The organism is Bacteroides sp. OM08-11 (genome assembly GCF_003438665.1).
Taxonomy (GTDB): Bacteria; Bacteroidota; Bacteroidia; order Bacteroidales; family Bacteroidaceae; genus Bacteroides; species Bacteroides cutis.
On record NZ_QSTJ01000003.1, the window covers coordinates 346029 to 459291 of the forward strand.

Genomic DNA, 113263 nt, shown 5'->3' on the forward strand with positions numbered 1-113263 from the left:
TTGCTGCAATCCAGGATTACATTATTGGTGAACGTGCCAGTATGAAAGAAGAGGATCAGCCGCAAATGACTGTATCTTTGAAAGTTGATCAAGACACGAAAATGGGTATCGTTACAGATATCAAAGAGGCTCTTCGTAAAGCTTATGCATTGAAGATTAACTATTCTGCGCAACCGCGTCAGTAAGAGTTGGTTTGACTATATAATAAAGGCTACCTGTTAATAGACAGGTAGTCTTTATTGTTTTATTGCAAATAGTCAAATCATTAAGTGCTACTATTAGAGTATTACTTGTATCTTTACTTCACATTATATACTTCTTTGTAAAGTTTTTCTTTTATAGTATTGAAATCTTTTTCACTGTCCAATTCTCCATAAGCCATTAATAACATCGAGAGATAGTTATCTCCGGGCTTATAAGGTGGTTGGAAATAGGGTCTTTCCCATAGTGTAAAGCCATGACGTTTGTAAAAGTTGATGCGCCGTTTTGCCATTTCTTCTTCGGGAACTTCTACTTCCAATACAATAGGATGATTTAATAGTTGACATAAATGATGTAGTACATTTTTTCCGTATCCACCGTTTCGTTGTGACGGATCAATAGCAAAATGTTCTACATAATAGAATTCTTCAAAATCCCAGTAGGTGATAAAACCAATAGGTATTTCATTATGAAAAATGATATTATTGTAGAAATGCGGTTTAGTATCTGTATACTTTTTCATTTCATCTAAAGCACGATATTCATCAGATGGGAAAGAAATGGTTATCAACTGTTCCATATAGGTATACAAATTTATATCAGCGGTGGTGATACGTTGAAATTTAATCATAAATTATTTATTTTAGTTAGTATTATTATTTTATACTGATACACTATTATTTTATTCTGTATAAAACTCGATAATCCGTCGAAGGGCACGTTGACATACGGGACAAAATGCGGGATATTCGTTGGTACGCATACGACAATTATTAGCTGGGCGATAAATACCTTTGGCTGAATAACCACCACCTTCATATACACCTACAGGATATTTCTTACTCTCTTCTGTTGGTGTAGGTATGGGTGTTTCTTTAGCAAGCATATCTTCCCATTTGGAGGTGAAATTTATACGGGTACTTATATTTTGTTCCCATGGTTCAACATCCAGCGGGTAAGTATCTGTCATTACATCATTATCATAGAAATATTCGTCAGCAAGTCCTCCAAAGCTGTGTCCGAACTCATGTACAACTACCGGACGGAATTTAGAATGATGGGCTGTAGTAAGAGTGTATGAGTTATAAATACCACCACCACCATACTCTTCTGTATTGGCAAGGATGATAATATGTTCGTAAGGTATTCCAGCCAATGCATCATGAATGGATTTTACATGGGTTGTTGTCAGATACCGGTCTGAATAAAAAGTACTGAAATGTGAACTAACTGCTGTGTGTTTCCAGTCACCAAGTCGTGGTACACTTACTCCGCTGTCTTGTGAAGAACTGGCTACTGCTACGATGTTGAAACGTTTTTTCATTGATTTGAAAGGTTCATGAGAGAATAAACTCTCACAGGCTATTGTTGCATCCTGATAAAATATTTCCATTTCATCAGATGTATATCCTTCGGCAAGGATGGCTACATCAATGCATTTATCCAGTTCTCCGTTTTGTAACAGATATTTGTGGGGAGTGATGTGGGTATTTCCTTTTCGCTGTATCAGGATGTCATTTGGATTAACAGTATGTTTCATACTGGCATATACATTCCCGTGAGGGTCAATTAGTGTTATTTCTACTTCTATAGGTTTAAGAGGGAAGGGAAGTAGGAAAGTATTCTCAAATCCTTTCGTAACCTTCTTTGCTTCATCAGTCTCTAACCATTCTTGAAATAAAGAGGAAAATGAAGTTTTGTATATAATATTGTTACTGGCAATATCGCGCACGGTAATCTGCCCGTTACCTTGTAGGGGTAACTCTGACAGATGATGTTTTCTTCCCGCCCATGATGGAAGAACTGACAAACCGTCCAAACAAATATTCTGTTTAGAGAAATTACCATTAAAGATATAATCTACGCGGAGAGTTTTTCCCGAGAAGTAGTCATTAAAAAATTGCGCATAGCCTGAGACTGTTATCCAAAGACACAATAAAATCAGAGTGTATTTTTTCATATTCATTTGTTATTTAATCTTTCACAAATTTAGCAAGAAAAGTTATAAACCGTATTTTTATCTGTAAAAAAATGGCTAACTTTGCACATTGTCGTACAGGAATACGATTTTTATACATCATTTATTAACTATAAGATTTGAAATGGGACATCATCAATTGGATACTTTAGACGAGCAGATACTTAAACTCATCGCTGATAATGCACGAATTCCCTTTTTGGAAGTGGCAAGAGCTTGTAATGTTTCTGGAGCGGCTATTCATCAACGTATCCAGAAACTCACCAATCTAGGAATATTAAAAGGTTCGGAATATATTCTTGACCCGGAAAAGATTGGATATGAAACATGTGCTTATATTGGTATTTATTTAAAAGATCCTGCTACTTTTGATGCTGTGACGAAAGCGTTGGAAGCTATTCCCGAAATAGTGGAATGTCATTTTACAACCGGTAAATATGATATGTTCATCAAACTTTATGCACGAAACAATCATCATTTGTTGAGTATTATCCATGATAAATTACAACCGTTGGGATTGTCACGTACAGAGACGTTGATCTCTTTTCACGAAGCCATTAAACGCCAGATGCCTATATTAGTGGGAGAAGATGATGAATAATTTTTATCGACGAAAATAGTCAACAAATGCATAAGGGCAGGGATGTTTGTCATCTATCGGATGGAATTCTCTGCTTTTTTCTTGCCATATTTTGGAATTCACTTCTGGAAAGTAAGCGTCTACATGAGGAGCTTCTGCATCTACTTCTGTGAGGCAAAGCATATCAGCCAATGGAAGTGCCTGCTGATAAACACTGGCTCCACCTATAATATATATATGCTCATCTTCTTTACAGCTCTTTAAGGCTTCTTTTAAAGAAGAAAATACTTCAGCTCCAGGATAATAAATGTCCGAATGAGAAGATAATACTATATTCCGTCGATTGGGTAAAGCACCTTTAGGCAACGATTCGAAAGTTTTTCTTCCCATGATAATGGTATTCCCGGTGGTGAGGGCTTTGAAACGTTTCAAGTCATTGGGGAGCCAGAATAACAGTTTGTTTTGATAACCGATACCTCTATTTCTATCTACTGCGGCAATAATACTAATCATGCTATTTGTTTATAGTCTAAATTGAATTATACTGATACTTTTCCTGCTATGTGAGGATATGGGTCGTAATTCACTAGTTCAAAGTCGTCATATTTAAAGTCGAAGATGTTTTTTATATCCGGATTGATTTTCATTTGAGGAAGTGGTCTAGGGGCACGGCTCAACTGAAGTTTGACTTGTTCCAAGTGATTTAAATAAATATGTGCATCTCCTAAAGTATGAATAAAATCTCCAGCTTTCAATCCTGTCACTTGTGCCATCATTTGAAGTAACAGGGCATATGATGCAATATTGAACGGTACCCCTAGAAATATATCAGCACTACGTTGGTAAAGTTGTAGACTAAGCTTTCCGTTTGCCACATAAAACTGAAAAAAAGCATGGCACGGAGGCAAATTCATGTTATTCAAGTCTCCTACATTCCAAGCACTTACGATGATACGACGCGAATCCGGATTATGCTTGATCGTTTCAACAGCTTCACTGATTTGGTCGATTGAATTCCCTTTATAATCAGGCCAAGAACGCCATTGATAACCATAAATATGCCCTAACTCTCCATTCTCATCCGCCCATTCATTCCAGATGCGTACCCCATTATCTTGAAGATATTTAACATTGGTATCTCCTTGCAAAAACCATAGTAATTCATGGATGATGGATTTTAAGTGAAGTTTTTTGGTAGTAAGACAAGGAAATCCCTCGTCCATATTAAACCTCATCTGATGGCCGAATACACTGATTGTACCGGTTCCGGTACGATCACTCTTCTCTGTACCTTCAGTCAGCACCCGATTGAGCAAATTTAAATATTGTTTCATTAGATTACAAATTAAAAGCTTCGCCAAAGGTAGCCAACTTCTAGGGAAATTAAAAATTAAAAATTAAAAATTAGAAGAAGAACTCCAATTAGAGGAAAGGAGTCAATAAATTACCGAACCAACCAACGAATTTCTTCCATGCCGACCGTTTTTTCCAGACTTCAGGGGTAAGGAGAGTACTATTCTGCTTATCATTCATAAACATATTATTCAGTTGATGAGTAGTGGTCGGATCAAATATGAAAGCATTTGTTTCGTAATCATACCGTAAACTCCGACTGTTTAGATTGGCTGTACCTACAGTGCAGAAAGTACTGTCTACCATCATTACTTTAGAGTGATGGAAACCTCCGTTGAACAGATAAATTTTTGCTCCACGTTTCATCAATTTATGTACTGCATAAAAAGAAGCTTCAGGAGTAAAGGGGATATCCGACACGGCAGGTATCATAATTTCCACTTCCGTACCTTTCTTCAGCGCCTTTTTAATAGCTTTGCGAATAGACTTGGTTGGTAAAAAGTATGGATTTACTATTTGGATATTTTTTTGTGCGGCTTCGATGGAGATGGTGTATGCATGGCTGATAGAACGAGGTGTTTCACGCGGAGTACGGTCTACGATCGCAATTTCTTCGGCTATACTGTCGGGAAACTGAGGTATATTGGGAAAATAAGCCGGTCCACCCACATGCTGACCCGTTTCACGATTCCACATCGTGAGGAAAATACCTTGTAAATATCGTACGGCATCCCCTTCGATGTGCATGTGGATATCGTGCCAATTGCCTATCTTAGGTAGACCGTTGATATAGTAATCAGCGATATTCATTCCACCTGTATAACCTATTTTCCCGTCAATAACAACTATTTTACGATGGTCACGGTGTATAGCATGATTAATATATGGAAAAGTAATAGGGTCAAACTTCACAATTTCTATACCTCGGTCCCGTATGGATTTCAGATGATAGTTTCTCAGAGGTTGATTATTGGACCAGTTTCCAAAGGCATCAAACATGGCACGTACCGTTACACCTTCCTTCACCTTTTCAGCCAACAGGTCGAACAATGCATTGGCAATAGAGTCGTTACGGAAATTGAAATATTCCAGATGAATATGATGGCGGGCATGACGTATAGTTTCAAACAGATCAACGAACTTATCACGACCGGTCATCAGTAATTCAACCTTATTATTATAGGTCAAAGGTATTCCTATATCCTGCATATAATGCATGACGAGTGAATCACTTGTAACTTGGGCGCGGATACTTCCGAAAGAAAAAACGAATAATATGATGAATAGTACTTGTCTCAAAACTTTATTGTCTTTTTTAGTTTTACGAGCTTGCAAATATACAATATATCGATGAAAAATGCTTGTTTGTCTGGAAAAAATTAGCCTTTACCTCCATTTAATGAGATAAAGGCTAATTAGTTATTGGAATATAAATTTGAATATCTCTTAAATAAAGAGCGTTAAGGTTAGGCAAGAGAACAAATCTTGCGATAGATGAAATAAAGTAGTACGACTCCCGCAATCAACAGAGATTTGGGATCAAGTTGTGTGGCACCACTTTCTGTTGCAGCAATGAATGTTTCCCGTAAAGTGTCTAATATCAGTTGCATACCGTCTAAAACGAGGAATAATACCAAAGCTAGTGTGAAACAAAAAGTCACCCATATTTGTGAAATTCTGTGTGTATGGTCGGGCAAGCGACGCATAACACTACGGGTAAAACCATTATCTACTATTTCTTGTCGGTTTTTGGCAAAGAATTGTTCTATAAGTTTATCATTATTTTCCATCATAACCATTTTGTTTTAAATAGTTGGCCATTTTTTCTTTTGCCCGCGAGAGGTGGCTTTTTACCGTTCCTACCGGACATCCGGTGATACCTGATATCTTCTCGATACTTTGATCTTCCATGTAAAAGAGGGTGATACAGGTTCGTTCCATTTCCTTTAGAATAGCCAGTGCGCGATAAATATCCATATACTGACCTATGTCCTTTTGCTGCGTACCGCATTGAGCGTCTACCCGGTTAGTATCCAGGTCGTCAGTCTCCTTCTGAGTGCGAAGATAATCATAAAATACATTATAAGCAATACGGTAGAGCCAGGTTGAAAAGCTAGACAGGTTTTTGAATGAGACTAAATTGGTGTAGGCTTTGATAAATGTATCTTGTGCCAAGTCATCGCTCAATTCGCTGTCGCCACAGGTCAGATGTAAGAAAAAACGTCGTACAGGCGATTGGTATTTTCTGACCAACTGGTCGAAGGCCCTGGTGTTATGGAACACCACGACCTGTGTGACTAACGATATGTCATTGAGTTGACTCATCTCCTTTCATCTTTCTCTATAGGTGTAGAGTCCTTTTCTTTTCGACTTTTTTGTTGTGTGTAGTAAATGACTATTTGCCCAAATCCAGTGAACATAATGAGCAAACCAATACAGCCAATACCAAATTCTCCAGTGATGGCCCAAAGGAAGATGAAAAGGCCGATACCTACAAAAATATTATTGATACCTTTACTGCGTATATCTGTTGTTTCTACTCCCTTGAAGAAGTTCTCTGGCAGTTGTTGTCCGTTGGCTAATGCCTGTTCTGCTAGGCGATATTTGGCTTTACGGTTTTTATAACGGAAGAAGAATACGATAAATACGATAATCAGTGGAAAGCCAAAAATAAAGACAATGGCTGTAATGGCGATTACGGCTTCTTTTGTGTCCTGTCCCAAATCCCATCCGAATTGGTAAGCACGGCTATAGTGCTCATATTCGTTGTTGCTACTGCTACTATTCTCATAAGTCATTACGCTGAGCGTATCTGTTACTGCTTTTCCATTGACAGTGGTATCACATAGTTCGATTACTCTTTTTTTGTTTCCCAGGCTATCGTTTTCAGTAATAATTCTGTTTTTTCCTTGTGCCAGTGTACAGAGTAACATGGCAGTCATTAATACAAAAATGATACGTTTCATAATCATATAGGTTTATTTTATTATTGTTTCTGTATGGGTTAGACGTATTCAAGGTTTAATAAAGTTGCAAAGTGACGATATTTTTTTGATATTTGTGCCAATAAATAGCAAAAAATGGAACTACCCACTTCTTTTACCGACTATACATGTGCTCTTTTGGGCGATGAAGATTATGCCAAATTGGAAACTGTTTTGGGACAGGAACAGCCTGTCAGTATACGGTTGAATAAGTTGAAAATTGACAGTGAAAAAGCTATTAATGATCAGTTAAACCGTGTTCCCTGGTGTACGTCCGGTTTCTATCTTCAAGGTCGATTGACATTTACCTTCGATCCTATGTTTCATGCCGGGTGCTATTATGTACAAGAGGCTTCGTCTATGTTTGTGGAACAGGCTTTGAACCAATATGTTGGTGAAGATCCCGTGGTGATGCTTGACCTTTGTGCAGCTCCCGGGGGTAAGTCAACGCATGTTTGTAGCATATTGCCTGAAGGGAGTCTGCTCGTAGCCAACGAAGTAATGCGTAATCGTTCGCAGATATTGGCAGAGAACTTGGCGAAGTGGGGGTATCCCGGAGTAATAGTGACTAATAATGATCCTGCTGATTTTTCATTATTGGAAGATTTTTTTGATGTCATATTGACGGATGTACCCTGTTCTGGTGAAGGTATGTTTCGTAAAGATCCAGTTGCCGTGAGTGAATGGAGCTCTGAGAATGTAGAAGTTTGTTGGCAACGTCAGCGACGTATCATTTCAGATATTTGGCCTTGTCTGAAACCGGGAGGACTTCTGATATATAGTACTTGTACATATAATACGAAAGAAAACGAAGAAAATATTCGTTGGATACGTGATGAATTTGATGCAGAGATACTTCCGCTTATTGTCCCAGAAGATTGGAACATCATGGGAAATCTTTTACCGGATGAAAATTTTCCTGTTTATCGTTTTCTGCCGTATATGACGAAAGGCGAAGGTTTCTTTCTGGCTGTTCTTCGCAAATCGGATACGAGTTCTACAATAGAAGACTTAAATTCTGCATTCGTAAAGACTTTAGTATCTTCAAAAGGTCGTAAACCACAGAGGAAAGGAGTGAAAACCCCAGGAATATCCAAGGAGCAACTCTTGGCACTTCGTAAATGGTTATTTATGCCTGATAATTATGAATTTATGGTGAATGTAAACTCTGTTAGTGCTTTTCCTAATACCTATTTTACGGAGTTATCCACCTTGCAAACATCACTACGTATTGTACAGGCAGGGGTTAAGCTTGCAGAACTCAAAGGTAAAGATTGGATACCGGATCATGCGCTTTCTGTGAGTCTGGCTTTGAGACCGGATGCTTTTCCGTGTGAGGAAGTTACATACGAACAAGCTATTACTTATTTACGTAAAGAGGCTGTTGTCCTTTCGGATACAGCCTCACGTGGAATAGTATTACTTACTTATAAGAAGATACCCATAGGTTTTGTCAAGAATATTGGTAATCGTGCCAATAATCTTTATCCTCAAGAATGGAGAATTCGTAGTGGATATTTACCGGAAACGGTGAAAATCATAATGAATGATTAATTAATCACTATTTCACAGCTTACTCTTATACATTCGTGCCATCGCCTTTTGATATTGGTTTTCCAGTTGTAAGAGGTTTGTCTTACTTTGATAAACCACAGACACTTCGACGAAATACTCTATCATGCTGATTTGTCCTCCTATAAGGGCTTGTTTCAGTAATGAAAGATCTTGCTGTTGTTGGAAAGTACGTTCGTATTCTTCTATGGAAGCATGTAGACTTTGTGCCTCTTCATATAGTTGCCACAATGTCGAGTTGGCAAGTACGGCAGCACTCTCTTTCTGATAATCGATATTCATGGCCTGAGCTTTGGCTATTTTAACCTTATTCCTATTTTCGAATATAGGGAAAGAGAAACCGACCACTAAACCGTTCAATGGATGGCCAGATTCGGTGTTGCGGCGGTAACCGAGTTCCAGTTTGGGTAGCCAACCTTGTTTACTGGCAGAAATCTGTTTGCGGGCAACAGCACTTTCTCCGTTAAGAGATTGCAGTGAAGCGTCTGCAGCCAATAACTCATCGCATACTTGCTTGAAGTTTTTGGGGAGAGGGGCAACCGGATATTCTGTCAACCTTAAAGCATCGACATTGGCACCGAGCGGTTGGTTTCCGTTTAAGGCTGTCAACTCCTTCAACTTATTATTCAAAGCTGTGAGGTTCATTCTCGATTCTGTGCGTACATTCAGTAGTTCCAGATTGATTTTATTGTTTTCAAGAGTATTGGCATCTCCGGTAGACAGGCGTTTGGCGTACATGGCGGACAAGTCCTCTGCATTTTTCAGTCGCTTGTCAAGTAATGCCTGTTGACGTTGTAGCATAATGATATCAAGACATATCTCTTTGGCTTGCAACAGTATCTGTTGACGGAAAGCGGTTGATTGTGCATCGAGAGATCCAGTCTTGAGACGGTTCATCTTGCCACGTGTTACATACAGCGTAGGAAAGTCGAAACTCTGCGAAACAACCAATTCACCTACTGTTTCACCACTGTTCTTAGAATCCCAAAGATGGGCATACGAGAGGGTGGGGTCGGGTAGGTTATTCTCTGTTTTATTCTCCAGTTTCTGAGAAGAAATCAATTGTGCATTGGCTTGTAACTCTTTGTTGTTTGCTTCAATCTGATGAAGCACATCGTTAATACTACTTTCTTGTGCGTTTATCCATGCACAAGTGAAAATAGTGGCACTAAATATAAGTATTCGTTTATTCATTGTTTTAATTATCATTTCTTTTTATGTATCATCAAATAGACAATCGGAATAATGAAACCGTTCAAGAACGTGGATGTTAAGAGTCCACCCAAAATAACCTTTGCCATAGGACTTTGTATTTCATTACCGGGCAGATCGCCACTCAAAGCTAGCGGAATTAATGCAAGAGCACTGGAAAGAGCCGTCATTAAAATCGGGTTCAGACGATCCAGTGAACCCTGGATAACACTGTCATAAACATTATAGCCTTCTTCCTGCTGCAAATGGTTATAATGGCTGATGAGCAACATTCCGTTTCGGGTAGCGATACCAAACAGAGAGATAAAACCAATGATGGCAGGAATACTGACTTCACCTGTTGTAATGAGCAAGGCAAATACACCACCAATCAGTGCCAAAGGTAGATTGATGAGAATGATTGCACTCTCTTTCATACTGCGGAACTCATGGTAGAGCAGCAGGAAGATAACTACGATAGACATGAATGAAGTCAATGCTAACGTACGACTTGCTGCCTGTTCGCTTTCAAACTGACCACCATATTCGATGTGATAGCCTTCCGGCAGTTTGATTTCCCGGTCTATTTGGTCTTGTATGTCATTTACTACACTGCGCAAGTCACGGTCGGCAACATTGGCAGAGATAACGATCTTACGTTTTACATTTTCCCGGCTGATAGTATTGGGACCCATAGCCGAACGAATTTCGGCTACGTAGTTTAATGGAACCTTTTGTCCGTCGTTGGTGTCAATCATCATGTTGCGTATTTTCTCCATTTTATCGCGAAGATCATCCTTGACACGTATGGTAAGGTCGAAGCTTTTTCCTTTTTCATAAACCTGCGATATGGCCTCTCCTGCCAGACAAACATTGACAAATTCTGAAAACTCCGGTAATGAAATACCGTATTTGGCAAGTATTTCCCGTTTGGGCGAAATGATGAGCTGCGGTCTTTCGATTTGTTGTTCTACATTCAAGTCGGCAATACCGGGAATACCTTGAATGGCATCCTTTATCTGATTACCTATAGAGAACATCCGATTAAGATCGTCTCCAAACAGTTTGATGGCAATATTAGCTTTTGTCCCGGATAACATGGCATCAATACGATGGCTGATAGGTTGCCCTATTTCCACATTGGCGCCTACAATAGTCCCCAATTTGGTACGTACATCAGCAATGAGCTCACTACGTGATCGGTCTTTCAACTCAAATGGCGCTTCAATTTCAGAGACATTTACGCCCAGGGCATGTTCGTCCAGTTCGGCACGTCCCGTTTTGCGGGCCACAGTTTGTATCTCGGGGATAGAGAGTAACAATTCCTCGGCACGATGTCCCATCTTGTCACTTTCTTCTAACGAGATGCCTGGTAGAGAGGAAATGTTGATGGTGAACGATCCCTCATTGAAAGGAGGTAAGAAGGAACGACCTAATGTAAAGAAACAAATCAATGCCACGATAAATAGGCCGATTGTACTTCCCAATACACTTTTTTTATGTTCCAGTACGAAAGTCAGTGCAATAGAGTACCATTCTTTCATTTTATGTGCTACGGCAGAGTCACCTGTGGAATTCTTCTTCTCTTTGATTTTTTCTTTGCCTAGTAAATAGGAACAAAGTACTGGCGTAACTGTCAATGCCACAATAGTGGAAGCTGCCAATGCCACGATGAAAGCAATTCCCAGCGGTACTAACATTCGGCCTTCCATACCACTCAGGAAGAACAGGGGTACAAAACTTACTACGATAATCAGTGTAGAGTTTAGAATAGGCATACGTACTTCTTTGGAAGCGTTAAATACCACATCGAGTATAGTCAATCGTTCTTCGACAGATTTCAATCGGTTTTCTCGTAATCGTTTATAAACGTTTTCCACATCCACAATAGCGTCGTCTACCAGTGAACCGATGGCGATTGCCATACCTCCAAGACTCATCGTGTTGATAGTGAATCCCATATAGTGAAGAGCTAGAATTGATGCTATCAAGGATAGGGGCAATGTCACTAGTGATATAATAGTTGTCCGTACATTGGCGAGAAACAGGAACAGAACGATAACGACAAAAATACCACCTTCAAAGAGGGATTTCTGTACATTACCAATGGAACTTTCTATAAAACGACTTTGGCGAAAGATATCGGTAGATACTTTTACATCTGCCGGAAGGTTTTTCTGCAAATCCTTCAATGAAGCCTCCAATTTGTTAGTCAACTCCAATGTACTCGTTGCTGGCTGTTTGGTCACCGTCATCAATACAGCAGGCTTGCCGCGTTCCGAGGCAGTGCCAAGTTTAGGTAACTTGGCACCGATATGTACGTCTGCAATATCTTCTAACAGGACAGGAGAATTGTACGTTGGAAGTTGGGAAGTTGTATTATCTTGCACTTTTATAACGGCTTTTGCAAGTTGGTCTACACGGTCGGTAGAGAGTACCCCACGCACAATATATTCGTTCCCATATTCATAAAGTACCCCACCATTAGCATTCAAATTCATTTCACGGGTGGCGTTCATTACTTCTGTTAAGCTGACACCGTAATGACGCATTCGTTCTGGGTCAAGTTGTATCTGATACTCTTTGATGTCTCCACCCAGTACAGAAACTTGTGCTACTCCTCCAGTAGAAAGTAATCTCGGACGAATTGTCCAGTCGGCAATAGTACGTAGATCGAGCATAGAGGTAGAATCTGCCGTCAGCCCGATGATCAACATTTCACCTAGAATGGATGATTGTGGCCCGAGTGTAGGGTTACCCACATTGGCAGGCAATGCTTCATTGACAATTGCTAATTTTTCGCTGACAATTTGGCGCGCCAGATAGATATCCGTATCCCAATCAAATTCTACCCAAACTACGGAAAAACCGTTTGTTGAAGAGGAGCGTACACGACGTACACCTGTTGCGCCATTTACAGCGGTTTCTACGGGGAAAGTAACCAGTTGTTCCACCTCTTCGGCTGCCATACCATTGGCCTCGGTCATGATAACCACCGTTGGAGCATTCAGATCGGGGAACACATCTACTTCCGTATGTATGGCAGTGTAAGTACCACCAATCAACAACAGCACAGATGCTACCAACACCAAAATGCGGTTGTGGAGGGAAAAATGTATAATTTTGTTTAACATAATGATTAATGTGCTGATATGCTAATGTATAGATATACTAATTGGTTATACTGATTGTTTATTGATCTGCCACAGACAAATTAGTATAGGTACATTAGCACATTAATTAATTAGTGTTCATGACTATGAGCCGGTATTGCATTTGTGGCTCCGGCCAGTTTTACTTGATAGGCTCCTTTAATAACTACTTTGTCACCGGCTTTTATACCGGAAAGAATTTGTACGCTTTCTCCATTGTCGGCACCCAGAGTGACGAGTTGTTTTTTATACCCCTCTTCATCCAATTGTAGATAAACGAAGAAACTGCCTTGTTCTTCAGTTAGGGCTGTATGGGGAAGTGCAATTACATTTTCCATTGGAGAAGAAAGTAGAAATATTTCTACAAACGAGCCCGGAATAATGTCTCCTTTGTTGTCGAACTCAAAAGTAACGGGAATGTAGTAACCATTATCACCCGTTGTCTTTCCATATGAAAGCAGTCGCCCGTTCAGCCCTTTCAAAGTATATACTTTATTATTATAAGGTGTGCAGAAGTTGGCGGAGCTGATTGTACGTAAAGAAGGATAATACTTTTCCGATACATCGGCACGGAGGAACAATTTGCGATTTTGGGTGATGCTGACCAGCGGCTGTCCTACGGTGACATAATCTCCTTCTTTCACCAACAGGCTTTTTATATAACCACTGATAGGAGAGGGAATAACCTGTCCGTTGGCGGAGTGATTTTTAGCAACAGCTTCATAGCTGATACGGGCATTTTCGTAAGCCTGTTCGGCTTGGGCAAAATCTTTCTCCGATACAATTTTATTAGGAACAAGTGTTTTCATACGTTCGTATTCCTTCTTAGCTACTTCGTAGGCGATACGTGCCTTTTGTACCGGATCACCATCTGCCATATTCTTGGAAGATAGAATTATCAGTGGCGTACCTTTATTTATACTTATACCTTCAATAACTTTTCCACTGAAAGAAACGATACCTGCTACAGTAGCTACGGCAACACTTTCATCACCTTGTGCAACCAACACCTGTCCACTGGTCTTGATGACTTGATGGAAAGTGCCTGGTTCAATAATGCTGGTTTCCACTCCGGCAGCTTGCGCTTTGGCGGGTGGAAGAATTATTTCGTCACTATGTCCGGCTATGGCTTCATTGTTATGGTCATGATTTTCATGTCCTTCATTTTCGTGGTCATGTCCTTCGCTTTCATGGTCATGTCCTGCATGATCGTGTTCTTCAGTTGTATGCTGATGTCCGTCTGCGGATTTATTGTTACAAGAGCCTAACAGGAATAACCCTATGACTCCCCAAAAGATATATCTTTTCATGTTGATAGTTTTTGTTCTTATTTCAATTTGAATGCAAAATTAGAGAATGACGTATACAACTCGGTTGCATAGTTTTTATATGCCGATTGAGAAAATGATTTTCGGCAATACACTGGCAGTGGTTAAGCAAGAACACACGGAGGTGCACGAAGCCCCGAAGCACGTGTAATAAACGTGCCGTGAAGAGACTCTATGTAGACAGATTTATACCCTGTCCCGGCTTCTTCAGGTAAGGAAAGTAGTTTGAGGATAGGTTCGAAAAATAAAGTAGTGACCCATACGAAGTCGGGATGCGCAACACTATTGTCCGAATTGGGAGTTTGCTGGAAAAAATGAGTCGTCATACAACCTGTATCACAGCAACAATGCTCACTGCAAGAGCCCTGATGATGACAACACCCCTCACTAGGAATGTCGTTTTTCATACAAATCATACCGTTGTCGTGGTGATGATGAGGAATAACCGGTACTGCCAGCATAATCATGCTGATGAAAAGCAGGAAATAAGTAATGTACCGTTTCTTTTTCATCCCTCTATCTTTGATGGGAGACAAAGATAGAGGTTATAAAGCTAATTACCAAATGCAATATGCTAAAAAGCCTTGAATAAGCTGTTTAATCCTTCGCTCACACTGGGATGCGTAAAGATAAAGTCACGCAGAAAACTGTAAGACTGCCCTGTTTTCATAGCCATCGTTACCATATTGATGACTTCCGGAGCATCCACACACAACAATGTACATCCTAAAATACACCCGGTATGCGTGTCAATGACGGCTTTCATCATACCGTCTATGCTTTGCAACGTGCGTGTACGTGGAATAAGCGCTGCTGGTAACCTAGAGACTTGGATAGAATATCCGTGTTTAACCGCCTCTTCTTCTGTAATTCCTACATGTGCCAATGGGGGATCTGTGAAAATGGCGAAAGGAACCGGTGAACGGTCATCAGTACGTCGCTTTTTGTCACCGAACAGTTGGTTACTGATGATGCGATAATCATCAATAGACAGATAGTCGAACAGTGCTCCTCCCCTGACGTCACCCAATGCCCATATATGTGGAGAGGTAGTATGAAGTTGTTCATTCACGATGATAGCTCCTCGTGCGTCGGTCTGAATACCGGCGGCGTGAAGATTCAATTCGTCTGTCCTCGGTCTTCGTCCGGTTGCAAGGAGCAAAGCGTCCCCTTCCACAAAGTAGGGAGTGCCATCAGAACCGTTTGTATAGGTCAACGTTATTCCGTCTGCTGTGTCGAAAACAGATTGGGAATGTACATTCAGGCGTACTTCAATATGTTTTCGTTTCAGGGAGTCTAACATGGATTCGGCAATGTCCCGGTCGGTGTTGGGTATGAAGCGGTTGCCGGCTTCCAATAATATCACCTTACTGCCGAAGCTTGCATATATCGTAGCGAACTCCAATCCGATAGCGCCTGCACCCAGAATGAGAAGACGTGCCGGAAGTTTACTTTCTTGTAATAAAGTCTCGCTAGTATAGATATGCTTGCTTTCGTTGATTCCTCCGACATCGGGCAGGATGGGAATAGAGCCTGTATTGATAAAGATCTCCTTGCCTTTAAGCAGAATTTCTTTTTCTTGCGGTGAAACGATTTTCACGACATTGTCCGATACAAAAGTAGCTGTACCATTGTATAGTGTGATGTTGGAATTGGTCTTTACACTGACAAAGTTCATCTCACGCAGATAAGAGACGAGTTTGTCTTTTCGCCTTACGGCAAGTTTATATTGCTTGGACTGATTTTCAAAGTCGTTCTGATACAGTCGTTCGGTATGCCTGGCTTCGTGTATCAGGGTTTTGGTAGGAATACACCCCACATTTACACAGGTTCCTCCGTACATTTTCGGAGAGCGTTCAATGATGGCCACTTTCCAATTACGGCCGGCGAGTTCGGCAGCTAGCAGTTTACCGCCTTTGCCAAATCCTATGATAATTGCATCGTATTGTTTCATTTCCTTTATAATTAAAAGATTAGAAAATGAAACAATGAGAATGAAACATTTGTTGCGTAGGGAGAGTTAATGAACGTTTACCGTTCTAACTCTCTAAGTGAATCCATTTTCTTCTTTTCGAGAAATTCATAGATGCCACACAGATGTTCGGTTACTCGTTTATTACCGAACTCATAAACCTTTGTTACCAATCCGTCCAAAAAGTCACGGTCATGGCTCACTACGATCAATGTTCCGTCAAAATCCAGTAACGCTTGTTTTAGGATATCTTTGGTCTTCATGTCAAGGTGATTGGTGGGTTCATCCAAAATCAGCAGGTTTACCGGTTCCAACAACAACTTTATCATGGCGAGTCGTGTGCGTTCTCCACCCGAAAGTACTTTCACTTTCTTCATGGATTCTTCGGGACCGCCAAACATGAAAGCGCCCAGTAAATCGCGTATCTTGTTTCGTATTTCTCCTTTGGCAACGTCATCAATCGTTTGGAATACAGTAAGGTTCTCGTCCAATAGTGAAGCCTGGTTTTGGGCGAAATAACCTATCTGTACGTTATGCCCGATGGTAAGCGTCCCGTCATGTTCTATTTCTTTCATGATACATTTTACCAAAGTCGATTTACCCTCACCGTTTTTCCCTACAAAAGCCACTTTATCGCCCCTTTCTATGGTTAGGGAAGCGTTCTTGAACACAACATGATCGCCATACATTTTTCCGACGCCATCCATGATAACGGGATAGTTGCCTGAACGTGGTGACGGTGGAAATTTCAGACGTAAAGCCGAAGTATCTTCCTCATCCACCTCCAGCAGTTCCAGTTTCTCCAGCATTTTTACGCGGCTTTGCACCTGCAAGGTTTTGGAGTAAGTACCTTTGAAACGTTCAATGAACTCTTTGGTGTCAGCAATGAACTTTTGTTGTTCGTCGTAAGCTTTTTTTTGTTGTTCACGCCGTTCTTTACGCAGTTCCAGATATTTGGAGTAGTTTATCTTGTAGTCATAAATCCGTCCCATGGTTACTTCAATGGTACGGGTTGTAATATTGTCTACGAATTTGCGGTCATGGCTGATGACAATAACTGCTTTTCCGTTATTGATAAGGAAATCCTCCAGCCATTGGATAGATTCGATGTCAAGATGGTTGGTCGGTTCATCCAGCAACAGGACATCCGGTTTCTGTAGCAGCAACTTGGCAAGCTCGATACGCATGCGCCATCCACCGCTGAAATCACTGGTCTGGCGATTAAAGTCCTCACGGTTAAACCCGAGTCCGAGTAATGCTTTTTCAACATCTTCCTCATAGTTGGTGGAGTCAATGGCATAGAATTTTTCACTGAGTGCCGAAACATTTTCAATTAGTTCCATGTAACTGTCACTCTCATAATCCGTACGAGTTTCCAGTTCTTTGTTAAGGCGGTTTATTTCTGCTTCCATTTCGTGCAGGTGGGCAAAGGCCTGTGCAGTTTCCTGAAAAACAGTTCGTCCGTCTTCTGTCATTAGATGTTGTGGCAGGTAAGCAATGACACTTTCTTTGGGAACCGATATTTTACCACGGGTGGGTTGCCTTACACCTGCAAGAATTTTCAATAAAGTACTTTTTCCTGCACCATTTTTCCCCATCAGGGCGATGCGGTCTTTTTCGTTGATAACAAAGGATATATCACTAAATAAGGTGGTGCCGCCAAATTCAACGGCGAGTCCGTCTACTGAAATCATTATATATATTTTAAAATAAGATGCAAAGATAATATAATAATATTATTTTTTATATCTTTGTCTCGTACAAACAATAACAAATAAGTCTCATGGAAATCGAAAAACAATCAGAAGATTACCGTCCGCTCATTTTGGTTGCGGAAGATGATGATAGTAATTTTAAATTAATAAAAGCTATTATCGGTAAGAGGTGCGATATATTGTGGGCTATGAATGGCGAAGATATGGTAAAACTGTTTCGAGAAAATCGTGAGAAAGCGGCTGCTATTCTTATGGATATAAAGATGCCTATAATGAATGGTCTGGACGCTACTTTAATAATACGTGAAGAAGATAAGGAGCTTCCTATTATAATGCAGACTGCATACGCATTTGCTTCCGATCGTGAAAATGCGATACAATGCGGTGCTTCGGAGGTGCTGGTGAAACCTATCACTCTAAGTGCTTTACGTAATTGTCTCAGTAAATATTTGCCGGAAATAAAGTGGTAATTCACTTCGTGTAGAAATAGACCAACGGGGTGGCTCTCAATATGAAGAACTGCCCCGTTGGTTTATATATAAGCATTGATAAGCTATCTTCGCCCGTCCTTATATCAGTTTATCGAATATATTTTGGGGATAGAGCTTTATTAGTTTTATCTTTGTACTATTTAATGTAATACCTTCTAATATAATATTTTGTTCGATATGAAGACAAACACCTTCCTTTTGTTTTTCTTAGGCTTATTTTTCATGGCGTCTTGCTCCGATAATCAGATAGAACCCAACTTCTTAATACAAACTACCAAAGATATAACAATAGCTTATGAGGCAAAATCGCAAGCTACCATTCATTTTACGAGTTCACGTGAGTGGCAGGCAAACTCTGCCGAAGACTGGTTTACGATATCTCCTTCTGCGGGGGAAGGTGGAACTTTTGATTTAGTAGTCACCGCCAAGACCGAAAACATTACTACTGAACCTCGTACGGCAACCATCACTCTCACTTCAGGAAGTTTGACCCAAAATATAACTTTACAACAAAGTAATGCCGTAACGCTTGAGCAAAGCACTTATAATCTGGAGGCAGAGGGAGGTGCTTTGGACATTCGCTTTTCAACGAATGTAGCTGCAGATGAATTTGCGGTTTATACTAATAAGAGGGACGATTGGTTGGTGCAAAGGGGAGAAACCCGTACTGCTTCCTTATTGATGATAAGATTGAAAGTTCTACCGAATATGGAAGTTGCTTCCCGTACTGCTTATATTTATTTTGTAAAGGAGACAGATGCGGGTAAAAAAATATTAGCTATTGCCACTATAAACCAAAAGGGAGTGTCCTCGGAACAATCTGTCGATTATTCTGCTGATAAAACAGTCCGTGTTTTGCAGACGGCTACTAAAGGGAATGGTATTCCTATTGTCCTTATGGGGGACGGTTTTATTGATAAGGAGATTGCTGATGGTACCTATAGCAAGGTTATGGAAAAGACGCTTGAAAATATTTTTACGGAAGAACCGATCAGGTCACTCCGGGATTATTTCAATGTATATACCGTAACGGCAGTTTCAAAGAATAATAACTTTGGAAACGGATATGAAACCGCTTTTGGTTGTAAATTGAGAGGTGGGGGTACTACCGAAATTTATGATGGTGATGAACATAAAATAATGAAATATGCACGATGTGTAGAAGGAGTGGATTTACAGGAAACCTTGGTCGTTGTCATTCTTAATACTCCGGTTTATGCTGGTACTACTTATTTCGGATATGTGGATAACACCAATAAAGTGGTTGAGTTTGCGATAGCCTATTGCCCGGTTATAGAAAATCTGGAGAGTGAGAAGTTCAGACAAGTACTTGTGCATGAAGCTGTAGGGCATGGATTCGCTAAACTGGAAGATGAATATGGCTATAAAGAACAAGGTGCGATTTCAGAAAATAAAGTAAAGGATATCCAGCGATTACAAGTTTTAGGATGGGCACAGAATGTAGATTTTACAGAGAATCGTACTGAGGTACTTTGGAGTAAATTCCTGGCGGATGAACGCTATGTGTCAGATAATTTGGGTATCTTCGAGGGAGCATGTACCTTTATAAAAGGTGTTTATCGTTCAACCGAAGAAAGCATGATGCGTAGCAATATCCAAGGTTTTAATGCACCCTCCCGTAAATCTATATATGATAGAGTCATGAAAGTCGGTATGGGAAAGGAAGCGACTTATGAGGAATTCGTTATTTACGATTTGCAGCATAGGACGCAGACACGTTCCGTCTCTACTTTGATTCCGGATAAACCGTTTGCACATCCGTATTTTGTTGGTAGGGCACTTTCTGAGTAAAAGAAAACTTGCATTGCCACTGCATTGGCACAATCTTGCCACCATATTGGCACAACTTTGCCAATATGGTGGCAAAGTTGTGCCAATATGGTGGCAAGACGTTTGGGTTATATAGCCGTAGTTTTATATTTCTATTTTTCTTTCTTATTCTCTCTTTCCTGCATTTTCCGTTTTACGAATTCAATCTTCAGGTTAGCTTCGTCTATATTCTTCTTTATTTCTGTGATAGAAGAAAGTATCTTTGCCAATTCGTAAACATCGGCAGCGGCTTTGCGGTCGTTAGGGGTAAGGGTAGTGGCATAGGAACGTTCGCCCAAATAGTTGACTCGGATATTTTTATCTTTATTCAGACAGATAAACCCGATGACATTGCCATCTTCGCCTAATTTGTAATCGGCTTTTTCAATCTTTTCTCCGAGATCTGTGGTTTCATAACTGTCTTTAGAGGCAGGTGTTTCGGCAAAACTGCCATCGGGGGTAGTTACTTTTACTGCCACATGATGGATGTTATGGGGACCACAATAAATAGAAGTCATACTCATCCTACCATTTTCATCTACTAGGAAACGAAGGAAAGAACGATGTAGGTTCTTCTCTATCACTTGGGAAGGATGTAGGTAATTACCTATTTTCTGATATTCGACATCTTTTTCGAAAATAAAGTTATCTTTGATGTCATCCAGTTCCTTTTGTTTTTCACGGAGCATGCTGTCAAGATAAACCAAACTATTCTCTTGTTCTTTCAGTTCTACCTGTTGCATAAGGCCTATCCCTTCATGGCGGGTTTTGAAAGCTTTGGGATAAAGGATTTTTATACTGTCAATTTGTATCTTTGCTTCACTATAATCGCCACGTTCGTAAGCTGCCCGGGCAATCTGTAGCTTCTCACTTGCTTTTTTCTCTACATTACTACAAGAAGAAAGCGTGCAGCAGAGGCACGCAAGGATAACTGCTTTTTTCATAATTTTTGTTCTTGGTGTTAGTGGGAGCAAAATTAGAAATAATATCCGTATCTTTGTACCCGCTTTATAAAAGAATTTATTATGATTGAACTGACGGCAGAAGAATTGAAGCAACGTTTTAATGATGACATATTCAGGCGGATATCCGAAACTGCGGATAATTTGGGGTTGGAATGCTATGTGGTTGGTGGTTATGTACGCGACATTTTCCTGCAACGTCCTTCCAAAGATATAGATGTGGTTGTGGTGGGCAGTGGTATCGCGATGGCGGAAGCTTTAGGCAAGTGCTTGGGGCGTGGTGCTCATCTCTCGGTTTTCAAGAATTTCGGTACGGCACAACTGAAATACCATGGTACGGAAGTGGAGTTTGTAGGTGCCCGTAAAGAATCGTACACACACGATTCGCGGAAACCGATTGTGGAAGACGGTACGCTGGAAGATGACCAAAATCGTCGAGATTTTACTATCAACGCTTTGGCTGTCTGTCTCAATCAAGCCCGTTACGGTGAGCTGGTAGATCCGTTTGGTGGAATGGAGGATTTGAAAGAAAAGACTATCCGTACGCCGCTCGATCCGGATATCACGTTTAGTGACGATCCATTGCGGATGATGCGTTGTATCCGTTTTGCCACTCAGTTCGGTTTTTATATTGACGATACTACATTCGATTCTTTGTGTCGCAATAAAGAGCGTATTTCCATTATATCCAAAGAACGCATTTCAGATGAGTTGAATAAAATATTACTCTCTCCCATACCTTCCAAGGGATTTATTGATCTTGATCGTTCCGGACTGCTGGAACTTATTTTTCCCGAATTGGTAGCTCTACAAGGGGTAGAGACCCGCAATGGACGAGCACATAAGGATAATTTTTACCATACGTTGGAGGTGTTGGATAACATTAGTAAGAAGACTGATAATCTTTGGTTACGCTGGGCGGCATTATTGCACGATATTGCAAAACCTGTAACTAAACGTTGGGAACCTCGTGCAGGTTGGACATTCCATAACCACAACTTCATCGGTGAAAAAATGATACCGGAAATCTTCCGGAGAATGAAGTTACCGATGAATGAAAAGATGAAATATGTGCAAAAGCTGGTAAGTCTTCATATGCGCCCCATTGTCATAGCGGATGATGTGGTTACTGATTCTGCCGTTCGCCGCTTGCTTTTTGAGGCTGGAGACAATATTGACGACCTTATGACTTTGTGTGAGGCGGATATCACTTCCAAGAATATGGAACGCAAACAACGTTTTCTGAATAATTTCCAGTTGGTTCGCCAAAAACTGAAAGATCTGGAAGAACGTGATCGTATTCGTAATTTTCAACCCCCTGTCAGTGGAGAGGAGATCATGAAGACTTTCAATCTGCCTCCTTGTCAGCAAGTGGGTGCACTGAAAAGTGCCATAAAAGATGCTATTTTGGATGGAGTCATCCCGAATGAATACGAAGCTGCCCGTGCATTTATGGTGCAACGGGCAGAGAAAATGGGAATTAGTCTTCGGCCTGGAACTTCCTGCTCACTTTCATCAGATTAATTGTGTAAGTCACTACATTCTGGGCTTCTTGTATCATTGTCAGATAAACCATACTTACTTTGATGCTGCCCGATTGGGTCTGAATGCGTTGTAGTTCTTCACGTTTCAGATGGGCAAGTTGTCCGTTCAGGTCATTGGCTTTGCGGATATCTTCTTCAAGATGCTCGTAGTCATTGTTTCCCAGCTTATGGCGGCAGACTTGTAGCAGATAAATAATATCTTCCGTGACGTCGGCAAATTCACCTTTCTGAATAATATCCAATGGTTTGAAGTTATTATCTATATGCTCCAGACATGGTTCGCACAGACGTCCTACGCTATATACCAATTCACTGGCAAAGTCATTGCCCTGATAGAAATAAAGGCCTTTTTCCAGAACTGTATTGTTGTCTAGACGACACATGGCAAGTGTACCGGTACGCTTCATCTGTTTGATCAACTGTTTTTCAAATTTGATTGAACCCATCGTGCGGCGTAGTCCACGTAAATTTTCGTGCAAGAAGGCAGTAACGGTACGTTCAAAGTTATCTTCTGTAAATTCAAGTATTTTACCCAACTCCTCACGGGTGTGTTTGCGCAGGAGTTCAAGGATTTCAGTATTATTCGTGCTTTGCATCAACTGTTTAATGGTCTCGTTCCCTTTTTCTCTCGCTTTACGTTTCTTGTACATCACTTGACTGCGGATCAGCATGAATACTGCCAGGCCGATAAGACCTACAATAGCGATGGAACCACCGAAATATATAATCATTGCTACGAAGAAACAGATGGTGAATGCAGCGCCGGCAGTAATAAACCATCCGCCTATAACACTTAATACGCCGGTGATGCGGAACACAGCAGAATCGCGTCCCCAAGCACGGTCGGCAAGAGAGGTACCCATGGCTACCATGAAGGTAACGTAGGTGGTAGAGAGAGGGAGTTTCAGGGAAGTGCCCAATGCAATGAGTAGACCGGCGAGCACCAGATTGACAGATGCACGGACTAAGTCGAAAGCGGCTCCGTCGGCAATGATGGCTTCATCTTTTTGGAAACGGGTTTCAATCCAGCGTTTACTACGTTCGGGCATTATTTTGGAGAGCCCGTTGGCAAAAGTCATACTGAAACGTACTAAGGTACGTGCTATAGGAGTACTACCGAAGTTTTCTTCACCTTCGTCCTGACGAGAAAGGTCAACGGATGTTTTGATAACATTGTGAGCTTTCTTGGAAGTACAAAGTGAATATACCATAATGGCACCGGCACCGATAAGGAAATACCAAGGTGTTTTGGCAGGGCCAAGCAAGGAGGTCATAAGAAATCCATCGTCACCAACACTTGTTCCGTTCGCGGTATAATCTACGAAAGAGGAATATCCGGCGAGAGGTACACCGATGAAATTAACCAAGTCGTTACCTGCAAAAGCCAGAGCAAGAGCAAATGTACCCATCAGTACCACTACTTTGAATACATTGATTTTTAGCCAGTGTAGTATTTGCATCAGTAGGGTGAAGAATACGAAGAAACAGCCGATAAGTAAAAATGTATTATCTTGTATCCACTGTTTATTTTCAGGAGTCATGAACGAACTGTCTTTCAGCCCCTTTATCAACATAAAATAAATGATAGATGTAGCGGCGATACCTCCGAAAATGGCAATACTATATTTCATCTTCTTTTTATAGTTAAAAGTGAACACCACGCGCGCCAGCCATTGTACCACCATACCGAAGAAGAAGGCGATTGCTACAGATACAAAAATTGCCATGATTACAGACAATGCCTTGTCTGTGTTGATAAGGTCTCCAAGTCCCAGTGTATCACTGTCGTATACTTTTATAAGCGCCAATGCAAATGTTCCTCCCAGAAGTTCGAATACCATAGAAACGGTAGTAGAGGTAGGCATACCCATCGTATTGAATACATCCAGTAGCACTACATCCGTCAACATCACGGCAAGCAAGATACACATGATTTCGGCAAAATAGAAATGTTCAGGTTGATAGATACCATGCCGGGCTATATCCATCATACCATTAGAGAGGGAAGCTCCGATAAAAACACCGATACCTGCTATGAACAATATGGTCTTGAAAGATGCTGCTTTTGCTCCTACAGCCGATTGGAGAAAATTGACTGCATCATTACTGACACCCACTACGAGATCAAACACGGCAAGGATGAACAGGAAGATGACAATACAAAGGTAGATAGTTTCCATAAATATGTATTTTATTTCTGGCTGCAAAGGAACAGTTTTCGTGTTGCAGAGAAATGTCATATATGTTACAGAAGTGTTACAATCTATCTTTTAAGTACTCATAGAAAGTATACTGCGCACGTATCTTTTCCTTTTGTGGGCGTGTTGATTTCCAGCGGTTTTGTAGATTGGCATCTACAAAACATGCTTTACGTTTGTCTGCCAGTTGGATGGCGAGCATATCTGCCAGTTCGCGTTTCAAGTCTGGATCCAGTATCGGGGTTACGGCCTCGATACGGCGGTAAAGATTGCGACGCATCCAGTCCGGTGAACCGAGAAAAAGTTTGGGTTTACCGCCATTTCCGAAATACCATATTCGGGCATGTTCCAGAAAAGTGTCTACAATACGAGTGACGCGGATATTACGGCTATATTTTTGTTCCGGTATCAAGCAGCAGATTCCTCGCACAATGAGGTCAATCTTTACTCCGGCTTGCGATGCCTCATAAAGCCTGTCTATCATGGTGGGGTCTTGCAAAGCATTCATTTTTAGGATAATTCGTCCTTGTTTTCCACTCTTAGCCAAGTTTATTTCGTGTTCGATGAGACGGTTCAACTCCGGTATCAAGTTGAAGCGAGCCACCAGTAGGCGGTGGAACACAGGATTTTCCTTGCCTTGCAAAGTACGGAACAGGTTATGCAGATCGTTGACAAGTATCGGATTACAGGTGAACAATCCACTGTCTGCATATAATGTTGCAGTCTTTTCATTAAAATTACCCGTGCTGATATATGCGTAGCTGGGTAGTTTGTGCCCCTGTTTATCACGGCGGAGTATGAGAGCCACCTTGGCATGTACTTTTAATCCCGGTATGCTGAAGATGATATTGATACCTGCCGCTTTCATCATTTCAGCGGTTGCCAGATTATTCTCTTCATCGAAGCGGGCTTTCAGTTCAACGAAAACGGTAACTTTCTTACCATTTTGGGCAGCAGCTATCAATGTGTTGATAACTGCAGAGTTTTCTGCAACACGATATTGAGTTACCATGATTTCACGTACGGTAGGTTCGTGAACGGCTTCATATAAAAAATGTATAAAATGTTCGAAAGAATGGTATGGATAATGCAGTAATAAATCTTTTTTTTCCACATACCGGAATATAGATTCCCGTTCATCCAGACAAGTTAATCTCATGGGTTGAGGCTTTCGTATAGGACGTACGGTTTGATTGGGGTTGGGGAGATGTCGTAGATCCTCCATATTCAGATGTTTGTCACCGGGTACCAGCTCTTGGCGGTTGATGCGAAAAGCATCTACCAAGAAATCGAGAAAATCATCCGGCATGGCACGGTCGTACACAAAACGGCAGACTGCACCAATCTTGCGTTTCTTTACTTTGGTCTTTACCTGCTCTATGATTTCAGAAGTATTGGCAGTGTCGTCAATCAGGATATCTGCATCACGCGAAATCTTGATACAATAACTGCTGTCCACTTCATAACCAGGAAAGATAGTACCGATGTTTGCTTTGATTATATCTTCTATGAACATAAGATAATAATTCTTTCCCACTTTGGGTAGTTCTATGAAACGGGGTACCTTGCTGTAGGGGAGTTTCATTACGAAATATTGCGTGCGGTTAGGGGAATTCAGTGGTACACCTTTTAAATATAAGCGTACGGCAAGATAAAGCCGGTTATCTCTGAGGAATGAGATTATTTTGTCTTTACTGACGGGAACGGGAGACAGGTAGGGGAAAATCTCTTCTCTAAAGAAACGATGTAGAAAATCTTTGTGAAACGGTTCTACATTACGACCTTGATAAAATATAATATGGTGTTCCCGTAGCGCAGGCAGTATCTTTTCTTCATAGATGCGGATACGTTCTTCTAACTGGCGGTTTACTTCTTCATTGATTTCTCCCACCAGTTCAATGGCAGACTGTACACTTTCTTCATCACTATGCGCAGCACCGGTTGCTATCGCTTTATGGTCTGCAACACGTATCTTATAGAACTCTTCCAGATTAGATGAGTATATGGAAATAAAGTTGATGCGTTCATATAGCGGTAATGTGTCGTCTTCAGCTTCCAGCAACACCCGATAGTTGAATGATAACCAGCTGATGTCACGTTTGAAATATCTGTGTTCCATAAAATATCAGTTTAAAGAAAAGAAAAATGATAATTTGCCAGTGTTACACGTCTAAATTCCCATTGCTTTTCCTGTATTTTTTCCAAATATAATTACCTTTGTGTTAATAAACAACAGAAAGATGACAAAAGTTGGTTTACTATCGGATACGCATGCCTATTGGGATGAGAAATATCTTCAATACTTTGAAACGTGTGATGAGATATGGCACGCCGGTGATATAGGTTCGCTGGAAGTTGCCCGGAAATTGGCGGAATTCCGTCCCTTTCGTGCAGTTTATGGCAATATAGACGGGCAGGATATCCGTCGGCTCTATCCGCAGGTATTACGTTTTACGGTAGACGGAGCGGAAGTATTGATGAAGCATATCGGTGGATATCCCGGTAAATACGACCCTTCTATACAAGGCAGTATTCTGGTACATCCACCCAAACTGTTTGTCAGTGGACACTCTCATATCCTGAAAGTGAAATATGACAAGACTCTCAATCTGTTACATATCAATCCCGGAGCAGCCGGTATTTCTGGCTTTCATAAAGTGCGTACCATGGTTCGCTTTGTGGTGGATAATGGAGTGTTTAAGGACTTGGAAGTGATAGAGCTTGCCGGATAAGGCTTTTGCTTTTTAGGAGTTTACTATTCCTGAAAGAATAAATTATCATTGTATATTTTGTAATTTTGCGATTTTTATCGAACTTTGTACCCTGAATAGCAACGAGAGCCGTGGGGCGTTGTCCTCCTTCTTATTTTATTCTCCATTTGATGTAACACCAAAAAGAACTGAAATATGAAAGGAATTATTCTTGCCGGTGGCAGTGCCACTCGTCTCTATCCATTGTCGAAGGCTATATCCAAGCAGATAATGCCTGTCTACGACAAACCGATGATCTATTATCCTCTTTCCACATTGATGTTGGCCGGAATACGTGAGGTGTTGATAATCTCCACTCCGCGCGATTTGCCTATGTTCCGCGAATTACTGGGTACAGGTGAAGAACTCGGAATGGCTTTTTCTTACAAAATACAGGAGAAGCCTAACGGGCTGGCACAGGCTTTCGTCTTGGGTGCAGAGTTTTTGAATGGTGAGCCGGGATGCCTTATCCTGGGTGACAATATGTTCTATGGTCAAGGCTTTTCGGCCATGCTGAAGCGTGCCGCATCCATTGAAAAAGGTGCCTGCATCTTTGGATATTACGTAAAGGATCCTCGTGCATACGGTGTGGTGGAATTTGATGCCGATGGTAAAGCTATTTCTCTTGAAGAGAAACCGGTTCAACCCAAAAGTAATTATGCCGTTCCCGGTCTTTATTTCTACGACTCTACAGTAACAGCTAAAGCCGCTGCTCTAAAACCTTCGGCACGTGGTGAATATGAAATTACCGATCTCAACCGCCTTTATCTAAATGAAGGTACATTGAAAGTAGAACTTTTTGGACGTGGTTTTGCATGGCTTGATACGGGTAACTGTGACAGTCTGCTTGAAGCAAGTAACTTTGTGGCTACCATACAGAACCGTCAAGGTTTCCGTGTCAGCTGTATAGAAGAGATTGCATGGCGCAAGGGTTGGATAGATGCCGACCAACTTTATCACCTCGGTGAGCAACTGGGTAAAACCGAATATGGCAAATACCTGATGGAACTCGCCGATTCTCACCGTTAATTGCTTGATGATTGATGGTGGATAATTTGTAATTAGTAATTTATAATTTGTAATTGTATGAAGACTTATCTCGTAACCGGTGCTGCCGGATTTATCGGAGCCAATTATATAAAATATATCCTGGCGAAACATGATGATATAAAAGTGGTGATATTGGATGCCCTGACATACGCGGGAAATCTGGGAACTATCGCTAAAGATATAGATGACGATCGTTGCATTTTTGTCAAAGGTGATATCTGTGACCGTATGCTTGCCGATGAACTGTTTGCTAAATATAAATTTGATTATGTAGTGAATTTTGCTGCTGAGAGCCATGTAGACCGCAGTATCGAAAATCCGCAACTTTTCTTGCAAACTAATATTTTGGGTACTCAAAATTTGCTTGATGCAGCTCGTCGTGCATGGGTGACGGGAAAGGATGAGTATGGTTATCCTACCTGGCGTAAGGGCGTTCGTTATCATCAGGTATCTACCGATGAAGTATATGGTTCGTTGGGTGCCGAGGGATACTTTACGGAACAAACCCCGCTTTGTCCACATAGTCCATATAGCGCTTCAAAGACAAGTGCCGATATGGTGGTGATGGCTTATCACGACACCTACAAGATGCCGGTGACTATCACCCGTTGTTCTAATAATTATGGCCCTTATCACTTCCCGGAAAAGCTGATCCCATTGATTATAAAGAACATTCTTGAAGGAAAGAAGTTGCCCGTTTATGGTGACGGAAGTAATGTACGCGACTGGTTGTATGTGGAAGATCATTGCAAGGCCATCGACCTTGTTGTGCGTCAGGGAGTAGAGGGGGAAGTTTATAATGTAGGTGGTCATAATGAAAAGACCAACTTGGAGATTGTGAAACTTACGATTGCTACTATCCGTCGTCTGATGGAAGAAGAACCCAAGTACCGTGAAGTTCTGAAAAAGAAAGTCAAAGGAACCGATGGACAGATTGATATCAGTTGGATCAATGAAGACCTGATTACGTTTGTGAAAGATCGTTTAGGGCATGATCAACGTTATGCTATCGATCCGGCAAAGATAACAAAAGCTTTAGGGTGGTTCCCCGAAACGAAGTTTGAAGTAGGTATTGTAAAGACCATTGAATGGTATCTGAATAATCAGGACTGGGTAGAAGAAGTGACCAGCGGTGATTATCAGAAATACTACGAAAAGATGTACGGAAAGCGATAAGAATCAACCAACCAATACTATCGTTAATAATAGACCAAAGAACAGCATATTACGCGATGTTTCGCCTAATATGCTGTTTAATTTTTTACCGCTTCTTATTGTAACCATTTTCCGCCAGGTGAGTATGTGCAAGTAAAGATAGATGCAGGGTGCTCCTATAAAGGCAAATGGATTCATTTTTCCGCTATAGACAAACCATAGGCAGAGAAGTGTGGCAACTACGCCCAAACCCAAATATAGATAGCGCCCGAAAGGTTCTCCGAAGCGTACAATCAATGTCTGTTTGCCGCTAAGTGCATCTTGCTCCCGATCCCGGTAGTTGTTTACAACCAGAAGTGTGTCTATCACCAATCCGCAAATAAGTGAAGCTATCCATACATCTGTAGTGAGGATATGTGTTTGCACATAATATGTTCCGCCCACGGACATGAAACCGAAAAAGATCAAGACTAGTAGATCTCCCCATCCACGGTAGGAAAGGATAGTGGTATATAAAAATGCGAATACAACACATAGTACTCCCAAGAGTATTAATTCCCAACCGCCATGAGGCAGTTGTTCCCAACATTCATGTAATATGGCACATCCCATCAGGCAAGAAAATACAAGCGTACTTCCTATTCCCCACCTCATGGCCCTGGGGGTAATCCAGCCTTGGGCACAGGCACGCTCTGGTCCCAACCGGTCTTCCCGATCACTACCTTTCAGATAATCATAGAGATCGTTAATAAAATTGGCTGCAATCTGCATGCCGCAGGCAAACAAGACGCACAATAATGCTAAGGTTATTTCAAAACCTCCGTCGGCAAATGCCAAAGAAGAACCTATTAATACAGGAATAATGGCTCCTGTTAATGTTTTGGGACGTGCTGCAAGTAGCCAGGCGTGGAGTGAGTTAGGCTTTATCTCTTTCATGTTGATTTCATTTTTTTACTAGAGTCTGTTCGCAAAGATACTGAATTTGCCTATCTTTGTCTACGGCTATGATAAAGAATTAATATATCAGATGAAGAAGTTTTTATATTTGTCTCTGTTGGCTGCATGGCTTTTGTCTTCCTGCCAGTCTACCCGTAACTTCACTTCACCACTTCCCGGTGAGTATTCCGTAAAAATATCGGCATCTTCTGCGTCCGGTTATAAGAATGTGAAGCGTGTCAAGGAATATGAATTTTCCCATCGCGATGTTCCTGCAGCTTTTGATGGTTGTCGTTTGGTATTTGTTTCCGACTTGCATTACCGGAGTTTGTTGAAAGAAAAAGGACTGAAAGATGTTACCCGCTTGCTCAATGATTTGCATGCCGATGCCCTGCTCATTGGTGGCGATTTACATGAAGGATGCGAGTATGTACCTGCTGCTATTGCTGCATTGGGTGCAATAAAAACATCTTTGGGCACATATGCCGTTTTAGGCAATAATGATTATGAAGCTTGCTATGAGGATATTGTGAAAGAAATGGAGCGTCAGAATATTCATTTGCTGGAGCATAAAGTCGATACGTTGAAGCGGGATAGTGCGAAGATTTTAATAGCCGGTATACGTGATCCGTTTAATCTTGAACAGAATGGCCAGTCGCCTACACTCTCTCTGTCCCCTGATGATTTTGTCATTCTGCTGACACATACTCCCGATTATGCGGAAGAGGTTTCCATTACCAACACAGATCTGGTACTTGCCGGACATACGCATGGAGGGCAAGTTACATTATTCGGTCTATATGCCCCTATTATTCCTTCCCGTTATGGACAACGTTTCCTTACGGGACTGAAATATAATTCAAAAGGTACACCGATTATTATTACCAACGGTATTGGTACTTCCAATAAAAATATTCGTTTGTTTGCACCAAGCGAGGTGGTGGTGATTACACTGAAAAGATTAGATGAATAGTATCATTATCTGGATAAATGAACCGAAATTTGTCAAGAGCAGATTTATGTAAGATTAACGAACGGAAAATTCAAACTTTCCGTTTTTGTTTCCGTAGCATCCGGTTTGCCTGCTCTAAACGTACTATCTGCTAATGTTGAACATTACATCCGTAACCATGTACTTTAGCTCCCTAAACATCAAGGTTAATCGACGGATCTTCAGGCATTTTTATCGCAAACTACGGGTGTTTTGCCTATTTAATGTGGCATTTGGGAAGTAAAACTGCGTCGTTTGCCCTGCAAATGTGCGTCATTCCAAACAGGCAGGAACAGGGAGAAAACAAAAACGGAGAAACAATGCTCCTCCGTTTTTGCTAATTTAAAATTGAAGTATCTATAAATTCAGGATACAAATATACTGTATTGGAAAGGCGATGTCAAATATATAGTGGTTTTTCTTTAAAATATTTTGTAATCCTGCATTTTAATGTGGGAAATTGTTAAGCGTAAGGATTTACATCAAAATCATTATTTTCTTCAGTGACCGATGAGTCTACTTGTACTCCCAATTCTATCTTACCGGTTTGAGTAGCCTTAATGGTTAACTTTATCCATTTCTGGGGTTCAAGAGAGTTTATTTCTCCCTCTTTCTCCACCGTTTTTCCATTGTAAGTACCTTTAACGACATAAATAAGCTTATTACTTACGCCTTCCAATATATTGAAATATGCCGATTGAGTATCAAAAGTTGCATTCTCTTTAAATTCTAAACTACGGCTTTGCTTGCCTTCCCGGTAAATAGTTACACTATAAGGATTTTCTGGGTCTTTACCAAAAATGTTCTTGAATGTTTCATCGTATAGCACATTCACTTTTGCATTTTGCATTTTACATACAATATTTACATCTGTTGTCTGTGAAACAACGACATTAACGTCTTGGACTCCGTAATAGCGGGCTTTCCCCCAACGGTTATTAGCCGTCTCTGCATCATCACTTATACAGCTTTCTGCTATAATGGTATAGGTGCCTTCTATAAATCGTAGAGGAGTTGATTTAATGAGTCCATAAGTTTTTTTATTCAGATTAATAATATCCCCACTTTTAATTGTTATCAGATAGGAATCATCTGCTTCCGGATATATCGTTTCTGTACGGGTCGTAGCTACAGATATTTCAGGGTTAGTACCTATGTTGAGATTAATGTATCCATACTCTGTGAATGCAGGAACATCATTATTGCTGCATGCCGCTAAAAGAATGGATAGTACGATGAAGGATAAATATTTTTTCATTGTTATATGATTGTATGGGTTATTCATAAATAAGTTCAACTTCGTCTATAAATAGTTGACTACCTATAAACATGGGCATTACTCCATTTTTATCACTATGGTACTTGGAAACACTAGTATTGGTTCCCGATTCAAATATTATTTCATAATGTGTTGCTTGAGTTCTAAAATCATCATATACTATTTTCAACTTACTTTTCTCTTTCTGATATTCTGTATAATAGGATGGGGATGTCAATTCGGCTTTTCCTATTAATGTATTTCCATTGTATATATTTATTTTAAGAACTGGTTTATCGTTTTCCGTTGGAATATATTTATAATAGAAAGCTAATATACTAGGTCTTGAAGTACAACTAACTTTATCAGTGTAGAGACGTCCTATGGCACTATATTTAGGATTGTCTGGGGCGTTTAGTGATACTCCGGTAATTCCGTATCCGCTTGTCATTATTCTAGCACAATTATTAGATTTGGAATCGGTGTCAGGACGTGTCCCAGAGCGTGAACTCCAACTGTAGATATATCCATAATTTTTAGGACATTTAGTTTCATTGTTAGTTCTCCAAGGACTATTATTAGAATTATTATTTGAATAAAATTCATAAATAGCTCCACACCCATTCTTTCCCCAAGAATCTCCTCCCCAATTATCATTGTCTTTTCCTGTGATAATTGAATACTCATCCAAATTTCCATTAGGAATATTAATAATATTCTCTGTTGTAATTTCTATTGAATTGGTTGTAATTTCTTCACTTAATTGTGCCCTTACTTTATATTTGGTATTTGGGGAAAGATTTGTAAATATGATATCTCCTTTATTTTCGTAATCTTTAATTTTTTCGGCTGAACTCCAGTCTGAAGAAGTTGCTAACATTAGTTCATAAGTTATACCTTGAGGTGTATCTATTTTGTTTCCCTTCTCATCTGTTGCTATAGCAGGAGTTATATAAAGTCGTTTAGCCCATGCTCCTGCCTGTTGATTTGGCAATGTCAATGTCGGTAACGTCAAATTACAATTAATATTATATATCTTTTGTGCCATAGCATCCAATTCAGTAATTGTTTTTTTGATTTCAATTCCTGCTTTGTTTTTTCCTTCCAGCGTTAATGTATATTTCCCGGGCAACACATATAAAGATTGTCCGTTTGTGACTTCTTCTCTTTGTTCTCCGTATGAAACATAGAATTTAGGTACACCGGTAAAGTGATCAATAATATTTGTGGGTATATTGGGTGTTATAATGGCATTTGCCATAGTTGCGATAATGGTTCCTAATTTAGTTGTTTCTCCCTCACGGATAGAAAAGGTTGCTGTTCCTTCAAAATAAGGACTGTTTCCCATTTGTTGCTTATTTCCGTAGTAAGCACGGAGAGTGTAAGTAGCGACAAAAAGATCGACTCCGTTAGCGTAATGATCCATGTGTCCACTTTCAATCACAAAGTTATCAGGATCAATGATTTCAATTATCATATCATTGATACTTGGTGTAGGAATAGAATATGCACGGGTTGTTGCCTCTATTTCTATGTCTACGCCTCCTAAAACCACTCTTCCTTTTCCCTTACCTATGATAGAAGAGGAGTCGTCTGTCTGACAAGCAGTGAGTGCTGCCAGTACAACGAGAATAGTCAAGATATAACGTGAAACTTTCATACTTCTAATAATCATATTCCAAACTAAATTCATCTATTATTAATGTAGCTCCTGCTGCTCCCGTGAAATAATCACCATATTTACTGGCTGAACATACCACAATAAGGTAGGTAGGGATACGGCTGGTTGAATTATATTTTAAATTTAACTCTAACGGAGTATAGCTGCTGACCGTTGTACCACTGTTGAACTCTGCATAAGCGATGACATGCGGATCATTTTTGTCAAACAATTTACGGTCTCTGGGATTAGTCCTGATTTCTACCGGATTTTCCCAATCACCCAATGCTATGTATACCGAACATGTATCCGGTTTATTTTGATAAGGAAGAAAACGGTTATAGTCGGCGGTATTCGATTTTGACGGCAGATAAGTGATGGGGGCTGTGGTATATTTGTAATAACCTTTAAGCTTAGTGGGACGAGCCGTAAATTCTTTGCCAAAACCTAAAATACCGTTTGTACCGTCTGTACGTATGTATTCACCGATAAATAAGTTTCCGGCAGCAAACTTTCCTACACTGCCTAAGCCTACGAATTTAGAACTTAATTGTGCTGCTTGCCCACCCATTGGCGCGCCACTCCATGTATCGCTTGTAGGTATGGTAATGCTTTCTCCCAAAGTGGTAGCACCATCATTCCCGCTATCCCAGATTTGTGTACCGCTTTCTGTCCAAGGATTCCATACTTTACCCGTCTTATGCCATTCATCGAATGACCCGTTAGGCAATTCGATTGCTGTACCGGTAGTAAATTCCACTTCCTCACCTTTGTCTTCACCGGAGTAGGCTCGGCATGTATAGGCGGTATTTGCTTTCAGATGTGGAACACATGCCGTGAAACTACCGCCATTGGCGGTAATATACGAGATGTCTACTTTTTGCCATTCATCAGCATCTTTCTCTTTCAGCTCGAAACCGTTATCTGTGTTTTCTTGTCCCTCGCCGTAGAGCCACGCTACATTTACCCAACCATCTGCCGACTTGGTGACTACATTAGTCTCTACCTGGAATACATAGAGTGTCCATTCTTCCATTACGATGAAATCACGGAAGTTTACCACTACATTGGCTTTGGCATAGTTGCCATGTTGCTCCCATTCCAGATAGGGAATGCCACTACTCATGTTGACAGTGGAACCGGTAGGACCTAATTTTAGATCGGTCAGTTTGATTGTTTTCAAATTACCTTTAGTACTGATATTGACCGAGGCAAAATGTTCTGTCTCATTGAAGACTGCGGTACCTACCTGATTTTCTACGGTAAAGCGACGTTCTATGGTTTGATTGGCTTTCAAAGTCCATTGATAATCCTGATATAGTGAAAGCGTCATCGGATAAGGATTGCTAAGGTCTATAATTGTATCGTTGGGCAGGCTACAACGTCCTCCTTCTGTTACCGTAATACTCTTGACGTGTACTTTTTTCATGTTTACGGTATCTTCCAGATTAACGGTTACTGTCCGATCATCATTTGAAATGACGGCACTTCCTATTTGTCCGTCCACTTCGGTCGCAGTGACAAACAGTTTGATGTACGGATAGGGCACATCATTCTCGATACAAGCGCTAAACAGAGCAGCCATAATCAAGAAACATCCTAAACGGACTTGCATATACACTTTTTTATCCATACTTTTATATTATAAACAAAGGGTGATACCTATATTGATATTGAACAAATTGATTTTGAAATTGGCACCGCTGTTACGACGCTTACCGGTTTCTCCCAAATTGTTCTTTTGTGTTTCGCTGTTATACTTAAAACCAATTACTCCGAAAGACATTTCTGCCGATACGTTTTGCATAATAAATACGGCAATTCCCGGATTGATACCTATATGAAGTTCATACAAGGTTGTTTCGGTACTTTTGAATGCGTTTTCGGCTTCCGTAGCATCTGTTTCTCCATTTTCTTTGCCACGGGAGAAGCGAGTACTACCTGTATTGAATGAAAGAGTAGTTTCATTGAACAAACCGAAACGTCTGCCGGCATCTAATCCTACATAAGAACGATGAAACAGACCGATACTATAAGTATCTTCCGTATAACGTATGTCTTTCAGGGAGAAATCAAGATCATCCATGTTCAGAGCCAAGTTGTCCAGCTGGGCAATAGTATGGTTATAACCTAATTTAGCACCGATAACGATGTTGTTTCGTAAGGCATAACCAATGAAAGGCTTAACCGAAACTGTACGGGCATGACAATCAAAGTCTTTCAGTAAAGAGAACAACAAACGACTGTCTTCGCTATCAAAGTCAACGTAAGATGCCGTTGCACCACCGATCCATTTACCTTTCGGAATGAAGCGATAATTGATAATACCACGGTCGTAACGTCCAATGGCTTTGGTGCGAATCATGTCTTCCGGTTTTGTTGTCACTTTGGGAGCTTGTACATAAACTGTATCATGTATAAGTATTGTTTCGCGGATAAGCGAATCGCGTCCGTCTTTGCTGCGGAGTGTATCGCTCAATTGACTCTGTGCGAAACCGATACTTGTCATGCAGCAGAATATATATGTTAATATCGTTCGTATCTTCATCTTTATTACAAATAAAAAGCGATGCCTAAGCCTATGGAAAATAGGTTAATGCGAAAATTCGCAGAGTTTAAAGAACGTTCGCCCACATAAACCTGGTTAGTCGTTTGCCGGGTTTTGCTGAAGTCAAATCCCAAAACACCTACACTGACCTCTACCGCTGTATAGTTATTGATGAAAGCAACCATTCCCGGTGCTACCCCTATATTGATGTCTGTAGAGGTAGCAAAGGTTCCTGTAACATCTTCGCCGGAACCACTGACTACTTTGGACTGGCTACCACCCATCTGCATCTGTATGTCGCAGTATAATCCGAAACGTTTGCTGTTTCCCAGGCTGATGTAACTACGCATCATTGCCATGGCGGCGTACGAATGTTTCAGTTGATACATGTCATCCAGGTCGAATTGGTTATCTTCGTCCACATTGATGCTTACTCCACTCAGCTTGGTCAGTGTGCGCCCATAGCTGAAGCGGCCTCCGGCTGCCAGATTATCCTTAAACGCATAACAGAACATCGGACTTACCTTGAAGGTATACCCGTCTGAATTGATACCTTCTATAATGAGAAAATTATAATTACTCTCATTGTGTTCCGAATAGGAGATAGAATTTCCTACAATCCATTGTCCTTTGGGAACAAAAGTTTTCAACTCGATAGCTCGTTTAAATTCTTGCGCTTGTACTTTTATTAAAGAAAGCACTGACAGCAAAATACATATGTATATAATTTTTTTCACGCGAATATCCGGTTATTCGTATACTAATTCAAGATCATCAAGCCACATAGTACTGCCTATACCACCGGTAAAATAATCTCCATATTTACTGGAGGATGCAACTAATATAATGCTGGTAGGTTTAGTGTCTGTACTACGATATTCAATAGGTATCCTGAATTCAATCATACCATCACCTTCAGTAGCAGCATCCCAAGTTTTTTCACCATAAGCAATGATGTGGGTGTCATTGGAATCAAAGAGTTGGGCATTATTACCATTCTTGAAATTAGTCTTAATGATAACGGGCCATGTTTCCCCGTTAGCGGTTTCTCCAACCCAGTTGCCAAGTGCTATATATATTTGTCCCTTATCCATATCACCTTCGTTGATATAGCTACAGTTATTTGTCATATCAACTGCTTTAGGTTCATAACGGATATAACCTTTTAAAGCTACAGGGCGGGAGGTGAAAGGACGTCCCCAACCCAATGTTCCGTTACCTCTGACACCGTCCATTACTGTTTTTACATATTTCCCGGCGAACAGATTGCCTGCTGCGAATTGATATACCCCCATCAGGCCGGCTTTCTTGGACTCCAGTTTGGCAGAAAAGTTACCACTATGCTTATATTGTTCACTGTAAGTTGTGATATTTATATTGGCGGTTGACGAGCCATGGTTTCCACTATCCCACCACATAGACTGTCCGGAACCATAAACTAACATAGGCGTACCGTCGGTCCAATACTCAAAACTGGAGTTTTCTAATTGTGTAGTAGATTCTGTTGTAAATTGGCTGATTATTGTTGAGGCAGCGGAACCTGCCATTGCCCAATATTCATAAGTTGTTCTGGGGGCTAATCCGGTGATATTTGCATAAAGTTGTTTGGAATTATTCACCCTTTGAGCCGGAACGGTTAATTCGTTTTTAGTACCTTTGATACGATATTTGAAAGCAAGTGCCTCTGTCGTTTCTTTTGCCAATGTAGCACGCAAAGTAGATTTGGTAGCCCAGACATCTTCTTCTGCTACATTGGTGGTAATTACTGTTGCATCTGATACGATGAAACGAAGCAAGGAGGTACGTTGTAGTTTATTGTCATCTGTGGCACTGATATAGATGTCATAGACTCCTTCGGCCTGTGATATCTTTGCCATGAGTGCATCAGAGAATGTTATTTTAGCATTACCTTGTCCTGTATTTACATTGTATTTTGAGTTAATGGTGACTCCGTAATTAGTGGCAAAGAACTCTTTGTCCTCCTTACTCATTGACACAATATCAAAGGAATTGACAGGCAGTCCCATATTCTTGAACTGATCGCAGGTTATCAAGGCTTTGGTCAGTATGGAAGAGGTTGCTATCCAGAATGCTTTGGCTGTTCCTTTATTCAGTTCTATAAATTGTTCATCTTCCAGCGTAAAACCATCTCCACTTATACTGGGACGTCTGTAAACAGGAACCTCAACAGTAGTTGTTTCCAACGGTTCCGTATTTACATCTAATGTAAGAGAGGCTCCACCATCAACATAACTGTCACTATTCTCTTCGTATCCGAAGATTAAATCGTAGCGTGTTGTGGGTAAAACGTCTAATGTGTTTGAACGGGTATAGTTATTACCGCTAAGAGTGGTTGCTTTAAATGTCCATGTCAACTGGCTATTGTCTGTGGGCATCATATAGTAACCGATAGCATCTTCATTATCAGGGGTGAATGTTAGACTACCTTTTGCTGAAGCTATTTGTACTTCGTAACTTTGAAATGCTTGGGTAAGACTTTTCCCGAATTCAACTTTTACTAAAGTATTGGCAATATGACATTCTACATCTACAGAAGTGGTTTGTCCGGCTAAGATATTAAAAGTTTCTTCTCCACGGTAGAATATCTTATCAAAGGAAGCTGCTACAGAATCACCGGCTGCCACTTTTATACTGTAGTCACCTGTGGCGAGCTGTACTTCTTCAGGTATTTCTCCCATTCCGCTGTATTTACGTATCAGGCCTTTGCCACTGTATATGCGGATTTTACAATTTTCTTTAAGGGCTTTCAGAGTCTCGTCTGATAAATTACGGGTAACGGTAGTTACTTTATCTTTTACTCCGATATTCAATCTGAGTAAACCATTTTCATTCAATTCGTCTTCCCTGCAACTGATGGCTATGAGAACGAAAAGTAATAAAACTGATATGTGGTATATATTTCGTTTCATGGATATTAATTGCTCCAAATAAGTGTTAAAGTTTCAGTCGTTTTATTATTTTTGGTGTCTACGACAGTAATAACAAAGTTATGTGTACCAGGATTTAACATCGTCAGTAGTCCGGTAAATTTGGTAATACTGAATACCAATTCTGTTTTACCTATAACATTTTCACCTACAGGGAAACCTAAACCGGTTAAAGCCTCTGCCAATTCTTCAGGATAAGCCAAATCGAAATTCTTCTTTAAATTAACATCCGCCAAAGCTTCTTCGTCTAATACGTCAGAATCGATGGTAACCTTCAAATTGGCGATGCCATTGCTGGCTGCGATATTCACTACAACCGGATATGGATTATTGACGTTTGTTGTTTCGGGTAATACGATAGCTTTAGATATATTAAATCCATCTCCTTTGATAGTGGGTTGTTCGCCGGTTGGATCGTCGGGTACGTCCGGTGTATCAGGCTCATCAGGAATCACGTCCTCATCCGGATCGACTATAATATCTTGCTCAATGGTTGTACAGGTAACATCTATACGAATACTGATATTTGCATTGCCACCTTCAGTATTACCACTTTCATCAATGTCTTTTAATGTGTATTTGATGATTTTGTGAGAACCGGCTTTTACCTGTGGAAAACCTTTAGAGATATCCACATTTTCACCCTCTATTGTCCCAGTCAGTCGGGTAGTGAGCATATTGGCATTCTCGCTGATTGCTTGATAGTAGCCGGCACGCTTTTCATCTTTTACAAAATCGAGCGAGCCTTCGCCCGACGTTACATTGGCTTTTACATCATCACCTAAAAGTTCTGATAATTTTTCGTCATATTCCACAGTAACCATGATACTGCGTAATACACATTGTAGAGTATTGATATTGGTAATCTGGTTTTCTGTAATCTCAAAATCTTCCTTTCCATAATAGTACGGGTTTTCAAACTCGGCCGGGAGCACATCATGTGAAAAGGCTGCGGCAGTATAGTTACCGACTTTCAGTGAAAATATCTCCGGCATTTCACTGTATTTCCACTCTTGTACAAGCTTGTTGGCGTTATCACGACTGTAAATACGGATAATATAGTCTTTTGTGTCTACTGACCGGGTATTGGCGTTAACATCTACAGTCAGCTTTAAAGATGATAAATTAAGCTGACCTTCTGCAATTGTTTCGGTTTTACTGTTGTCTTTTTCTGAGAATTGTTCGCGTTCACAGGAAGTTAATGTAAATAGGCACATTAAAAAGATTGCCGATATATATTCTAATTTTCTCATATTAATGTTAGTTCTATTAATTTACAGATATAGTAAATGTATTTTCTTTTCGTCCGCAGGTAACTGTCATTTGTGTAGATGATGTCAATGCTACTGGGAATGTGACACGAATTTGATGTGTAATGCCTTCGGTAGAAATGACCCCACATTCTAAATCTTGTGAAGCACCATACATAATATAACTGGTTTTGATAGTTTTAGGATCTCCGTCTAAAGTAACTTGTAGGTCTATGGAAGTAGCTCCTTTTTTGAGTGTCCCTGGAGTAGCTACTGCGAATTGGTTACTAAGGCTGTTTATTTTTAATATTACATCTGATGCATTTACTTTCTTCAATTTGTCTTTTGCTATGAGTTTAAAAACACTGGGAGTTCCATTATCATATTCCAAATGAGGGATGACGTTGGTAAAATCGATGGTTGCGATCTTGTCTTTATTTGTTCCAAGTCCTTTCATTTGTAAACCAAATGATTGTAATAGTTGTAGCTTATCTGTCGTTAAATTGGCCAAATCAATATCCGCTGGCCATCCTTGTGAGATAAGAGAAGCGGATGAGGTACTTAATATACACTCTTCGATACCGGCACGGGCATTCAGATATACTGAAATGGGGTGGTCTGTTGTTTTTCCTTCTTTGATCTCTAATGTTTCATTACTGGTAAATCCGTGAAGAATGAAGAAAGGTGGCTCAGTACGCATTGTTCCATCTGAAACGTCAATTGTAGATGTTACTTGTTCCGTCCGGTCTGTAAATGTTATATTGATAGTAGAACTACCGGCATTTACATCAAAATTGAATTGGTAGTGATGTTGTGGAAGAGCATTATCTATCACAATGGCCTGATAAGTCGATTGAGAACCACCATCACGTTTGGTTACATTGAGCATGAGTGTGAGTTTGCCGGGCTTAAAATAGCAGGAACGACTTTCGTCTTTAGTGAACCTAATAGCTGAATTTCCTTCGGAGTTAGCTTCAACATAATAATCAGAAAAATATTTTTTGAAGGCTTCTGTATAGGTTGTTGAAATTTTGACATTGGCAAGATAGCAGGTCACTTCTACATCTGTTTCTTTCTCATCTTCAATTGAAAATTCTTTAGTACCTACAAAATAAGGCATATTAAATCCTTCATTATGGAGTTGCCCGTACGAAGCTTTTAAAGTATATTGACCTATTGGGAATAAAACTTCGTCAGGATATTGACTGAATTTCTCCCAAGAATACTGTATATCATTTCCTTTTAATATGGATACAGCAAAATCACCTACTTCTGGTAAAGTTTCTTCTGTACGTGTGGTTACATCCTGTGTACTGTTGTCAGCCGTCAGTTTGATACTGAGCGTTCCTTTTCCCGTTGCCGCAGTCTCATCGTTATCTTTACTGCATCCGGATAACGAAAAACATATCGCTACAAACAGGGTAAGAATAGTTGTGTATTTTTTACCCATTGACAATACTTAATTATATTTTTTACCTGTTATATTTTGAAACCGGATGTAAAGATACGGTTTTAGTCCAATAATAGCTCCTTTTATATCGCTATTTTACAGGGGTAAATGAAAAATGGGACATACTTTGTCCCATTTCTAACAAAAAAAGAAAAGTTGATTATTTTGCTTTTGGCTTATTCTTAATTATTAAACGCTTAGAATTCAGGTAGCAGTACCACTCCTTGTTTCTTTTTACCGTCCATTTTAGCAATTACCGGATGCTCAAAGTGAACATGGCGCAAGTATTTACTTTCATATACAGCCGGTTGTGCATTCAAGAATTCCTGATTGTATATACCGTCATTCATAAAAGCATTGATGGTGAAATAGCCTACCCCGAATGAAGTCAGGTTTTGAAAGAAATGTGTACCCTGACTGGGGTCAACTCGATAATTCGTCAGGCCAGCCTCCACAATAATACGGGCGGCACTGATATGTGGCCATTTCACAGGGATGCCGAGCCAGGTATCGCTACTACCCCAGCGTCCCGGGCCTATCAGCACGTAATTTTTGCCCTCACTCAAGAACTGCTGGTTTAACTTTTCTATTTCCCAGGCAATTTCCTGGTTATGGGAAGCGCTATAATCATCTGTTTTTACATAAATCACATCTTGAATATCGTTCATGATACCATGCCCCAGGGAATTATTGGAACGTAGCAAAAGCTTTTCTTCGGAGATGGTGGTGAGGTCTTCATCAAGCATCTCTTTAGTATCTACGATGGGGCGGATCTGCAATAGATAGAAAGTTCCTGTTTTGTCCTTTTCGCGGCTCATGGTAGCGGCAAATTCTATTTCTACGGGACGGCGCATTTCCTGTTGACCATATTTCAAAGCTAATTGCAGTATACGCGGTAAGGGGAAAACATCATGTTGTAAAATATTGGCAAAGGTGATAACTTTACGCCCGCCGGGATACAAGCCATCGCGGATAATTTGGTCGTATGGATCGTAGGTAGATGCTATATAGTTCAACGAACCATCTTTTTCGGCTTCTTTTACATGAAGCTTGAGTAGGTTAAAACCGTCGTCGATGGAGAAATCGTGACCGGCATTACGCAGGTCGAGTGCATAGAAGCGGGTCTGCGTCTCTTTTAATGCGATTTCCATCTCACTGGTTTGCAATACCTGATGGGGATGATAGGGAGAGAAACGTAACGTCATTCCTCCGTCTACAATGTATTTTCCTAATCCGAGAGCGAGATTGACAATACCTTCTTCTGCCTTTTCATCACCGATAGGATAATAATTGAGCGAACGCGCCACACCCGACATGGAAGGGTAGTAACGGTCACCATATTGATTACCGACTACTTCCTGCAAGATTACAGCCATTTTTTCCTGATCGATGACATTGCTCGTAGCCTGCATATAAGCCTTCGAATCACGGTAATAAACCGAGGCATACACACCTTTGATGGCATCGCTAAGCATACGGAGCATCTCGTACTTGTCATCCAGATAAGGAATCATATAAGTATTGTAGATACCTGCAAAGGGTTGATAGTGAGAGTCTTCCAAGAGTGAAGACGAACGGATAGCGATAGGAGACTTCACAACATCGAAGAATGTAAAGAAATCTTCGACTAGGCGATCAGGTAGTTTAGCTTTAAGGAAATAACGCAAGATTACATCGTCGTCAGCATCAGAAAGTGCAACCTGGTATAGGTTGTTGGTGTCCATAAACTCGTCGAAGACATCCGTACAGAGTACGACGGTTTTGGGTATGGCTACCCGTGCATTCTCGAACTCTTCAAATTCGGGATGATGTTTCACCATGTTGTCAATAAATGCCAGACCACGTCCTTTACCGCCCAATGAACCGTCACCGATACGGGCAAAATTGGAGTAGCGGTCGAAGCGGTCACGTTTAAAGACGGCTACCACTCCCTGATTTTTCATTTTACGATATTTCACAATTGCCTCGAATATAATCCGGCGGTGAGCGTCTACATCCTGAAGACTGTTCCAAGTGATAGGTTTCAAGAACTCTGCAACGGGGAACATGGCGCGCGAATAAAGCCAACGGCTGACATGATTGCGACTGATGTGGTAAAGGAATGATTCTGCCGGTACGGCAAAGAGGATATTTTGTAACTCTTTAAGGTTCTTTACTCGTGCTATTTCTTCCAGTGTGTCTGGGTTACGGAAAATGAAATCACCGAAACCGAAATTATCTGATACGATGCGACGTAAGTCTACATCCATCTTCTTGGAGTTCTTGTCAATAAAGGCTGCATCGTATTTGGCAGCATATGCCACGTTGTCCGATTCGGAAGATTGAATAATGAGTGGAACGAACGGATCTTCTTTCCGTATGGCGGCACAAAGCTTTATACCTGCCAGTCCGTCTTTCTCTCCACGTTCTACTCGGGGAAAGCGGACATCGGTAATAACTCCTAATATATTGTTCTTATATTTTTCGTAGATATTAATAGCTTCTTCGTATGTACGGGCGAGAACAATTTTGGGGCGACCTCTCATACGCAACGTACGTTGGTGAGCATTCAGTGCTTCGGTAGAAAACTCTTGGCTCTGTTTCAATACGAATTTATAGAGGTTAGGTAAGATGGAGGAATAGAACCGGATGCCATCCTCTACTAACAATATGAGTTGTACGCCTACTTCATTAACGTCATGCTCCAAATTCATCTTATCTTCTATCAGTTTAATGATAGAAACTAATAAATCCGTATTTCCCAACCAGCAGAAAACATATTCAAAAGGACTCAAGTCTTCATTGGCGATGCGTTTGGTGATACCATGACTGAAAGGAGTCAGTATTACCATCGGAATATGTTCGTACTGGTTTTTAATGTTTCTCGCTATATCGAACCCTTCGTTATCTCCTGTACCTGGCATACAGATAATGAGATCGAAAGATATGGAAGATAGTTGCTTTAAAGCTTCTTCGTAAGTAGATACCTGTGTAAAACGTGGTGGATAACGTAGAGAAAGGGAAGTGTATTCATTAAATATTTTTTCATCGATACGTCCATCATCTTCCAGCATGAAGGCGTCATATGGGTTGGCTATCAGGAGGACATTGAAGATACGTCTTGTCATAAGATTGGCAAACTGTGTATCTTTGAAATAAAGTTGGTTTAATTTATACTTACTGAGCATGTTTCCTTACGGTTTATTAGTTCGAAGGACAAAAGTAATAGAAATCAAACCTATTTAGATGTTTTTTCAACCGTTTTTTTGATATTTGTACGTAATATTGCAACATGAAAAAACATATATTCATCATATTCGTATTTATTTTTGTTTGCGCAAATTTGTTTGCCGGTACATTTCGGTCCCTGAATGTGAAAGAAGGATTAAGTAGCAGACAGGTTTTTCAAATTGCTAAAGACTCTGTTGGATTTATATGGGCGTATACTCATATGGGGGTAGACCGTTATGATGGAAATGAAATACGACACTATAAACTTGAAGGAACAAGTGATTCCAAAGATCATATTTTATCATCAACCGTGATGTGTTGTGATAAAAATGGAACTCTTTGGATTGCATTGAAAAGTGGAAAAATCTATACTTACGATAAACGTACCGACTCTTTCGGACTGCATATTGATTTGTTTTCTTCTTTGTCCGGTTTAACTTTACATAACATCTTGTTCGATGATAATAATCATTTGTGGATTTGTACATCATCGGGGATTTATTCCTGGAATGAAGAGGAAGGTTTAACATTGGCGGGACTGAAAGGAAAAACGGTTTATTGTCTTGTTCAAAGAGATAATTCAGTTTTTTTTGCAGGGACGAATACGCATCTTTATAAACTGAAACTGGATGAACCGAACTGTACTTTTTCAGAAGAAGTTTTTCCTTCTCTGGTTGGGGTACATTTTGAATCCTTGTATACATCCGGGCTGAATTTGTTTATCGGAACTTTTTCCGATGGAATGTTTTCTGTAAACCTGATAACGGGTAAGGTAAAATCTTTCAAGGACATTATTCCACATGTTCCTATTCGTGCATTTGCCCAGACTAAAGATAATACTTTATTAGTTGGTGCCGATGGAGCAGGAGTTTTCCGTATCAATATCGTTACGGGAGAACTTATAGAACACTATGTGACGGATGAAGATAATGAAAGAAGCTTGAATGGTAATACGGTTTCAGATATTTGTGTAGATGAGTATAATAGAATATGGATAAGTACTTCTACCAATGGTATCAGCTATTTGGATCCGGATATACCAGATGTGAAGTGGATGAAACATGAACAAAATAATTCTAATTCATTAATCGCCAATCATACAAACGTTATATTACAGGATTCGGAAGGTGATTATTGGTATGGTACGAACAATGGTGTCAGTTTGTATCAACCCAAACAAGGAAAATGGACACATTTTCTGAATGGTAGGGGACATGGTGCTAAAGTGGTTTTAACTCTATGTGAAGATAGAAGAGGAAATATTTGGATAGGTGGGTATGGTATAGGTGTGTATTGCGTTCAGAAAAAGACGGGGCGGATACGGCAGATGGGTAAAAAGGATAAATCTGGAGATAAAGGGATAGCTACAGATTATATCTATGCGATGTATGCGGAAGGCGATAATATCTGGTTAGGCGGTATTGAGGGGGATTTCACCCGATATAACATACGGACAGATGCATATACTTATTATCCGATTGATTGTATCGGAGATATAAAACCTGTCGGAGATGGAGGTTCGTTGATGCTTGCCGGTTGTAATGGACTTGCTTTTTTTGATAAATCAACAGGAAAAACACAGTGGCATCACGAATTTGGTAATATCACTCTACGTTTTCCCGTCCGTTGCCTTTTACAGTCATCAACAGGGGATATATGGATGGGAACGGATGGAGACGGTTTGATAAGGTTTAATCCAGATACCGAACAGGCAAAATCTTATACAACCAGTGATGGGCTTGCTTCCAATTCAATCAATAGTTTATTGGAGGATAATGAAGGCCGTATTTGGTTCAATACGGAAAAAGAACTTTATTGTATGGATTTAACCCAAAATATCATTATCAGTGCTAACGACTTTCTGGATATAAGCTGGGGATATTATAATCCCAACTCTGCCTTAAAATTAAGTGACGGAAATCTTGCATTTGGTACTGCGGAGGGAGCTTTACTCTTTACCCCTTCTTTTAATTTGGAGCAGAATAATACGGTCAACCTGATATTTACGGATTTCAAATTGTTGTATCAATCGGTAAAGGCAGGTATGGGATCTCCATTGGAAAAGAATATTAACGATACACAGAACATCAGACTTAAGTATGTACAAAACTCTTTCTCTATTTCTTTTTCGGCTATTAATTTTATGGCTTCTCATAAAATAAGATATGAATATATGTTGGAAAATTTTATTGATGAGTGGAAAGGTACAAATTCTGTGCAGAGCGTAAATTACATGGATCTTTCTCCTGGTAAATATGTATTTCGGTTACGGGCTTTCGACAAGTATACGGGACAACTTTTAGGTAAACGTGATCTTGACATAGTGATAAATCCACCCTATTGGATTACTGGGTGGGCTTTATTGTTGTATGCTATTTCCTTTTCTGCCTTTATATATTTACTAATTCAATTTAGGAAACATAAGGTAAATGAGGACAGGATTAAAGAACGGATAGACTCTTTTATTAGTATAGCCCATGATATACGTACTCCTATCAGTCTGATTAAAGCTCCATTGAGCGAGCTGGAGATGCAATCTGATTTGTCGGATGTAAGTAAGAAGAAAGTTGCGGTAGCGGCACGGAATGTAGAAAAGTTATTCACCATGATAACTCAGCTGCTGGATTTGCAGAGAACGGAAAAATATCCTGGCTCTTTGAAAGTAGTCTTAGTGGATATCAAGGTATATATGGAAGAAAAGATATCTGGTTTTCGGATAGCAGCCCGGCAAAAGGAAATTGATTTACAGCTGGAAGTTGAAGCAGATATGCCCTTGATTTGGCTTGACAGAGAAAAGATGGATCACATTATCGACAATCTGCTTTCTAATGCTTTGAAGTATACGGAAAAAGGAACAATTGGTATTACGGTGAAGAAGGCCTCCAAAAAGTGGTCTATTGAAGTAAGGGATACAGGTATTGGTATTCCGCAAGATGAACAGAATAATATTTTCCACGAGTATTATCGGGCAAAAAATGTTGTTAACTCTCAGGAAACCGGAGTCGGTATCGGGTTGATGATTACTCGTCGGCTGGTACAGCAACATCATGGGACAATATCATTTGATAGTGTGGAAGGTGTTGGAACCACTTTTGTGGTAACCTTTCCGCAAAAAATTAAATCAGCAGAGGTAATAGTCGTTGAGACAGTAGAGAACGACATGAAAACAACATCCAGAGTAGATACGCCGCAAAAAGTGGATTGTGCGGATAAAGACGTTCTACTCTTGATAGAAGACGATAAAGATATGCGCGAATATCTCACAGACAGTCTGTCATCAGAATATAAAGTTGTTATGGCTATGGATGGTGGGCAGGGGTTGGAAATGGCAAAAGAGATGAATCCGGATATTATTATTTCAGACATTGTAATGCCAGTATTGCAAGGTGATGAACTCTGTCGGATGTTGAAATCTTCTGTCGATACGAGCCATATTCCTATCATTTTATTAACGGCACTCAATGAACGCGAAAATATTATTCTGGGGCTGGAAGCTGGTGCAACGGATTATATTATCAAGCCTTTTGATTTATCTGTTTTGAAAGTTCGTTTAAGAAATATCCTCCAAAGTAGACAACATCTTCGTGAAACTGTTCTTTCTATGGATACTGTTATTGAAGAGACCGCCTATACCACTCAGCTTGATAAAGAATTTTTAGATAAGGTGATGGAGGTTGTTAATACGGAACTAGCAAATTCGGAACTTTCTATCAATGACTTTTGTAGGATGCTAGGTATGAGCCGTACTTCCGTTTACAACAAAATAAAGACATTGACCGGGCAAGGACCTAACGATTTTATCCGTATTGTACGTTTGAACAAAGCGAAGGAGTTATTACTTTCGCGAAAATACGCTATTGGAGAGGTTTCTTCTATGGTGGGATTTTCAGATCCCAAATACTTCAGTACTTGCTTTAAAAAACAGTTTGGTATTAGTCCAAGTAAAATTTAAAGTAATAATAACTATATTCAAACTTGTTCGGACGGTTAACAAACCTTTTTTGTTAAAAAATGAACCCTCGTTTCTCTATAAGTGCGTAATATTGTCGAAAGAAATATTACATAAAGCATAGAACAAAAATGGAAACGTATTTGGGCCTTGATTTGGGCGGTACTAAATTGTTGATAGGTGAAATAGATAACCGTGGAAACATCTTGAAATATAAGAAGTATGATTCCGGTTTTTTTAATCAACAGGCTGCATTGGAAATCATAAAGACATCACTTGATGATTACATTAAAACGGTTGGTTGGTATGACCAGAAACCGTTGGCAATGGGTGTAGGATTAATTGGTAGGGTAGACCCGGATGAAGGTGTCTGGTTACAGATTGATCCGAGTAGGACACAGCCGATAGTATTGGCTAAAGAACTGTCAGATTTATATGGTATGCCATGCCATATAGATAATGACGTAAAGAGTGCAACAAGAGCCGAACGTGTCTGGGGATTTGGACAAATATCCAAGAATTTTATTTATATGAATGTCGGTACTGGTATTGCAGTCGGTACGGTAATTAATGGTAGGCAGATACGTGGAAGTCATTTTAATGCAGGGGAAGTAGGGCATGTACGCGTTGGTGTGAATGTTGGTGTTAAATGTACTTGTGGACGTATGGACTGTGTTGAGGCAATAGCTTCGGGAATTGGCTTTGACCGTTGCGCCCGGCTTCTGTGTGAGGAGTATGAAACTAATCTACATATTCCGGCAGACAGAGGAGAAAGAATTCCCGTCAGCGAGATTTTTGCATTAAGTCAGAAAGGCGATCCTCTGTGCGAAAAACTGGTAGAGAACGGTTCGGCAGCTTTAGCTAACTTGATAATGAATTTGGTACGTATGACCGATCCGGATACTATTGTGCTAGGAGGTGGTGTGGTAGCCGATGGCTATATACATTCCAAAATTCTGGAACAACTAAATTCTACTACAATGCGGTTTGTCAGTAACGGAGTTGTTATTACAAAATTGAATCCTGATTTTATAGGCTTATTGGGTGCAGGTGCTGTAGCTATGAATATGTAACTTCTTCTTCTATTATGAAAATAACTGTTGCCAAAAACGAGAGAGAATTTGATTGTATTGCAGCTTGGCGTATTATCGGTGAGGTATTGAATAAGTATAATTGCGTTATCGGACTTTCAACAGGGCGTACTACGGGCAATCTTCATAGACTTGTCGGAGAAATATATATCCAATATCCGTTTGATGTTTCAGGTGTAACCTTCTTTGGATTGGATGAAGTAACAAATGTTCCGCGTGAGTATGCGGGTGCTTGTTATACTATGCTAAAAACAGAATTGATAGATACATTACACATCAAAGAAGAAAACTTCTTAATGTTACCTACTCAAGCAGATGACTTTGTGAAAGCTTGTAAAAACTTCCAGCTCGAAATAGAAAAACGCGGGGGAATTGATTTGCTGATTTTGGGGTTAGGGGAAAACGGACATTTAGGATTTAATCAACCCCAGTCACCTTTTGAAAGTGAAACATGGGTTACCCAGATGGACAATCGTCTGGAAGAACGTATTCGACGAGAGACTAATTCATCGCTCGAAATGCGGTTAGGAGGAGTAACATTGGGAATAAAGAATATTATGCAGGCTCGTAAGATCGTATTAGTAGCTAAAGGAGAGAATAAGGCAGAGATTGTAAAGAAGATGCTTGAAGGACCGGTAACTATTGATGTTCCGGCATCTGTCCTTCAGCTGCATCCTAATTGCGAGTTTTTGTTGGATGATACTTCGGCTGCGGCGCTAACCAATAGATAATTCGGTTCATTTATTTAATACTATGGTTTTATGACACAACAAGAAAAACAGGTAAATCACATAGGACCATTCATCACAATGGTATTCCTATTCTTGATAGTAGGTTTTCTGACCACTGCCAATACGCAGTTTCAAGGTCCGTTGAAAGCAACATTCCTTGCCGAAGTCGGAGGGTTGAAAAATACTTTCGCTACCTTGATTACTTTTTCCTGGTTTTTGGCTTATCCCGTTTGTGGCGGTATCGGTTCATCCTGGATTAGTAAATATGGTTATAAGGGAACCCTGATTCGTGGATTATTGGTGATGATAACAGGCTTGGGACTTTTTTTTGTTTCTTCCTATTTCACGGTTCACTACCCGGATGTCAACTGGGGAGTAAGTGGGAATGTGATACCTATCGGTTTTCTGATTTTCTTGGCAGGTTCTTTTGTGGTAGGTGCATCTGCCACTATTTTGCAAGTAGTCATTAATCCTTATCTTACTGCATGCCACGTAAAGGGAACTCAATCCATTCAACGCCTGGCTATAGGTGGCTCTGCCAACTCCGTGGGTACTACACTTGCTCCTTATTTTGTGACGGGTGTTGTATTTGGCGGTTTAGCAATGGAAGATATCAAAATTAATCAATTAATGATGCCGTTTTTAGTGTTAATGGTAGTCATTTCTTTGATTGTATTTCTATTGATAAAGTTATCTTTACCCGATATACAAGGGACGCGTGTAGAAAAAGGTGAAAAACTCGAAAAAAGCATCTGGTCTTTCAAACATTTGACTTTTGGGGTTTGCGCTATCTTTTTTTATGTAGGAGTGGAGGTATGTATAGGTGCCAATATCAATCTTTATGCTATTGAAATGAATTATGCCTCTCCTGCATTAATGGCTACTTTGTATTGGAGTGGTATGCTTGTAGGGCGTTTGGTGGGTAGTTCGTTGAGTAAAATTTCTCCTCGTGTACAATTGACGGTTACAACGATAGTAGCGGGAGTATTTGCTTTACTGGCCATTTTGTTTAATAATCCCTGGTTGCTTACAGCCGTTGGATTGTTCCATTCAATTATGTGGGGGGCAATTTTTACTCTGTCCGTAGCTCATTTGGGGAAATATACATCGATTGCTTCCGGAGTATTTATGATTGGAGTAGTGGGCGGAGCTATATTACCCTTGTTACAAGGAGTATTGGCAGACATTTTGGGTAGTTGGAGATGGTCCTGGCTTATTGTTCTTTTGGGAGAAATGTTTATGTTGTATTATGCTTTGATAGGTTCACGTATTCGTCAATTTGCTGATTAAATAAAATTATACTTATGAAGAAACTGAAAATTATCATGATGGCTGTATTGGCAATATTTGTTTCATACGGCAGTGCGCAGACCAAAAGTATCTTGAGTGAAAAAGTTATTGTGGCTTATGTAACTTCTTGGAGTCAGGTTATACCGAATCCTGAATACATGACACATATTAATTATGCTTTTGGACACGTTAGTGAGACATTTAACGGTGTAGGGATAGCCAATGAAACACGTTTGCGTCGGATCGTTGAATTAAAAAAACAGAAGCCGGAATTGAAAGTCATGTTGTCTATCGGTGGTTGGGGAAGTGGTCGTTTTAGTGAGATGGCAGCTGATGAAAATTATCGTAAATCTTTTGCTAAAGATTGCCAACGTGTAGTAAAAGAGTATGGGTTGGATGGTATAGATATTGACTGGGAATATCCTACTAGTTCTGCCGCTGATATTTCTTCTTCACCGGATGATACCAAGAACTTTACTTTCTTGATGCGTGATATCCGGAAAGCTATCGGTAAGAAAAAATTACTTACTCTTGCTACAGTGGCTTCGGCTGAATATATTGATTTTAAAGCAATTTTGCCCTATATCGATTTTGTTAATATCATGTCTTATGATATGGGAACTGCTCCCAAACACCATGCTGCTCTTTATTCCTCGGACAACAGTGGATGGATGACTGCTTCCAAAGCAGTTGAGGCTCATCTAACAGCAGGTATTCCTGCTTCCAAATTGGTGATGGGGATACCTTTCTATGGCCGTGGTGGAAAAAAATATCCTAATTTTCAGGATTTTAATAAGATAGATACTTCGGATAAGCGATTTACTCAAGAATGGGATGAAGTGGCAAAAGTTCCATATTTGGCTGATGAGAAGGGTACTCTTGTTTTTGGTTTTGAAAATCCCCGTTCGCTTGCAATCAAATGTCAATATGTATTGGATAATAACTTACTGGGAGGTATGTATTGGGACTATGCAGGTGATAATTTTCAAGGGGATATGAGCCGTACGCTCTATGAAAGTTTAATTCAATATAAGAAAGGAAAGATTGCTACTCGTCGGGTATTGGTGCTGACAGAACGCGGTGGACAACATGGAGGCTTTACGGATGCTGGTTTACAATGGCTCAATGAAGAAAGTGAGAAGTTGAACTTTGAAGTAACGGAAATCAATAATACAAAACCGATAACAGAAGAATATCTCAAGCAATTCCATTTGATCATTCAACTCGACTTCCCGCCTTATACTTGGAGTAACGAGGCTCAAGAGGCTTTCATTAATTATATTGATAAAGGTTATGGTGGCTGGATTGGTTTTCATCATGCTACTTTGTTGGGAGAGTTTGATGGATATCCCTTATGGCAATGGTTCTCGAATTTTATGGGTGGTATCCGTTTCAAAAGCTATATAGCACCGCTTGCCGATGGTGTAGCTGTGGTAGAAGATCCGCAACATCCGGTGATGCAAGGGATACCCGATACATTTGTAATTCCTGATGATGAATGGTACACCTATGATAAAAGTCCACGTCCCAATGTGCATGTCTTGGCACATGTGGATGAATACAGTTACCAACCGGCTTCTGATATAAAAATGGGTGATCATCCTATAATTTGGATAAATCCGTATAAGAAAGCACGGAATGTTTATTTCCAAATAGGACATAGCTCGAAGTTATATCAGACAGAAGCTTTCACCCAAATGTTCCATAATGCGATACAATGGGTATTGGATAAGTAATAATTAGATTTAGCTATCTTTTTCTGATGTAAATTTTGTGGGTTACTCTTCCGGAAGTTTATATTCTCATTTCCGGTTGAGTAATCCACGCTTCTATTTATTATTTGTTAATAGTTTTGTTGGTTGAATAACATATATCTCCAAAATGTATTACGATATTTCATATTTATTGTTTGGAGACCGGATGAACCTTTTTGAAGTAATTCTGAATATTCTTTGTATTCGGTTTGCTTTTGTCTACTGATGTCATAGTGGCTTAAAATTTCAGGATATTTGTCGGAAAGCATTAGTAGGGCTTCTGCATAGTGAGTAGGAATAGCCTTTTCTTCAGACCAATAAGTTCGGAACATACTATAGAAAGAATCCAGTTCTTTTTCTAATAATAAACAACAGAGTAGATAGTTAAGTGCACGTTGATCTGTACAGTCTAATTCTAATAAATAGAGTGCTGTTACTGATAATTTGGCATTGATAAAAAATACTCTGTGTGGTATATCCGGTTGGGTAGTCTGTTGTAGAAAGATATTACGAGTTCTGATAAATTTTTTGTGACAAGTGCTATGTGAAAGTATATTTAGATAGAATTTGGCTTGTCTAATGTCTCCTTTTTGCATGTACCAGTCTACCAAACGCCGTGTGGCTGCAAAAGTCATGTCACCGGAAACTCCAGCCTGATTTTCTTGAAAAGCGAATCGTATCGCCTCATTAGGTAATCCTAAATTCCAATAAAATAGAGAATTGAAACGATATGGGACAGAACCTTGTGTATCAAATAAAAAATCTTTTTCATTTCTTATTGGAAAGTGAAACAGGTATTCGCCCAATAGTTCTTTTTCGCTAAGTGCTAACAGGAAATAGCGGAACTGTACTTCTCTTATTGGCTGTATGTCATTGGGAATTTCTTTTAGTATTACATCCCATTGATGGTTGACAGCGGCGTGCTCTATCCGTTGCATCTTTTCAAAGTATAGGCGATTGGGGTTATACAACAAATTGTGTATAACTAACAATATACAGATGATGGGAACAGAATATTCACAAATCTTTAATAGGTATTTATTATCTGTTTGGGGGATATGAGTAATAATAGGAACTTTTCGTATCAATAGGCTGATTATAGCCAATATCCAAATAATGATAACCCATGTTATGGAAAACTCAATACCTACTTTCTCTGTTTGCTGTATGGCAAATATATAAGATGGAATAAAGGATATCCAAAGCCATTTTCGGTTACCTAATAACCGATAAAATATTATATCACAAGCTGCTAAAACGAATAGAACGAAGATCGTCTGTAGAATTGCACCTACCCAGTGGTATTGATAGAATTGTGCGATATAGTTACCGATTATTTTGATAAAATCTGTAGGTAATGAATGATATTTATAGAAATAGTCGGGAATATTAGCATAGAAAGTGGTTTCTTCGAGATGTTGGATTGTATGAGGATAACAAATATACCAGAGCCCGAATAGGATACCAGCCAAAAGTAACCGGAATAGAATAATCTTTTTCATAATGTTAGTAATTATACTTAAATTTAATCTCACCTTTTACAAAGTCAGGGACATTATATGACTGTATACGTGTCCAGTTGTCTTCCGGATTTTTTTGTGGAAGTAGGAATGGCTTTCCTATTTGTCCATTTTTACTGAAATGTGCGATATATAACCGTGTATGTCTTCCGTCCATTCGGCGGCTGGTAAAGAGAATCCATCGTCCGTTGGATGACCAGGAATGAAAACTTTCAGCTTCCGGACTATTCAGAATATTGGTATTTAATTCTTTATTTTCTTTTAAATCTATAATTTTAAGATCTGCTTCCGAATGCCATATGGGGAAAGTACCATAAGCTGCTTCCGAATAAAGCAGATAACGTCCGTCTGCCGAAACGCGTGGATGAGATGCACTACCATGGCGTTTTTTCGGATTGTATAGTGTATCAATTTGTTGTCCAAATGTTCCGTCATCCGCTGAGAAATTAACACATAAAATAGCATATTTCACGTTGGTACATTTTACAGGAATATTTTCTTCCGGGGTTGCTGAACAGAAATAAAGTGTTTTTCCGTCAGGACTCCATGTGGGAAAGGTTTCCCAATTATTTGATTGGTTAAAACGTGTATCTGTCAGAACCTGCTGCTTTTCTGAATCATAAAGTAGTAAATCAGAACTACTGTCATATACTTCTATGGCTTTTTTCCCTCTATTATAGAATGATTGCAAGGTCATGTTGGACGAGAATAGTATCCATCTTCCATTGGGATGCCAAGCTGGATAGACACCATGTTGGTGCTTTCCCATTTTACTTAGGTCTATTTTTTGAACTATTCCATTCTTTACGATAATAGTTCCCCCTTCTTTTCCACGTTCATGGAAAAGAAACATATCAGACGAATTTTTGCAAGAAGAGTGACAGTTAAAGCATTTCAATGTGTTCTTATGATTGTCTACTATGGTTTTCTCTTTGAAGGATGACAGCTCACGTTGATAAATTCCCATGTGATTCCATGGCTCGTAGCCGGGGTCAATCAGACGGTAAACAATGTATGGGTCGATGAGGTCATTACTGATATTTATTTCAAAAGGTTTGTAAATGATACCCTGCGGATATTGGGGACTCCAGATAGAAACGGTAACGCAAAGTGTATTACCTATTTGATTATTCATTAGTTGTTTCCACTTCTTCTCTGGAATATTAAGTCTTTTTCCCCCTGATACAGTTAACAATGGAGTCCCATTGAGAGTTGTAAATTCAACTTTGATATTATTAGCCTTTTCTACCCGGAAATTTAAGGGAGCAATATTTGCAGGAATGGTCACAAAGGTGTAGTCAGGGAAAATCTTCGGATATTCCATTGATTTCTCAATAGTATTGCTATGGCTGTTGGAACATGCTGAAATTATAAAAAACGACCAATAATAGATCAGTATAAAAGGAATGTGTTTCATGATAGATAAGGGTTCTAATAAAATGAAAACAAGAGTGAGTCCGGTTTTATACCGGACACACTCTTCAGATTTAGTGTCAAACTAACTGTTACTTATCCTTCACGCCCAGGGATGGGAGTATAGTTTTTGATAATAGGTATGGAACGATTACCATATATATCAATGGTATATATTTCAAAAGTATAACTTTGCAGTAATAATCCACTGAGAGTATACTCTGTTTTCATACCGACTTCTACACTTTCGGACTTCGTACTTGATTCTTTATAAACAATCTCTACAGATTTTATACGATCTGTTTTTGGAAAAGTCCAAGTGAGTGTTAATGAACCCGCTTCCGGTGATATGGCATTTACCTCGGTCACTGCTGGTGAATAAGTGGGATGTTCATCCCGATAGTCTTTATAGTTCTCGTCCATACCTTCGCAAGATATGTTGATTAATACTGTAAAAGAGCATAATATAAAATATATAACTTTTTTCATAATGTTCCTCCTTTTAATCTAATTCTTCTTCGATAATACCACCATAAAATGTGATTTCTGAGAGTCCGGAACAACTACCTTTACTGGTATCCCAATTAGACGTAAATCGTATCCTTATATAACGTACTTCCGGTGACATAGTATCCAGTTCCCATAAATGTCCTTCCAATGCTGCGTCGTATGAAGCTTGGTTGGGCATCCATGTCGTCCAGTCGGCTTTTTGTTCAAATGAATATACTGTTCTGTTTTCACGAACAGGAAGTGGCCCTTGGTCAGTATTTGTCGCGATATCGCAATCTTGTATCAAGAACCATTCTTGTGTATTCATTGAACCAAAAACTTTGAATGATTTAAGATTTTCAGGTTCATAGTAAAAATAATCCTTACTTGTACCATCTGTAGACCAATGTTGGGCATAATTACTCCAACCATACCAATGGGCACGTTGCCATGCTCTGATACGGGAGATATTAATTGTTTGGTGTAAGTCGATAACAATATCCATTTGGTCTGTATCCCATGGCCAAGAGTTTCCATATTCGCCTTTTTCTGTTCCCGCATAACTTTGGTCATAGGAACCGGATGCGTCAGTAATTACCTCCTTTATATCCTTATTGTCTATTACACCGTCAAAAATAGCTCTGTTCGTATTTTCCCATTTTTCTTTCAGTGTAGTTTGGTCGTCAACCAATGTCCAAATATAGGTTCTGTAACCGTTTTCATCATCTATATATTTGGGAATGGTTACTTCTTCCTTGATATCATATTCTATTTGGGACGACTCGGTTGTTTTATTTCCCATCATGTCTTCTACAGTAAAACTGAATTTATGGACACCTGGGGTAATGCCACGAACTTTGACTTTGGCTGTTTCTTTAGCTGAACTCAGATAACGTGTTTTTATATCGTCACCATCCGTATAATTCAGCGTTATGTATACAGCTTTTCCGCCGGCACCATTATCTTCACCAGAAGGATTGGTCCATCGTAACTCTACACCTCCTACAATCTCAATAATTTGAAGATTGTCATTGATAATGTTAATATATGATCGTCCAGGTTTTATTTTGATTGTTTCTACCGGAGATTCTTTTCCTTCTTTATCGATTGCGGATATAGCTACCGGATATTCTTTCGCTTCGTCTGCCAATCCACTGATTTCAATTTTATTATCATAAATACTTACTACATTGAAGACGTCTTTGCCTAACGAATTGGTATAGGCTGCTTTCACATAGAGAAGTTCATTACTGTTTGGAGCTGTAAAAGTAATGATTGCTCCACCACTGATAGGTGTCCAGTTTATGTTTGTCACAGCTCCTAAACTTGAGATGTTATCATCATCTTTACAACTTGCCAAGCAAAGTAACAGTACTGGCAAGAATAAAGTTAATCGTTTTAAATAATCTATTTTCATATTCATATTATTTTAATAAATCATTTTTAATATCCGGGGTTTTGTACCAGGTTTGTATTGTTCACCAATTCTTTAGTGGCGATAGGCCAGAGATAATTACGTTGGGTAAATACATGAAGCATGTTTTTCAGTTCTTGTATTTGATAAAAACCTTCGGCGGTACTCGAGTTGGCATTCCATGTTCTGATAACTGAGTTGAATATATCTCCCTTTAACCAACGGCGCACATCATCGTTACGATAGCCTTCGAATGATAACTCAATAGTACGTTCCTGATGAATAATTTCACGCATACCTTCCTGAGTTTTATAGTAATCAGGGTGTTTTTTAGCTTTAGCCCATGCCTCCTCGATATCTGGAACTCCAGAACGTCTGCGTATTTCATTCAGATAGAATAATACATCACTCTGCTTTTCTGTTCCGTAAGCTTCATTTAAGGCTTCTGCATAACTTAAATAAAGTTCCCCCAAACGAATAATGGGCCATGCGTAAAGAACGTAACTGGAATTAGTTCCCTTGCTGTCTGGATGAACTACTTTTCTCAAAAAATAACCTAGACTGAAATCAATGTCATTTTCTTTGGGCCGTCCATTACTTTCCTTAAAACGGAATTTTAAGTCATAAATTTGACCATATCCTCGTACTCTGGAGCGGTCGAAACCGATAGAAGCATAGAAACGTGGTTCACGATTCATATGTATTTTCACTGTTTGTTCACCGGGGATTGCTACGTCGGCATCCGCATCGGTAATAGTGGTGAGTTCATAACGGTTATCATAATCGAAGTCAGGATCCTCATCCATTGGAAGACCGTTCTTGGTATAGAAAAACTCTGCTGCGTTCATGGAAGGACTAAACCATTGCCATGCATCACCGGTACTTGATTCGTCTTTATGTTTGAAATTTACGGAACGTTGTATATAATGCCAATCCTGACTGCCGTATGCTCCTTTATTTGATATCCGTGAAAGTCCCCATATTAATTCTTCATTCCACTTATCTACCATCATATATTGATAGTTATACATATAAGGTAGCCGGTCTGGATCACTTTTTATGTATTCTGTATCATATTCCGGGTAGCTATCTGTATATTTATATAGTTTACTACCTGTTCCTTCTGCGGCATCAATGGCTTCTTTTAATGCTGTGGCAGCATTTACCCATTTTTGATGCTCTGCTTGTGTATCACCTGATGGAAATAGCTTGACACCATCTTTATCGGTAAAACCAGCATACATCGGATTATTATTGAACAGAGGGCTGGCAGCATATAATAATACTTTGGCTTTAAGACCTTTAGCTATCACTTGGTCGATACGTCCCAATTCTGTAGCACTTGTAACTTTAGTAGGTAATGCTTCGATGCTTTCATCTAATAGCGAAACGATATAATTTACCACATCATCTACCGGCTGACGTTTCGGCATGGCTGCTTCACCTTCTGCATCAATAGGGATATTTTCTTTAATCAAGGGTATAGGACCATATTGGGAGAATAACATGAAATGATAGTAGGCTTTTAAGAATTTTACTTCTGCGCTCCAACGACTGATTTCACTTTGTGTCATATCCGGTACACGCTGGATATTTTCTAGGAATTCATTGCAGATACGAATAGGGACGAAAAATGATTTATCAGCGGGAGATAAAGCTTTCCAGTTATCTACAGCGTCATTCCAATACCCTAAGACTGGATAATCTGCATTTAATTGTCCAAGAACAACTTGTTTACCTGGAGTTACACGATCAAGATTCATGATCATTTCATCGGATGCACCGATCATACCATAGGTGTTGTCATAAACTGGAATGTAATGGTAACAGGTGGCAAGTGCCCGATAAGCCGATTCTTTACGATCAAAAAGTAAGGATATTTCCTGTGTTTTATCTGGAACCACATCCAGGTAATCCGCACATCCACTGCTCATAATAGCTAGCAATGAGATGAATGTATATTTTATTAATTTTTTCATATTACTTATGCATATCTTTAAAATGAAACATTTATGCCGACATTATAAATACGTTGTGTCGGATAACCGATACCGTATCCTCCCATTTCGGGATCCCACATTTTGAATTTACTGAAACAAAGCAGATTGTTTCCTGAGAAGAAAAGACGAGCTTGGTTTAGTCCCCATTTGCGAATAGTCTTTTCTGGTATGGAAATACCGAATTCAAGAGTCTTTAGGCGTAAGAAAGAACCGTCACGTAACCACCATGTGGAAGTTTTATTATTATTAGCGATGGAACGGGTTGATAAACGAGGCCAAAAAGCATTAGGATTGGGATTGGATTCTGACCAATAGTCATCAGCTACAATTTGGAGTGCATTACGATAATTGGTGAATGGTTCGATGCTACTCGGGTCTATGAAAAATGATGAACGTGCTGATCCTTGAAAAAAGAAAGAAAAATCAAAAATTTTATAACCGGTAGAGATACCGAAACCATAGATGATTTCCGGAGTATCAGGAAAACCTATGGCAACTTGATCTTTTTCATCAATCTTACCATCTTTATTGATGTCTACATATTTGATATCACCTGGCATTACGTCGTCCGATGCCTCTACATATGGACTGTCTGATAATTTTGCGTCAAATTGAACAGGAGAGTTACGAATGTCTTCTTTGTCGATAAACAGACGTTCAGCAACGTATCCCCATTTTTGATTTAGAGAGTAACCGGTTTTGTTTCTCCAGGGTTCTTGATATTTAATGTCACCACCTTCTACATATTCACTGGTAGCCCAAGTGTAATTAAAACGACCGGAAATCCACCAGTCTTTATTTATACTCCAGTTTAGGTCTACTGAGGTGTCTATACCATGTGATTTTGCTTTACCGATATTCCCCTTAATAGCTGCCGTTGTACCTGTAGTATATGGAACTGATTCGCGAGTTTGATAAATATCGCTACGTCTCTCGGTAAAGTACTCAAATTGGACATTAAAGATATCCAGCAGATTTATTTCAATACCATAGTTGGCTTTTTTTGCTATTTCCCAACCGATTTCTGCATTAGCATATCGGTTTATTGAATATCCATTATATCCATTTCCAAAATCAGAACCGAAAGCATAACCATAATCACCATTGTTTGTGTTAACATCTGAAAGATAGAAAAAACGGTCAGATGCTGCAGAGATTGCATCGTTACCGACCAATCCATAACTTCCTTTGAATTTAAGGGTTGGAATAATTTTCTTGAAACTTGACGGATAGAATTTTTCATTAGAAACAATCCAACCTAAACCGACAGAAGGGAAGAAACCGAAACGATGTTTAATGGCGAACTTCTCAGAACCGTTATAACCGAAATTACCCTCAATGAAATAACGGCCATCATATCCATAAGTTAAACGACCGGAAAGGCCTAAATTGCGAGAGGGTAAAGTTGCATAAGCATTGTCATTACTAATAGTATTCAGTGATTCTTTCATCTGGCCAACTAATAGGGCGCCGATATCATGTTTTTCACCGAATATTCGATTGTATTGTAAAGCTGCTTCAAAATAAAAACTACTGGTTGCTGTACTCGTGGAGGCCGGATCTCCTAATGTTTCAGAACCTTCAGTCAGTTGGGTTAATGAATATTGAGTCCCCAATTCTGTAGTAGATGCTGATAAGCCATAGTAGAAGGGTGTCATGGTACGAGTGTTTGTGTTTTGTCCATAAGATTGGAATGAAGCTAAACCGCGTAGTTTCAAACCCTCCGTAATCATTTTTAAATCTTGTTCCAATTGGAACTGTGCGTTAGTATTGGAGGTGAAACGATCTTTGTAACCAGATACAAGCTGAGCATAGGGGTTGGGATACTGAGCCTGACCGGTATTTCCAAACAAGATATGGTTGGCATAATAATAACTTTTGTCAATACTCTTGTCATAGGTCTTGGCAAAATTGACTGGATTAGCACGCATGATGGCATCAAAGATACTACTAGTTTCAGCTGATGGACCGTTGTAGCGTTCAAGTAAAGAGTATACCTTTACGGAACCTTTTGTCGTTTTAGTCAAGTTGACATCAATATTGGCTCGAATATTATAACGATTGATACTGATATTGTTGTTAAAATTATTAAGCTTATCAACTTTCATCAAACCGTTTTCATTGGTATAAGCTACAGAAAGATAGTACTGGGCAACTTCACCACCACCAGATGCTGTTACAGTGGCTTTAGTATTGATAGCTTGATCTTTGAACAACTCACCATACCAATCTACATTGGGATAGTACATCGGATTATTTCCTAAACGAGTATTTTCTATTTTTTCTTTAGAATAAGTAGGGGTAGCTTCCGGGTTACGTGCACGTTCTGCTATATTATATAATTCCATGTAAGATACACCATCTAGATATTCTTGTATTTTGGTAGGAGTGGATATAGATGTTTCTACACGGGCTGTAATTCTGATTTTACCTTTCTGACCGGATTTGGTGGTTACTAAGATTACGCCATTGGCACCACGTGCACCGTACAAAGCTGTTGCAGTCGCATCTTTCATAATTGAAAAACTGGCAATATTTTCTGGTTCCAAACGTGCCAAGTCTTCAGAGGATACTTCCAGGCCATCAATTAGGATAAGTGGAGAACTTGCATAACCATTGGTGGTAACACCACGAACAAAGAATTCTGCATTATCCCGACCGGGTTCGCCAGAACGTTGATAGGAAATCAAGCCTGCAACACGACCGGCAAGAGCGGTTGTTAAATTAGATTGTGGTACCTTCAAGTCTTTGGGAGTAACGGTCTGGATAGCACCGATAACACTTTCTTTTTTCTGTTTCTGGAAAGCCACGATAACAGTCTCTTCCAGTTCGGTTGCAGATTCTTCCATGATGACATCTAATGTTGATTTGTTGCCAACACGGAACGTTTGTGTTTTGTAGCCAATATAAGTAAAGAAAATGGAGTCATTAGCTGCAAGACCGGATACGGCATACTTTCCATCAATATTGGTGATGACGCCTTTACTTTCTTTTCCTTTGGCATAGACATTGACACCCGGCAACGGAGTTCCGTCTACATCCACTACAAGTCCTCTAACAACTTGTGTCTGTGCTAATGTCGAGAGATGCGGGCTGAGTAGCATACAAGACAGAAGTACAAAAAAAACTTTTTTAATCATTGTAGTTAAATTTAAGTGAAACAAAAATTAGTTCTAATAACATCATAATATATTGAACCTATTGACTTGGCATTGAAGAGAATATTGTGATATTCATAGTATTTCTTTGTTATATTATATATGATTGCAATATTCTTGAAAAAAATGTGAAGGGAAGTTGAATATCTGTTATAAAGGGTTTGATTTTCGTTTATGAATATAAAAAAAGATGAAAATTAAACCTTTTTCGGATGAACTTTAAACCTCGTGAACTAAAAAAAGTACCTTACTTTGTTGGGATAGTAAGGTACTTTAGAAAAAATAGCTATAAAAATACAATGAAAGAATATATATAGATGCTATTGGTCTTTATTTGTTTCCTTTAAATTCATTAATATAAACCCTATTGTCATGATAAGTATTGTAGGTACTTTTCCCGATGCCGTTCAATATGTAGTTGAACCCTTTTAAACCTCCACCGGAAAGTGTATTATTACAGATATGGTACATCTTTATCCCTATTTTATCAGGTACTTCTACCGAATTTTCTATCATGATGTCGCGATGGAGAACGTCATAAATCCCAAAAGCTGTACCCTCGTGTATATTGACACTATCAGCCACCTTATAAGCCGCATATCCAGGACGGGTATTATTCTCACTCATATAATGTTTCTGTGAAGGAGCGTCGTACGGTGTTTCGCATTGATAGAAATAGGTTCGACCATATTCTCCCGTCCAATAGGTTTGATATTCTTGGAAGTGCTCGTTGAATAACCCATAGATCGTGACATGGTTACCATTGACTACTAAACCATTCTTGGCTGTATTAATTTCCCATCCTACACTACCATGAACGCCATGATCAGCTCTCCATATCCAAAAATGGTCACCGATAACATCATTACTATTGATTTCTACTGTATGGTCAACGTGTACTTTAGCTGGACGGAAACCTCCAATTCTGAAAAATAAGTCGGCAAGCAAAGTAGGGTTTTCTATGTGCCTGTCAAACTCCTCTTTATTACCGATTTGAATCAAGGTGTTTGAAGTATAGTGAGCATCGAACAAGATAGAAGCGACGCTTACTCCGTCTACATTGTTTATCCGGATTGCTGTGTCTGAATTTTCTGCTCCGGGAATCAATGTTGCCCATCCGATACCGAGTATGATTGTATTGGGATGGATGACATGTAATGGTTCGGAAAGTTCATACATGCCAGGAGTAATGAGCAGATGTTTTTTGTTTTTAAGTTGCCGATTCATTTCTGTTGCGGAGACTCCGGGTTTTACTACATAGAAAGAGTCCAACAAGTCAATAATATCTCCTTTACCCATGTCGGTTCGACTGTAAGATACACCTAGGCAATCTCGCCTTAGAGCAGGACGGAAGACTTTATATCTACCGTCTGTATCTATAAAAAGAAAAGGCTTTTCACGAATGATTGGGGTTGTTGGAATGAAAGTTACATTTCCACCTTTGTCCCAATTATTTTTATAGGTATCTTTATCTACTTCAGAACCTAGTTCAACACCTTGGAAGCAATAGTTATACTTAATTTCTTCAAATTTTCCACGTCCTTTGTTCAAATAAGAGTTACGAGTATACCATTGTTGCTGGTTCTTGGAACCGGCAGCTGCATCAAAATAGCAATCAGCAGTGAAACCACCACTTACCCAACCGTTTTCCCATTGATTACGTACAATACGTTGGGAATAAACACGACGGATAGGAGCCGCTTGCGAGACAGCCCATTTGAATGTTTGTTCTTCATCATACGTTTCCGGACCTATGACTGCCATATTTTCCATGGAACGCCAAAAAGTGCAAGTACCGTTTCCGTTCCGTAAATGAGGCGGAGTGTGTACATTATAAATCTCGACTTCGTACGGAGTTCTGCCTAGTCCGGCAAGGTGCACGTAGAAAGGTATTTTCAGTAATCCGGCTTCTTGATAGTTTCCGGGTTTGAATAGAAGAGCGTAACGGTCGGGACTGAATTCCTTACCAAACATTGCTTCGTGAATACCGTTGACATCATTTCCTATACTTTGTTTATCGTCCATATCATTATATATATGTACATTTTCGCCGAAGAGTTCAATATCCATACCCATTAGGGCTAACAGGTTGCCTGCATCGTCTATTATCTGATAATAATAGCTGTATGGGTTTTCTTTTACTTTTTTATCTATAAAGGTTGTTGAAGAGGTTTTCCCGATTATTGTATATTCACCAAATCTTCCGATTGCCCTTTTAACGATATATTTTCCAGAAGAAGTTTGGGAAACTTTTGAACTGAAATCAAGAACTATATTACCGTTTTTGATTTCAACCTCTTTGGCTTGGAGTGTTACGATTGTCAAAATACCACATACTAGTAGTATTGTTTTTATAAACTTCATCATATTATTTGTTATTTAAGGAAAGGATCACCATTCTTGTCAGTACTTACCACCCATCGGAAGGCATTTACGAGCAATAAGTTTTGGGTTGCGTCGATAAATTCTTCATCGCCATGTCCCATGTTCAGGTAAATCATTCTGTAATTCTTGTTGGTCCATACAATGGGGAAATCACCAAAGTTCACTACATCTTTGATACCTAACGGATAATTTCGGGGAGAAATAGAAAGTAAAACTTCTACATCCTTATTTTCTCTTGGACTGGGATTCCATTGGTACCATTCACTTGTAGGAGCGACAAATGAGGTTGGTAAGTTTTTGGTGACAGGGTGTTCTGTATTATCAACTTCAACCAATACGGGTTGAGGGGGCCAGTTGTTACAATAAAACACTCCGCCACCGAGAAACTTAACGAACCAAGGCCAATTTGTATTTTTGTCATTATAGGCAGCGGCATGGAAGCCTACCCAACCACCGCCATTCTCCATATATTTCTCAAATGTTTCTCTTTCCGATTTCCCCATAGGATATCCGTCTAACATTATCACAACACTATATTCTTTCAGTTTTTCATAAGGATATTCGGATAAGTCAGTTGTAATGTCAAGTTTGAATCCTTCACCATAATTCAATTTCTTGAAAAATTCTATAGATTGCAGAGAAAATTGCACATGTGCTTCTTCTGCATGATTGGTGTAATAAATTAGTGCTTTGAAGCGTGGAAAGCGCGCATAGTTGGCAGGATAACCTTGCGGCACTTGTGCATTTACAAATAATGTACATATTGTAAATAACAGAATAAGACAGATTTTGATGATTTTCATAGTATTCTATTTTTTAATTAATAATTCATTTAATATTCAGCGATAAGAGACAACCACTTACCGGCAGATGTAACCCAAACCTCTTTGTAACAGGCATTGTTGGTTTGTGGCCAATAAGGAATATCCCCATTACCCAAGGTCCGGATACCGACCGGCATTTCTCCTGTCATTTCTCCGGAAGAGAAACTGTTCATTTGTGGGTAATTATGCCCTTCTCCATAGATAAGTGATTGCCCAAATGGATTTTTGCCTACAGTCCAATATAATTGTTCAAGACCGATATTTAGTAGTTCTTTATCATTTAGAAAATTGCCACAGATTGCTGCGGACTTTCCGGTAGAAAGATGTACGGCGGTATTACCATTGAAAATGTTGAACCAAATAGGGAAACGTTTAATATAATGTTCTTTGTCTAACTTTATTCCACGATTTAGTTGTTCTGTATAAAGTTCTTTTGCATGGGGGGGTGGAAAAAGGTGAAGAGCATAAAAGCCGGTTGAGTCTTTGTATTCTTCAGCATGATATACCCCGCTTGGTATCATTCCGTATGGATAGGTATATTTCATCAAGCCTTTCAGATACTCACCATAAAGCTGTATGGAGTTGGTCCATTTATGATAATCCGGATGTCCTTTTTGCGTTTCACACAACAATACCATTGCTTGCATATAAATTTGCTCGCGTGATTGATGTATATAATGTACGATAGATTTTTTTGACTTATTGCGATAGAAGAAACCTCGCGTATTGTCTTTATCTTCCAACGGTTCTGTACGTTGGCAATCCAGGGTATATCGGATATATTCAGCTGCAATATCTGCATAATAACGTTTGCTCGTCAATTTGTAAAGTTGACTGGCTGTCCACGATATGGTAGCCATATATTGACTTTCGGAAGTGTTATAACTGTGTTCGTATGGTTGGATAAATTTATCAAAGCCATCTTTTTTGAATTTATTCATAGCAAACATAAAATCCTCTTCAGCAACTTTTTGCAGATATTCCTGTAGCATCGGATCTTGACTCAGGGTCATAGAAGCATAAGCTTCATATCCGGCATACAAAAAATTGTCGAATGCCATGTTCTGTACACGTACCGAAGAAATGTCGTCCAAAGTATTGAATATACCATCTTGCCAAATAAGAAGTCCCATACTACTGGCGCGATAACCATCACCATAACGATTTTTCAGAATAAATTCCAGACCCCATTCGGCCTCTTCCCGCAAACGGGCGGCAAGGGCAGGATTTTTATCTTTCAGTTTATTGTATGCTTCAAGTAGGGAGAATGTAACGTCTCCTGTTTGAAGTGTTTGTTGTGATAAATCACCTGCATCGTGCCATCCTCCTGCGTATGAAATTCTGCGCCCATTGTGCTTGGACATCAAGTCGATGTGGCAAGTAGCGTGTTTACCCGGTACAGGATATCCACACCGCTGGCAGAAAATAAAGTTCAGTACTTTCCATTGTGAATTTTCCCAGATACGTTCTCCAATGCGGAAAGCGGGGGTTATTGTATCACCTACCTTTAATTGGTACATTCCGGAATGATTAAAAGGAGTAAAGTCTATATATCCGAATTCACCGATACTCGTTTGTATATCCTTAATTTCGCCTTCATAGACAATCTGCCTGTTTCTTGAGTTTAACAATTGAAAATGCTTACTGTTATATAGAGGGTAGTTTGTGTTGACAATAGCGGTTTTACGATGATTAATTGGATATCCTGTGGTAGAATATATGATTTTTCCATCAGCAGGTATCCAACCGCTCACTTTTTCGGGATTTTTCACTGTTTGCAATTGCAGACTATCAATATAATAAATGGCCGAATCACCCGTGGTACGGTCTTTTCCTTTTGAAACTGTACTAAAGCTGATTTCCATTACTTTATCGCGTTGGTATTCATCAATCTCGAGGAAACATTGATTCCATTTCTTGTTCACGAGGTTAATTAAGTGAGAACCGGAAGGCTGATTATACCCCCTTTTGACAGGTGTATTAGCGTTTACAAAGGTTAGGTTCATATTAACGACACGTGTACCGTCACAATCAGGATAAATAGAGAATGCAATCCGGTTATATTTTTCCAGATTGGCTCCATTTAGATAATAGGAAACACTACCGTTACCATAGGTGGCATAGTCTGGATCTGAAGGTGAACCGACAGCTCTTTTACCCGTATAAGTTGGAATTTGAAGTTTTAGACTTCCGGAAGATACGAGGGGAACACTCTGTAATATTTCTTTTTTCCATCCATTGGTTTCAAAAGAGTTTTCAGTATTCAAAGGTAAGGGCTGATGTATCAATCCACTTTCCAGTATCTGTTTTTCCAAACAGCTATCTTGAGTTAAACGGAGTTGTCCGAGTAAAAAGGTATTACTTACTGATAGCAGATATAGAATTAATAATGTCTTTTTCATATTATTCATCTCATATTAGCCTTTTGTCGCTGATGCAAGGATAACCAATATTTATCAGAATAAGGTTTGATAATTGCCATAAATGTTCTAAAAAACGTCAAAACAGACCGATTTGATGGAATATAAACCTTATGATGATATTTTTTTAACCAGTTTATTTTCTTATAAATTATTTCATTATCTTCGTTCTATTCTGCTCCTGTAATCTTAATGATTTGACATTTTATTGTTGTTCAATCAAAATATTGGCTGTAAATGTAGGTTTATTGAAAAGTTTTATTATATTTGCAGTGTCATTCGTTGACATTTTGCTCGGATAATTTTAAGCCAATAAGGTAATAACCTTTAAAACGTAATATTATGAATATCGAACGTATCATGGCCTCTTTAGAGGCAAAGCATCCCGGCGAGTCTGAATATCTTCAAGCCGTAAAGGAAGTACTTCTTTCCATCGAAGATATATACAATCAACATCCTGAGTTCGAGAAAGCTAAGATTATAGAACGGTTGGTAGAACCTGATCGTATTTTTACTTTCCGTGTTACGTGGGTAGACGATAAGGGTGAGGTACAGACGAATTTGGGTTATCGTGTACAGTTCAATAACGCCATTGGTCCATATAAAGGCGGTATACGTTTCCATGCTTCGGTAAATCTTTCTATTCTGAAGTTCTTAGGTTTTGAACAAACCTTTAAGAATGCTCTTACTACCCTTCCTATGGGTGGCGGTAAAGGTGGTTCCGATTTCTCCCCACGTGGTAAGAGCGATGCGGAGATTATGCGTTTCTGTCAGGCTTTTATGTTGGAATTATGGCGTCATCTCGGTCCTGATATGGATGTCCCTGCCGGTGATATCGGTGTAGGTGGCCGTGAAGTAGGTTATATGTTTGGTATGTATAAAAAGTTGACCCGTGAATTTACAGGTACTTTTACTGGTAAAGGCTTGGAATTTGGTGGTTCATTGATTCGTCCTGAAGCAACTGGTTTCGGTGGATTGTACTTCGTTAATCAAATGTTACAGACAAAAGGTTTGGATATTAAAGGTATGACCGTTGCCATTTCCGGTTTTGGAAATGTAGCGTGGGGTGCTGCAACCAAAGCTACAGAATTAGGTGCTAAAGTGGTTACGATATCCGGTCCCGACGGTTACATTTATGATCCGAATGGCATCAGTGGTGAAAAGATAGATTATATGTTGGAACTTCGTTCTTCTGGTAACGATATCGTGGCTCCGTATGCTGATAAGTTTCCCGGTTCCACATTTGTTTCCGGCAAACGTCCGTGGGAGATTTCTGCCGATATAGCATTACCATGTGCTACACAAAATGAATTGAATGGCGAAGATGCCCGTCAATTAATTAGTCATAAAGTGAAATGTGTAGGCGAGATCTCTAACATGGGATGTACTCCTGAGGCTATCGACCTCTTTATTGAGAACAAGATAATGTATGCACCGGGTAAAGCTGTAAATGCAGGGGGTGTAGCAACTTCTGGTTTGGAAATGTCACAGAATGCCATGCATCTCAGTTGGAGTGCGGTCGAAGTGGACGAGAAACTTCATGCCATTATGCACGGTATTCATGCCCAGTGTGTGAAATATGGAACGGAACCTGACGGTTACATCAACTATGTGAAGGGGGCTAACATTGCCGGTTTCATGAAGGTTGCTCACGCGATGATGGGTCAGGGAATTATCTAAAAGAAACTTTGTTTAGTTGTATTTGTATTTGTGGTTTGTGCTGCCCGCGTCTGTGAAGGTATGGGCAGTACTTTTTTTAATTCTTCCGTCTTTATTTTTTATTAAAAAGGTTGTACCTTTGTATCTCGATTATTAATAATAAAACAGAGATGTTACAACCAGAATTGAAACAGAGACGCGATAAAATACGTGTCCTCATGGCTCAGCAAGAGATTGATGCCGCTCTTATTACTTGCAATGTAAATTTAATCTATACGTATGGACGCGTTGTCAGCGGTTATTTATACCTGCCATTGAATGCACCGGCACGTTTATTCATTAAACGGCCCAATAATATTGAAGGTGAACATATCCATGCTATCCGTAAACCCGAACAACTTCCCGAACTTTTGAAGGAATGTGGACTCTCGCTCCCGACTAAACTGATGTTGGAAGGAGATGAACTTTCATTTACCGAGTACAATCGTCTTGCTGCTTGTTTTCCGGAGACAGAGATAGTATCCTGTGGCACTGTTCTTATCCGTCAGGCAAGAACGGTGAAGACTGACATGGAAATTGAGATGTTGCGTCGTTCGGGAGCTGCCCATACCCAAGCCTACGAGCAGATACCTTCTGTTTATCAGCCTGGAATGACTGATCGCCAATTATCTATTGAGATTGAAAGGTTGATGCGCCTGGAAGGGTGCTTGGGCATTTTTCGTGTGTTCGGTCAAAGTATGGAAATATTCATGGGAAGTCTTTTGGCGGGTGATAATGCGGCTGTACCTTCCCCTTACGACTTTGCCTTGGGAGGTGAGGGGCTGGATCCGTCACTTCCGGGTGGTGTAAATGGTACTTTGTTACAAGCCGGACAAAGTATAATGGTAGATATGGGAGGAAACTTTTACGGATATATGGGTGATATGAGCCGTGTGTTCTCCATTGGTAAATTACCGGAAAAAGCGTATGTTGCTCATCAGACTTGTTTGGAAATACAGAATGCAGTTGTAGAAATGGCAAAACCGGGCATTGTTTGTGAAGACCTTTATAATACAGCCATTAAGATCGTAGATAAAGCCGGATTTGCAGACTATTTTATGGGAGTAGGGCAGAAAGCTAAATTCATTGGTCATGGCATCGGATTGGAAATTAATGAGATGCCGGTATTGGCTCCCCGAATGAAGCAGGAACTCGAACCTGGTATGGTATTTGCTTTAGAACCGAAGATCGTATTGCCGGGTATAGGTCCTGTCGGCATTGAAAACTCGTGGGCTGTAACAGCTACGGGACTGGAGAAACTGACGCTGTGTAAAGAGGAGATTGTAGAGTTGTGAGGAATGAGACTATAAATGAAAATTCAGGGGCGTTACGTCCCTGAATTTTCATTTATTTCACCCTCCTGTTCAACTGGTTATTCGCTTTGGCTGGTTTTGATTTACCAATTCTTTTTCCCGTAGGTTTTGCTTTACCTGTTCGTTGGGTAGGTATTTGTTTTTTTTTAGAGTCCCTCATAGTATTCATCTAAATAATAACGGGCAATGAAGTCCCAATTTTTATGTAATACTTCTTTCCCATTCGTATAAGCAAATTGTACTTCCGGCAAAACATTCTTCATCATTCCATATTTTAATAAATCGATCGGACATAAACCCGGACGGCAGAAAAGCTCATAACCATTAACTTTTGTACGTTCAGCATCATACAGGGGGTTATGAGGTTCACAGAAATAGGCGGCAACATTAGGAGCCACCAATATTCCTTTAGCATTGGCATAAACTATGAACTCGCTGTTTCCTTTCAAATCGGGAAGGAGGGAAGAAGGCTTGTTTTCCCATTTCAACACATTCACGAAGAACTTACATAAGTCCTGATAGGTCGCAAAATACAGTAACGGTTTCCCGTCATTATATTCCAAACAATGTTCCACATCTCTTTTCAGTTTTGTTCCCGGAGTTATTTCAGGTAACGGAGTGACAGGAATTTCTAAAAGATTTGGTTCCATAACCCACATGATGGAGGATGGAATTTCACAGATGGGAGCTTCTTCAAAAGTCTCATCCATCAGTTTGTATACCGAGCTGCTCAACTCTGTTAATTTATTATCAAAAGGATTGTGGATAGTATACGATCCGCCTTTCCGGAGCACAGGATGGGACTTCAAAGTCCATAATACGAACGCAATATCTTCTGTATTTATTTCATCTGCGACATATTCATCGGATAATGAATAGAAAGGCAGATGTGTTTTATATAAAGCATAATATGCATCCGAGAAAGATTTCCAACCGCCTTTCTGGGCAATTGCATCTTGAAAGTATAAGCAGAGCGATAAGGCTGCTCCAACTTGTTCTTTGTCTGTGATAAATAAGCCCGATGCCTTTATAATAGGCAAAAGTCTTATGGCAAAATTTAAGTACCACAAATCGGATGGTAAAACCTGGCTACGTTTATTCATCCTTAGCCATTGTTTCATTTGTATAGGGACTATTCTCATCGTTTCTTCCGGTTAATATTTCATTAAATTTATATCAAATAAAAACCTAAAGTCTTTTTAACGCCAGTTTGATGACTTGCTCTACCGGGGCATTGGGCTCTTCTTTCAATATACTCAATACCACTTTCTGTGATGGTGCTTGTGCAAAGCCCAGCATGGTGAGGGCTGATATGGCCTCTTCTTGTACTTGTGCATTGGCAAGGGAGGTCATATTGCCCATTGTTACACCGTCGGCCGACATGCCTCCGGTTTTTATCTTGTCTTTTAAATCAACAATGATGCGTTGTGCCGTTTTCAGTCCGATACCTTTCACCGTTTTTAATAAAGTGACATTTTCAGTACTGATGACATTTATTAATTCAGAAGGTGATAATGCCGATAAAATCATTCGTGCTGTATTACCACCGATACCTGATACGGAAATCAGTAATAAGAACAACTCACGTTCTTGTTTATCTACAAAACCATAAAGAATATAGGCATCTTCACGTATGGCTTCGTAAATATACAGTTTACAATCTTTTTTCCCTTGTATAGCAGCATAAGTATTCAGGGAAATATTGACGGCATATCCCAATCCGTTACAATCTATAATCGCGGTAGCCGGACTCAGTTCAGCAATTCCGCCTTTGATATATTCTATCATACTTTCACTTTACTACTTTGTTACTTTCTGCTGGCGAATGTAAGCATTATTATTGAACTATCACTCACTAAAAAAAGAAAAAACTCTGTGAAACTCTGTGCTACTCTGTGGCGAAAGTGAATTAAAATGCTTACTTTTGTGCCGATAAACTAGAAAGTTGATAATTAAAATCGATAAAAGAATGAAAAAAGTAAGAGCTGCCATCATAGGTTATGGCAATATCGGACATTTTGTACTCGAAGCTTTACAAGCTGCTCCCGACTTTGAAATAGCCGGTGTAGTACGTCGTGCAGGTGCTGAAAACCGTCCTGCCGAATTGAGCGATTATCCTGTCGTTAAAGATATTAAGGAATTGGAAGCCGTAGATGTGGCAATTCTTTGTACACCTACCCGTAGCGTCGAGAAATATGCAAAGGAAATACTCGCATTGGGCATTCATACTGTAGATAGCTTTGATATTCATACCGGTATCAAGGATTTGCGTCGTACATTGGATGCTGAAGCAAAGAAAAATAATACCGTATCTGTTATTTCCGCCGGCTGGGATCCGGGGAGCGATTCTATCGTCCGCACTCTACTGGAAGCAATTGCTCCTAAAGGTATCACTTATACCAATTTCGGTCCGGGCATGAGTATGGGGCATACCGTTGCCGTGAAAGCTGTCGAAGGAGTGAAGGCGGCTCTTTCCATGACCATTCCTACCGGGACAGGTATCCACCGTCGTATGGTTTACATCGAACTGAAAGACGGTTATGAGTTTGACAAAGTGGCCGCTGCCATCAAGGCTGATCCTTACTTTGTGAATGATGAAACGCATGTGAAACTTGTTCCCAGTGTGGATGCCTTGCTTGATATGGGACACGGCGTGAACCTGACACGCAAAGGTGTATCCGGTAAGACACAAAATCAACTTTTTGAATTCAATATGCGCATCAACAATCCCGCGCTTACCGCACAAGTGCTGGTATGTGTGGCTCGTGCCGCCATGCGTCAGCAGCCGGGCTGCTATACAATGGTAGAAATCCCGGTGATCGATCTCCTGCCGGGTGACCGTGAAGAGTGGATAGGACATTTGGTATAAGGGAGAAGAACACACCCTTCATTACAGAATAAAAAATGCGTAGTTGCGCGGATAAAATTCCGTAACTACGCATTTTGTGTTCCGTAACTACGCGGTGTTCACTTCGTAGTTACATATTCTCGTCCTCTTCGTTTCTAGAAAAGGAACCTCAGTATATCATTGAAGTTCGCCCATATCAACAAACCAAACAGTAGGAACATACCTACCATCTGTGCACGCTCCATGAATTTGTCACTGGGTTTGCGGCGAGCCACAATTTCATATATCAGGAACAGCACATGGCCACCATCCAGTGCCGGAATTGGCAGAATGTTCATAAAGGCGAGAATGATGGAAAGGAAAGCTGTCATGTACCAGAATTGATGCCAATCCCAAGTTGCGGGGAAAATGCTGCCGATAGTACCGAAACCTCCCAGCTGCTTGGCTCCCTCTTTCGAGAACAGATACTTCATCTGGCTGACATAACCTTTCAATGTGTTCACTCCGAGAGTGGCACCGGCAGGCAGAGAAGCGAGGAAACTGTATTCTTTCTTAATGACCGGAAGCAGCTTGCTGGTTTGTGTACGTGCAAATACTCCCATATTATAAACAGAATCGGTAGTCATTGTCAACGTATCGGTTATACCGTTGCGTGCGTATGTCAACAAGATATCGTGTGAAGCATCAGCTGTTTTCCGGCGTTGGGCCTTGTCTTCTTCAAAGTCCGTATAAGATATGATGCGTCCATCCAGTTGTGTGATGCTGTCGCCGGGTTGCAATCCTGCAAGGGCTGCCGGAGAACCGGGTGCTATACTGTCTATTACAAATGGATAGCGGAAATCGGCAAAGCGTACACTGTCTGCCAGTAACCTTTCCATCATATCTTCGGGGATATAAACCGATGTTTCTTGTCCGTTGCGTAATACCGTTACTTGGCGGGCATCAACAATACTGGTCAGCATATCGCCTCCATAACGCTCGAAAGGTACACCATCGGCAGAAATCAATACGTCACCGTCACGAAAACCGATGGCTTTCGCCGTTTCGTTGAAGTCCATACCCAGCGGGGCTTTCTGTACCGGGACATATTGGTCACCCCAGGTGAAAAGTATCATAGCATAAATGAACAATGCCAGCAGGAAGTTGAACAATACACCGCCCACCATGATCAGCAATCGTTGCCATGCCGGTTTGGCGCGGAACTCCCACGGTTTCATGGGTTGCTTCATCTGCTCGGTATCCATAGATTCGTCTATCATACCGGCTATTTTGACATAGCCGCCCAAAGGCAACCAACCTATGCCATATTCTGTTTCACTGTTTTTAGGCTTGAACTTGAACAGGGTAAACCATGGATCAAAAAATAAGCAAAATTTTTCTACCCGGGTTTTGAACAGGCGGGCGAAGAGAAAATGCCCTCCCTCATGGACGATAACGAGCAACGAAAGGCTCATGATGAGTTGCAGGGCACGAATTAAGAATGTTTCCATCTAGTTATTTACAAATTACAAATTACAAATTACTATTTACTATTTAAGACATGTAGTCTTATTTATCTATCACTCTATTATACTTTATAACGTTATTATTTTATCACTGCTTGATCAATTCTTCCGCTATCCGTCTGGCTTCCGCATCCGTAGCCACATAATCTTCATAAGTAGGTTTCTGTATGAAAGATATACGTGCCATCGTTTTTTCTATCACGTCACTCATCCCCAAGAATGAAATCTTATCCTTCAGGAAAGCATTGACTACCACTTCATTGGCGGCATTCACAATACAAGGCATGTTTCCTGCCTGATGCAGGGCCTCGTAGGCCAGTGCCAGATTACGGAAACGGGTCGTATCGGGTTGTTCAAAAGTGAGTTCCGTGCACAGTTTGAAGTCCAGACGCGGGAAAGAAGCTTTCAATCGCTCTGGATAGGAGAATGCATACTGAATGGGTAACCGCATATCCGGCATTCCCAACTGCGCTTTTACGGCACCGTCCTCAAACTGTACCATGGAGTGGATAACCGATTGCGGATGTACTGCTACTTCTATTTGGTCTGGCCGCACACCGAACAGCCATTTGGCTTCAATGACCTCAAAACCCTTATTCATCATGGAGGCAGAGTCAATGGTGATTTTAGCTCCCATATCCCAATTCGGGTGTTTCAACGCCTGCGTTTTCGTAACAGTTGCCAGTTGTTCTATTGTATAAGTGCGGAACGGACCACCGGAAGCCGTTAATATGACTTTTTCTATCGGGTTGCCTGTCTCTCCTGCTAAACATTGAAATACTGCGGAATGTTCGGAATCGACAGGCAGGATAGGCGTACCGCTGAAACGTGCCAAATCATTGATTAATTCTCCGGCAACCACCAACGTTTCTTTATTGGCAAGGGCAATTGCCTTGCGTGCACGGATGGCGTTCATGGTCGGTTTCAGTCCGGCATAACCCACCATGGCAGTCAATACCATATCGATAGGAGTTTCCGCCACAATCTGACAGAGAGCCTCTTCGCCGGCATACACTTTGATGGGCAAATCGGCAAGCGCTTCTTTCAGTTGCCGGTATTTCGATTCGTTGGCTATCACCACTACTTCAGGCTTGAACTTGCGTGCCTGAGCAATGAGATCGTCTACCCGGTTGTTGGCAGTCAGCACATACGCTTCATACCGGTCGGGATGTTCCTCAATGACCTGTAGCGCTTGCGTACCGATGGAACCGGTAGAACCGAGTATGGCAATTTGTTTCTTCATAATCTAAAACACAATATAAAGTTCCGGATTTACCGCCCTTCCCTTATGCCACAATTCAAAATGAAGGTGTGGACCGGTAGTTAGCTGTCCGGTGTTTCCTACTAAAGCGATGACCTCACCGCCCTTCACGCTGTCTCCTTCCCGTTTCAGGAGTGAACCGCAATGTTTGTATACAGATACAAAATCTTGATTGTGCTGTACCTCTATCAAATAACCGGTTTCGGCCGTATAGGTACTCAGGATAACGGTTCCATCCAAAGTTGCCAACACGCTTTCACCCGGATTTGCCGCGATATCCGTACCGAAATGTTTCTTCTCGGCATTGAAAGGAGATGAAATCATACCACGGGTGGGACGGTAGAAAATAAGTCCGTCAACGGCGGGACGGTCTGCAATACTTGTCAGGTTATATTTTTCCGTATCTTCATATTGTTTACGGAAGTCAGCTTCCCGTTGTGTGCGTTCCATCAAAGAGTCTTTCCGTATATTAGTCAGTGAATCTATCGACTGCACGGTATCGGCTTTTATCTTACCCTGAAAAATATCCTGGATATTCATGATGTAAAGGTTCTGCCTATCCACCAATTGTTGCAACGAATCCACTCTTAACGCATTTTCCACCACCTGTGCACGGATTTCGCTGTTCATATATCCCGGCAGATAGTTGCGTAGCGGAGTAAAAGCTACGATCAGCGAAGCGATCAGAAACAATACGAACAACACGGATAGCAGTACAGAAAGTCCATTCAGCTTGGACACACGTAACGTGATGATATCCTCAAGGGTATTCTCGTTCGTAATTGTCAGTCTGTATTTGAACTTGATGTTACTCCAAAATACTTTTCTTCGTTTCTTTTTCATACCTCTTCCGTCTCATCCGGTGCCAGCATTCCTTCCGGCAAATCCACTGTAATTACTTTATGCTTTTGGTCGATATCTACAATAAGCTCTTCTTGTGCAGGAATTAGTAATTCTTCTCCTTTATAATCCACTACGAACAGCGTGTTGATAGTAGATGTATCTACTTCTATCACTTCACCAAGTTTACCATGGTGCACCTCTTCCATGCGGAAACCTACGAAAAAATCCCAGCTCAATTCAGCCGGCTCCACTTCTCCGGCATGTTTAGTAGGGAAATAAACCTCTACATTGGTAAACATGCGGGCACGTTCAGCCGTATTTACCCCTTCCAGTTTGACAAGAGCTGTAGTGTCCGAACGGAAACGATAGTCCTCCAAAAAGAAAGGCACCAAGATTCCGTCCAACAGGCAAATAAGGTATTCCGCTTCTACCCGATCGAAGATATCGTCCGTAAATGTGAATGACAACTCTCCATGAATACCATGCGGCTTGTTGAATACACCGATCTTATATACTTCTTCTCTCCGTATCATTCCTTATATTCTTGTAATTCTCGCCCCAATCGCGTTCAAGCGTCCTTCGATATTTTGATATCCCCGGTCTATTTGCTCAATGTTATGTATCCGGCTGCTGCCTTCCGCGCTCATCGCGGCTATCAGCAGCGCAATACCTGCACGGATATCCGGTGAGGTCATATTCCCACCGCGTAGTTTGAAACCATGGTCGTGACCGATGACTACCGCACGGTGTGGGTCACACAGAATAATCTGTGCTCCCATATCTATCAGTTTGTCGACAAAGAACAGGCGGCTTTCAAACATTTTCTGATGGATAAGTACGCTGCCTTTGGCTTGCGTGGCCACTACCAGCATTACACTCAATAAGTCCGGTGTCAGTCCCGGCCAGGGGGCGTCTGCAATTGTCATGATAGAACCGTCTATAAAGGACTCTATCTGATAAGTTTCCTGTGCAGGTACATAAATATCATCTCCCCGCTGCTCCATTTTGATACCGAGGCGACGGAAACTGTCGGGAATGATACCCAGGTTTTCGTGCGAAACATTCTTGATAGTCAGTTCGCTTTGTGTCATGGCTGCCATACCGATGAAACTTCCTACCTCGATCATATCCGGCAGAATAGTATGTTCGGTACCGTGTAGTTCTTCGACTCCCTCGATTGTGAGTAAATTGGAGGCTATTCCTTCTATTTTGGCACCCATCCGGTTCAACATTCTACACAGCTGCTGTACGTAAGGCTCACAAGCAGCATTGTAAATGGTGGTTTTACCCTTTGCCAGTACAGCTGCCATGATGATATTGGCAGTTCCTGTCACAGATGCTTCATCCAGTAGCATGTAAGTACCTTGCAACTGCCGGGCGGATATTTCGAAGATTTCCCGTTTGTCGTTGTAGGTAAAGTCCGCACCCAAATTCTGGATACCGATAAAGTGCGTATCCAGACGGCGGCGGCCTATCTTGTCTCCACCCGGTTTGGATATCATCGCCTTTCCAAAACGTGCTACCATTGGTCCCACCAGCATGACAGAACCACGCAAGCTGGAACATTTTTTCAGGAACGAATCGCTTTCCAAATAGTCCGGGTCTATGTCGGCAGCTTGGAAACTATAGGTACCAATGTCTTTCTTGGATACACTTACTCCCATATCCCGCATCAATTGGATAAGGTTGTTCACGTCCAGAATATCCGGGATATTGTGCACAGTCACCTCCTCGGCCGTAAGCAGCGTAGCGCAGATAATCTGCAAAACTTCGTTCTTTGCTCCTTGGGGATAGATGTCACCGGAAAGTCTGTGTCCCCCTTCGATTACAAATGATGCCATGATATTAGATTTGTGATTTTAGTACTTCCTTTTATTATTCCTATTGTTATTGTTCCTGTTGTTCTGGTTATTCATTTTGGGACGATAGTTCATATCAATCCGTTCTGCCATCAGGCGAACAATGCTGTCTGTCATTTGCAGTTTATTGTCAGACAGTTCGGCAAGATCGTCCGCTATTTTACGGTCGTCTACGGTATCTTTGTTCCAAGCCATGTAATCCTTCTTCATGTGATTGCAGATTAGTGCTGTCAGATTTTGTTTTTCTTCTCCTTCGGGGAAGTCGACAGCTTTCTTAATCAACACTTCCAAGGTGCGGCCGTAATGGCGGTAGCGTATTTTAGTACTGGGATAAGGAATGTTTTCCGGTTTTGTCCCGAGATTGTCCTTACGGATAACTTCGTACGGATAATCAATATCCAGTTTGAAGCCGGACATGATGGCAAGATGATCCCACAATTTATGTTTGAAATCCGGTACATCCCGCAAGTGGGGAAACATGTTCCCCATAATGTTGATGATCGTGTTTGCGCAACGTTGGCGTTCCGCACGATTTTCGATGGACAACGCATGGTCTACCATATTCTGGATGCTGCGGCCGTATTCCGGCAAAGGCATCCGTTTTTGCTGAGTATTATATTGCATCTTTTTTATTGATAATTGACATTTGATAATTCTTGAAATAAGTCTTACAGGAGCTTTTTCGGTTTACTTGCTACGAATTCTTTCAGATAGAACGGTTCAAAATAAGCTACATCTTTGAAATCCTTTTCCGCTATCGCTTTCTCTGCCAGCGGAAACATCATGCCGGCAAGCGGACGGATATTATCGATGAAGTGCGCATTGGGATGCGTAATCTTTTCCTTGCATTTGGAGGCACCGTCACCGAAGAAGTAAACCGGCTGTTTATCCAAAAACTCGATGTAAGAGTTCTCGTCTACTATATCGGCGGCTATGTCCCGAACCGTGTTCAATGCACGGTCATAGATAGCGGCGTATACTTCCATACGGCGGGCGTCAATCATGGGACACAACAGTGCGTCGTCGGGCAACTCTTCGTGATAAAGCAGCACCGGCACACATTGTACCTTCAAGGTAGGCAAGCCGATAAGTGGCAGGTTACGACCGTAACAGATACCTTTCGCCATAGATACGCCGATGCGCAGTCCTGTATAAGACCCCGGTCCGCAACTCACGGCTACAGCGTCCAGAGGCAGGGCATGGCTGTCGGCAAACGACAATGCCTCGTCTACAAAAACTCCCAGCTGCACAGCGTGTGAAGGCCCCTTCAGGTCTTCTTTCTTAAAAATGTTTTGTCCATCTTCGCTCACGGCAACGGAGCAAGCCGAGGTAGACGTTTCAATATGCAAGATACATGACATAGTTTCTATCCTTGTTATATTAATCAGCTGACAAATTTACGTGATTATTTTCACTAATTAAAATAATCACGTAAATTTGCGCAAAACTTAAGAAGCATTATGATACAATCAATGACGGGCTATGGCAAAGCTACTGCCGAACTGTCCGATAAGAAAATCAATGTTGAGATAAAATCGCTCAACAGTAAAGCAATGGATTTATCCACTCGTATCGCTCCGCTTTATCGCGAGAAGGAAATGGAGATCCGTAATGAAATATCCAAAGTACTGGAACGCGGCAAGGTAGATTTCAGCCTGTGGATAGAGAAAAAGGATGCCGACCAGCTTGCTACTCCCATCAACCAAGAGATTGTAGAGTCTTACTATAGAAGAATTAAAGAGATTTCCGCGTCGGCCGGCATTCCCGAACCGGGCGATTGGTTTGCTACTTTACTTCGGCTACCGGATGTGATGACGAAGAACGAAGCGCAGGAGTTGAGTGACGAAGAGTGGGCGATTGTACATACTGCCGTCTGTGAAGCTATCAACCATCTGGTGGACTTCCGCAAACAGGAAGGGGCTGCTTTGGAAAAGAAATTCCGTGAGAAAATAACCAATATAGCTCATCTGCTCGAAGCGGTATCTCCTTACGAGAAAGAACGTGTTGTTAAAATCAAAGAACGTATCACCGATGCCTTGGAAAAGACCTTGAGTGTGGATTATGATAAGAACCGCTTGGAGCAGGAACTTATTTATTACATTGAGAAACTGGATGTCAATGAGGAGAAGCAACGCCTTGCCAATCATCTGAAGTATTTCATCAGTACTCTGGAAAGTGGTAACGGGCAAGGTAAGAAGCTGGGGTTCATCGCACAGGAAATGGGACGTGAGATTAATACGCTGGGTAGTAAGTCCAACCATGCCGAGATGCAGAAAATTGTCGTACAGATGAAAGACGAGCTGGAACAAATCAAGGAACAAGTCTTGAACGTAATGTAATATCACATTGTGAAAAATAGTCAACGTACCTATGTGTCAAAGATAAAAGATGTGTCATGACCGTAGGGAATAAATCGTAAATGCATAGATGGCAAAGCTTATTATCTTTTCAGCTCCTTCCGGTTCGGGCAAATCGACGATCATCAATTATCTGTTGGCGCAGAACTTGAATCTTGCTTTCTCGATATCAGCCACCAGCCGTCCGCCACGCGGGGCAGAACGGAACGGAGTGGAATATTTCTTTCTTACTCCCGAGGAATTTCGTCGTCGCATCGCCAATGACGAGTTCCTTGAATATGAAGAGGTCTATCAGGATCGTTTTTACGGAACGTTGAAGGCGCAAGTAGAAAAGCAGTTGGCCGATGGGCAGAATGTGGTTTTCGACGTAGATGTCGTAGGCGGTTGTAATATCAAGAAATTCTATGGTGGACGTGCCTTGTCCGTATTTATTCAACCACCGTCGGTAGAAGAATTGCGTAAGCGGCTGGTCGGTCGTGGCACGGATGCTCCCGATGTCATTGAAAGCCGTATCGCGAAAGCTGAATACGAGCTTGGCTTTGCTCCAAAGTTTGACAAAGTGATTGTGAACGATGACTTGGAAACGGCTGAAGCCGAAGCTTTGAAAGTAATTACCCAATTCTTGGACTTATGAGAAACAACGGAGGCCTTCATTACAAGGAATATGCCACTGCTGTAGCCATGTTGCCGGTTATGTTTCTTACTGCTACCAATGCCGGGGCTTGCTGGAAACGTCTGAGAGGAAAGAAAATTTAATTATAATAGCTTTGAATATCGGAATTTTCAGCGGTTCATTCAACCCCGTACATATCGGACATTTAGCCCTTGCCAATTATCTTTGTGAATATGAGGGCTTGGATGAGGTGTGGTTTATGGTGACCCCGCACAACCCGCTGAAAGAGGAAACTCTCTTGATGGACGATGAGCTTCGTTTGAAGTTGGTGCAGCTTGCCGTTGCAGGTTATCCGAAATTCCGGGCTTCCGATTTCGAGTTTCGTTTGCCGCGGCCTTCTTACACTGTCCATACGTTGGATAGCTTGAAACAAGCTTATCCCGAATATACTTTTTATTTAATAATCGGCTCTGATAACTGGAACCTTTTCTCTCAATGGAAAGAATCGGAGCGTATTCTTACCGAAAATCCTATTCTTATCTATCCCCGTCCCGGTTATCCCGTAGATGTCGTATCTTTGCCGCAAAACATTAAATTGGCAGCTTCCCCCACCTTCGAGATTAGTTCTACTTTTATCCGCCACGCCTTGGAAGAAGGAAAAGATATACGCTACTTCCTTCATCCTGCCGTTTATGAGGAACTAACCAAAATATTTTGATATAAAAATGGAAAAATTTGATTACTCGCAGGTACCCTACAATTTTGGGGTATGTGCATCTGCCGATTGTCCCCAAGCCTCTACTTGTCTGCGCCGTATAGCTTTGAAGCATGCTCCCGTGAATTACCCGTTTCTGCCGACTTTGACTCCTCAAAGACTTGCGGCAATGAAAGGAAGATGTGAATATTACTGTCCGGACACTACTGTCAGATATGCCAAAGGATTTACCCATGTTGCAGAATTGTTGACTGTCCGTGTGGCAGGTACATTCCGTTTACGTCTTATTGCGCATTTCGGGCGAAAGAACTACTACCTCGCACGCAAGGGTGAGTATCTGATTAAACCTGCCGACCAGGAATTCATCATCCGTCAGGCCAAAGAGCTGGGCTTGCAGTTGGATGATTATTTTGATGAATATGTAGACGGTTATAATTGGTACGATTAACCACTCTGTCATTAAGAGGAAAGTTATTGATATATAGCAGCTTGTGGTTCCCGTGGGTAGGGAACGCCCGTTTCCTCTGATAGAAACGCCCGTTCCCTTTAGTAGAAACTGCCGTTCCCTTTAATGGGAACGAGCGTTTCTATGAAGGGGAACGGAAGTATCTGTACATGGAAACGGACTTATATAAGTAAAATCATGTCTGATGCTTTATATGCGTTGGTAACGGAAGAAGGCGAAGAACCCTTACGAGTTCTCCGCCTTCTTCTTTGTTATAATTGTATTCTATGGCTTATACAATTCCTTGTGCCATCATGGCTTTCGCTACCTTCATAAATCCGGCAACATTGGCACCCTTCACATAATTTACATAACCATTGGCTTCCGTACCATATTGTACGCAAGCTGCGTGGATATTCTTCATAATGCTTTTCAGCTTTTCGTCTACCTCTTCAGAGCTCCAGCCCAGTTTGATAGAGTTCTGAGTCATTTCCAAACCGGATACGGATACACCACCCGCATTGGCTGCCTTGCCCGGAGCATACAAGATTTGAGCTTCCTGGAATACGCGGATAGCTTCGGGGGTAGAAGGCATGTTTGCACCTTCGGATACTGCTATCACACCGTTGGCAACTAATTTCTTGGCATCGTCACCGTTGATTTCATTCTGAGTTGCAGACGGCAGAGCGATATCTGCTTTTTCACCCCAGGGGCGTGCGCCTTCTACATACTTGACACCCGGATATTGTTCGGCATATTCACGGATACGTCCACGATAGAGGTTCTTTAACTCCATGATGTAATCCAGTTTCTCACGGTCGATACCTGCGGGGTCGTATATATATCCGTCGGAATCGGACATCGTCAAAACTTTACCGCCCATTTCCAATACTTTTTCAGCAGTATATTGAGCTACATTACCGGAACCGGAAATCAGGCAAGTCTTGCCTTTGAGATCGGTACCTTTGGTTTTCAGCATTTCCAGCAGGAAGTAGATGTTACCGTAACCGGTAGCTTCCGGACGAATCAGTGAACCACCGAATTCACGGCCTTTACCTGTGAATGTTCCGGTAAACTCATGAGTCAGTTTTTTGTACATACCGAACATGAAGCCTACTTCACGGCCACCTACACCGATATCACCGGCCGGAACGTCCGTTTCAGGACCGATATGACGCCACAGCTCCAGCATGAAAGCCTGAACGAAACGCATAACCTCAGCATTTGATTTACCACGCGGAGAGAAGTCGGAACCACCTTTACCGCCACCCATAGGAAGGGTAGTCAGTGAATTCTTGAATGTTTGCTCAAATGCAAGGAATTTCAAGATACTCAAGTTTACGGAAGCATGGAAACGGATACCGCCTTTATATGGGCCAATGGCGTTGTTGTGTTGTACACGGTAACCCATGTTGGTTTGTACGTTACCTTTATCGTCCACCCAAGTAACACGGAATTGGTAAACACGATCGGGGATACAAAGGCGTTCAATCAGATTGGCTTTGTCAAATTCCGGATGTTTGTTGTACTCTTCTTCGATAGTAGAAAGTACTTCTTCTACTGCTTGATGATACTCCGGTTCATTGGGGAACCGTCTTTTCAGATCTTCTAATACCTTAGCTGCATTCATAATCTATTTCTTTTATTGGTTGCTTATTGCTTTAATATGCCAATATGTTGATGTGCTGATTGTTGTGTTATGATTACATCGGTTGTTTCATACCACAAGGGGTATTGGCGCATTTGCATATTTGCACACTGTCACATTATCTTTTATTGCGGTTGCAAAAGTAAACATAAAAATGATACAAACAAACAATTTATAAATAAAATGCGGGATAAAACAACAAAAATATTGTTTTATCCCGCAAAAAGGAATAAAAAGATATTATTTATCCTCTTTTGAGTGACTTTATTACCGGAATAAATACTAATGCAGCCGAAATGACAAGCGTTAGTATGATTGGACCGTCAATTCGTTCGGCTGTTGTCAGAACGATATAACAAAGTGCTGCCCAAAGGAGCGTAATGCAAACTATTTGAGATTTTGATAATGGCCTTTTCATTTACCGGCTTTCTTTTTGTCGACAATGGCGTCGATAACTGCCACTGCGGTGATGTTTACGATATCGCGTACAGAGCTTTCGAAATCGGTAAAGTGAATAGGCTTGTTCAATCCCATTTGGATAGGACCAATCAGTTCGGCATCCGTATTCATTGCCTGTAACAGTTTGTAGGCAGAGTTGGCTGAACTCAGATTGGGGAAAATAAGCGTATTCACATCTTTGCCTTTCAGTCGGGTGAAGGGATATTTGGCGTCGCGCATTTCGCGGCTCATGGCAAAATTCACCTGCATTTCGCCGTCAATGGCAAGTTCAGGGTAATTTTGTTGCATATAGTCAACAGCTTCATGTACGCTTACCGGACTTCCTTCTTTATCGGCACCGAAGTTGGAGTAGCTCAGCATTGCCATTACCGGCGTGTGGTTGAAGAAACGTACCGTGTGTTCGGATAGTTTGGCAATGTCAATCAAGGTTGCTGCATCGGGATGACGGTTGATAAGCGTATCGGCAAGGAAGAAAGTACCTTTTTTAGAGTTAAGGATGTGCATTGTACCGAAGTGCTTGTATTCCGGACGGATACCGATCACTTCTTTGGCTACCTTGATGGTATTACTGTATTTGGTATAGAGTCCGGTGATGAAAGCGTCGGCTTCACCGGTTTCTACCATCATCATACCGAAGTAATTGCGTTCGAACATCTTGTCGTTGGCTTCTTCGTAAGTAACGCCTTCACGGGCACGCTTCTCGGAAAGGATACGTGCATAGCGTTCGCGACGTCCCGCTTCGTCGGGGTGGCGCAGGTTTACGATTTCAATGCCTTCAAGACTCAGGTCGAGTTCCTTTGCCAGTTTTTCGATGGCTTCGTCATTTCCTAATATAATGGGATGGCAAATTCCCTCGGCCTTGGCTTCGACAGCGGCTTTCAGCATGTTGGGATGGATTCCCTCGGCAAACACCACACGTTGCGGATTACGGCGGGCTGTATCGTAGAGTTGACGGGTCAGTTTGCTTTCATACCCCATCAATTCACGCAGTTGCAGTTTGTAAGCATCCCAGTCTTCTATGTTTTTACGGGCTACACCGCTTTCCATGGCTGCGCGTGCTACGGCACAAGACACCTCCGTGATGAGACGCGGATCAACCGGTTTCGGAATGAAATATTCGGGGCCGAAAGAGAAGTTGTTTACATGATAAGCCTCGTTCACTACATCGGGTACAGGCTGTTTGGCGAGGTTGGCGATGGCATGTACTGCGGCGATTTTCATTTCTTCGTTGATGGCCTTGGCTTGTGTGTCAAGTGCACCGCGGAAGATATAGGGGAAACCGATTACATTGTTTATCTGGTTCGGATAGTCGGAACGGCCGGTGGACATCAATACATCCGGACGCGCTGCCATGGCATCTTCATAAGAGATTTCAGGGGTAGGATTGGCAAGGGCGAATACAATAGGATGGTCGGCCATGCTGCGTACCATGTCTTGTGTCAATACATTACCTTTGGAAAGTCCCAGGAATACATCGGCACCTTTGATGGCTTCGGCAAGTGTATGCACATCACGGCGGTCGGTGGCAAAATAACGCTTTTGTTCGGTCAGGTTCTCACGGTCGCTGGTGATAACCCCTTTACTGTCCAGCATCAGGATGTTTTCACGGCGTGCACCGAGAGATTCGTATAATTTGGTACATGAAGTGGCAGAGGCACCTGCACCGTTTACTACGATTTTTACATTCTCGATCTTCTTGCCTGCCACATCCAGGGCATTCAGCAGTCCGGCACTGGAAATGATGGCTGTACCATGCTGGTCGTCGTGCATCACGGGGATATCAAGTTCTTCCTTCAGACGACGTTCTATTTCAAAACATTCGGGAGCCTTGATGTCTTCCAGGTTGATACCACCAAAAGTAGGAGCGATGGCTTTGACGGCCTCAATAAACTTGTCAGGGTCTTTTTCGTTTACTTCGATATCGAATACGTCGATGCCGGCATAAATCTTGAACAGCAAGCCTTTTCCTTCCATAACCGGCTTACCGCTGAGGGCGCCTATATCGCCCAGACCGAGTACGGCTGTGCCATTGGAGATTACAGCCACAAGATTACCTTTAGCTGTATATTTATACGCGTCTTGCGGGTTTTTCTCAATTTCAAGACACGGTTCTGCAACGCCGGGAGAGTAGGCAAGCGAAAGATCGGTTTGTGTACTGTAGGGTTTGGTGGGCACTACTTCTATTTTTCCAGGTTTGCCTTGCGAATGATAGAGCAAAGCAGCTTCTTTGGTTATCTTAGCCATGGTAAAAATGTTAAATTAGTTATGATTTTGCTGCAAATGTAGGGATAATTGTTCTAAATTGTAGCTCGTCACAACTAATTTCTATTAGAATTATCATCAGATAAGCTAAAAATGCTTATTTTTGACATCGTATAACAATATATTAACCCCCGTTTATTAATTTAACACATGATTAACATGAGATTTTTGAAATTTCCTTTAGCTGGACTATTTGTAATGGCACTATTTTCAGGGTGCAAGACTGGTAACGAACAGAAAGCACCGGTTGCTCTAACCTGGGAAATGGGTGCGAATGGTATTGAACCTGGATATTATGAGAACACTTTTGTGCTCAAGAATGTCTCTGATGACCCTCTGCCCGAGGACTGGGCCATTTATTATTCACAGCTTCCCCGTGGCGTTAAGCAAGAAAAAAATCCGGCGGTAAAGATTGAGGTGGTGAATGGTAACTTCTTCAAAATGTCTCCCACAGAGAACTTTACCTCTTTGGCTCCGGGTGATTCTATGCGTATCACTTTTCGGTGTACTTATAAGTTGGACAGAAGTTCGCATGCTCCTGAAGGTACTTATTGGGTGGCAATCATCGACGGCAAGGAGGGCAAACCTTTTCCGGTGGAGATGAATGCGCTTCCATTGCCTTCTCCTGAATCGCTTCCCGGTTATCCGGATGCTGCTAAGATATATCAAACCAACCTTCGTCTGGTTGATGCACCTGCTTTGAAGCAATCGGATGTCTTGCCTTCGGTAAAGAAAGCGGTGTCAGCCTATGGCCGTGTTACATTGGATGGCCAGGTAGGGATAGAATTTCCTGAAGAATTTTCGGGTGAAGCAAAACTGTTGAAAGAAAAACTCCCCGGCTATGGACTGGAGGTGGTAGACAACGCTCGCGTGACGATTGTCTTAGAGACTCTTGCTGATAAGGAAGAAGCCATAAACGATGAATATTATACTATAAGTATAGGTGATGGCCGGTTAAGGATTGGTGCTGCTACTCCTCATGGAATTTTCAACGGTACTCAAACCTTGCTCTCTATGCTGAAAGGTAAGCAGGCCCCGTATGTGTTGGAGGGAGTAAGAATACAGGATTATCCTGACTTGCCGTATCGCGGGCAGATGATAGACATAGCCCGTGACTATACTACACCGGAAAACATGAAGAAGCTGATTGACGCTTTTGCTTCCTATAAGATGAATGCATTGCATTTTCACTTTTCCGATGACGAAGGGTGGCGCCTGGAAATTCCCGGTCTGGAGGAACTGACTACAGTGGGAAGTCGCCGGGGGCATACCACAAACGAGAGCCAATGTCTTTATCCGGGCTATGATGGTGGATATGATCCTGAGGCGAAGACTCCCGGTAATGGATATTATACCCGTGAAGAATTTATCGACCTGCTGAAATATGCAGCAGAAAGGCATGTACGCGTAATACCGGAAATCGAATCTCCGGGACATGCCCGTGCGGCTATCGTTTCTATGAAAGCCCGTTATAATAAATATATCGGGACTAATCCTGAAAAGGCGGCCGAGTATATGTTGAGTGAACCGGAAGATACTTCCCGTTACGAGTCCGTTCAATACTATACAGATAATGTCATCAATGTTGCGTTGCCTTCTACCTACCGTTTTATGGAAAAAGTAATTCAGGAAATCAATGCCATGTACAAAGAGGCGGGTGTTCCGTTGACTACCATACATCTGGGTGGCGATGAAGTGCCTCATGGTGTATGGATGGGGTCTCCCAAATGCCGGAAGTTGATGAAAGAGAAAGGTATGACGAAAGCCCACGACCTGTCAGAGTATTTCATCACGCAGATGGCGAGTATCATGCAGAAGAATGGCTTGAAAATCAGTGGTTGGCAGGAAGTTGCTTTGGGGCATACGGAAGAAGCTCACCGGCAGTTGCGGCAACAGACCGAAGGGGTGTATTGTTGGAACACCGTTCCGGGTTCTGATGAAGTGGTTTATCAGACCGCCAATAACGGTTATCCGGTTATCCTTTGTAACGTAGGTAATTTCTATATGGATATGGCGTATAACGGCCATCCCGACGAGCGCGGACTTGACTGGGGAGGTTATGTGGATGAATCTGTTTCCTTCTCTATGCTTCCTTATAGCATTTACCGTTCGCTGCGTGTGAATAAGGCAGGTAATCCTATTGATTTGGATGAAGCTGAAAAGGGAAAAACTGTTTTGACTGAGATTGGCAAGCAGAATATAATCGGTGTACAGGGGCAACTCTTTGCCGAAACCATCCGCAACTTCGAAGGTGTGGAATATCTTCTTTTCCCAAAATTGATGGGGCTGGCAGAACGCGGGTGGAATGCCCATCCGATATGGGAATTTCTTTCCGGTACAGAAGAACAGCAAGTTTTCAATCAGGCTTTGGCACTTTATTATGAGAAAATCAGTAAGGCTGAGATGCCTTATTGGGTAAAGAACGGTATTAATTTCCGTTTGCCCCAACCGGGACTGTTGATGAAAGACGGCAATCTATATGCCAATGTAGCCATTGAGGGGGCGGAAATACGTTATACTACTGACGGGACAGAACCGACTGCCCAATCTACATTATGGGTGGAACCGGTGAAATGTGACGCATCAGTTATCAAAGCGAAGACATTTTATTTGGGCAAAGAAAGTCTGCCGATAACTTTTAAGGAACAATAGCAATTACCTGGGGGGAGGTATAATAATTATAAAACAACCAATCGTTTGGAAACAATGGGAGAGTGCTGCACGTCAGTTCTCTTCCATTGTTTTTTTAGAATTGCCACATTGACTTAATGTTTATAAGAATAATATAATAGGATAGGATTCATATCTTCAGAAAAGTTCAATTGTACTTCGGAAGACGAAGAAAGATAACCTTCTTTGAAGTACTCTTTTAGTATTGTTTGTCGATTAATCAAATTTTTACTTTTAATGGAAAAAGCAGGGGAAATCTGTTCCTTTTTTACTTCAAAAATAACATTGGAGAATAGGGGGATAAAATAAAATCCGTTATGGTCAGCAAGAATAATATTGATGTAGCGGAAAATAGAAAGAGCTTACTATGATTAGAAAATGTAGTAAGCTCATCTCTCTCTTTTTGTTTATCTGTTTACGCATTCAGCGCCTGTTCGATATCTGCAATGATATCATCCGCATTTTCTATACCTACGGAGAAACGAATCAGGTCAGGACGTACGCCTGCTTCCATCAGTTGCTCGTCTGTCAATTGGCGGTGCGTATGGCTGGCAGGATGCAGCACACAAGTACGGGCATCGGCAACGTGGGTTACGATAGCAGCCAGTTTCAATGAGTCCATAAATTTGATGGATACTTCGCGTCCGCCTTTCAGACCGAAAGAAATAACGCCACAAGAGCCGTTTGGCATATACTTCTGTGCCAGTTCGTAGTATTTGTTTCCGGGCAGGCCACAATAGTTTACCCAAGCTACTTTATCGTTTTTGGAAAGATATTCGGCAACAGCTTGGGCATTTTTGCAGTGTTGAGGCATGCGTAGGTGAAGGGTTTCCAGACCGAGGTTTAGCAAAAATGCATTCTGGGGCGACTGGATGCTGCCGAGGTCACGCATCAACTGGGCGGTAGCTTTGGTAATATAAGCCATTTTACCGAAAGCTTTTGTATAAGTCAATCCGTGGTAAGATTCATCCGGTGTGCACAATCCGGGGAATTTATCAGCATGTGCATCCCAATCAAAGTTACCGCTATCTACTATGGCACCACCTACACTGGTAGCATGTCCGTCCATATATTTAGTTGTAGAGTGTACTATAATGTCAGCTCCCCATTCAAATGGGCGGCAATTGATAGGGGTGGGGAAGGTGTTGTCTACAATCAAAGGTACACCATGATCGTGGGCGATGCGGGCGAATTTTTCGATGTCGAGTACTTCCAGTGTCGGGTTGGAAATCGTTTCGCCGAACAGTGCTTTGGTATTTGGACGGAAAGCGGAGGAGATTTCTTCCTCCGGTGAGTCCGGGTTGACGAAAGTGACATCGATACCCAGTTTCTTCAAGGTTACTCCGAAAAGGTTGAATGTTCCACCATAGATGGTAGATGAACAAACGAAATGATCACCTGCTTGGCAAATGTTAAATATAGCATAGAAATTTGCTGCTTGTCCACTGGAGGTTAACATAGCGGCTACCCCCCCCTCGAGGGCGGCTATCTTGGCAGCAACGGCATCATTCGTAGGGTTTTGCAGGCGAGTGTAGAAATAGCCACTGTCTTCAAGGTCGAACAAGCGTGCCATCTGTTCGCTGGTATCATATTTGAAGGTTGTACTTTGATAGATGGGGAGTACACGGGGCTCACCCTTTTTAGGAGTCCATCCGGCTTGTACGCACAAGGTCTCAGGCTTAAATTGTTTTGCCATAATGCTATCTATTTTTAGAGTTTATTATCTATTAATGTATTTATCGTCGCAAAAGTAAGGAAAATAATGTAAATTTGTCCGCGATAAGGAAAAAATACTGCGAATACATTATGATGCGAATATTATTCATCTTTTCTTTTCTCATTTTTAGTTTCCTCTCTCTCTTTGCCCAGGAAGAACGGGATAGTCCGAAAGCGGGTGAAGGTATTTCGGCTTTCCTCGAACGTAATAACCGTACGGGCAAAGTTTACTATAAAGAATTTCTGCGTCTGAACCAGAAGCGTCTGCGGGGAAAAGAGGAACTACGATTGGGAATGAAGTATATTTTGCCACCATTGAGGAATGGAAAAACAGCCAATGTCTCTTCTACCGGTAAAAAAAGATCGGTCAAAGAACCTCTGTTCGGGAAAGAACTTGCCAATGTAGAGGTTACTTCCAACCGTTTGCAGGGAACCTGTTTTTATGTAGTCAGTGGTCACGGCGGACCCGATCCCGGGGCTATAGGCAAGATAGGCAAGGTAGAATTACATGAGGATGAATATGCGTATGATGTAGCTTTGCGTCTTGCACGGAATTTGATGCAGGAAGGTGCTGAAGTCCGTATTATCATTCAGGATGCGAAAGACGGTATCCGTGACGACCGTTATCTTTCCAACAGTAAACGTGAAACTTGTATGGGGGCTGCCATTCCTTTAAATCAGGTAGCGCGACTACAACAACGGTGTGCCAAGATCAATGAGTTTTATAGACAGGACCGGAAAATATACAAGTATTGCCGTGCTATCTTCTTGCATGTGGATAGCCGTAGTAAGAGCCATCAGACGGATGTGTTCTTTTATCATGCACCCAAAAGTGTTTTAGGAAAGAAGTTGGCGGTTATAATGAAAAAAACTTTTGAATCAAAATACGATAAACATCAACCTAATCGAGGATTTGAAGGAACTGTCAGTCCTCGAAATCTGTATGTCCTGTTGAATTCTTCTCCTACGGCTGTTTTTGTGGAGTTGGGCAATATCCAGAATACTTTCGACCAGCGTCGTTTTGTAATCAGCTCCAATCGCCAGGCTTTGGCAAAATGGATGATGGAAGGCTTTATCGCAGATTATAAAAAGACCCAATAAAAGTAGAAGGCCAATCTAATCATGCGCTTTCTTCTCGTACATGACTACTACTGTTACTGCAGCCAAAATCAATGCGATACCGATGGCACCGGCCAATGTGAATTTCTCATGGAATATGCTGTATCCGATAGCTACAGCGGTAAGAGGTTCCAATGCTCCAAAGATGGATGTCAGTGTAGGGCCGATGTGTTTGATGGCTTTTACTAACGTGATGTTGGAGATGGCTGTAGCGGGCAATGCCAGTCCGAGGATATTCAGCCAGGTATATCCGTCGGTTACAAGTCGGATACCTCCTGTGAACATACCTCCAATGATGAAAAACAGTGCTCCTAATGCCATGACGTAGCAGGTAAATGCCGTGGACGGGATATGGGCGGCACGGCTTTTGCGTATTCCTATAATATATCCTCCATAAAAGAATACGGATGAAATGGCGGCAATCATACCTGTTATCCGGTTCTCTCCTCCAGAATTGATTTCTCCCGATGATAATAACCCGGCACCTATCAGAGAAATGGATACGGCAAATAGTACTGTAAATGATTTCCTTTCTCCGAAAACACACATCATGGCAACCGCTACCGCAAGAGGATACATAAAGTGAATGGTAGATGCTACGCCGCTGGCGATATACTGGTAGGCTATTACCAGACTAAAGGAAGTGGCTGCCCGCAACAGACTGAGCAAGAAAACGGTCCCCCAATCTTGGGGGCTGATGCGGAAGGGTTCTTTCAACATTAATCCGAATACAGCCAATGCAAGGGAGGCAATCCCCCAACGGTAGGTCAATACTTCGAACGAAGAGAATCCTGTAGCTAATAAAGATAAAGTAAAGAATGGAGCCAACCCGAATGTGGAGGAAGAGAGAGCAGCGTATATATATCCTTTTATAGGGCTATTTTGTATCATTTATATTGATTTTTTGATGATGTTTCAGAACTATCTATTTTGATCGTTTGTTTCTTTCACATTACATCGTGCAAAATTAGTGAATAAAAACGTTTGCAGGAGCGATATACACTTATAAATAATGAAAGGAAACCTTATGCGAAAAAATTTAATGTTTGTGGGGGGAATTATAATGATCTTCACGTTGGCCTCTTGTGGCGGTACTCAGAAAAGAACGGTGGTAAACTATACTCCAAGGGAGGTAGAACAGGCCAACCAGGTGATGACATATTATAATACTTCTCTGGCTTTATTGAAAAATGTAGTGGTAGAAAAAGATGTAAATGCAGTATTGGGATACATGGAACAGAGTGGAAAAGCACCTGCCTTGACTGCCATAGCTCCTCCCGCTTTCTCTCAGAAAGATTCTGCATTTGTTGTAAATCCGGGTCCTTATTTCAATGAAGAAACACGGAGTAACTTGAAACAGAATTATTTTCAGTTGTTTCAGGCCAGAAGACAGTTTTATTCAACTTTTGATATGTATATTTCATATCTGAAATCGGACAATAAGATGGCAGCTGACAAATTATTGTCCACCAATTATCAGCTGAGTGTGGAAATGTCTGAATACAAAGAGAACATCACCGATATCCTTTCTCCTTTTGCTGATGAGGCACAAAAGGTATTACTGAATGACAATCCGATGAAAGAGCAACTACTTTCTATGAAACGAATGGCTGCCACAATGCATAGTATTCTGGCTCTTTGCATTCGTAAACCTATCCCCGATACAGCTCATCTTGATATGAAACTGGCAAAACTGGTTATTCAGTTGGATATTGCCAAACGTTTGCCTACCGTAGAAGGACATCCTGAGGAAATGAAAAAGTTTCAGAATTTCCTGACTCATGTTGAATCCTTTATAAAAGATGTCCAGCATATCAAGACTAAAGGAACATATACTGAGATGGATATGACGACGATTGAAGAGTATGGGGTAAGTCTTGATTAAAGATGAGTATCAATGAATAGATTAATGGCAGATGGCAGAACAGAATTATTGGGGGCATTCTGTTCTGCCGCATATTCATAAGTCCGTTTTACGAGTGCGGAAGCGATACTCCGGCCTTCAACGGAAGGAGGAACGATTATCTCACCAATCCATTTTTATAAAAGTCATAAGTCGCATGGATTTTTTCTGGTGTGTCAGCTTTCAACAACAAAAGTAGTTCGCGACAGAATTCCAGCTGCCCTGTTCCGTTGGCGGTAACTATATTTTTATCACTGGCAGCTTGTTTCTCTTCATAACCGGCTTCATTGGTGTAGTTCTCTCCACCCCAGAGCTTTAATTGCTGAACAGTGTTTCCTGTATGTCTTACTTCGTTGAGAAAACCATGTTTGGCCATGAAAGAAACCCCATTACAGATGGCTCCAACAATTTTCCCATGTTTCAGGGCGTCTTCCACTAATGGAACTGCTTGTTCCGCTTCGGGCGAATTCCATTGCATACCACCTATTAATATCAGTGCCGCATAATTTGTCGGCATCGTTTGAAAACTGTAATCGGGCAGGGTACGAAAACCACCGATGGAACATACCGGCTCTAATGTGGGGGCAACGACTTTAGTTATATATTTCACTTCGCTATCCGGCATCACTCCTGCATTCAGAGTGCTGGCAAGGTAGGCGCCTTCCCAATCGGCATATTCGTTTAAGAGTAAAAATAATACTTCTTTTTTCATTTGTCTTTTATTATTTAAGTGGTTTTCTTTGAGACCTACAAAAATACATTATTTCTACAGTATACACCAATGAAATTGAATTTTATTACCCTACAGGGATATAAATCTCTGTCTTTCTATTCGCTTTTTCACGATACAAAAATAGGGGGAAAAGGAACGGGGGACTTGTTCGATGTTACTATAAATTCGATATCTTTGCATTTTAAATAAAAACGTAATTTTTCCAGATGACCGAAGAAACGAAATTGCGCCTTCTGGCATGGGCGAAGCAGTTCCACTGTATTGATTTCATACAAGGAGATCCGATACAGTTTCCACATCGATATACAAAGAAACAAGATATTGAGATTAGCGGTTTGCTTACTGCCATCATGAGTTTTGGTAATCGTAAACAGATTTTGAAGAAAGCGGAGGAACTGCATGACTTGATGGGGACTTCGCCTTATCAATATGTATTGTCTTGCCGTTGGAAAGAAGATTTTCTGCCGACCGACCGAAGCAGTTTTTACCGTATGCTTTCCCATGCCGACTTTTACACCTATTTTGCTCGTTTACATGATGCTTATTCCCGTTTCGACTATATGGAAGATGCTTTGCTGAATTACTCCGGTACGCCTATGGAGAAACTATGTGGTTTTCTGGAAGTTTCCGCCAAAAGTCCGCAAAAGAAGCTCAACATGTTCCTGCGGTGGATGATACGTCAGAATTCCGTAGTCGATTTCGGACTTTGGAAGAAGTTCGACTGCCGGGAGTTGGTAATTCCTTTGGATACCCATGTATGCCGGGTGGCCTATCTGTTGGGGCTTACCGATACGGAAACGTATTCTTTGAAGAATGCGCGGAACATAACTTCCGCTTTGGCAGAAATTTTTCCGGATGATCCTTGTCTGGGAGATTTCGCGTTGTTTGGCAGCGGGATAAACGGGATAGGGTATGATGCGACAAATGTACGAATAATCTTGAAGAGTATATAGTTTTGTGAGTAAAAAAGGAAGTCCTATGATTGATCTGCCATTTGAGTTGCCATAGAACTTCCTTGTATCGGTTATACTTTCAATGCGGCAATTACTTTCGGCATCATTGTCCATATATGGTTTTCTTCCTGTGCCGTGTAGAAGTTTCCGTCAATTTCCGAAGAGTTGTCGGTTGCTTCTCCATTCTGTATAGCCGGTTTTGCCAGCGGGTGAACGGCTACTTTCTTACCTTTGGTAATACCTGTAAAATCAAATATCATGGCGGCAGCGCAATGCCCGATCATGATTTTACCTTTCTTGCCGAATGTCTTGATGATTTCCAACATTGTAAGGTTATATGGTTTGTTGGCATTTTGTTGAAATACGGGGACAGCGTCGCCGCAAGAGAACACAAGTGCATCATATTCATCTTCATGTCCTTTCAGGTTTGCCACTACATCATCGGCTATTAGGGTAATGCCGGAGTTTGTTTTGATTTCCTTATCATCTGCTACTGCAAAAACTCTATAAGAAATACCATTCTCAAAAAACGCTTCCAGATACTGGAATAAACCAAATCCGTTGACAGGATTTACTGCTAATACTGCAACTTTTTTTGCCATAATCTTTATTATTAAGTGAAACAATAGTTATTTTCAGTAAGTTTATTACTTTTGTGGTGCAAAGTTATTGATCAGATTGTGTAATAACAATAACGCACTTGAATGTTAGATACTTACAACAATGTAACCATTGTTGAAGTTCAGTAAATTAGTAAAAGTTAAAAAATGGAAAACTTTCATCATGCGGATGCTTGTCCCATAAGGGATGTTCTGAGTAGGTTGGGTGATAAGTGGACAATGCTTATCATGGTTACCCTAAAAACAAATGGTACGATGCGTTTCTGTGATATTCAGAAAACAATCGGTGACATTTCACAACGTATGCTTACGGTCACGCTCCGTTCTTTGGAGACGGATGGGCTTATTGCCAGGAGAGTCTATGCTGAAGTCCCCCCACGTGTGGAATATACTCTTACTGAGACAGGATATAGCCTGATGCCTCATATTGAATCTTTAGTGGGTTGGGCATTGGAACATATGACGGATATATTGGAACGCAGGAGTATACAAAAGAATTGAAGCTATGAGTAAATTCTTATATATAATAGGTATTTGTCTGTTGACATTTATTTCGCCATTGCGAGCTCAGGAAGTTGCCATTCTGAAAGTGGCTCTTGTTCAACCTCATTTTCAGTGGGGTAACGTAAAGGCAAACTTATTAGAGTGGTGCGGAATGTCAAATTATTAAACTTAAAACAATATGGGTAACGAAAATACATCGATACATGAGTTCGACTTTGATTTGATCTGTGAATATTTTTCGACTGTGGAACGTCAAGGTCCGGGCAGTCCCGAAGTGACGCTGAAGGCACTGAGCTTTATAGACGGCCTTACAGATACAGCGCGTATTGCTGACATGGGCTGTGGTACCGGTGGGCAGACAATGGTTCTGGCGGAAAATGCCCCGGGACAAATCACAGGACTTGATTTGTTTCCTGAGTTCATCCGTCTTTTTAACCGTAATGCCGGGCAACGCAATCTGCAAGGTAGAGTGAGGGGCGTGGTCGGTTCTATGGATCAGCTTCCGTTTCAGGAAGGGGAACTGGATCTTATCTGGTCTGAAGGGGCAATCTACAACATCGGGTTTGAACGCGGACTGAATGAATGGAGGAAGTTTTTGAAGAAGGGCGGTTATGTTGCGGTTACGGAGGTGTCGTGGTTCACCGATGAGCGTCCTGCCGAAATCAATGACTTCTGGATGGATGCGTATCCTGAGATCAATACCATTCCGAATAAAGTGGCGCAAATGCAAAAGGCAGGTTACCTCCCCGTCTCCACATTCATTTTGCCGGAGAACTGCTGGACGGAACATTTCTATCAACCGCAAGTGGAGGTGCAGGAACTGTTTTTGAAGAAGTATGCCGGGAATAAGACGGCAGAGGATTTTATTGCCAATCAACGGCACGAAATGCACTTATATAATAAGTATAAGGACTTTTACGGCTATGTGTTCTACATAGGGAAGAGATAGTCAATGCCGAAAAGATAGCCGGGAATATGTATTATGATGTAATCATAGCTGAAGGTATTTAGTAAAGTGTCCAAAGAAAAAATCCCTGAACTTCAATGAAATTCAGGGATTACATTATTTCTTTCAAGTGGTGTCACCAGGAATCGAACCGGGGACACAAGGATTTTCAGTCCTTTGCTCTACCAACTGAGCTATGACACCATTTCTATCTCTTTTGCGGTTGCAAAGGTAGTGAAAGTTTTGGACTGTGCAATAGCTTTTGAAATAAAAAACGCTGATAAATGGCTATGTAGCTAAATATCAGCGTTTATGTTTTTAGAAAAAATACTGAAAAAGTCTATTTGTCTTTGTTTTTTCAGTTTCTGCAGATGTAAAAAACAGACAGAGGTTGAAACTTTATCTGCTTTTTTCGGTATTCTTTTCAGACTTATCCGTTTTAGCGACCGGGTCTGTTCATGAGTCCTGTCCGGTTTCCTCGGATTTCTCTCCGGTAGCGGATTCTTCCTGTAACGGGTTCCAGCCTTGCGCTTTCAGTTCAAATTCCTGCCCGTCGCGGGTAATCAGGGCACAGCCCAGTTCCGGTTTGGTGATATGACCTATCAGCTTGACACCTTCCATTTCGGATACCTTCTCATGGTCGGCAATGGGGACGGTGAACAGAAGTTCGTAATCCTCGCCACCGTTGAGGGCACAAGTTGTCAGGTTCATGTTGAATTCCTCTGCCATGACAGCCGTTTGGTAGTCGATGGGGATATGCTCCTCGTAGACACGGCAGCCTACCTTGCTTTGCTTGCAGATGTGCAGTAGTTCAGAAGAAAGGCCATCCGATACATCCATCATGGAAGTAGGCTGAATGCCCTCCTCTGCAAGTTTCTGGATTATGTCACGACGGGCTTCCGGTTTCAGTTGACGTTCCAGGAGATATTCTTTTCCGGCAAAGTCGGGTTGCAGGTCTTTGTCGCCACCTTTGAGGACGGCCTTTTCACGTTCCAGGAGTTGCAGCCCCATGTAGGCAGCACCCAAATCACCGGACACGCAGATAAGGTCAGTCTCTTTGGCACCGTTGCGATACACTACCTTGCCTTTTTCAGCCTCTCCGATGCAAGTGATGCTGAGGGTAAGTCCCGTATAAGACGAAGAAGTGTCTCCGCCCACAATATCCACTCCGTACTCCTCGCACGCCAACCGGATACCGGCATACAGTTCGTCCATGTCCTCTACGCTGAAACGTTTGGATAACCCCAACGAAACGGTGATTTGCCGGGGAGTTCCGTTCATGGCATAGATGTCGGAGAAGTTGACTACCGCCGACTTGTAACCCAAGTGCTTGAGGGGTACATACGTCAGGTCGAAGTGTACACCTTCCAACAGCAGGTCGGTGGTGACAAGCACCTCTTTGTCCGCAGGATAGGAGAGGACGGCGGCATCATCGCCGACGCCGTATTGGCTGGATTTATTCTTTAGTTCGATACCTTCGGTGAGGTGGCGGATAAGGCCGAACTCACCGAGGGTTGCTATTTCTGTTCTCATTCTTTACGCTCTATTAATCAACTCCCTCATAATCTCCGTCATTCTCGGCTGAGCCGCATCCGCGGCTTTCTGTACCTCTTCGTGGGAGACTTCCACAATCTTGCCTTCCACGCCGAGGTCGGTGATGACAGATACACCAAACACTTTAATTCCGCAATGGTTCGCGACAATCACTTCGGGAACGGTAGACATGCCCACTGCATCGGCTCCCAGAATGCGGAACATCTTGTATTCCGCCGGAGTCTCAAACGTAGGGCCTTGCGTACCTATATATATGCCATGCTGCACCTTGATACCCTTTTCCGCGGCAATCTCGTCAGCTTTGCGGATCAGTTCCTTGTCATACGCCTCGCTCATGTCCGGGAAACGCGGCCCGTAAGGAATGTTCTTGCCACGTAGCGGATGTTCCGGGAAGTAGTTGATGTGGTCGGTGATAATTATCAAGTCTCCGATCTCAAAAGCCGGGTTCGTGCCGCCACTGGCATTGGAAACGAACAGCGTCTTGATGCCCAACTCGCGCATCACACGTACCGGGAATGTAACTTCCTTCATGGAATATCCCTCGTAGTAGTGGAAGCGTCCCTGCATCGCCATGATGTCCTTGTTGCCCAGCTTGCCGAAAATCAGCTTGCCGCTGTGTCCCTCTACGGTAGATACGGGGAAGTTCGGGATATCTTCATACTTTATTTCATACTTCTCGGTGATTTCTCCGGCAAGGCTGCCAAGTCCGGTTCCGAGGATAATTGCTGTCTCGGGTTGCGTGTGCATCTTACTTTTCAGGTAAGCTGCTGTTTCTTGAATCTTTTCTAACATAGCCAATAATGTTTTGGTTAAATATATGTTGTTGATTTTGTAAAAACTCAATCTCGATGGGAAGCACGTAAATATACGGTTTCAGCGCTTCGCTCAGGGCAGGGTGATGCAACAGCCGTGCCGCGTCCTTTTCGGTCGTGATAATCAGCCGCTTCTTCTCGTCCCACTGCAAGAACTGTTCCTCAACCATCTGCAAGTCTTTCGGGCTGAAATCGTGGTGGTCGTCGAATGCCAGCAGTGTGACGTGCGGAGTATGCGACTTCACCTCTTGTACCAACGGCGCAGGCGATGCGATACCCGTTACCAGCAATACCTGCTCGTCTCTTGAAAGAGAAGAAAATCCTTCCCGGCGGTTATCCGTCTTTTCCGGGAATAACGGTGTCAATGTTCCGTAACGGAAACGCGAGAAATACAGCTGTTGATACGGAAACAGACGCAAGCGTTTGGCGATGATGTTGAAATCTATCGGCTTGATGGTTTCCGGGCATTTGGTTACGATGACGATTTGTGCCCGGTTCTTCCCGCTTGCCGGTTCGCGCAGCCTTCCTGCAGGGAGCAGGGCATCTTCGCACAGCAACCGGTGGTAATCGGTCAGCAGGATATTCAGCCCCGCTTTCACATAGCGGTGTTGAAAAGCATCATCCAGCAAAACTACGTCTACGGGCGGATCATCCAGTTTCAGTAACTGCCCGATGCCGTGGCAACGGTCCTCGTCCACCGCTACCCGTATTCCGGGAAATTTGTTCTTGATTTGATACGGCTCATCGCCTATTTCCCGCACGTTGCTGTCACCGGCAGCCAGTACATACCCTTTGCTTTTCCGCTTGTAACCCCGGCTCAACGTGGCTACGTGCAGTTTCTCCCGAAGCAGTAACTTTATCAGATACTCCGTATGCGGTGTCTTGCCCGTTCCTCCCACAGCGAGGTTTCCCACACATATCACAGGAACGTCAAAACTCTTTGACCGGAGCCAGCCCCAATCAAAGAGTTTGTTTCGCAAGCATACCCCCAACCCGTAGAGCCACGAGAGGGGGTATAACTCATAGTGTATTTTGATAAAGTTGTCCTCCATTTAAACAGACCCTTGATTCTTAGCCGTCATAATAAAAATTAGAACACAAATTACACGAATTACGCAAGCAATATGAATTTTGTACTATTGATGAATAACGCTTATCCGATGTTTGTTTGCGTAATTTACCTTTCTTTTATTGGATATTCAGTTCAAACGGTATACGTGCCTGTATCCGGTCTGCTTTGTCAAAGTTCTCCAAAGCACCGAATTGCTGGTATATCTCACCCATTGTGCCTTTCAGCATGCGAGCTTTGATATAGTTCCCCGGATTTGTATTCATCAGGCTTTCAAAGAAGCTTTCCTTCTTCGGATAGTTCATAACGGTATAGGCATCTACTTTTGCCTTTGCAACAGCAATCTCCAATGCCTTGTCCAAACCGCCCAGCTCATCCACCAGTCCCAACTCTTTTGCTGTGCTGCCTGTCCAGACACGACCTTGTGCAATCTTATCCAGTTCTTCCTTGCTGATACCGCGGCCATCGGAACAACGAGTCAGGAAGAGGTCATATCCCCGGTTTACATACATTTGCACCAAACCTTTTTCACCGTCGTTCATCGGACGTGCCAGCATGCCGAAGTCAGCATATTGGTTAGTCTTCACTACATCGAAGCTCACACCGATTTTGTCGGCCAACCCTTTGGCATTGGGGAACATGCCGAAGATGCCGATAGAGCCGGTCAGTGTGGTGGGATCGGCGACAATCGTATCCGCATTACAGGAAATGTAGTAACCGCCCGATGCGGCATAGTCACCCATAGACACGATTACCGGTTTCTCTTTCTTTAATTCGCTTATCGCATACCAGATTTGTTCCGAACCGTAGGCGCTGCCACCCGGAGAATTCACGCGCAGTACCACGGCTTTCACATCTTCGTCCTCTTGTAACTTGCGCAAGTCTCTGATTACCTTTTTAGAATTGATACCTTCTTCACTGGTAGCCGAAGAACTGCCACCGTCAATTTCTCCGTAAGCATAATATACGGCAATCACGTTTCCGCTCTTGTCCTTGGGAACGTTCTTCTTCACGTTCACCATATCCTTCAATCCCAGTACAGGCATACGGTCGTCCTTGTCGACACCTACCATTGTTTTCAGATAGTTGCGTACATCATTCTTATACATTAAGGTATCAACCAATCCATATTGCACACTCTCCTCTGCGGGATAGAAAGCCAGCATACGGTCTGCAACAGCATTCAGTGAGTCGGCAGACATTTTACGGGAAGCGGCTACATCACTGGTCAACTGTCCCCAGATAGAAGAAAGATACACATTGACCTGTTCGCGATTGGCAGGGCTCATTTCTGTAGCAATAAACGGTTCTACGGCAGATTTGTATGTACCCACCTTGAATACTTGCATCTCTACACCGATTTTAGCCAATAAATCTTTGAGGAACATCGGAGTAGATGCCAAACCTTTCCATTCGACCATACCTTGTGGATTTAGCAATACTTTGTCTGCCACGCTTGCCAGATAGTAAAGTCCCTGCGAATAATTATCACCGTATGCCACGATGAACTTGCCGGACTCCTTGAAATCTTTCAATGCGTTGCGGATTTCTTCCAGTGAGGCAAATCCTGTGCCCAGCCAGCTTGCTTGTATATAAATACCTTTGATATCTTCATTCTCTTTTGCCTTCTTGATGGAAGAAAGGATGTCGTCCAGTCCGTAAGTGGTGTTTTCTTCACCCAAGAGGAAATCAAACGGGTTCTCCTGGCTGCGTTCAACCAGAGCACCGTTCAGTTCCAACATCATAATGGAGTTCTTGCGGACTTGTGTTTCCGACTCTGAGGAAGACGCTATACCAAAGAACACCAGAATGCTGATGAAGAACAGCACGACGCCCGATACAATGATACCCGTTACGGTGGCAAGCGTAAATTTCAGAAAATCTTTCATTGTCTTATTGTTTTTAGTTGCTAACTTTTTTAAGCTAACAAAGATAAATAATTAGGTTGACATTTATCCTATTTGTCGCAAGATTTTTCGGTTTGTCACACAGTCATTCATTAAAAATGTACATCTCTCCCTCTATCTTCTTCTTTTCTGACAATCTCAACTCTCCGTATATATAGTACGCACGTATATGCGTGCATGTGCGCGTATTCTCTTTTCTTTTTTATCTGAAAAATCCCCGTTATTTTAAGAGGGGGTATACCCTCCTCTGACATATGGGGATTTTTGAATTATTGCAGACAGTATTTTCCCTTTTTTTCTCCGTCTGCTAATTAATGTTTAATTTCGCGTTCCCATATTAATTAATTGGCTTTAATGTTAAACGAAATTGTAAAAAAAGTATGGAAACTACTATTTTAAAAAAGTGGATGTCTTAGAAAGCCGCCGTTGGCAGCTTGTCTCCAAAGACAGTAATCTTGACCTGGCCGAAATTGCCGGAAGTATCGAACTGCTCACTGCCGATAAGGTGCACATTGACAAGGGCAAACCGCTCTTGCTGGAAGCCATCGTCCGGCAAATCCATTACCATCAGGAGCATCCCCGCGAAGACATCAACATCAAGCATGAGGTGCGCCAATGGGCACGTATCCTCACCGCCTGCTGCTTCGTGGAGAAAAGCCGCGACTGCAGCACCGCCATGAAAGAGAAAGCCCTTGAGACAGAACTTTATAACCTGCTCTCGCGGTTGTTTCCCAAAACCCGATAGAACAATATACCGACCGGTATTGCCCGGTAACCGGCATTAGTGTTTTGATAGCCTTTTCCCCCCGGAAAGGGCTATTTTCGTATGCGGAAGCAAGTCCCCACCTTTGTGCCCGCCAATAAGGCAGATTAAAACATTGATAGGATGATAGACATTTCCATTACCGCTTACCGCGGCTTCTCCGCCGTTGCAGGCGAAACCAACCTAAGTACTTTACTCTCTAATATCCGTGGCGGCACTTACTTCCCTGCAGTGCATAAGGTGGAGGAGCAGTTGCGGCTGGGCGACCTCGCCAAAGCCAACGCCATCAAGAAGCAGTTGCCTTTCTTCACGCTGACGGGTAATTACCACACGGTGCGCCAGTCCCACTCGCTGATACGTTACAACCCCGTGATCACCATCGACGTGGACGACTTGGAGGACGGCCGGATAGAGGGTGTGCGTCAAGCCCTCGCGTCTGATCCCGACGTGCTGGCTTTCTTCCTCACCCCGAAGCGCCACGGCTTTAAAATCTTCCTGTACCTGCGCACGGAGTACGCCCGCCGCCTGCGCCAGACTGCTTTCTCTGTTCCCGTCATCACTTATTCCGAACTGGAGAAACACCATTCGTTGATGTACGAGGCTGCCCGTCTGCACATAGAGCAGGTAACGGGTGTAGAGGTTGATGTCAGCGGCAAGGACATCGGGCGTGGCTTCTTCGCTTCTTTCGATGTGCAGGCATACTTCAATACGGAACTGCTGGGAGAGATAGAAGAAATAGGGACGAAGGTGGTAAGTGAGAAGGAGGTAAGTGAAAAGCCCTTCAACCCCACCCTGCCACTTGAAACTTCTCCCTGGCACGCGTTGGAATATAAGAAAGCTCTTTCCACCACCCGCCGTTCGGAGAAGTTCCGGGAGGGCAACCGTGACAACTTCCTCTTTGTGCTGGGTAACCGTTGTTTCCGTAAGGATATCCCCGAAGAGGTTGCCATAGCATTTGCCGTACGCGACTTTCAACAGGATGACCTGGATGTGGCAAGCGCCATCCGTAACGCTTACCGTTACGTCAGCAAGACACAGGCTGCCGTGAAAGCCAAAGAGGAGAAAGTGCCTGTTGTCAGCCGTATCATGGATTTCCTTTCCTGCCGTTACCGCTTCCGCCGGAATGTGATACTGGACAGGCTGGAGTTTGCGGAAATTACTCAGGGAGGTGACACGGAGGTAGCTGCCGAAAGACCTTCCCCCCTCTTCCGCCCCCTGCGCGCCAAAGACCTGAACTCCATCTACGTCAACCTGCTTACGGACGGTGTCAACTGTTCGCTCAATACCTTGAAAGCCATTGTCGATTCCGATTACGCCTCCTGCTTCAATCCTTTCGAGGATTACCTGCTGAACCTCCCCGCCTGGGACGGTACGAGGGATTACATCGGCGAGCTTGCCGACACCGTCCTTACCGAAGACCGGGAGTTCTGGCGCGAGAGCTTCCGCCGCTGGCTGGTGGGGTCGGTGGCTTGCGCCTTGAGGGAGAAGAAAGTGAACCAGCTGGTCTTGATACTCTTTGGCGGACAGGGCAAGGGCAAAAGCACCTGGATAAGCCGCCTGTTGCCTCCCTTGTGGAACGAATACTACCATACGGGCATGATTAACCCCGACAACAAGGACGACATGCTGCTGCTCTCCACGCGTTATCTCATCAATATGGAGGAGTTCCAGGGCGTAAAGGCCGGTGACCTTGCGGGGTTGAAACGTATCATCACCCAAGACAGCATCATCCAGCGTAAGGTATACGACACACAGGCTTTCTGCTTTATCCGCCATGCCTCCTTCATCGCCAGTACCAACAAGCGGCGTTGCTTGCAGGACATCGACGGTAACCGGCGTTTCCTGCCCTCATCGGTGCTGTCGGTGGATTACCGTAAACCGGTGGATTACTGCGGCGTCTACTCGCAGGCGATGGCTCTGTTGGACAGCGGTTACCGTTACTGGTACGAGGGCGACGAGATAGACGGGCTTAACCTGCATAACGAGCTTCACCGTTTGAAGGACCCTGTGGAGGAGAACCTTTTCGTCTTCTTCCGCCGTGCCCTGGCAGGGGATACGAACGTGAAGTGGATGCCTGCTTCGGCCATCCTTACCCATCTTACCATCTTCGGTAAGGTTCAGGTGAACCGCCAGACGCAGCAGGAGCTTGTGCAGGCTTTGGAGAAGTACGGCTTCGCTACGAGGGTGAATGCACAGGGCGGTACGGAATATGAGGTGGTGGAGTTTCAGGCGGAGGAGGTGGAGAGGAGGTTTAAAGAGTGATAGGGGGGAAGATGGTGAGATGATAAGTATCTGCCATTGTGTTTTGACAGGTATGGAAATAGGTTTTGCCTATATAGTAAATCCCGTATGATGTATATCAAACGGGATTTGCTATATAGGGATAATTGAAAGATTATTCTTTTCCGTAAGGAGCTACGTCTTCACAAACTCCGATAGGGTAATTTCTTAAAATGTCAGGGTCACGATGCGTATGCCAAAACAAATGAATCCTTATAATATCACCTTTAACAGAGTATATTATTTTGTAGGGTTTCACTAAAAGAAATCTGTATTCATGTTCTTCATCAGTAAGTTCCCACTCAATACTTCCAATGAGAGGATTGTCTTTCAACATACTGATCTTTTTTCTAATTCCTTCCTTGAATCTTAAAGCAGTAAGAATACCGAACTTCTTTTTTCCGTATTAAAAGATTTCGCCAATTTGACGTTGAGCTTCAATGTCGTACTGTATAGTCATTATTGCAACGCATTATAGAAATCTTCCATATCCTCTTCTCTAATATATTCTCCTTTTTCAAATCGTCTTTCAGAGTCTTGCAACTGCTTTTGGGCTTCTTTTATGCTCATACGGCAAGGGTTCTCATTATTTCCACTTTTTCGCATGATATCTTTTATTGTATCGAGCACATCCGGATCGTTAGTGTTCAACACTTCTCTTGCTAATTCGGCTTTGTAAGCTTCCAACTCTAAAGTGTTCATATTCAAATATATTTTTTATTTGGGGCAAAGATACATAAAAACTCGGTATATATTCCGGTATTACATATAATACGTACCAAATTGTGTATGTAAATCTAGGTATGTTATTTGATAATACAAAAGAAAGCTCGGTTTTTTTATATTATTTTCTTGATTTTAATGTTATTACGGCTCTCCCAATACTTCTGCAATCAGCCTCACCTGCCGACGTGTATATCTATGGTCTCCTTTCGCCTCTCCCGCCTGATACATGGCTTTGTACAATGCCGGATTCCGTCGTATCCAGTAGCGCATCTTCCGCATGGCGGCTACGATGGGCATATCGGGATTGTACAGGTGTGCCAGTTCTGCTTTTCCGTAAGAACGGATCATGAAAGGTTCTTCTATGCAATGATTTTCCATTTTCTTTTTTAAGTTTTTTGAGTTGATTATCCGTGTTACCTATACTTCAAAGGTACAAAAAAATGGATGGACAGGAAAGCGAAGCGTGTATTATAATTGTTTGAAATACAAGATACTATCATATATGTACATGGAGAGCAAAGTGCGACAAAACGGTGGGGTGGGAGATTGTATCTTTGTTGTACGAAACGAGAGAATTACAAATCATAAGTTCTTATTTCTTATTTCTTATTTCTTATTTCTGATTTCTGAATTTTGAATTTTGAATTTTGAATTTTTGATTTCTGAATATCTCCCTTTTCCGTGGCTGCGCAGCCCGATTTTTTTTATTTTAATTCTTAATTATCAATTAATCATGGCAGTACCATTCAAAAAAGTGGGTTACCGGAAAGACCCCAAAGACAAAGATTCCGCAGTTACCTTTCATCCCCGTCTCGTCACTATGGGACAGACGGTCACTCTTGACAGCATCGCTTATGAGATGAAAGAGAAAAGTTCATTGTCTTACGGCGACATCAAGAGTGTGTTGACTAATTTCGTGGAAACCATGCGCACGTCTCTTTACAACGGGCATTCCGTAAATATCCAGGAGTTCGGCGTATTCAGCCTTTCCGCCCGTTCTTCCGGTGTGGACGAGGTAAAGGATTGCTCGGCAAAGAACATCAGGAGCGTCAAGATCAATTTCCGTGCTTCGAGCAGTGTCAAACCCAATCTGGCTTCCACCCGTGCCGGTGATAAAATCGAGTTCCTCGACATTCAGGCAGCCTTGGACGGAGAGAACGGAAATGGCGGTAGCGGTTCGGACGGTAACCAGGGCGGTTCCGGCAGTGGTAGCGGAGAAGATCAAAACGAAAATCCGCTTGGCTAAACCCCTCGTTCCCCATTCAACTTATTTATTAACAGAGTATTCTCCGCCCCTTTTAGGGGGCGGAGGGTGCATAATATTTAATCATCATGGCAACAAAATCATCTTGGTGGGATAAACTCCTGAAAATCGTAATCGCAGTAGCTTCGGCAGTCTTGGGCGCTCTTGGCGCTAATGCTATGCCGGCTTAAAATTAAATATCAGATATTCGATCTTAAATATCAGATATTAATTATTAAAAATTAATTCCATGCGGCATGAGCGCAGCCAATTAATATTTAATACCTAATAATTAATGTTTAATCAAAATGAGATTTATCAATCTTATCGTCATCCACTGTTCCGCCACCCGTTCGGACCGTTGTTATACGGAACATGATTTGACTACAGACCACCTGCGCCGGGGTTTCTCCGGCGCAGGTTACCATTTTTATATCCGCAAGAACGGAGATATAAAGAGTTTGCGTCCGGTGGAACAAGCCGGCGCTCATGCCAGGGGCTATAATGCCCATAGTATCGGCATCTGCTACGAAGGGGGATTGGATACCCACGGCCGCTCTGCGGATACCCGTACTGATTTTCAGAAACATTCTTTGCGGGTACTTGTCATGTTGCTGTTACGGGATTATCCCGGTAGCCGTGTTTGCGGTCATCGTGACTTGAGCCCGGATGCAAACCATAACGGAGAGATAGAGCCGGAAGAATGGATTAAAGACTGTCCGTGTTTTGATGCTGCTACTATTTTGCAGGAACTGCCGCCGCCTAATCCGGCTTATTTATAAAAGCGGCACTTTTTCCGGTATTTTTCCTCGTTACTGTGAACATATGTACGCTTTCTTCGCGCGTGCATATATATAATAATGTGTTTTCTTTCCGTGTTTTTTCCTCTTCCCTTGGGAAATATGTTTTATAACATCCTTATCAGTCAGCGTATTAGCAAAAAGTTTGATTTTTTTTTAAAAAAAAGAGTTATATATATTTGCGTGTTATTATCAAATGCCCTACTTTTGCATCCGCTTTCGGGAACGAGAGCAGCGATGGTTTGACATTCTGGCAGAAGCGGTGTAAGAACCCTGTCATTTTTCTGCTCTTTGGCATTCGTTTCCATACGATTTCAGCCTTGGAAAAAGAAAATTGAAAAAAAACTTCCGGTTTTATTTGGAAGATAACAAATAAAGTTCTTACCTTTGCATCCGCTTTCTGAAAAGAATGAAAGCTTAAGAA

General features: G+C 41.5%; 93 protein-coding genes and 1 tRNA gene (1 of these 94 running past the window's edge). 35 read left to right on the top strand and 59 right to left on the bottom strand.

The features are described from left to right. Window positions 1–185 carry the final stretch of a biopolymer transporter ExbD gene (locus DXC10_RS07945; protein WP_005657168.1) on the top strand. Its footprint begins 280 nt before the window's first position, so the window shows 185 of its 465 coding nt (coding positions 281–465); its start codon lies beyond the left edge, outside the window; its stop codon occupies window positions 183–185. A 113-nt stretch (window positions 186–298) separates the two neighbouring features. Here DXC10_RS07945 and DXC10_RS07950 read toward each other — a convergent pair whose 3' ends face one another. Continuing rightward, window positions 299–832 (bottom strand): GNAT family N-acetyltransferase, encoded by a 534-nt coding sequence (locus DXC10_RS07950; RefSeq protein WP_101544004.1) that lies wholly within the window; start codon window positions 830–832, stop codon window positions 299–301. Window positions 833–883: 51 nt separating this feature from the next. Then, a complete protein-coding gene (locus DXC10_RS07955; RefSeq protein WP_117737680.1) occupies window positions 884–2161 on the bottom strand; it encodes an IgA Peptidase M64 in 1278 nt (425 codons plus the stop codon). A gap of 142 nt (window positions 2162–2303) precedes the next feature. On the opposite strand from DXC10_RS07955, the gene DXC10_RS07960 reads away from it, so the two are divergent. After that, complete coding sequence (locus DXC10_RS07960; RefSeq protein ID WP_101544006.1) at window positions 2304–2780, top strand: Lrp/AsnC family transcriptional regulator; 477 nt, start codon at window positions 2304–2306, stop codon at window positions 2778–2780. A 3-nt stretch (window positions 2781–2783) separates the two neighbouring features. Here DXC10_RS07960 and DXC10_RS07965 read toward each other — a convergent pair whose 3' ends face one another. From DXC10_RS07965 to DXC10_RS07990, 6 genes are all read right to left on the bottom strand, one after another. After that, the gene (locus DXC10_RS07965; protein ID WP_101544009.1) at window positions 2784–3272 is read right to left on the bottom strand and encodes a dihydrofolate reductase; all 489 of its coding nucleotides are present in this window, start codon (window positions 3270–3272) and stop codon (window positions 2784–2786) included. Between the two features lie 26 nt (window positions 3273–3298). Next, window positions 3299–4093, bottom strand: a complete 795-nt coding sequence (locus tag DXC10_RS07970; RefSeq protein ID WP_101544012.1) for a thymidylate synthase — start codon at window positions 4091–4093, stop codon at window positions 3299–3301. 88 nt (window positions 4094–4181) lie between these two features. Continuing rightward, the gene (gene cls / locus DXC10_RS07975; RefSeq protein ID WP_255419791.1) at window positions 4182–5390 is read right to left on the bottom strand and encodes a cardiolipin synthase; all 1209 of its coding nucleotides are present in this window, start codon (window positions 5388–5390) and stop codon (window positions 4182–4184) included. A 188-nt stretch (window positions 5391–5578) separates the two neighbouring features. Beyond that, window positions 5579–5905, bottom strand: coding sequence for a DUF5056 domain-containing protein (locus tag DXC10_RS07980; RefSeq protein WP_117737647.1), 327 nt, complete (start codon window positions 5903–5905; stop codon window positions 5579–5581). Then, window positions 5892–6437 (bottom strand): RNA polymerase sigma factor, encoded by a 546-nt coding sequence (locus DXC10_RS07985; RefSeq protein ID WP_101544019.1) that lies wholly within the window; start codon window positions 6435–6437, stop codon window positions 5892–5894. The genes DXC10_RS07980 and DXC10_RS07985 overlap by 14 nt, the downstream gene beginning before the upstream one ends. Next, window positions 6434–7078, bottom strand: coding sequence for a DUF6249 domain-containing protein (locus DXC10_RS07990; protein ID WP_180949212.1), 645 nt, complete (start codon window positions 7076–7078; stop codon window positions 6434–6436). The genes DXC10_RS07985 and DXC10_RS07990 overlap by 4 nt, the downstream gene beginning before the upstream one ends. A 114-nt stretch (window positions 7079–7192) precedes the next feature. Here DXC10_RS07990 and DXC10_RS07995 point away from each other — a divergent pair, with 114 nt between their 5' ends. Then, complete coding sequence (locus DXC10_RS07995; protein WP_117737648.1) at window positions 7193–8650, top strand: rRNA cytosine-C5-methyltransferase; 1458 nt, start codon at window positions 7193–7195, stop codon at window positions 8648–8650. 12 nt (window positions 8651–8662) lie between these two features. Here the strand turns inward: DXC10_RS07995 and DXC10_RS08000 are convergent, their stop codons facing one another. The 6 genes from DXC10_RS08000 to DXC10_RS08025 form a co-directional block, all read right to left on the bottom strand. Continuing rightward, entirely contained in the window at window positions 8663–9862 is a 1200-nt protein-coding gene (locus DXC10_RS08000) for a TolC family protein (protein WP_101544254.1), read from the bottom strand. Between the two features lie 11 nt (window positions 9863–9873). Further along, window positions 9874–12993, bottom strand: coding sequence for an efflux RND transporter permease subunit (locus DXC10_RS08005; protein ID WP_101544025.1), 3120 nt, complete (start codon window positions 12991–12993; stop codon window positions 9874–9876). A 110-nt stretch (window positions 12994–13103) separates the two neighbouring features. Then, complete coding sequence (locus DXC10_RS08010; protein ID WP_101544028.1) at window positions 13104–14321, bottom strand: efflux RND transporter periplasmic adaptor subunit; 1218 nt, start codon at window positions 14319–14321, stop codon at window positions 13104–13106. Between the two features lie 122 nt (window positions 14322–14443). Beyond that, complete coding sequence (locus tag DXC10_RS08015) at window positions 14444–14851, bottom strand: DUF6769 family protein (RefSeq protein ID WP_117737649.1); 408 nt, start codon at window positions 14849–14851, stop codon at window positions 14444–14446. Between the two features lie 62 nt (window positions 14852–14913). Next, window positions 14914–16293, bottom strand: a complete 1380-nt coding sequence (locus DXC10_RS08020; protein ID WP_117737650.1) for an FAD-dependent oxidoreductase — start codon at window positions 16291–16293, stop codon at window positions 14914–14916. A 77-nt stretch (window positions 16294–16370) separates the two neighbouring features. After that, window positions 16371–18005 carry an ABC-F family ATP-binding cassette domain-containing protein gene (locus DXC10_RS08025; RefSeq protein WP_117737651.1) on the bottom strand — a complete coding sequence of 545 codons (1635 nt, stop codon included), beginning with the start codon at window positions 18003–18005 and terminating at the stop codon, window positions 16371–16373. An 89-nt stretch (window positions 18006–18094) separates the two neighbouring features. On the opposite strand from DXC10_RS08025, the gene DXC10_RS08030 reads away from it, so the two are divergent. Next, window positions 18095–18496: a response regulator gene (locus DXC10_RS08030; protein ID WP_101544037.1), complete on the top strand. Its 402-nt coding sequence runs from the start codon at window positions 18095–18097 to the stop codon at window positions 18494–18496. Window positions 18497–18694: 198 nt separating this feature from the next. Continuing rightward, entirely contained in the window at window positions 18695–20329 is a 1635-nt protein-coding gene (locus DXC10_RS08035; protein ID WP_117737681.1) for a M64 family metallopeptidase, read from the top strand. 131 nt (window positions 20330–20460) lie between these two features. Here DXC10_RS08035 and DXC10_RS08040 read toward each other — a convergent pair whose 3' ends face one another. Then, on the bottom strand, window positions 20461–21291 hold the full coding sequence (locus tag DXC10_RS08040; protein ID WP_117737652.1) for a hypothetical protein: 831 nt from the start codon (window positions 21289–21291) through the stop codon (window positions 20461–20463). A gap of 81 nt (window positions 21292–21372) precedes the next feature. Here DXC10_RS08040 and DXC10_RS08045 point away from each other — a divergent pair, with 81 nt between their 5' ends. Beyond that, entirely contained in the window at window positions 21373–22833 is a 1461-nt protein-coding gene (locus DXC10_RS08045; RefSeq protein WP_117737653.1) for a CCA tRNA nucleotidyltransferase, read from the top strand. Here DXC10_RS08045 and DXC10_RS08050 read toward each other — a convergent pair. Continuing rightward, the gene (locus DXC10_RS08050; protein ID WP_101544045.1) at window positions 22790–25033 is read right to left on the bottom strand and encodes an inorganic phosphate transporter; all 2244 of its coding nucleotides are present in this window, start codon (window positions 25031–25033) and stop codon (window positions 22790–22792) included. The two genes, DXC10_RS08045 and DXC10_RS08050, sit on opposite strands and share 44 nt — an antisense overlap. Before the next feature lie 76 nt (window positions 25034–25109). After that, entirely contained in the window at window positions 25110–27170 is a 2061-nt protein-coding gene (locus DXC10_RS08055) for an RNA degradosome polyphosphate kinase (RefSeq protein WP_101544047.1), read from the bottom strand. A 121-nt stretch (window positions 27171–27291) separates the two neighbouring features. Between DXC10_RS08055 and DXC10_RS08060 the strand changes: the two genes are divergently transcribed. From DXC10_RS08060 to rfbB, 3 genes are all read left to right on the top strand, one after another. Next, complete coding sequence (locus DXC10_RS08060) at window positions 27292–27783, top strand: metallophosphoesterase (protein ID WP_101544050.1); 492 nt, start codon at window positions 27292–27294, stop codon at window positions 27781–27783. A gap of 174 nt (window positions 27784–27957) precedes the next feature. Further along, window positions 27958–28830, top strand: coding sequence for a glucose-1-phosphate thymidylyltransferase RfbA (rfbA, locus tag DXC10_RS08065; RefSeq protein WP_101544053.1), 873 nt, complete (start codon window positions 27958–27960; stop codon window positions 28828–28830). Between the two features lie 57 nt (window positions 28831–28887). Then, complete coding sequence (rfbB, locus tag DXC10_RS08070; protein WP_101544055.1) at window positions 28888–30027, top strand: dTDP-glucose 4,6-dehydratase; 1140 nt, start codon at window positions 28888–28890, stop codon at window positions 30025–30027. 3 nt (window positions 30028–30030) lie between these two features. Here rfbB and menA read toward each other — a convergent pair whose 3' ends face one another. Beyond that, window positions 30031–30942, bottom strand: a complete 912-nt coding sequence (menA, locus tag DXC10_RS08075; protein ID WP_117737654.1) for a 1,4-dihydroxy-2-naphthoate octaprenyltransferase — start codon at window positions 30940–30942, stop codon at window positions 30031–30033. A 91-nt stretch (window positions 30943–31033) separates the two neighbouring features. Between menA and DXC10_RS08080 the strand changes: the two genes are divergently transcribed. Beyond that, window positions 31034–31915, top strand: coding sequence for a metallophosphoesterase (locus DXC10_RS08080; protein WP_101544059.1), 882 nt, complete (start codon window positions 31034–31036; stop codon window positions 31913–31915). Between the two features lie 481 nt (window positions 31916–32396). On the opposite strand, the gene DXC10_RS08085 is transcribed toward DXC10_RS08080, so the two are convergent. From DXC10_RS08085 to DXC10_RS08125, 9 genes are all read right to left on the bottom strand, one after another. Further along, window positions 32397–33191, bottom strand: coding sequence for a DUF4493 domain-containing protein (locus tag DXC10_RS08085; protein WP_117737682.1), 795 nt, complete (start codon window positions 33189–33191; stop codon window positions 32397–32399). A gap of 19 nt (window positions 33192–33210) precedes the next feature. Beyond that, window positions 33211–34851: a DUF4493 domain-containing protein gene (locus DXC10_RS08090; RefSeq protein ID WP_233519893.1), complete on the bottom strand. Its 1641-nt coding sequence runs from the start codon at window positions 34849–34851 to the stop codon at window positions 33211–33213. Window positions 34852–34855: 4 nt separating this feature from the next. Next, on the bottom strand, window positions 34856–36484 hold the full coding sequence (locus DXC10_RS08095) for a PCMD domain-containing protein (protein ID WP_117737655.1): 1629 nt from the start codon (window positions 36482–36484) through the stop codon (window positions 34856–34858). Window positions 36485–36493: 9 nt separating this feature from the next. After that, window positions 36494–37399, bottom strand: coding sequence for a hypothetical protein (locus tag DXC10_RS08100; RefSeq protein WP_101544063.1), 906 nt, complete (start codon window positions 37397–37399; stop codon window positions 36494–36496). A gap of 5 nt (window positions 37400–37404) precedes the next feature. Further along, on the bottom strand, window positions 37405–38136 hold the full coding sequence (locus tag DXC10_RS08105) for a hypothetical protein (RefSeq protein WP_187120675.1): 732 nt from the start codon (window positions 38134–38136) through the stop codon (window positions 37405–37407). A gap of 12 nt (window positions 38137–38148) precedes the next feature. After that, the gene (locus DXC10_RS08110) at window positions 38149–40329 is read right to left on the bottom strand and encodes a DUF4493 domain-containing protein (protein WP_101544066.1); all 2181 of its coding nucleotides are present in this window, start codon (window positions 40327–40329) and stop codon (window positions 38149–38151) included. Between the two features lie 5 nt (window positions 40330–40334). Then, window positions 40335–41600: a DUF4493 domain-containing protein gene (locus DXC10_RS08115; protein WP_101544068.1), complete on the bottom strand. Its 1266-nt coding sequence runs from the start codon at window positions 41598–41600 to the stop codon at window positions 40335–40337. Between the two features lie 16 nt (window positions 41601–41616). Continuing rightward, window positions 41617–43047, bottom strand: a complete 1431-nt coding sequence (locus DXC10_RS08120; RefSeq protein WP_233519894.1) for a DUF4493 domain-containing protein — start codon at window positions 43045–43047, stop codon at window positions 41617–41619. Window positions 43048–43244: 197 nt separating this feature from the next. After that, complete coding sequence (locus tag DXC10_RS08125) at window positions 43245–46214, bottom strand: PEP/pyruvate-binding domain-containing protein (protein ID WP_101544071.1); 2970 nt, start codon at window positions 46212–46214, stop codon at window positions 43245–43247. A 104-nt stretch (window positions 46215–46318) separates the two neighbouring features. On the opposite strand from DXC10_RS08125, the gene DXC10_RS08130 reads away from it, so the two are divergent. The 5 genes from DXC10_RS08130 (at window position 46319) to DXC10_RS08150 (ending at window position 55054) form a co-directional block, all read left to right on the top strand. Continuing rightward, complete coding sequence (locus DXC10_RS08130; RefSeq protein WP_117737656.1) at window positions 46319–50209, top strand: two-component regulator propeller domain-containing protein; 3891 nt, start codon at window positions 46319–46321, stop codon at window positions 50207–50209. A gap of 128 nt (window positions 50210–50337) precedes the next feature. Further along, window positions 50338–51279, top strand: a complete 942-nt coding sequence (locus DXC10_RS08135; protein WP_101544075.1) for an ROK family protein — start codon at window positions 50338–50340, stop codon at window positions 51277–51279. Between the two features lie 14 nt (window positions 51280–51293). Beyond that, on the top strand, window positions 51294–52028 hold the full coding sequence (locus tag DXC10_RS08140; protein ID WP_117737657.1) for a 6-phosphogluconolactonase: 735 nt from the start codon (window positions 51294–51296) through the stop codon (window positions 52026–52028). Window positions 52029–52058: 30 nt separating this feature from the next. Beyond that, window positions 52059–53318, top strand: coding sequence for an MFS transporter (locus tag DXC10_RS08145; RefSeq protein ID WP_117737658.1), 1260 nt, complete (start codon window positions 52059–52061; stop codon window positions 53316–53318). A gap of 14 nt (window positions 53319–53332) precedes the next feature. After that, window positions 53333–55054 (top strand): glycosyl hydrolase family 18 protein, encoded by a 1722-nt coding sequence (locus tag DXC10_RS08150; protein WP_117737659.1) that lies wholly within the window; start codon window positions 53333–53335, stop codon window positions 55052–55054. A gap of 107 nt (window positions 55055–55161) precedes the next feature. Here the strand turns inward: DXC10_RS08150 and DXC10_RS08155 are convergent, their stop codons facing one another. From DXC10_RS08155 to DXC10_RS08195, 9 genes are all read right to left on the bottom strand, one after another. After that, on the bottom strand, window positions 55162–56574 hold the full coding sequence (locus DXC10_RS08155) for a DUF6057 family protein (RefSeq protein ID WP_145998983.1): 1413 nt from the start codon (window positions 56572–56574) through the stop codon (window positions 55162–55164). A 4-nt stretch (window positions 56575–56578) separates the two neighbouring features. Further along, complete coding sequence (locus DXC10_RS16315; protein ID WP_158557827.1) at window positions 56579–57916, bottom strand: PD40 domain-containing protein; 1338 nt, start codon at window positions 57914–57916, stop codon at window positions 56579–56581. Window positions 57917–58101: 185 nt separating this feature from the next. Then, window positions 58102–58494, bottom strand: a complete 393-nt coding sequence (locus DXC10_RS08165) for a DUF4998 domain-containing protein (protein WP_117737661.1) — start codon at window positions 58492–58494, stop codon at window positions 58102–58104. Window positions 58495–58507: 13 nt separating this feature from the next. Then, a complete protein-coding gene (locus DXC10_RS08170) occupies window positions 58508–59917 on the bottom strand; it encodes a DUF4959 domain-containing protein (protein ID WP_101544093.1) in 1410 nt (469 codons plus the stop codon). Between the two features lie 20 nt (window positions 59918–59937). Then, window positions 59938–61887 carry a RagB/SusD family nutrient uptake outer membrane protein gene (locus DXC10_RS08175; RefSeq protein ID WP_117737662.1) on the bottom strand — a complete coding sequence of 650 codons (1950 nt, stop codon included), beginning with the start codon at window positions 61885–61887 and terminating at the stop codon, window positions 59938–59940. A gap of 17 nt (window positions 61888–61904) precedes the next feature. Further along, window positions 61905–65048 (bottom strand): TonB-dependent receptor, encoded by a 3144-nt coding sequence (locus DXC10_RS08180; protein ID WP_233519895.1) that lies wholly within the window; start codon window positions 65046–65048, stop codon window positions 61905–61907. Between the two features lie 348 nt (window positions 65049–65396). Then, the gene (locus DXC10_RS08185) at window positions 65397–67433 is read right to left on the bottom strand and encodes a glycoside hydrolase family 16 (protein ID WP_233519896.1); all 2037 of its coding nucleotides are present in this window, start codon (window positions 67431–67433) and stop codon (window positions 65397–65399) included. An 8-nt stretch (window positions 67434–67441) separates the two neighbouring features. Continuing rightward, window positions 67442–68254 (bottom strand): ThuA domain-containing protein, encoded by an 813-nt coding sequence (locus tag DXC10_RS08190; protein WP_117737663.1) that lies wholly within the window; start codon window positions 68252–68254, stop codon window positions 67442–67444. Window positions 68255–68283: 29 nt separating this feature from the next. Continuing rightward, on the bottom strand, window positions 68284–70677 hold the full coding sequence (locus tag DXC10_RS08195; protein WP_117737685.1) for a glycoside hydrolase family 9 protein: 2394 nt from the start codon (window positions 70675–70677) through the stop codon (window positions 68284–68286). Window positions 70678–71037: 360 nt separating this feature from the next. Between DXC10_RS08195 and gdhA the strand changes: the two genes are divergently transcribed. Next, window positions 71038–72375, top strand: a complete 1338-nt coding sequence (gene gdhA, locus DXC10_RS08200; protein WP_101544101.1) for an NADP-specific glutamate dehydrogenase — start codon at window positions 71038–71040, stop codon at window positions 72373–72375. Window positions 72376–72524: 149 nt separating this feature from the next. Then, on the top strand, window positions 72525–73688 hold the full coding sequence (locus DXC10_RS08205; RefSeq protein ID WP_101544104.1) for a Xaa-Pro peptidase family protein: 1164 nt from the start codon (window positions 72525–72527) through the stop codon (window positions 73686–73688). A 164-nt stretch (window positions 73689–73852) separates the two neighbouring features. On the opposite strand, the gene DXC10_RS08210 is transcribed toward DXC10_RS08205, so the two are convergent. Beyond that, the gene (locus tag DXC10_RS08210; protein WP_101544106.1) at window positions 73853–74848 is read right to left on the bottom strand and encodes a DUF3843 family protein; all 996 of its coding nucleotides are present in this window, start codon (window positions 74846–74848) and stop codon (window positions 73853–73855) included. Between the two features lie 46 nt (window positions 74849–74894). Continuing rightward, window positions 74895–75494: a Holliday junction branch migration protein RuvA gene (gene ruvA, locus DXC10_RS08215; RefSeq protein ID WP_101544109.1), complete on the bottom strand. Its 600-nt coding sequence runs from the start codon at window positions 75492–75494 to the stop codon at window positions 74895–74897. 181 nt (window positions 75495–75675) lie between these two features. Here ruvA and DXC10_RS08225 point away from each other — a divergent pair, with 181 nt between their 5' ends. Further along, window positions 75676–76575 carry a diaminopimelate dehydrogenase gene (locus tag DXC10_RS08225; protein WP_117737664.1) on the top strand — a complete coding sequence of 300 codons (900 nt, stop codon included), beginning with the start codon at window positions 75676–75678 and terminating at the stop codon, window positions 76573–76575. A gap of 134 nt (window positions 76576–76709) precedes the next feature. On the opposite strand, the gene rseP is transcribed toward DXC10_RS08225, so the two are convergent. The 7 genes from rseP to tsaB all read right to left on the bottom strand — a co-directional run bounded on the left by rseP (window position 76710) and on the right by tsaB (window position 83383). After that, window positions 76710–78044, bottom strand: a complete 1335-nt coding sequence (gene rseP / locus DXC10_RS08230; protein WP_101544113.1) for an RIP metalloprotease RseP — start codon at window positions 78042–78044, stop codon at window positions 76710–76712. A 103-nt stretch (window positions 78045–78147) separates the two neighbouring features. Beyond that, window positions 78148–79302 carry a 1-deoxy-D-xylulose-5-phosphate reductoisomerase gene (locus tag DXC10_RS08235; RefSeq protein WP_101544114.1) on the bottom strand — a complete coding sequence of 385 codons (1155 nt, stop codon included), beginning with the start codon at window positions 79300–79302 and terminating at the stop codon, window positions 78148–78150. A gap of 3 nt (window positions 79303–79305) precedes the next feature. Next, window positions 79306–80163: a M23 family metallopeptidase gene (locus DXC10_RS08240; protein ID WP_101544116.1), complete on the bottom strand. Its 858-nt coding sequence runs from the start codon at window positions 80161–80163 to the stop codon at window positions 79306–79308. Continuing rightward, entirely contained in the window at window positions 80160–80696 is a 537-nt protein-coding gene (gene rimM / locus DXC10_RS08245; protein ID WP_101544118.1) for a ribosome maturation factor RimM, read from the bottom strand. Before rimM ends, DXC10_RS08240 begins: the two co-directional genes overlap by 4 nt. A 3-nt stretch (window positions 80697–80699) precedes the next feature. Beyond that, a complete protein-coding gene (gene murA, locus DXC10_RS08250; RefSeq protein ID WP_101544120.1) occupies window positions 80700–82004 on the bottom strand; it encodes a UDP-N-acetylglucosamine 1-carboxyvinyltransferase in 1305 nt (434 codons plus the stop codon). An 18-nt stretch (window positions 82005–82022) separates the two neighbouring features. Continuing rightward, a complete protein-coding gene (locus DXC10_RS08255; protein WP_101544123.1) occupies window positions 82023–82646 on the bottom strand; it encodes a DUF4290 domain-containing protein in 624 nt (207 codons plus the stop codon). 44 nt (window positions 82647–82690) lie between these two features. After that, window positions 82691–83383: a tRNA (adenosine(37)-N6)-threonylcarbamoyltransferase complex dimerization subunit type 1 TsaB gene (gene tsaB, locus DXC10_RS08260; protein ID WP_101544124.1), complete on the bottom strand. Its 693-nt coding sequence runs from the start codon at window positions 83381–83383 to the stop codon at window positions 82691–82693. Between the two features lie 99 nt (window positions 83384–83482). Between tsaB and DXC10_RS08265 the strand changes: the two genes are divergently transcribed. From DXC10_RS08265 to DXC10_RS08280, 5 genes are all read left to right on the top strand, one after another. After that, the gene (locus tag DXC10_RS08265) at window positions 83483–84361 is read left to right on the top strand and encodes a YicC/YloC family endoribonuclease (RefSeq protein WP_101544126.1); all 879 of its coding nucleotides are present in this window, start codon (window positions 83483–83485) and stop codon (window positions 84359–84361) included. 88 nt (window positions 84362–84449) lie between these two features. Beyond that, complete coding sequence (gene gmk, locus DXC10_RS08270) at window positions 84450–85013, top strand: guanylate kinase (protein ID WP_117737665.1); 564 nt, start codon at window positions 84450–84452, stop codon at window positions 85011–85013. Continuing rightward, window positions 85010–85135, top strand: coding sequence for a hypothetical protein (locus tag DXC10_RS16625; protein ID WP_255419789.1), 126 nt, complete (start codon window positions 85010–85012; stop codon window positions 85133–85135). The genes gmk and DXC10_RS16625 overlap by 4 nt, the downstream gene beginning before the upstream one ends. Window positions 85136–85146: 11 nt before the next feature. After that, window positions 85147–85710, top strand: a complete 564-nt coding sequence (nadD, locus tag DXC10_RS08275; RefSeq protein WP_101544130.1) for a nicotinate (nicotinamide) nucleotide adenylyltransferase — start codon at window positions 85147–85149, stop codon at window positions 85708–85710. Window positions 85711–85717: 7 nt separating this feature from the next. Then, entirely contained in the window at window positions 85718–86155 is a 438-nt protein-coding gene (locus DXC10_RS08280) for a DUF6078 family protein (RefSeq protein WP_101544132.1), read from the top strand. A 289-nt stretch (window positions 86156–86444) separates the two neighbouring features. Here the strand turns inward: DXC10_RS08280 and DXC10_RS08285 are convergent, their stop codons facing one another. Further along, window positions 86445–87782: an NADP-specific glutamate dehydrogenase gene (locus DXC10_RS08285; RefSeq protein WP_101544135.1), complete on the bottom strand. Its 1338-nt coding sequence runs from the start codon at window positions 87780–87782 to the stop codon at window positions 86445–86447. Between the two features lie 432 nt (window positions 87783–88214). Further along, the gene (locus tag DXC10_RS08300; RefSeq protein ID WP_101544145.1) at window positions 88215–90503 is read right to left on the bottom strand and encodes an NADP-dependent malic enzyme; all 2289 of its coding nucleotides are present in this window, start codon (window positions 90501–90503) and stop codon (window positions 88215–88217) included. 177 nt (window positions 90504–90680) lie between these two features. On the opposite strand from DXC10_RS08300, the gene DXC10_RS08305 reads away from it, so the two are divergent. Further along, a complete protein-coding gene (locus DXC10_RS08305; protein ID WP_101544148.1) occupies window positions 90681–93173 on the top strand; it encodes a family 20 glycosylhydrolase in 2493 nt (830 codons plus the stop codon). Between the two features lie 433 nt (window positions 93174–93606). Here the strand turns inward: DXC10_RS08305 and DXC10_RS08310 are convergent, their stop codons facing one another. Next, window positions 93607–94887 (bottom strand): O-acetylhomoserine aminocarboxypropyltransferase/cysteine synthase family protein, encoded by a 1281-nt coding sequence (locus DXC10_RS08310; RefSeq protein WP_101544151.1) that lies wholly within the window; start codon window positions 94885–94887, stop codon window positions 93607–93609. 110 nt (window positions 94888–94997) lie between these two features. On the opposite strand from DXC10_RS08310, the gene DXC10_RS08315 reads away from it, so the two are divergent. Continuing rightward, window positions 94998–96008 (top strand): N-acetylmuramoyl-L-alanine amidase, encoded by a 1011-nt coding sequence (locus tag DXC10_RS08315; RefSeq protein WP_180949214.1) that lies wholly within the window; start codon window positions 94998–95000, stop codon window positions 96006–96008. 15 nt (window positions 96009–96023) lie between these two features. Here the strand turns inward: DXC10_RS08315 and DXC10_RS08320 are convergent, their stop codons facing one another. After that, a complete protein-coding gene (locus DXC10_RS08320; RefSeq protein WP_101544274.1) occupies window positions 96024–96914 on the bottom strand; it encodes a DMT family transporter in 891 nt (296 codons plus the stop codon). Between the two features lie 139 nt (window positions 96915–97053). Between DXC10_RS08320 and DXC10_RS08325 the strand changes: the two genes are divergently transcribed. After that, window positions 97054–97911, top strand: coding sequence for a hypothetical protein (locus DXC10_RS08325; protein WP_180949215.1), 858 nt, complete (start codon window positions 97054–97056; stop codon window positions 97909–97911). Window positions 97912–98047: 136 nt separating this feature from the next. Here DXC10_RS08325 and DXC10_RS08330 read toward each other — a convergent pair whose 3' ends face one another. Next, entirely contained in the window at window positions 98048–98641 is a 594-nt protein-coding gene (locus tag DXC10_RS08330; RefSeq protein WP_101544157.1) for a type 1 glutamine amidotransferase family protein, read from the bottom strand. 227 nt (window positions 98642–98868) lie between these two features. Between DXC10_RS08330 and DXC10_RS08335 the strand changes: the two genes are divergently transcribed. Continuing rightward, window positions 98869–99615, top strand: coding sequence for a TIGR02757 family protein (locus tag DXC10_RS08335; RefSeq protein WP_101544159.1), 747 nt, complete (start codon window positions 98869–98871; stop codon window positions 99613–99615). Window positions 99616–99686: 71 nt separating this feature from the next. Here DXC10_RS08335 and DXC10_RS08340 read toward each other — a convergent pair whose 3' ends face one another. After that, window positions 99687–100217 (bottom strand): DJ-1/PfpI family protein, encoded by a 531-nt coding sequence (locus DXC10_RS08340; protein WP_101544162.1) that lies wholly within the window; start codon window positions 100215–100217, stop codon window positions 99687–99689. 165 nt (window positions 100218–100382) lie between these two features. Between DXC10_RS08340 and DXC10_RS08345 the strand changes: the two genes are divergently transcribed. The 3 genes from DXC10_RS08345 to DXC10_RS08350 are packed head-to-tail and all read left to right on the top strand — an operon-like array spanning window position 100383 to window position 101688. Then, window positions 100383–100736 (top strand): helix-turn-helix domain-containing protein, encoded by a 354-nt coding sequence (locus DXC10_RS08345; RefSeq protein ID WP_101544164.1) that lies wholly within the window; start codon window positions 100383–100385, stop codon window positions 100734–100736. A 4-nt stretch (window positions 100737–100740) separates the two neighbouring features. Continuing rightward, window positions 100741–100905: a hypothetical protein gene (locus tag DXC10_RS16320; protein WP_158557831.1), complete on the top strand. Its 165-nt coding sequence runs from the start codon at window positions 100741–100743 to the stop codon at window positions 100903–100905. 12 nt (window positions 100906–100917) lie between these two features. Then, the gene (locus DXC10_RS08350) at window positions 100918–101688 is read left to right on the top strand and encodes a class I SAM-dependent methyltransferase (protein ID WP_101544167.1); all 771 of its coding nucleotides are present in this window, start codon (window positions 100918–100920) and stop codon (window positions 101686–101688) included. Window positions 101689–101816: 128 nt separating this feature from the next. Here the strand turns inward: DXC10_RS08350 and DXC10_RS08355 are convergent. The 5 genes from DXC10_RS08355 to sppA all read right to left on the bottom strand — a co-directional run bounded on the left by DXC10_RS08355 (window position 101817) and on the right by sppA (window position 107009). Then, window positions 101817–101889 (bottom strand) — tRNA-Phe (locus tag DXC10_RS08355). A gap of 252 nt (window positions 101890–102141) precedes the next feature. After that, window positions 102142–103218 carry a thiamine-phosphate kinase gene (gene thiL, locus DXC10_RS08360; protein ID WP_117737666.1) on the bottom strand — a complete coding sequence of 359 codons (1077 nt, stop codon included), beginning with the start codon at window positions 103216–103218 and terminating at the stop codon, window positions 102142–102144. 3 nt (window positions 103219–103221) lie between these two features. Continuing rightward, entirely contained in the window at window positions 103222–104031 is an 810-nt protein-coding gene (locus DXC10_RS08365) for a purine-nucleoside phosphorylase (RefSeq protein WP_101544176.1), read from the bottom strand. Next, window positions 103988–105103, bottom strand: coding sequence for a tetraacyldisaccharide 4'-kinase (lpxK, locus tag DXC10_RS08370; protein ID WP_101544178.1), 1116 nt, complete (start codon window positions 105101–105103; stop codon window positions 103988–103990). The genes DXC10_RS08365 and lpxK overlap by 44 nt, the downstream gene beginning before the upstream one ends. A 136-nt stretch (window positions 105104–105239) precedes the next feature. After that, window positions 105240–107009 carry a signal peptide peptidase SppA gene (gene sppA / locus DXC10_RS08375; RefSeq protein ID WP_101544180.1) on the bottom strand — a complete coding sequence of 590 codons (1770 nt, stop codon included), beginning with the start codon at window positions 107007–107009 and terminating at the stop codon, window positions 105240–105242. A gap of 421 nt (window positions 107010–107430) precedes the next feature. Here sppA and DXC10_RS08380 point away from each other — a divergent pair, with 421 nt between their 5' ends. Further along, on the top strand, window positions 107431–107772 hold the full coding sequence (locus DXC10_RS08380) for a hypothetical protein (protein WP_117737667.1): 342 nt from the start codon (window positions 107431–107433) through the stop codon (window positions 107770–107772). Window positions 107773–107913: 141 nt separating this feature from the next. Next, the gene (locus tag DXC10_RS08385; RefSeq protein ID WP_117737668.1) at window positions 107914–110052 is read left to right on the top strand and encodes a VapE domain-containing protein; all 2139 of its coding nucleotides are present in this window, start codon (window positions 107914–107916) and stop codon (window positions 110050–110052) included. Between the two features lie 133 nt (window positions 110053–110185). On the opposite strand, the gene DXC10_RS16510 is transcribed toward DXC10_RS08385, so the two are convergent. The 3 genes from DXC10_RS16510 to DXC10_RS08400 form a co-directional block, all read right to left on the bottom strand. Continuing rightward, complete coding sequence (locus DXC10_RS16510; RefSeq protein WP_255419792.1) at window positions 110186–110455, bottom strand: type II toxin-antitoxin system RelE/ParE family toxin; 270 nt, start codon at window positions 110453–110455, stop codon at window positions 110186–110188. A 74-nt stretch (window positions 110456–110529) separates the two neighbouring features. Next, the gene (locus DXC10_RS08395) at window positions 110530–110772 is read right to left on the bottom strand and encodes a hypothetical protein (RefSeq protein ID WP_101544187.1); all 243 of its coding nucleotides are present in this window, start codon (window positions 110770–110772) and stop codon (window positions 110530–110532) included. A 165-nt stretch (window positions 110773–110937) separates the two neighbouring features. Then, complete coding sequence (locus DXC10_RS08400) at window positions 110938–111174, bottom strand: DUF4248 domain-containing protein (RefSeq protein ID WP_101544189.1); 237 nt, start codon at window positions 111172–111174, stop codon at window positions 110938–110940. A 355-nt stretch (window positions 111175–111529) separates the two neighbouring features. On the opposite strand from DXC10_RS08400, the gene DXC10_RS08405 reads away from it, so the two are divergent. The 3 genes from DXC10_RS08405 to DXC10_RS08410 all read left to right on the top strand — a co-directional run bounded on the left by DXC10_RS08405 (window position 111530) and on the right by DXC10_RS08410 (window position 112821). Further along, window positions 111530–112042: an HU family DNA-binding protein gene (locus tag DXC10_RS08405; RefSeq protein ID WP_101544192.1), complete on the top strand. Its 513-nt coding sequence runs from the start codon at window positions 111530–111532 to the stop codon at window positions 112040–112042. 86 nt (window positions 112043–112128) lie between these two features. Next, entirely contained in the window at window positions 112129–112230 is a 102-nt protein-coding gene (locus DXC10_RS16325) for a smalltalk protein (RefSeq protein ID WP_158557833.1), read from the top strand. A gap of 117 nt (window positions 112231–112347) precedes the next feature. Further along, a complete protein-coding gene (locus DXC10_RS08410; RefSeq protein WP_117737669.1) occupies window positions 112348–112821 on the top strand; it encodes an N-acetylmuramoyl-L-alanine amidase in 474 nt (157 codons plus the stop codon). Window positions 112822–113263 lie beyond the last annotated feature (442 nt).

What these genes read in the sequence shown, in the direction of transcription:
- DXC10_RS08145 (WP_117737658.1), top strand. Translation starts at nt 52,059, where the DNA reads ATGACACAACAAGAAAAACAGGTAAATCACATAGGACCATTCATCACA.
- DXC10_RS08090 (WP_233519893.1), bottom strand. Translation starts at nt 34,851, where the DNA reads ATGAAAGTTTCACGTTATATCTTGACTATTCTCGTTGTACTGGCAGCA.
- DXC10_RS08155 (WP_145998983.1), bottom strand. Translation starts at nt 56,574, where the DNA reads ATGAAAAAGATTATTCTATTCCGGTTACTTTTGGCTGGTATCCTATTC.
- DXC10_RS08055 (WP_101544047.1), bottom strand. Translation starts at nt 27,170, where the DNA reads ATGGAACACAGATATTTCAAACGTGACATCAGCTGGTTATCATTCAAC.
- DXC10_RS08040 (WP_117737652.1), bottom strand. Translation starts at nt 21,291, where the DNA reads ATGAAAAAAGCAGTTATCCTTGCGTGCCTCTGCTGCACGCTTTCTTCT.
- DXC10_RS08205 (WP_101544104.1), top strand. Translation starts at nt 72,525, where the DNA reads ATGTTACAACCAGAATTGAAACAGAGACGCGATAAAATACGTGTCCTC.
- DXC10_RS08140 (WP_117737657.1), top strand. Translation starts at nt 51,294, where the DNA reads ATGAAAATAACTGTTGCCAAAAACGAGAGAGAATTTGATTGTATTGCA.
- DXC10_RS07990 (WP_180949212.1), bottom strand. Translation starts at nt 7,078, where the DNA reads ATGAAACGTATCATTTTTGTATTAATGACTGCCATGTTACTCTGTACA.
- DXC10_RS08180 (WP_233519895.1), bottom strand. Translation starts at nt 65,048, where the DNA reads ATGATTAAAAAAGTTTTTTTTGTACTTCTGTCTTGTATGCTACTCAGC.
- DXC10_RS08240 (WP_101544116.1), bottom strand. Translation starts at nt 80,163, where the DNA reads ATGAAAAAGAAACGAAGAAAAGTATTTTGGAGTAACATCAAGTTCAAA.
- DXC10_RS08325 (WP_180949215.1), top strand. Translation starts at nt 97,054, where the DNA reads ATGCGAAAAAATTTAATGTTTGTGGGGGGAATTATAATGATCTTCACG.
- murA (WP_101544120.1), bottom strand. Translation starts at nt 82,004, where the DNA reads ATGGCATCATTTGTAATCGAAGGGGGACACAGACTTTCCGGTGACATC.
- DXC10_RS08305 (WP_101544148.1), top strand. Translation starts at nt 90,681, where the DNA reads ATGAGATTTTTGAAATTTCCTTTAGCTGGACTATTTGTAATGGCACTA.
- rseP (WP_101544113.1), bottom strand. Translation starts at nt 78,044, where the DNA reads ATGGAAACATTCTTAATTCGTGCCCTGCAACTCATCATGAGCCTTTCG.
- DXC10_RS16320 (WP_158557831.1), top strand. Translation starts at nt 100,741, where the DNA reads ATGAGTAAATTCTTATATATAATAGGTATTTGTCTGTTGACATTTATT.
- DXC10_RS08335 (WP_101544159.1), top strand. Translation starts at nt 98,869, where the DNA reads ATGACCGAAGAAACGAAATTGCGCCTTCTGGCATGGGCGAAGCAGTTC.
- DXC10_RS08280 (WP_101544132.1), top strand. Translation starts at nt 85,718, where the DNA reads ATGGAAAAATTTGATTACTCGCAGGTACCCTACAATTTTGGGGTATGT.
- DXC10_RS08405 (WP_101544192.1), top strand. Translation starts at nt 111,530, where the DNA reads ATGGCAGTACCATTCAAAAAAGTGGGTTACCGGAAAGACCCCAAAGAC.
- tsaB (WP_101544124.1), bottom strand. Translation starts at nt 83,383, where the DNA reads ATGTCATGTATCTTGCATATTGAAACGTCTACCTCGGCTTGCTCCGTT.
- DXC10_RS07980 (WP_117737647.1), bottom strand. Translation starts at nt 5,905, where the DNA reads ATGATGGAAAATAATGATAAACTTATAGAACAATTCTTTGCCAAAAAC.
- DXC10_RS08300 (WP_101544145.1), bottom strand. Translation starts at nt 90,503, where the DNA reads ATGGCTAAGATAACCAAAGAAGCTGCTTTGCTCTATCATTCGCAAGGC.
- DXC10_RS08340 (WP_101544162.1), bottom strand. Translation starts at nt 100,217, where the DNA reads ATGGCAAAAAAAGTTGCAGTATTAGCAGTAAATCCTGTCAACGGATTT.
- DXC10_RS08125 (WP_101544071.1), bottom strand. Translation starts at nt 46,214, where the DNA reads ATGCTCAGTAAGTATAAATTAAACCAACTTTATTTCAAAGATACACAG.
- DXC10_RS07970 (WP_101544012.1), bottom strand. Translation starts at nt 4,093, where the DNA reads ATGAAACAATATTTAAATTTGCTCAATCGGGTGCTGACTGAAGGTACA.
- DXC10_RS08150 (WP_117737659.1), top strand. Translation starts at nt 53,333, where the DNA reads ATGAAGAAACTGAAAATTATCATGATGGCTGTATTGGCAATATTTGTT.
- DXC10_RS08350 (WP_101544167.1), top strand. Translation starts at nt 100,918, where the DNA reads ATGGGTAACGAAAATACATCGATACATGAGTTCGACTTTGATTTGATC.
- DXC10_RS08285 (WP_101544135.1), bottom strand. Translation starts at nt 87,782, where the DNA reads ATGAATGCAGCTAAGGTATTAGAAGATCTGAAAAGACGGTTCCCCAAT.
- DXC10_RS08185 (WP_233519896.1), bottom strand. Translation starts at nt 67,433, where the DNA reads ATGATGAAGTTTATAAAAACAATACTACTAGTATGTGGTATTTTGACA.
- DXC10_RS08000 (WP_101544254.1), bottom strand. Translation starts at nt 9,862, where the DNA reads ATGAATAAACGAATACTTATATTTAGTGCCACTATTTTCACTTGTGCA.
- DXC10_RS08010 (WP_101544028.1), bottom strand. Translation starts at nt 14,321, where the DNA reads ATGAAAAGATATATCTTTTGGGGAGTCATAGGGTTATTCCTGTTAGGC.
- DXC10_RS08005 (WP_101544025.1), bottom strand. Translation starts at nt 12,993, where the DNA reads ATGTTAAACAAAATTATACATTTTTCCCTCCACAACCGCATTTTGGTG.
- DXC10_RS08190 (WP_117737663.1), bottom strand. Translation starts at nt 68,254, where the DNA reads ATGAAAATCATCAAAATCTGTCTTATTCTGTTATTTACAATATGTACA.
- menA (WP_117737654.1), bottom strand. Translation starts at nt 30,942, where the DNA reads ATGAAAGAGATAAAGCCTAACTCACTCCACGCCTGGCTACTTGCAGCA.
- DXC10_RS08365 (WP_101544176.1), bottom strand. Translation starts at nt 104,031, where the DNA reads ATGTTAGAAAAGATTCAAGAAACAGCAGCTTACCTGAAAAGTAAGATG.
- thiL (WP_117737666.1), bottom strand. Translation starts at nt 103,218, where the DNA reads ATGAGAACAGAAATAGCAACCCTCGGTGAGTTCGGCCTTATCCGCCAC.
- DXC10_RS08265 (WP_101544126.1), top strand. Translation starts at nt 83,483, where the DNA reads ATGATACAATCAATGACGGGCTATGGCAAAGCTACTGCCGAACTGTCC.
- gmk (WP_117737665.1), top strand. Translation starts at nt 84,450, where the DNA reads ATGGCAAAGCTTATTATCTTTTCAGCTCCTTCCGGTTCGGGCAAATCG.
- DXC10_RS08255 (WP_101544123.1), bottom strand. Translation starts at nt 82,646, where the DNA reads ATGCAATATAATACTCAGCAAAAACGGATGCCTTTGCCGGAATACGGC.
- DXC10_RS08110 (WP_101544066.1), bottom strand. Translation starts at nt 40,329, where the DNA reads ATGAAACGAAATATATACCACATATCAGTTTTATTACTTTTCGTTCTC.
- DXC10_RS08045 (WP_117737653.1), top strand. Translation starts at nt 21,373, where the DNA reads ATGATTGAACTGACGGCAGAAGAATTGAAGCAACGTTTTAATGATGAC.
- DXC10_RS07965 (WP_101544009.1), bottom strand. Translation starts at nt 3,272, where the DNA reads ATGATTAGTATTATTGCCGCAGTAGATAGAAATAGAGGTATCGGTTAT.
- DXC10_RS08085 (WP_117737682.1), bottom strand. Translation starts at nt 33,191, where the DNA reads ATGAAAAAATATTTATCCTTCATCGTACTATCCATTCTTTTAGCGGCA.
- DXC10_RS08330 (WP_101544157.1), bottom strand. Translation starts at nt 98,641, where the DNA reads ATGAAAAAAGAAGTATTATTTTTACTCTTAAACGAATATGCCGATTGG.
- DXC10_RS08210 (WP_101544106.1), bottom strand. Translation starts at nt 74,848, where the DNA reads ATGAGAATAGTCCCTATACAAATGAAACAATGGCTAAGGATGAATAAA.
- DXC10_RS08195 (WP_117737685.1), bottom strand. Translation starts at nt 70,677, where the DNA reads ATGAAAAAGACATTATTAATTCTATATCTGCTATCAGTAAGTAATACC.
- rfbB (WP_101544055.1), top strand. Translation starts at nt 28,888, where the DNA reads ATGAAGACTTATCTCGTAACCGGTGCTGCCGGATTTATCGGAGCCAAT.
- rimM (WP_101544118.1), bottom strand. Translation starts at nt 80,696, where the DNA reads ATGATACGGAGAGAAGAAGTATATAAGATCGGTGTATTCAACAAGCCG.
- DXC10_RS08170 (WP_101544093.1), bottom strand. Translation starts at nt 59,917, where the DNA reads ATGAATATGAAAATAGATTATTTAAAACGATTAACTTTATTCTTGCCA.
- DXC10_RS08050 (WP_101544045.1), bottom strand. Translation starts at nt 25,033, where the DNA reads ATGGAAACTATCTACCTTTGTATTGTCATCTTCCTGTTCATCCTTGCC.
- DXC10_RS07950 (WP_101544004.1), bottom strand. Translation starts at nt 832, where the DNA reads ATGATTAAATTTCAACGTATCACCACCGCTGATATAAATTTGTATACC.
- DXC10_RS08025 (WP_117737651.1), bottom strand. Translation starts at nt 18,005, where the DNA reads ATGATTTCAGTAGACGGACTCGCCGTTGAATTTGGCGGCACCACCTTA.
- DXC10_RS08100 (WP_101544063.1), bottom strand. Translation starts at nt 37,399, where the DNA reads ATGAAGATACGAACGATATTAACATATATATTCTGCTGCATGACAAGT.
- DXC10_RS08235 (WP_101544114.1), bottom strand. Translation starts at nt 79,302, where the DNA reads ATGAAGAAACAAATTGCCATACTCGGTTCTACCGGTTCCATCGGTACG.
- gdhA (WP_101544101.1), top strand. Translation starts at nt 71,038, where the DNA reads ATGAATATCGAACGTATCATGGCCTCTTTAGAGGCAAAGCATCCCGGC.
- DXC10_RS08175 (WP_117737662.1), bottom strand. Translation starts at nt 61,887, where the DNA reads ATGAAAAAATTAATAAAATATACATTCATCTCATTGCTAGCTATTATG.
- sppA (WP_101544180.1), bottom strand. Translation starts at nt 107,009, where the DNA reads ATGAAAGATTTTCTGAAATTTACGCTTGCCACCGTAACGGGTATCATT.
- DXC10_RS08135 (WP_101544075.1), top strand. Translation starts at nt 50,338, where the DNA reads ATGGAAACGTATTTGGGCCTTGATTTGGGCGGTACTAAATTGTTGATA.
- DXC10_RS08310 (WP_101544151.1), bottom strand. Translation starts at nt 94,887, where the DNA reads ATGGCAAAACAATTTAAGCCTGAGACCTTGTGCGTACAAGCCGGATGG.
- DXC10_RS07985 (WP_101544019.1), bottom strand. Translation starts at nt 6,437, where the DNA reads ATGAGTCAACTCAATGACATATCGTTAGTCACACAGGTCGTGGTGTTC.
- DXC10_RS16325 (WP_158557833.1), top strand. Translation starts at nt 112,129, where the DNA reads ATGGCAACAAAATCATCTTGGTGGGATAAACTCCTGAAAATCGTAATC.
- DXC10_RS08395 (WP_101544187.1), bottom strand. Translation starts at nt 110,772, where the DNA reads ATGAACACTTTAGAGTTGGAAGCTTACAAAGCCGAATTAGCAAGAGAA.
- DXC10_RS08060 (WP_101544050.1), top strand. Translation starts at nt 27,292, where the DNA reads ATGACAAAAGTTGGTTTACTATCGGATACGCATGCCTATTGGGATGAG.
- DXC10_RS08035 (WP_117737681.1), top strand. Translation starts at nt 18,695, where the DNA reads ATGAAGACAAACACCTTCCTTTTGTTTTTCTTAGGCTTATTTTTCATG.
- DXC10_RS16625 (WP_255419789.1), top strand. Translation starts at nt 85,010, where the DNA reads ATGAGAAACAACGGAGGCCTTCATTACAAGGAATATGCCACTGCTGTA.
- DXC10_RS08120 (WP_233519894.1), bottom strand. Translation starts at nt 43,047, where the DNA reads ATGGGTAAAAAATACACAACTATTCTTACCCTGTTTGTAGCGATATGT.
- DXC10_RS08095 (WP_117737655.1), bottom strand. Translation starts at nt 36,484, where the DNA reads ATGGATAAAAAAGTGTATATGCAAGTCCGTTTAGGATGTTTCTTGATT.
- DXC10_RS08020 (WP_117737650.1), bottom strand. Translation starts at nt 16,293, where the DNA reads ATGAAACAATACGATGCAATTATCATAGGATTTGGCAAAGGCGGTAAA.
- DXC10_RS08225 (WP_117737664.1), top strand. Translation starts at nt 75,676, where the DNA reads ATGAAAAAAGTAAGAGCTGCCATCATAGGTTATGGCAATATCGGACAT.
- rfbA (WP_101544053.1), top strand. Translation starts at nt 27,958, where the DNA reads ATGAAAGGAATTATTCTTGCCGGTGGCAGTGCCACTCGTCTCTATCCA.
- DXC10_RS08030 (WP_101544037.1), top strand. Translation starts at nt 18,095, where the DNA reads ATGGAAATCGAAAAACAATCAGAAGATTACCGTCCGCTCATTTTGGTT.
- ruvA (WP_101544109.1), bottom strand. Translation starts at nt 75,494, where the DNA reads ATGATAGAATATATCAAAGGCGGAATTGCTGAACTGAGTCCGGCTACC.
- DXC10_RS08080 (WP_101544059.1), top strand. Translation starts at nt 31,034, where the DNA reads ATGAAGAAGTTTTTATATTTGTCTCTGTTGGCTGCATGGCTTTTGTCT.
- DXC10_RS08165 (WP_117737661.1), bottom strand. Translation starts at nt 58,494, where the DNA reads ATGAAAAAAGTTATATATTTTATATTATGCTCTTTTACAGTATTAATC.
- DXC10_RS07960 (WP_101544006.1), top strand. Translation starts at nt 2,304, where the DNA reads ATGGGACATCATCAATTGGATACTTTAGACGAGCAGATACTTAAACTC.
- DXC10_RS08345 (WP_101544164.1), top strand. Translation starts at nt 100,383, where the DNA reads ATGGAAAACTTTCATCATGCGGATGCTTGTCCCATAAGGGATGTTCTG.
- DXC10_RS08400 (WP_101544189.1), bottom strand. Translation starts at nt 111,174, where the DNA reads ATGGAAAATCATTGCATAGAAGAACCTTTCATGATCCGTTCTTACGGA.
- DXC10_RS08410 (WP_117737669.1), top strand. Translation starts at nt 112,348, where the DNA reads ATGAGATTTATCAATCTTATCGTCATCCACTGTTCCGCCACCCGTTCG.
- DXC10_RS08015 (WP_117737649.1), bottom strand. Translation starts at nt 14,851, where the DNA reads ATGAAAAAGAAACGGTACATTACTTATTTCCTGCTTTTCATCAGCATG.
- DXC10_RS07955 (WP_117737680.1), bottom strand. Translation starts at nt 2,161, where the DNA reads ATGAAAAAATACACTCTGATTTTATTGTGTCTTTGGATAACAGTCTCA.
- DXC10_RS08315 (WP_180949214.1), top strand. Translation starts at nt 94,998, where the DNA reads ATGATGCGAATATTATTCATCTTTTCTTTTCTCATTTTTAGTTTCCTC.
- DXC10_RS08385 (WP_117737668.1), top strand. Translation starts at nt 107,914, where the DNA reads ATGATAGACATTTCCATTACCGCTTACCGCGGCTTCTCCGCCGTTGCA.
- DXC10_RS08130 (WP_117737656.1), top strand. Translation starts at nt 46,319, where the DNA reads ATGAAAAAACATATATTCATCATATTCGTATTTATTTTTGTTTGCGCA.
- lpxK (WP_101544178.1), bottom strand. Translation starts at nt 105,103, where the DNA reads ATGGAGGACAACTTTATCAAAATACACTATGAGTTATACCCCCTCTCG.
- DXC10_RS16315 (WP_158557827.1), bottom strand. Translation starts at nt 57,916, where the DNA reads ATGGAATATCCGAAGATTTTCCCTGACTACACCTTTGTGACCATTCCT.
- DXC10_RS08115 (WP_101544068.1), bottom strand. Translation starts at nt 41,600, where the DNA reads ATGAGAAAATTAGAATATATATCGGCAATCTTTTTAATGTGCCTATTT.
- DXC10_RS07995 (WP_117737648.1), top strand. Translation starts at nt 7,193, where the DNA reads ATGGAACTACCCACTTCTTTTACCGACTATACATGTGCTCTTTTGGGC.